Raw genomic sequence first — 112,394 nt, 5'->3', positions numbered from 1 at the left:
CACCTGGGACAGCCGCTGGTACGCGAACAAGAACGAATACGGCGATCTTCTGCACGAAGATTTCCGCATCCGTGAGCTCCTGCTGAAGGAACTGAAGCAGGCTGCCGTATCCAAGGTTGTTATCGAACGCCCGCACAAGAAGTGCCGTGTGTCCATTCACTCCGGTCGTCCGGGTGTGGTCATCGGTAAAAAGGGTGCCGATATCGAGCGTCTTCGCAAGAAGATCGCCGACATCACCAATTCCGAAGTGCATCTCAACATCGTTGAAGTGCGCAAGCCGGAAATCGACGCGACCCTGGTCGCCCAGTCGATTGCCCAGCAGCTGGAACGCCGCGTTGCTTTCCGTCGCGCCATGAAGCGGGCCGTTCAGTCCGCCATGCGTCTCGGTGCACAGGGCATCCGTATCAACTGCGGTGGCCGTCTCGGCGGTGCGGAAATTGCGCGTATCGAATGGTACCGCGAAGGCCGCGTCCCGCTTCACACGCTGCGTGCAGACATCGACTACGGTGTTGCAAGCGCTCACACGGCTTACGGCGTGTGCGGTGTGAAGGTCTGGATCTTCAAGGGTGAAATTCTGGAACACGATCCGATGGCGTCTGAGCGCCGTGCGACCGCTGCTTCCGAAGGCAACCAGGGTGATCGCGGCGGACGCCGGGATCGGGGCCGCGAGCGCGCAGCTTAATTCAAGCTGCCTGCCGCTCGTAACTTAAGAAAGACGAGAGAAGAACGATGCTGCAACCGAAGCGCACAAAGTTCCGCAAGCAGCACAAGGGCCGCATCCACGGCTTGTCGAAGGGAGGCACTGACCTCAACTTCGGCGCATTCGGTCTGAAGGCGATTGAGCCGGAGCGTGTTACGGCACGTCAGATCGAAGCGGCCCGCCGTGCTATGACCCGCCACATGAAGCGTGCGGGTCGTGTTTGGATCCGCATCTTCCCGGACGTCCCGGTTTCCTCGAAACCTGCTGAAGTCCGCATGGGTAAAGGTAAGGGTTCTCCGGATTACTGGGCTTGCCGTGTCAAGCCAGGCCGGATCATGTTCGAAATCGACGGTGTGCCGGAAGACATTGCGCGTGAAGCCATGCGTCTTGCTGCAGCCAAACTGCCGATCAAGTGCCGCTTCGTTCAGCGTATCGGCGAGTAGGGCAGGCGAGGAGTTAGAGCCATGAAGGCTACCGATGTACGGGCTAAGACCCTCGACGAGCTCCGCAGTGAGCTTGAAGGCCTGAAGAAAGAGCAGTTCAACCTGCGCTTCCAGCGGGCTACGGGTCAGCTTGAAAACACTGCGCGTGTCCGGCAGATCCGCCGTGATATCGCGCGTATCCAGACGATCATGCGCGAAAAGCGCGTGTCGGCGAACGCGTAAGGAGACGGCCATGCCGAAGCGTATCCTGCAGGGCACCGTTGTCAGCGACGCCAATGACAAGACGGTGACGGTGAATGTGGAGCGCCGCTTCACGCACCCGCTGCTGAAGAAGACTGTGCGCCGGACCAAGAAGTACCGCGCACACGACGAAACCAACCAGTACAAGGTTGGCGACATTGTTCAGATCGAAGAATGCGCGCCGATCTCTAAAAACAAACGTTGGACCGTGGTCGCTCAGTGACCGCGCTCCATTCAGTGAGCATCAGGCGCCCGTGACCCGAGCGCCATCAGAAGAACAAGGCAGCCAGTCATGATTCAGATGCAAACAAACCTCGACGTCGCGGATAATTCCGGCGCTCGTCGTGTCATGTGCATCAAAGTGCTCGGCGGCTCCAAGCGTAAATATGCCCAGGTAGGCGACATCATCGTCGTCTCCGTGAAAGAGGCAATTCCGCGGGGCCGCGTTAAGAAGGGCGACGTGATGAAGGCTGTCGTCGTGCGCACGGCAAAGGATATCCGCCGTCCCGATGGCAGCGTGATCCGGTTCGACCGCAATGCGGCCGTGCTGGTCAACAACAACAAGGAGCCGATCGGCACCCGTATCTTCGGACCGGTACCGCGCGAACTCCGTGCAAAGAACCATATGAAAATCATTTCGCTCGCGCCGGAGGTGCTCTGATGGCTGCGAAAATTAAAAAAGGCGACACGGTGGTCGTGCTGACCGGCCGTGACAAGGGTAAGTCCGGCGAAGTCATCCAGATGCTGCCGGCTGACAACAAGGCCCTGGTCCGCGGCATCAACATGGTTCGCCGCCACCAGAAGCAGACCCAGACGCAGGAAGCAGGCATCGTGGCCAAGGAAGCCCCGATTCACCTTTCCAACGTTGCACTGGCCGATCCGAAGGACGGCAAGGCGACCCGCGTCGGCTTCAAAGTGCAGGACGATGGCACCAAGGTCCGTGTGGCCAAGCGTTCGGGAGACCTGATCGATGGCTGAGACCACTAACGTGCCGCGTCTCAAGACGCATTATGACGAAGTTGTGCGCAAGCAGCTTCTGGAGAAGTTCCAGTACAAGAACGTCATGCAGGTTCCGCAGCTGGAAAAGATTGTCCTCAACGTCGGTGTCGGCGAAGCGGTCAGCGATTCCAAGAAGGCGCGTATCGCAGCTGACGACCTGGCACTGATCGCCGGTCAGAAGCCGGTGATCACCAAGGCGAAAAAGTCGATCGCAACCTTCAAGGTTCGTGAAGGCATGCCGCTTGGTGCAAAGGTTACCCTGCGCCGCCAGCAGATGTTCGAATTTCTGGACCGTCTGATCACCATCGCGCTGCCGCGCGTACGTGACTTCCGTGGTCTGAACCCGAAGAGCTTCGACGGTCGCGGCAACTATGCCATGGGCATCAAAGAACACATCGTGTTCCCGGAAATCGAGTACGACAAGGTCGACCAGATCTGGGGCATGGACGTGATCATCTGCACCACGGCGCCGAATGACGATGAAGCACGCGAGCTTCTGCGCGCGTTCAACTTCCCGTTCACGAAGTAACGGGCAAGGAAGGGATCGACGATGGCGAAGAAAAGCGCAATCGAGAAGAACAAGCGCCGCGAGAAGCTTGTAAAGAAATACGCTGAGAAGCGCGCTGCCCTGAAGGCACTGGCTAAAGATGAAAGCCTGTCCCTGGAAGAGCGGTACAACGCACGCCTGAAGCTGGCAAAATTGCCGCGGAATTCCGCGCCGAACCGCGTTCGCAACCGTTGCGAAGTGTCCGGCCGTCCGCGCGGTTTTTACCGCAAGCTGAAGATGTCGCGTATTGCGCTTCGTGAACTGGGCTCCCTGGGTAAGATCCCGGGCCTGGTCAAGTCGAGCTGGTAAGGAGAAACTCCGATGGCAATTTCTGATCCGTTGGGGGATATGCTGACCCGCATTCGCAACGCGCAGATGCGTCGCAAGAACAAGGTCAGTTCACCAAATTCCAAATTGCGCGCACATGTACTTGATGTGCTCGCAAAAGAGGGGTACATCCGTGGCTACACCACGGTTGAATACGAGGGCGGTAAGTCCGAGTTGGAAATCGAACTGAAGTATTTCGACGGTGAACCGGTTATTCGCACGATTGAACGTGTGTCCAAGCCGGGCCGCCGCGTGTACTCGTCGGTGAAAAACATCCCGCATGTCTCTAATGGCCTGGGCGTGTCGATCATTTCGACTCCGCGTGGTGTCATGAGCGACCATCAGGCGCGGGACGAAAACGTAGGTGGTGAGGTTCTTTGCCGCGTCTTCTGATGCGGCATCCTCACTTTTAAAACAACGACAAGGTTGGTCATATGTCTCGTATTGGCAAAAAGCCAGTCCCCGTGCCAAGCGGGGTAACGGCATCGATCGACGGTCAGACTGTTACGATCAAGGGCCCGAAAGGCGAAAAGTCTTTCGTGCTCAATGATCTTGTTCTGGCCGAAATGACGGATGATGGGATCAAAATCGATCCGTGCAACAGCTCCAAGCCGGCTCGCTCCATGTGGGGCATGAGCCGCACCATGGTCGCGAACCTGATCACTGGCGTAACCGAGGGCTTCAAGAAAGACCTCGCCATCACCGGTGTCGGTTATCGCGCTCAGGTCCAGGGCAAGAACCTTCAGCTGGCGCTCGGTTTCTCTCATGACGTTGTCTATCCGATCCCGGATGGTATCGATATCGTGTGCCCGAAACCCACGGAAATCAACATCACCGGTACCGACAAACAGCGCGTCGGTCAGGTTGCTGCTGAAATTCGTGAATTCCGCCCGCCGGAGCCCTACAAGGGCAAAGGCGTTCGTTATGCAGGCGAGTTCATCGTCCGCAAAGAAGGCAAGAAGAAGTAACGGACCCAGATCATGGCGAACAGCAAACAAGCTTTCGAGCGCCGCCGCGATCGCGTGCGCCGTTCGATTCAGAAAGCCGCGAACGGTCGTCCGCGCCTTTCTGTCTTCCGCTCGTCGAAGCAGATCTACGCCCAGATCATCGACGATGCGAAGGGACATACGATTGTCTCTGCTTCAACGATCGAAACAGATCTCAAGAGCAGCCTGAAAACGGGCGCCGACGTCGCTGCAGCCGCAGCCGTTGGCAAGCTAGTCGCCGAGCGTGCTGCTGCCGCTGGCGTAAAGCAGGTCGTGTTCGACCGTGGCGGGTACCAGTATCATGGGCGCGTGAAAGCGCTTGCTGATGCAGCCCGTGAAGGTGGACTTGAATTCTGACCAGCGCCCGTTGGCGCTCTTAAGAACGGAAGACGTATAATATGGCGAGACAAGAAAATCGCGATCGCGACGAGCGAGACAGCGAATTCGTCGACAAGCTCGTTCACATCAACCGCGTTGCGAAAGTGGTCAAGGGTGGCCGTCGTTTCGGCTTCGCAGCACTCGTTGTGGTTGGTGACCAGAAGGGCCGCGTCGGCTTCGGTCATGGCAAGGCGCGTGAAGTGCCGGAAGCCATCCGTAAGGCAACTGAAGCAGCAAAGCGCACGATGATCCGTGTACCGCTTCGCGAAGGCCGGACCCTCCACCACGATGTGGAAGGCCGTCACGGCGCTGGCAAGGTTCTGCTTCGTGCAGCTCCGGCCGGTACCGGTATCATCGCAGGCGGTCCGATGCGTGCCGTTTTCGAAACGCTCGGCGTCCAGGACGTTGTGGCCAAGTCTCTGGGGACTTCCAACCCCTACAACATGGTGCGTGCAACTTTTGCTGCGCTGACCAAGGAAGACAGCCCGCGTTCCGTCGCTGCCCGCCGTGGCCTGAAGGTCTCTGTGCTGCAGTCCCGCCGTCGTGACAACAACGATGAGGCGGCTTCGGCTGCCGCTGAGGCTTGACCTTAGCGGCTCCGGTCCCCAGCTGAGAGAGGGTATGTTCCATGGCGAACACCGAAAAGACTGTCACGGTCGAACAGATCGGCAGCCCGCTGCGCCGTCCTAAGGACCAGCGCGCGACGCTCGTCGGTCTCGGCCTGAACAAGATGCACCGCCGTTCCACACTGAAGGATACTCCTGAAGTGCGCGGCATGATCAATAAGGTCCAGCATCTCGTTCGCGTCGTCGAAGACAACGCGTAAGAACGGGGTGAGGAGAAACGAACATGAAGCTCAATGAACTTCGTGACAACGAAGGTGCCGTAAAAGACCGCATGCGTGTGGCTCGCGGCATCGGGTCCGGCAAGGGCAAGACTGGTGGCCGTGGTGTCAAAGGTCAGAAGTCCCGTTCCGGCGTTGCCATCAAAGGCTTTGAAGGCGGTCAGATGCCGCTTCACCGCCGTCTGCCGAAGCGCGGCTTCACGAACATTTTTGCCAAGGACTACAACACTGTGTCCGTTGGCCGTGTTCAGAAGGCGATTGATGCAGGCAAGCTGAATGCGTCCGAGACGGTTACCGTCGAAGCGCTGAAGGCAGCAGGCGTTGTCAAGCGGGTCCGTGACGGTGTGCGCATCGTTGCCAACGGTGAACTCACCGCTGCAGTGACCTTTGAAGTTGCCGGTGCCTCCAAGGGCGCTGTTGCAGCGATCGAAAAAGCAGGCGGCAAGGTTGCCGTTCTGGGAGCTCAGGCTTAACAGCCTGGGCTTCACCCATTTCTTGGGCAAGCATTCCGGAGTAGGGCATGGCATCGGCCGCCGAGCAACTGGCGTCAAATCTCAATTTCTCAGCTTTCGCCAAGGCTGAAGAACTCAAAAAGCGCATCTGGTTCACACTGGGGGCGCTTTTGGTTTATCGACTGGGCACTTACATTCCCTTGCCCGGCATCAATCCGGACGCCTTTGCGCAGGCCTTCAATCAGGCCCAGTCCGGCATCATCGGCATGTTCAACATGTTTGCCGGCGGTGCTGTCGAGCGCATGGCGATCTTCGCTCTCGGCATTATGCCGTATATTTCCGCCTCCATTATCATGCAGCTCATGACGACCGTCGTACCGACGCTCGAGCAGATGAAGAAGGAAGGCGAGCAGGGCCGCAAGGTCATCAACCAGTACACGCGCTACGGCACTGTTATCCTGGCGGCTTTCCAGGCTTACGGTATCGCAGTCGGTCTGGAAGGAGCGACCAATGTGGTTGCCGACCCGGGCTGGTTCTTCCGGGCTTCAACTGTTCTGACGCTTGTCGGCGGTACCATGTTCCTGATGTGGCTCGGTGAGCAGATCACATCGCGCGGTATCGGTAACGGTATTTCGCTGATCATCTTTGCCGGCATTGTTGCCGGTCTGCCGGTCGCGCTGGTCAACGTGCTTGAACTCGGCCGCCAGGGCTCGATGTCGACGATCCTGATTCTCGGCATCCTGATACTGGCTGTCGTGGTGATCGCACTGATCGTGTTCATGGAACGGGCTCAGCGCAGATTGCTGATTCAGTATCCTAAGCGCCAGATGGGCAACCGCATGTTCGAGGGCAACACCTCGTTCCTGCCGCTCAAGCTCAACACTGCTGGTGTGATTCCGCCGATCTTCGCTTCTTCCCTCCTGCTGGTTCCTGCCACAATCGGTGGCTTCAGTCAGGGTTCGGGCAATGAGTGGCTGACGTATATCACTGCGGCGCTTGGTCACGGCCAGCCGTTGTTCATGGTGTTCTACGCAGCGATGATCGTGTTCTTCTGTTTCTTCTATACCGCGATCGTTTTCAATCCGAGCGACACTGCGGACAACCTGAAGAAACACGGCGGTTTCATTCCCGGAATCCGTCCCGGCGAGCGTACAGCGCAGTATATCGACTACGTTCTGACGCGCATTACGGTGGTCGGTGCAATTTACATCACCGTCGTTTGTCTATTACCCGAATTCCTTATTTCGGCGACAGGCGTTCCGTTCTATTTCGGTGGCACCTCTTTGTTGATTGTCGTAAGCGTGACGATGGATACCGTGTCACAGATCCAGGGGCATTTGCTTGCGCACCAATATGAGGGTCTGGTGAAAAAAGCGAAATTAAGTGGGAGGCGTCGATGAGGCTTATTCTGGTTGGACCGCCAGGAGCGGGGAAGGGGACACAGGCCGCGCACCTCGTTGCGAAATACGCGATCCCGCAGCTCTCCACCGGAGACATGCTGCGGGCCGCAGTGGCCGCCCAGACCCCGGTAGGCGTTAAAGCCAAGGAAGTCATGGACGCAGGTGGCCTCGTGTCGGATGAGATCGTTGTCGGTATCATCCGCGACCGGATCGCCGAAGAAGATGCCAGGAACGGATTCATTCTTGATGGTTTTCCCCGCACGCTTGCCCAGGCCGAAGCGCTTGACGAGATGCTGGAAGCAAACAGCCTCAAACTGAACGCCGTCATCGAACTGCGTGTCGACCAGTCGAAGCTGGTCGATCGGATCATCAAGCGCGCCGCTGACGCACAGGCTGCTGGTCAGCCCGTGCGCAAGGACGATGATCCGGAAGTCTTCAAGCAACGCCTTGAAGCCTACAACCGCGATACCGCAGTTGTTGTGCCGTATTACGAGAAGACAGGTCTTCTTTCCGTGATTGACGGCATGCAGTCCATTGATGAAGTGACGGCTTCAATAGATTCCGTTCTTCAAGGACTTGACGAAAAGGTTTAGAGCCGTTAAACGACCCGCTCTACCTTACAGTTAAGCCGGTTCCATGTAAGTGGGGCCGGCATTCTCTGTGCCGGGGTTACCCCGGCATTTTCGTACCCGCAAGGGCCGGACTCCACCGGACGCGGGCATTACAACCTGCGGCAAGACCATGGTCTCGCTGCGTAATCATGGAGACGAACGTGGCACGTATTGCTGGCGTTAACATCCCGACGAACAAGCGCGTTGTCATCGCGCTTCAGTATATTCACGGCATCGGCGCGAAGTTCGCGCAGGAAATCATCGAGAAGAACAACATCGATGCTGCCCGCCGTGTGAACGAGCTTTCCGACGCAGAAGTTCTGTCCATCCGCGAAACCATCGACCGCGATTACCTCGTTGAAGGTGACCTGCGCCGTGAGACCGCGATGAACATCAAGCGTCTGATGGACCTTGGCTGCTACCGCGGCCTGCGTCACCGTCGCGGCCTGCCGGTTCGCGGTCAGCGGACGCACACGAACGCACGTACCCGCAAGGGTCCGGCTAAACCGATCGCTGGTAAGAAGAAATAATTACCCTGCCTCGATTGGTGGTGGAGCTGCCGGCATTACGGCAGTGACGAGATCAAAACAAGGATAAGAGAATGGCTAAAGACACGACGCGCGTGCGTCGCCGCGAACGCAAGAACATCTCTTCTGGCGTCGCGCATGTGAACTCCACGTTCAACAACACCATGATCACGATCACCGACGCACAGGGCAACGCGATCTCCTGGTCGTCCGCCGGTGCACTCGGTTTCAAAGGTTCCCGTAAGTCCACTCCGTATGCTGCCCAGGTTGCTGCGGAAGATGCTGCGAAAAAAGCTGCCGAGCACGGCATGCGCACCCTGGAAGTGGAAGTGCGCGGTCCGGGTTCCGGTCGTGAATCTGCTCTGCGTGCCCTGCAGGCCGCCGGTTTCCTGATCACGTCCATCCGTGACGTGACGCCGATTCCGCACAACGGCTGCCGTCCGCGCAAGCGTCGCCGCGTCTAAGGCTTCCCAGCTTTAGGTACTTGTTTCTCCAAATGGCAAAGAATGGCCTGGCGCTGATCCGCCGGGCGGGATAGCCGAAGGGACGAAAACGTGACCATTCAAAAAAACTGGCAAGAACTGATCAAGCCGACCAAACTCGAGATCAAGCCGGGTGAAGACCCGCGCTTCTTGGCAACCGTCGTTGCCGAGCCGCTCGAGCGTGGCTACGGTCTGACCCTTGGCAACGCGCTGCGCCGTATCCTGCTGTCTTCTCTGCAGGGTGCCGCCGTGACTGCCGTTCAGATCGATGGCGTTCTGCATGAGTTCTCGTCGATCCCGGGTGTCCGGGAAGATGTCACCGACATCGTGCTGAATATCAAGGAAATCGCCATCCGCATGGAAGGCGAGGGTCCCAAGCGCATGGTCGTGCGCAAACAGGGTCCGGGTGTTGTCACCGCCGGTGATATTCAGACTGTTGGCGACGTCGAGGTTCTCAATCCGGAACTGGTGCTCTGCACGCTGGATGAAGGCGCTGAAATCCGCATGGAATTCACCGTCAACACCGGCAAGGGCTACCATTCTTCCGATCGGAACCGTCCGGAAGATGCGCCGATTGGCCTTATCCCGGTCGACAGCCTCTACTCTCCGGTCAAGAAGGTCTCCTACAAGGTGGAAAACACCCGTGAAGGCCAGGTTCTTGACTATGACAAGCTGACCCTGACTGTCGAAACCGATGGTTCCGTCAAGCCGGAAGACGCCGTGGCATTCGCTGCACGCATTCTGCAGGATCAGCTCTCCATCTTCGTCAACTTCGAAGAGCCGCAGCGTGAAGTCGCCGAGGACAGCGTCCCGGAACTGGCTTTCAACCCTGCGCTTCTGAAGAAGGTCGACGAGCTGGAACTGTCTGTACGGTCTGCAAACTGCCTGAAGAACGACAATATCGTGTATATTGGCGATCTCATTCAGAAGACCGAAGCGGAAATGCTGCGGACCCCGAATTTCGGCCGCAAGTCGCTGAACGAAATCAAGGAAGTTCTCGCCCAGATGGGTCTCCATCTCGGCATGGAAGTTGCCAACTGGCCGCCTGAGAACATCGATGATCTCGCCAAGCGCTACGAAGACCATCAGTACTAAGGGCGTACGCGTCCTGTGAGGATCAACCGGGCAAGAGTTCAACCAGAAGAACTGACTGCCTGAAAGAAAAAGGAGAGGGCCATGCGCCACGGTAAATCCGGCCGCAAGCTCAACCGGACCTCTAGCCACCGTAAGGCTATGTTCGCGAACATGGCAGCGTCGCTGATCAAGCACGAACAGATCGTAACGACCCTGCCGAAGGCTAAAGAAATGAAGCCGATCATCGACAAGCTCATCACCCTGGGCAAGCGCGGTGACCTGCATGCACGCCGCCAGGCCATTTCGCAGATTCGCGATGCGGCAATGGTTGCCAAGCTGTTCGAAACGCTCGGTGAGCGTTACAAGGACCGCAGCGGCGGTTACTCCCGCGTGCTGAAAGCCGGCTTCCGCTATGGCGACAACGCTCCGATGGCTGTCATCGAGCTGGTCGACCGTGATCCGGAAGCACGCGGTGCTGAAGACCGTGCTCGCGTTGAAGCTGAAGAAGCAGCTGAAAACGCAGCGTAATAATTGCCGCAATGGCAATCGGGAAAGGCGGGCAGATTTGCCCGCCTTTTTTTGTTGTCTTCGTGACTGTCCTCCCAAACGTATTCTTTTCGAATAATGAGACCGCAATTATCAATGATTTAAGGAAAACTGCCTAGCTTCTAGCCATGCCTCCTGGACTAGTGGGAGAGGCTGGGGAGATTTACTGTGATAGCCAAAACGAATTCCGCTTCTAAGAAGAGGTCGCCTTCTCTTCGACTTTCTTTTGTTATTCCGGCTCTGATGATCGTGATTACAGTCGCCGCATGTGCGGCGGTGGGTGTCATCGGCTACATGACCGGTCGCGACGGATTGCAACAAGCGGCAGAGGCCGAACTTGGCATGGTCATCACAGCGCGAAACGCGCTCCTGCAGTCGCGCCTGCACGCAGCTGAATCCCAGATCGTGAACCTGGCGTCCAGCGTTTCGGATCCGTTGAGCAACCTCGGCAACGCGACCATGAACCTTGCCAAGGAAAAGGACGAAATTCTCGGCCTGTTCCAGGCGCCGCAGAGCCCTGAAGAACGTGCAGCGGTCACAGGCAAGGAACAGAAGACAATGTATGCCTGGCGCCACACCGAGGCGCACCCGGCGTTCTACAATGTCTGGAAGAACGGCGGCTTCGCAGATCTTTATCTGCTCGATAACGCCGGTCTCATTCTTTATTCGGTCACCAAGGGTGACGAATTCCTGTCCAAGCTTGGTGAAGGCAGTGTTGCCGAAGGGACCGGCCTGGAGATGGTCTACAATGCTGCCAAGGAGCTGGGTGAGGGGGAGATCGCTGCCAGTGTCTTTGCACCCTATACCCCTGCCGGCGGAAAGGGCTCTCTGTTCCTGGCATCGCCCGTGTTCATGAATTCGTTCGGTACGATCAGCCTCAGCGGTGTTGCGGTCATGCGGATCGATTCCGATTTCCTGAGTGAAGTTGTCGCGAACCGTGAAGACCTGGGGGAGACCGGTCAGGTTTACGTGATCAACCAGGACGGCCTCGCGCTCAGCGACATGCCGCTTGCAGGTGCGCCAACCGCGCTCAGCACCAGCGTTTCCAGCGGACCGGCGATTGAAGCTGCCGCCGGCACCGCTTCAGCCGGTATCGTTCAGGGGGCTGATGGTGTTGATGATCTTGTCGTTGCCCGTCCGCTAGCCTTCCAGGGGCAGAACTGGGCCATCGTTGCGGAGAAGAGCGTTGAAGAAACGCTGTCTGCCGTCATTCGCATGCGCGATCAGATGTTCCTCTGGTCGCTTGCAACAATTGCCGTTGCAGCCGTCATTGCCCTGTTCTTCTCCCAGTCGATCACCCGTCCTCTCACCACGCTTGTAGGGGCTCTCAACGCGATTGCCTCCGGTGATCTTGGTGCAGAGATCAAGGCTGCGAACCGCAAGGACGAAATCGGCGACATCGGCCGAGCCGTTCTCCAGATCCGCCAGAACGCGGCTGAAGAAAACGAGCGTCGTGCAGCCGAGGAAGCCGATGATGCGAGACGTCAGGCCGAGCAGCGCCAGGAGATGCTGGCAAGCCTTGCCGGCGACTTCGAAGCGACCGTCGGCACTGTCGTCGACAAGGTGGCTCATACCGCTGCAACCTTGCGCGAATCGGCGAACAAGATGCGCAGCATGACCGACATGGCAGGCGAAACATCTGCCAATGCGGCCACCATGTCGGAAGAAACTCTGGCCGAAGTGGAATCGATCGCAGCAGCTTCCGATCAGCTTTCCAGCTCGATCCAGGAAATCTCGACGCTGATCGAACGCTCTTCCAGCGTTGCTGCCGAAGCTACCAAACGTGCGGAAACGACCAACGATACGGTGCGGTCGCTTGCGGAAGCTGCCAACCGGATCGGCGAAGTCGTCACGTTGATTTCCGATATCGCCGACCAGACCAACCTTCTGGCCCTTAACGCCACCATCGAAGCCGCACGTGCGGGTGAAGCCGGCAAGGGCTTTGCGGTGGTTGCCTCCGAGGTCAAGGATCTTGCGTCCCAGACAGGCAAGGCAACCGGCGAAATCCAGCAGCAGATCGATGCCATCCGCGGAGCGACCGACGATGCGGTTGATGCCATCGGCGACATCCAGAAGACCATCGACGAGATTACAAAGTCGGTGAGCGAAGTTGCTGCAGCCGTTACCGAGCAGAGCTACGCGACGCAGGGCATTGCAGAGAACACTCAACGGGCCGCCGGTGGAACCTCCAAGGTTACCGAGGACATCCGCAACGTTTCTTCTCTGTCGAACGATACCAACATGGCTGCACAGAACTTCTCCGAAGAAGCAGCGGACATGGCATCGAAAGCTGAAGAACTGGATCACGAAGTGCGCAGCTTCCTTGCGCAGGTTCGTTCGGCCTGAAGTAAGCCTGCATGATGAAAAAGGGGCCGCCGGAAATCCGGCGGCCCCTTTTGTATTTGCCTCTTTTCCTCCCTATCTGCCATGTATCGCGATGGATATGAGAAGATTCGAAAAAGAGGCACCCGCCATGCGCCTGGTTCTGACCAGCTTTACGCGTTCCCTTGTCATAGCGGGCCTGGCCGGCCTGATCGGTATGTCTGCTGCGCTTTCGCAGACCGTGCAGCCGTCTCCGGCCGATCTTCGGCTTGTTCCGCAAAGCGATGCGCAGATCAAACTCTCCTTCGCGCCAATCGTGAAAAAGGTCGCGCCGGCGGTGGTCAACGTTTATGCCAGCCGCAAGGTGGTGCAGCGTCGGCAAGTTTCGCCCTTCATGGACGATCCCTTCTTTCGCCGGTTCTTCGGCCAGCCCGGCGGGAACGACAGGCCACGGCAGAGGGTTGAATCGTCCCTTGGATCCGGCGTCATCATTTCGAGTGATGGTACGGTGATCACCAACCATCATGTGATTAAGGACGCGGACGACGTTCGCGTCGCCCTGAACGACCGTCGTGAATTCGATGCCGATATCGTTCTCATGGACGAACGTACCGACCTCGCGGTGCTGAAGATCCGGGGTGATGGACCTTTCGAGAGCATCGACTTTGCGGATTCCGACAGCCTTGAAGTCGGCGACATCGTGCTTGCCATCGGTAACCCGTTCGGTGTCGGCCAGACGGTTACCCAGGGCATCGTCTCGGCCACGGCTCGCACGCAGGTCGGCGTGACGGACTTTCAGTTCTTCATCCAGACCGACGCTGCAATCAACCCGGGCAACTCCGGCGGTGCGCTTGTCGATATGACCGGCAAGCTGGTTGGCATCAACTCGGCCATCTATTCTCGCTCCGGCGGCTCCAACGGTATCGGCTTTGCCATTCCGGCGCATATGGCGCGTTTCGTAGCGAAAGCTGCAGATCATGGCGGCAAGGTGCAGCGGCCATGGCTAGGGGCGACCGTGCAGCTTGTGAATGCTGAAATCGCCGAAGCGCTGTCTCTCGATCGGCCACGCGGTGTGCTTGTGACGGCAGTCTTTGATGGGTCTCCTGCCTTTGAGGCCGGGCTTCGGGTCAGCGATCTGGTGATTGCGGTTGACGGCAAGGAAGTGACCGACCCCAATTCCTTCGGCTATCGTTTCGCAACAAAGATGATTGGCGAACAGACCGATTTTGTTGTCCTGAGGGACGGTGCGGAAGAGCATGTGACCGTGTCGCTGCAGCCGGCTCCCGAAACCATTCCACGGGACACGCGCGAACTTGTCGACTATTCGCCCTTCGAAGGCGCGACGGTCATGAATCTTTCGCCTGCCGTTTCCGAGGAACTGGGAATGGAAGGGATTTTCGACGGTGTCGTGATCGCCGAAGTGAAGCGCGGCAGCACCGCGGACCGTGTGGGGCTTCGCCCGGGCGACATCATCCGCGGCATCAACCGGCAAACCGTCGAAACTACCGAGATGCTGGAAGGTATCACCAAGAAGCCACCGCGTGTTTGGCAGCTCGATATCGAGCGGGACGGCAAGGTTTCACAGCTCATCCTGCGCGGTTAGGAGACAGTGTGAGCGATCTGTTCGAAGCTTCCGGACTAAGCCAGTCCGGCCCGCGGCCACTGGCGGACCGGATGCGACCGACCAAACTTGCGGATGTGGTGGGGCAGGATCACCTGCTCGGGCCGGAAGGCACGCTGTCGCGCATGCTGAAGACGCGGACGCTTGGTTCGTTGATCTTCTGGGGGCCGCCGGGTACCGGCAAGACAACCATTGCCCGGTTGCTGGCCAATGAAACGGACCTTGCGTTCGAACAGATCTCGGCGATCTTTTCCGGTGTTTCGGACCTGAAGAAGGTGTTTGAAACGGCTCGCGCCCGGCGCATGAGTGGCAGGGCAACGCTGCTCTTCGTTGACGAGATCCATCGGTTCAACCGGGCGCAGCAGGACAGCTTCCTTCCGGTGATGGAGGACGGCACGATCACGCTGGTTGGTGCGACCACGGAAAACCCGTCCTTTGAGCTTAACGCGGCCTTGCTGTCGCGCTCTCACGTCATGACGTTCCATTCCCTTTCCGCGGACGCCATCGAAAAACTGTTGGCGCGGGCAGAGGAGTTGGAAGAGCGTAAGCTGCCGCTTGACGAGGAAGCCCGACGAGTGCTGATCCGCATGGCCGATGGCGACGGCCGCTCTTCTCTTACCCTGGCAGAAGATGTCTGGCGCGCCGCAGGAGAGGACGAGGTCTTCGATGCCGAGCGCTTGCAGGAAATTGTCCAGAGACGGGCGCCGATCTACGACAAGAGTGCTGACGGCCATTACAATCTGATTTCCGCGCTGCACAAGTCCGTGCGGGGTTCCGATCCCGATGCCGCCCTCTACTGGTTCTGCCGGATGCTGGATGGCGGGGAGGACCCGCTCTATCTTGCCCGGCGTCTTATCCGCATGGCGGTTGAGGACATCGGGCTGGCCGACCCCAATGCACTGGTGCAAGCCAACGCAGCCCGTGACGCTTACCAGATGTTAGGGTCGCCCGAAGGGGAATTGGCGCTTGCGCAGTCGGTGATCTATCTTGCAACGGCGCCGAAATCGAACGGTGCTTACGTGGCCTACAAGGCGGCGATGCGGGATGCCAAATCCAGCGGCTCTCTACTGCCGCCCAAGCATATTCTCAACGCGCCCACCAAGCTGATGAAGCAGGAAGGGTACGGCGACGGCTATCAATACGACCACGATGCTCCCGACGGCTTTTCCGGTCAGGATTATTTTCCCGAGCAGTTGGGCCGCAAGACCTATTACGACCCACCCCAGAGAGGGTTTGAGCGGGAACTGAGAAAACGTCTGGAGTTCTGGGACAAGCGGCGCAAGGAACGAGGCTGATCCGAGTAGCCTGAAAGATCAGGCGGTTTCGGTGGATGTCAGACGGTCGAGGGCGCTCTTGAGTGTGGCGATCAGCCTGTCCCGGTCTTCCGGTGCCATCGTGTCGGAAATCTTGTCCAGCTGGCGAGACACCAGGTCGACCTCCAGATCATCCTTGACCGGAACGGGTTCCTTCAGGCCGATTACCTCGTAGGTGGAGACCGGATAGGCAATCCCCTTGACGTTGACTTCACCATTTTCAGCGCATTTGATCTGCTCTTTCACCTGCGAATAGGTTTCGAAGGAGATCAGGATAGAGCCTGGTGTGGCAAGACTTTCCAGGCGTGAGGCCGTGTTCACGCCACGTCCGATGATGGTGTAGTCCAACCGGTCTTCGCTGCCGAAATTGCCCACGGTGCAATAGTCCGTATGGATCCCCATGCGGCATTTCATCGGTTTGGAGATACCGGCTTCCCGCCAGGCACCCTGGAGCGCCTTCATCCGGTCCTGCATGTCGATGGCCATGCGTACGCAGGCAAGCGCGTCCTCGGTCACACCACGTGTTTCCGGGTCACCGAAAAAGATCAGGATGGCGTCGCCGACGTATTTGTCGATGGTCGCGCCGTAGCGCAGCGCGATATTCGACATCTCCGTCAGATACTGGTTGAGGATTGCCGTGAGTTCTTCTGATTCAAGCCGGTCCGCCGTTTCGGTGAAGTCGGCGATATCGGAGAAGAAAACCGTCAGTTTCTTGCGTGTGGACGCAATCTTGACTTCCTGACGGCCTTCGAAAATGGATTGATAGACCTGAGGCGAAAGGTATTTGGCAAGCTGCCGCGAAAGTGCCTCGAGCTTGGTGGATTGATCCGCCAGCTGGTCCTCGACCGCTTCGCCATGCTCGATGGTCGCCTCGTACAGGAGGCGCAGATCTTCCAACTCGGATCGCAGATAGTCGTTCTCTTCCTGCAGGGATTGCAGCGAGGTCGTCTGGTCGGCTTGCCCGGTATCATCGGAGCTTTGGGCAGCTGTATCTACACTCTTGGCCATTTCATTCCGCGTCGAAAAGGTCTGGTCTCATTGTCTGTTTTATAATGCTGAACTTTAAAGAATCACTGTCGGATCCATGAACTATCTTAGCGGAATATACAGGTCAGGCGGGGGAAAATCGTAGCAGGCTTCAGAGCGCCAAGTTCCCGGCAAGCCTCGTCGTCAAACCATGTTTGCATAGAAGTGATCGGGCGGGAGCATAGTTCCGCCATGTCTTGATTGGCGAATGGAAAGGTCCGCCGCATAAAGATAGTAGCCATTCTTTCGTGTTAGGACTTCAACATGTTCCCCACGGTGACCTCATGAAGGAAATCGAACTCAGATTGGCGCTGGTGTTTTATGGCGGCGTTTCGCTTGCCATCTACATGCATGGCGTAAGCCGGGAAATCCTCAACCTTGTTCGGGCGTCGAGCGTTCGCCTTGACCGCAAGTCGAACGGTTCTGCCCAGGAAGTACCCGATCAGGAGCTTCCTCCGGTTCAAAGTGCCTACAAGGATCTGCTCGATCTGTTGTCCTCCGTTGCCGACATCCGGGTGGTGGTTGACGCAATTGCCGGCGCGTCTGCAGGTGGCGTCAACGGCATCATGCTTGCGCGGGCCATCACCCACGACCTGCCACTCGACAGCCACAGCGAGATGTGGTTGGAAAATGCCGATGTTACGCGTTTGGCCCGGCCACAGGCCGGTTTGTCCCGGTACCTGAAGATTTCCATTTCGCCGGTGCTCGATCAGCTGATTTCCACACGGCTGACAAAGCAGATTGAAAGCGCAGAAACGCGCGAGAAGCTGCGACTGTTCATGCAGGCGCGTTGGTTCACACCGCCGTTTTCCGGTGAACGGTTCATCAGCTGGATGCTGGATGCCTGCCAGAAGATGGAGGACGGTGCCGTGCCCGGCCGCAGTCTGATCCCGCGTGGTCAGACGCTCGACCTGTTCGTGACGATCACCGATTACAACGGCATCAAGCGGCGCATTCACCTGGACGATCCGGACTATGTCGAGGAGTGGGATCATCGCCGGATCCTGAGTTTCCATGCCGCGCACAGAATGCCAGGAGATATCGAAAGCCAGTTCGATGCCGACAGCATTCCGGAAATTGTCTTTGCGGCTCGTGCGACGTCCTCGTTTCCAGGGGCGTTCCCTCCTGCAACGGTTGCGGAAATGGAGCGGGTGCTGGTCGATCACGACCTGACGTGGCGCAACCGGGATGCGTTTCTTGCAAGAGGGCTGAACCTGACTTCCGAGACGGCCGGTCAGCATTGTTTTGTCGATGGCAGCGTCGTCATGAACAAGCCCTTTGCGCCGGTGATTGACGTTATTCAGGATCGGCCGGCGGTGCGCGAAGTTGCCCGGCGGCTGATCTATGTGGATCCGTCACCAGTGGTTCCGGTCGAAACGGATAGCTCCGTTTCGGAGCTGCCCGGGTTCTTCCGCGTGATCCTGGCTTCGCTCGCTCATATTCCGCGCAATGAGCCCATCGGCGATGATCTGAAAGAGCTTGAACAGAACAACCGGCGCAGCCGCTGGCTCTCGCAACTGATCGATGATGCGGGGCCTATGGTGGAAAAGGCGGTGGCGGGCATTTTGCCAAAGCGGCGCCGGGTGACACCTGACATTCTTTCGTTATGCCGGAAGCAGGCAACCGTGGCCGCATTCGAGCAGGCAGGGTTCGCCTTTCTCAATTATCAGTCCCTGAAACTTCATTCCCTGGCTGAGCGGCTGGCAGGCCTGACGGCGCGGCTCAGCGGGCTGGACAGTGCACGTGGCCAGGAAGAAGCCCTTCTGGGACTGTACTCGCGTCACACCAGCCGCCTGACAGCCGAGAGCAAGGACATCCTGGGGCGCACGGACCCGCATGTTGTTGCCTTGTTGCGCGGGCTGGATGTCGACTACCGGATACGCCGGCTTCGCTTTGCGGTGCGCAAGCTCAACGGCTTCTATCACTATCGTCCGGGCTCCGACTTGCCGCCGCCCAATTTCGAGGCGCTCGATCAGATGAAGGGATTGCTCTACGAGCAGATCGATCATCTGGGTTGGCGCTGGAATGACCGGTTTTTCGGTGGCCGCAGCCGGGAACTCGCCGAAACGTTCGTTCGGGCAGCGGAGGCGGGTGGTCCGGACGCTGCCGAGCATGTCCAGCCAATGCTGAAATCCCTGACACAGATGATGGGGCTTGCCGATCTGGACAGGCTTCAGGACGAACTCTTTGCCGAGACGGCCCGAAACCTTCTCGACAAGAGCCGTCACACATCCCTGATGGGAACCTATATCGGCTTCGGTTTTTTCGATCTGATCACCTTTCCCGTGTTGCAGCGCAACGACTTCTCGGAGGTGACGGAAATCCTGGTCGACCGCATCAGCCCGACCGACGCGGCAAGCCTTTATACGGAAGGTTTCGACCTCAAGGGCAAGTCCCTGAATACGTTCGGTGCCTTCTTCAATCGCGGCTGGCGGGAACATGATTATCTGTGGGGACGTCTCAACGCTGCCGACAGGCTGGTCAGCATCGTTCTGTCTGCGGCAGGTGAGGGCACTTTGCCGCAGATCCAGGTAAACCAGGCACGCGCGCGGATCTTTCTGGCGGTTCTGGAAGAAGAACGTGGCAAACTTTCTGATATTCCAGAGGAAATAGACCGGGTCGACAAGCTGGTCCGGTCGATCTATCCCGATTTCGCTCATGTGACGGAAAGCGTCTGACCGGGTAATATTCATAATTTGGCAAGTCATTCCTTGACGTGAGGTCCGCTCTTTCGCTACGCACAAAAGTGGCCAGGGAATTGCGCGTGGATATTTGAGTTGATGACTTTTATTGCCGAACATTTTGGGACCGGCCCGGAGGTGTTTCTGGGTTTCTTTCTGATGCTTTACGCTTCCAGCTTGATCGTGCTGTTCACGACCGGCCTGACCATGACGGTGATGAACAGGCGTCACCCGGACCGCAAGATCCAGAAGCGCCAGCCGACCCACGATGCCCTGCGCGATATCAAATCTTCCATGGGGCAGCTGTCGATCACGAGCTGCTGCCTTTCCATCGGCCTTTATGCCCAGCTGCGTGGCTGGACGCTGTTCGACCCTGTCGCGTTGTCCTGGTGGTCTGTGCCGTTGTTCTTCGTCATCTCGTTGGCCCTGCACGATACCTGGTTCTACTGGGGGCACCGGATCCTGCACACCAAGATGTTCTACAGGTTTCACAAGCCGCACCACATGACGGTGACACCGACAGTCTGGTCCAACGATGCAGGCTCCAGTGTGGATACGCTGTTCGCCCATTCCTATTATGCGCTTGTGCTATTCGTTGTGCCTATTCCGCCGCTGGTTTTCCTGGGCCACCGGTTGTTCGACCAGGTGTCGGCCGCCATTGGCCATTGCGGCTATGAGCATTTCGCAAGCCCGAGCGCACGCAAACCCTGGCCACTGCTGTGCACGCTCTACCACGACCAGCATCACCAGTATTTCGTCTACAACTACGCCAACTACTTTTCCTTCTGGGACCGGTTCTGCGGCACTATCCATCCGACCTATGACGAACGGGTGGAAGGGTTCGAGGCGCTTTATGCCGGCACCGGCAAACAGGAAAAATCATGATGGGGCTACTCGTCGATTACCTCATCGTTCTGGCGCTCACCTACGCGGCCATGGTGGCGGTCTATTTTGCGACCGGGTTCACAATGATCGCGATAAATGCCCGTCATCCTGACCGGCGAATCCAGAAACACCGTGACGGCATGAAACGCCAGGCAGAGGAAATCCGCGCCTCCATGAAGGCGTTGGCGACATCTTCCGTCCTGCTGTCGTCCGGATTTTTCGCACAGACCCAGGGTTGGACACTGTTCGCTCCGCTGGAACTCAGCTGGTGGTCGTTTCCGCTGATGTTCGCCGTTTGCTTCGTCCTGTTTGATGCCTGGTTCTATTGGGGGCACCGGATTCTTCACTGGCCGTCGCTCTACAAGTTCCATGTGCCTCATCACCGCTCGATTGCACCGACGGTCTGGAGCAACGACAGCTCGACCACGGTCGACACCTTGATCGAGCATTTTTTCTATTTTCTGGTCTGGTTCGTGCTGCCGGTGCCGGCCTTGAGCGTTTTTGCCCTGCGGTTGTTCGACCAGATTTCAGGCATGGTCGGCCATTCGGGGTTTGAATATTTCGCGTCCAAGTCGTCGCGATTCCCTTCGCCGCTGATTTGCACGACGTTCCATGATCTGCATCATTCGCAGTTTCACTACAATTACGGTAACTTCTTCTCGTTCTGGGACCGGATCTGCGGAACGGTGCATCCGAAGTACGATGTGCTGGTGCGGTCCATGGAAGAGACCGGGGAAATTCCGGATTCGGAAGAAACGAAAGTCAAGGCAACCGGGTAAGCCCGCACAGTACTCACATGTGTCAGCCAACCGACCAAATGGATGTATGAAGAGATATGCTCGATCAGGCGCTGACGATATTGCTTGAATTCCTGCCGATTTACGCGGCGTGCTACGCTGTGAACGTGTTCCTGTATTTTGCGACCGGCTGGGTGCTGGTGAAAATACAGGACCGGCACCCGGAGCGGCGTATTCAGCAGAATCGGCGTGGTGAAAAGCGCATGTGGAAGGAAATCCGGGCCAGCGTCTATTCGTTGACCGTGACCGCGGGCTGTCTTGCCGGCGGCATCTTCCTTTCGATGAAGGGCTGGACCCTGGTCGCCCCGCTGGAGCTGACCTGGTGGTCGGCAATCCTGATGTTTGTCGTTTCCATCCTGGCTTTCGATACCTGGTTCTACTGGGGCCACCGGTTCATGCATACGAAGGCGATGTACCGCTTTCATGCCGAGCATCACCGCTCGGTCGCGCCGACTGTCTGGAGCACCTATTCCGACGATCTGGTCGATGCCTTTGTCATGCAGAGCTATTATCTGTGGGCGGTCATCTTCCTGCCGATCCCGATCCCCGTGCTGATCGTTCACCGGCTGTGGGACCATTTCAATGGTACAATCGGCCATTCCGGTTTCGAATTCTGGGCGTCGCCGATGTCGCGTATGCCTTCGCCGATGGTCTGCGTGACTTTCCACGACCAGCACCATTCGCGCTTCCGCTACAATTACGCCAATTTCTTTTCGTTCTGGGACCGTGTCTGCGGCACCATCGACCCGAAGTACGATGAACAGGTCAAGGTGTTTGAACAGATGGGCGAAAAATCGGCTGCAAAGCCGGCGGCTCCCGGCGAATAGGGCTTTCCCTGGCCTGGCAGATTCCGTGATGGTTCACCCATGCATGGATTGAACTCGGCGTATTCAGGGACGGCTGGGACCAGTTAGAAGCGGGGCGACGGTTTGAAACATCTTTTGCTGGTGATGCTGGGCGGTGGTCTGGGTGCGGGCGGACGGCATCTGGTGTCGCTTGCGACGCTCCGTTTGTTTGGGCCGGGTTTTCCTGTCGGAACTCTTACTGTCAACGTCGTCGGCTCACTGGCCATGGGGCTTTTCATCGGTTGGCTGGTTCGCCATGAGACCGGCAACCTGCAGTCATTGCGCTATTTCGTGGCGACCGGCTTCCTCGGCGGCTTCACGACATTCTCAGCGTTTTCGCTCGACACCTCAGTGCTGTGGGAGCGCGGCGACACGCATCTGGCACTCGTGTATGTTCTTGCCTCTGTCGCCTTGTCCATTCTTGCCGTGTTTGCCGGACTGATGATCATGCGCCAGGTCGCGACTTAAGAATTCCTTCCCTTTCGGGCCGATTCCGCCTATACGCTGCGGAACGAATTTTCCCCCCGCCTTGATGCAGGGGCGATGGATGTGCGTCACGGCGGCAGGCCGGATGCCGAATTTGAGAAAAACATGTCCGCGATTGAACAGAAACAAGTGTCCGCCGATGAGGCGGGCATGCGCCTCGACCGTTGGTTCAAGTCCCATTACCCGGGCCTTGGATTCGGTCATTTGCAGAAACTGTTGCGTACGGGGCAGGTCCGCGTCGACGGCAAGCGTGCCGAGACGAACACCCGTATCGCCAAGGGGCAGATGATCCGTATTCCACCTCTCGGGGTGGAACTTCCAGCGGACGACAAGAAGAATGCCAAGCCGAAATCCACCAAGCTGATTGCTGATGACCGCAAGGCCATTGAGGACATGCTGCTGTTTGAAGACAGCCAGGTAATGGTGCTCAACAAGCCGGCAGGTCTTGCTGTTCAGGGCGGTTCAGGCCTCAAGCGCCACCTGGATGGCATGCTGGACGCCTATACCGACCGCAAGGGCAACAAGCCGCGTCTGGTGCACCGTCTCGACCGTGAGACCTCCGGCATCATTCTGGTTGCCCGTACGCGTCAGGCCGCGCAGGAACTGACGAAGGCCTTCCGTCACCGGAATACCCAAAAGATCTACTGGGCAATCCTGGCGGGTGTTCCGAAGCCGTTTCAGGGCCGCATTTCCACCTTCCTGGCCAGAAATGACGGCGAAGAACGCATGCAGATCGTGCGTCAGGGCGACGATGAGGCACAGCACGCCGTGTCGCTCTATTCCGTCTTCGAAAAGTCCGGCCAGAAGCTTTCCTGGGTGACGATGAAACCGGTGACAGGCCGAACGCACCAGTTGCGCGCACATGCGGCTCATATCGGTCATCCGATCATCGGTGACGACAAGTATTTCAATATCGAGAACTGGGAGCTGCCGGGTGGTATCCAGAACCGCCTGCATCTGCTGGCACGCCGGATCGTGATCCCGCATCCGTCGGGCCATGGCACGATCGATGTTTCGGCGCCGCTGCCGCCGCACATGCAGCAGACCTGGAATCTGCTCGGATTTGATGCAACGGACTATGATCCGGAAGTGGATGATCCGGACGACTCGCTCAACAAGCGCTGATAGCACTTCTCTGCTTTGCCAGAAGCCTAGCTGCCGGCGGCGGGATAGATCTTCAGATTGAAGCTCTCGTCTTCCGCTGGTGGCTGAAAGTGGCTTGAGATTCGGTCGAACTCGGCCTCGGACACCGAGAACTCGTGCTTGCCGGCAGCATTGCGCTGGCGAAGCCGTTCCTTGCAGACCTCATCCGGCACATCGAGAAAATGAAGCTGATGCTTGCACTCGACCTTGTCGGCAATGGCGCGCATCCATTGCCGGCTTTCTTTCGTGTTGGCATGAAAGTCCAGTACCACGGAAAGACCGCTTTCCAGCAGGGCTGCCACATGCGGCGCTATCGTTTTTCTCAAGAGTGACGAACAGCGGACAAAATCAGCGAGGCTGGACATCTGGTCAGCGTAGAGACCGGACAGCCAGACGTCTTCCCGCAGGAGAATGTTGCCGGGACGTTCGGCAAAGCGATCCGCCAATGTCGACTTGCCGGAAGCAACCTTGCCGCAAAACAGATGTAGAGTTGGAGCGTCGTCAGATCGTAGCATTTGATGGGGAGCTCGCTGTCGGATGTTTGCAAACCTGCTGGACGTAATCAAACGCCCTGAAACAGTGCACCCAGGATCACCGACGCAAATGTGATGCACACAACGCCCGCCACCAGTTTCCAGGCATCCGAGCGTTTCCTGAGACCAGGCCAGCCAAGCGGTTTGATCACCTGGATCGCGGCAACCATGAACAGCAGCAACAGGATGATCTTGGTCAAGAAAAGCTCCGGGCGGGCAGGGCGCTATGCTGCAACGGCAATTGCCTGATTGACGCCGTCAGACAAGAACGTGCTGGCGGCCTCAAAACGATGAAACATCCCGCTTTCGACTGAAAACGGGATGTTTAGAAGGCATATCCAATCCGGCAGTTGCCTGCAAGGTCAGGCTCCGGTGCTCCGCTGAAGTTTTGCCATGTAGGTCGGCAGCTTTTCCATCGACGGAACGACGATCAAGGTCTTCACGTGGCCGCGTTTGAATGCGTTCAGGAACTTGTTGTAGTCCTTGAAGGCAACACAGCCATGGGAACCAATGGAGCGGCGCAGCAGACGCGTATGGGTCAGCATGCCGTCACGGCCTTTCATGGCAGCACGGTCCTGCGGCAGCATGCGAATGGCCTCCACGCCATGGAAGCGCCGTTCGCGCATTCTCAAGTTGTAGATGTTGGGCGGCGTCGGGCCGAGCATCTTCACGTGCGAAAACTTCGGATTGTCCATCCGGTGTCCAATGCCGGAATGAGCCTCCAGCTTGGTGCCGTCCGGCATGTGAACGGTTGCGGCGCTGATGTCATAGACGGCGATTTTGCTGCCTGCACCGGGAAGTCCGGGCTTGGCGCTGCCGAACAATTTGCCGAGACCGCCGAACACTCCGTTTTCATCATCTTCGGGATTTCCTGGCGTTGCATAGGCCAGAACGGGAGACGCTTGTTCAGGCTTTTCCCTGCCTTCAGGACGGTTTTCTGCAACCACAGGCGCGCTGCGGCGCGGCGGTTCGGGTTTCATGTCCGGGGTCGGCGGCAGAATGGCGCCGGGTTTGGCCGGATTACCTGCAGCCATGGCAATGTTCACGGCCGTCTGTTCAGGTTTTGCAGCAACATTCGTCTCTGCTTCAGCCGCGGTGCCGACGCTTTGTAACGCTGCGACCTCGACATTCGGCGCAGTGCCATCGGCTGCCGGTTCATCGAGCGCGGCAACACTTGTGGTTTCTGAAGCAGCTTGATGGGCCAGAAGTGTCTGGGCGAGTTTCAGCCTTGCGAGCTTGGCGGCAAGGGCCACCTTCGCAGCCTTTTTAGCCTCGGCCTCGAGTGCCGCCGCTTCCGCCTTGAGGGCAGCTTCTGCTTTCGCAGCTATTGCTGCTGCCTGTTCAGCGGCTTTTTCCGCTGCAAGAGCGGCCTCCGCTTCGGCGCTTTGCCGTTTTTTCGTTGTCAGCGCTATCGGGGCCAGACCAAGAGAAGCTGTGGCAGGGGTTGTCTGCGCAAGCGTCAATTTCTCCTGCGGCTCAGTGCCGGCGGCGACAAAATGAGACGGGTCGATCGAGGTTCCAAGATAAGTGGCGGTTCCGGCCAAACCGGATATCACCAAAGTTGCCCCCGCGAGGATCGTATAAAAAGTCCGGCTGGTCTTCCGGGATGTTGCTTGCCCCTTCAGGCCGACCTTTTGTTTCTTCTGAATCATTCAGACAAAACCACTCTGTTACGCCGGTCTTGTTCGACCGCGCTCCAAATTCGTATCCTTTGGTGACAATCTTGCCCCAAACGTTCATGCCCACCCGCCTGCAGCAGTATCGTCGATCATGGTAACCAAGTTCTTTACGATAAATATGCAAGCGGCCAAGAGACCGGTAATCACTCTAAAGAGGCAATTTTCGGGCGGTTTTTCAAAATTGGCGATATCCAAAGATTGAACGTCAATTTGCCGCAGACTGTGGAAGTCTTTGCCTATTGTTGAATTTACCAATCAATGACGTAGATGTCGGCAAAACTTCCAATCCGGCGCAGTGTCAAATGTGCTCTTGACCCCCGGGGGAAAACCCGGCACATGCGGGCTACTTTCCGTTCGCTTGGCACAGGATGCCCATGTATCTGATCATCTTCGACGTCGACGGCACGCTGGTGGACAGTCAGAAAACCATTTTGCAGGGCCTGCAGGTCGGTTTCGAGGCTGCAGGCCTGCCCATGCCTGACCGGGAAACGGCGCTCTCAATCGTCGGACGGTCGCTGGACGAGGCTTTTCTGGATCTCGTTGGACCTGAACACCAGGACAAGATCCCGGTGATGTCCAACGCCTATAAACAGGCCAAGTGGTCCCGCAGGAGGGAAGGGTTGGATCTCGACCCGCTTTATCCGGGTGCTCGCGAGGCTATCATGCGGTTGAATGCGCGTGACGATGTCCTTCTTGGAATTGCCACCGGCAAAGCGATGCGTGGGGTCACGCACATGCTGGATACCCATGATCTGCATGGACGCTTCGTGACCGTCCAGACAGCTGATACCTCGCCCTCCAAGCCTCATCCGGACATGGTGCTGCGGGCAATGGCGGAGACCGGAGCGGACAGGACACGAACCATCATGATCGGTGATACCGGATTTGACATGGCGATGGCCAAGGCCGCCGGCACACATGCCTTGGGCGTTGCCTGGGGGTATCATGATCATGACCGGCTGAGTGCTGATGGTGCAGACAAGATCATCCAGACCTATGCCGAGCTGGATTTGGCACTTGGTGAACTTCTGGATTTCGACAAGGAAACAATGTGATGCGCGACTTTCTTGAAACCTTGCAGGAAGATGCGGCCAAGGATCCGGAGCAGCGGGCGCGCGAACTCTCCCGGCGCGAATTGCCTAAGCGTTTCTACAAGGAAGCAGCCCATGTTGCCGTGGACGGCGGTTTCGCGATCCATCTGGACGGAAGGCCCGTCAAGACACCGGGCAAGGCGGCCTTGTTGCTGCCGAGTGAGGCGCTTGCTGCAGCGGTTGCCGCCGAATGGCAGGCACAGCAGAAGGAAATCAATCCGGCCACCATGCCGCTGACCCGGATTTCCAATTCAGCGCTTGATGCAGTCAGCATTCGGTTTGGCGAAGTGGCTGACGATATCACCCGGTTTGCCGGCAATGATGCGCTGTGCTACCGCGCGGACGATCCGCAAAGCCTTATCGACACCCAAAGGCGCTTGTGGGATCCGGTCGTGGACTGGGCAGGCGAGTTGCTCGGCGGCCGTTTCGTGCTGATCGAAGGTGTCATTCACGCTGCCCAGCCGGAACCGCTGCTTGTCGCCTATCGGGCCCGACTTTCCGGCCTGACCCCGATGCGCCTCGCAGCGCTCCATACGATCACCAGCCTGACAGGCTCCGCGCTCCTGGGGCTTGGTCTGCTGGAAGACTACCTCGACGCCGATGCCGCCTGGACGGCCGCTCATGTGGAAGAGGACTTCAACATCGAGCGCTGGGGCGAAGACGCGGAAGCTGCTCTCGTCCGGGCCTACAAGCGCAAGGAATTCGACGCGGCGGTTTTGATCCTGCGAGAAGCGTAACAATTTCCCTGCGATGTGGGGTGGAGCGTATTCGCTTCACCCCAAGTAGAACGTCGTTGCCATCAGAAAGAAAATGAGCACGCCGAGGACGTCGTTGGACGAGGTGATGAAGACACCGATGGCCATGGCCGGGTCAATGCCGATCTTGTCCAGAATGATTGGTATGGTGGCGCCGACCATGGCCGCAAGCGTGGTGACGCACAGCAGTGACAGCGATGTGGCCAGGGCAAGGTGCAGCGGGTCTTCCAGCGGCACGATCAGCGAAGCCACGAGCACAAGACAGCCCAGGATCGTGCCGGCGATAGCGCCGTTGAAGAGCGCCGCCACCAGTTCCTTCAGCAGGCGGTAGAAGATATCGCCAGACCACAAGGCTCCGGTCGCAATGCCTTGCACCGCCACAGCGGAGGCCTGCAGGCCCGCGTTTCCGGCCATCGACATGGTGACGGGAATGAAAGCGGCCAGGATGGCGGCTTCCGCCAACTGGTCTTCATAGGAACCGACCACCGTTGCAGCAACGCTGGCCCCCACCAGACCGGCGAGCAGCCAGGGGAGGCGGCCGCGTACTATACGCAGCACCGTGTCATCCGACCTGGCTTCTGAGGAAACGCCGCTCATCAGCAGCATGTCTTCGTTGGCTTCATCCGAGGCGATGCGTGTCAACTGCTTGGGCGTGATCCGGCCGATCAGGTGGCCTTCTCCGCTGACGACCGGCACGGTGCGCATGTCGCGTTTTCGGGCGAGCCGCAGCACTTCTTCCTGGTCGGTGTCCGTGGACACGGCAATCACGTCGCGGTTCATGAAGCTGGACAAGGGGGCGTCCGCCGGCGCGAGCAGAAGCTTGCCGACTTCCACAGTTCCGGTCAGTTTGCCGTCGGCATCGGTCACATAAACCGTAAAGACCTTGCGAATGCGGCTGGCTTCCGCGCGCATCTGCGCGACGGCTTCGCCGGCGGTGCAGGTTTCGGGAAGGGCGACGAACTTGCGGGCCATCACGCGGCCCGCCGTGTCGTCGGCATAGGAACCGCGCGTTGCGATGTCTTCCACATCCGGCAAGCGCGCGATCAGTTCGTCCGCGACATCGTCCGGAAACTCGTTGAGAATTTCGATGGTGTCTTCCGGATCGAGACCGGCGAGAATATCCCGAAACTGCTCAAGAGTGGATTCTTCCATCAGGATCGAACGGAATTCCGGTCGAAGCTCAGCAATGACCTTGATCGACGGGTTGGCCGGCAACCACTGGAACAATTTGCGGGCCTGTTTCAGGCGCAGCCGCGTCAACAATTGCATGACGTCGACGGGGTCCCAGCGCTTGAGCAGTTCGACCAGCTGCGTGCGCTGGCCCGACTTGATCATCTCGCGCACGGCCCTGAGCGCAACATCATTGATTTCCAGCGGTTCGTTAGCCGGCTCCCTGGTCCATGCGGTTGGATCAAGCTCGGCGACGTCGCTGGAATTGCTCATGGATACTCACTTTCCGGAAGAGTCCGGTCCGCTTCTACTGATCGATTGTGACGTCCGCCTGACAGTTTCCTGCCGGATCAGACCTCAAATTCCTCAATATCGGCAAAGGCCTGCCGCAGCTTGTCTGACCAGCCCCGGGACAGTTTCTGGAAATACGGGTCGTCCTGCTGGATGCGCACCTGGCGGTCGGTGGAAAAGCTGTCGGTGTTGTAGAGCAACATGTCGATGGGCATGCCGACAGACAGGTTCGACCTCAGCGTGCTGTCAAAGGACAGCAGCACCAGCTTGGCCGCTTCACCGAGGCGCATGTCCGCACGCGTGACCCGGTCCAGGATCGGCTTGCCGTATTTGTGCTCGCCGATCTGCAGATAGGGCGTGTCTTCACAAACCTCGATGAAGTTGCCGGCCGCATAGATCTGGAACATGCGCGGTTCCTCACCCTTGATCTGGCCACCCAGAATGAAGGTGACGAAGAAGTTTTCCGCACTTGTTGCAAGGGCTTCGCCGTCGATCGCCTTGACCTCACGAACCGCACTGCCGACGAGGCGGGCAACCTGGAACATGGTTTTTGCGGTCATCAGCGTCGCCCGGTCGCTTTCCGCGGACGTGATATGCTCACTCAAAAGCGAGACGACGGCCTGGGTGACGGCAAGGTTGCCGGCCGAGAGCAGGGTGATCACCCGCTCGCCTGGCTCTTCCCATACATGGAGTTTCTTGAAGGTGGCAATGTTGTCGACACCGGCGTTGGTGCGTGTGTCCGCGGCGAACACCAGCCCGCGATCCAGTTTCAAGCCAACGCAATAGGTCATTCCCAAGCCCTCAGACTGCGCCAAGACCCGTTGCTGGAGCCCCTATAGGGCTAGCATCCATCAGGCAGGGCGCAGGTTGCCCTTTAATATCTTTTGCTGGAGTGAGCCTGTTCGGTCGGTTTGAAAGGACACTTACTGCTGTTGCTGGAACGCGGCCTGGGCCACATCGACCTCAACATGCAGGTTTTCCTCAAGCCCGCCAAAACGGATCCCCCTGATAGGGGCAGCTGAACGGGAATCCAGGCCCACCGTCAAGCGGATATAGCGATCGGTCGGACACATTGCGTTGGATATGTCGAATCCGGTCCAGCCAAGACCGTTTATCATCACTTCGGCCCAGGCATGATGGGCTTCCGAAGCCTGTTCGTCTTCCAGTAGCAGATAGCCGGAAACGTACCTTGCCGGAACGCCGATGGAACGTGCGGCGGCGATGAAAATATGCGCGTGATCCTGGCAGACGCCTTCTCCGGCAGCCAGCACGGCAGTGGCCGGAGCGTGCGTCTCGGTGACGCCCACCTTGTAGTCGACCTTGTCGCGGATGGCATGCATCAGAGCATGGAAACCGGCAATCTTGTCATGTCCCTCCGCGTTGGCCGCCAATCTGCGGATCGCCTGGTTGGATTGCGTAAGCGGAGTGACCCTTGTGTAGATCCGCGGTGGGATGCCGGCATCCGGTTCGTGGCCGAGAATTCCGTTGGTATCCGTCGTCTCGACAATACCGCTGGCGGTGATCTCGACGTCCTCGATCGGCTCGCTGCGCGACACCATGTGAACCTGGTTGCCGAAGGCGTCCTTGTAGGTCGTCGCCCGTTCAATGCCGGGTGCTTCGATGGACCATTCGACAACTCTCTGGCTCGGGCCATCCTCGGGCGTCAGGCGCAACTGCTGCATGGCGTTGGCGAGTGGCGTCTCGTAACGGTATCGGGTCGTGTGTCTGACAGTCAGTCGCATGCTGCACCGGTTCTGCGGGGTTCCAGGGTCAGGCGAAATTGTAGTCTTCGCAAAGCTGATGGGCGAAAAGATTGTTTTTGTTGATGAAATCCGAGAGGAAATCATGCAGTCCCTGCTGATAGATTTCGTGCATCTGCTTTTCAGCCAGGTCTTTTGCCATGTCCGCTGCCATGTCCAGGCTTGGTTCGCGCGAACCATAGAACTGGGCCAGGTCTTCCGCGGTATCGGCCATCCAGTCGTAGCAATGGGCAAGGGACCGGGGCATTTCCGTTCTGAGGATCAGAAACTCGGCAATGTTGAACGCTTTCAGTCGGGCGTTCGGATACGCAAACCGGTAGCTTCTCCGCCCGGACAGGGCACGCAGGATCGCGGACCACTGATAGTGCTCCAGAGAGCCGTCATCGATGATGTCGCTGTCCGGCAGCAGGGTCCAGTAGTACGTGTCGAGGATGCGGGCCGTGTTGTCCGACCGTTCCACGAAATTACCCATCTGGCTGAAGAAATAACCGTCGTCGCGCAGGATCGTGTTCAGCAGCGCGCCCCGGAACAGGTGCGCCCGCTGATTAACCCAGGCAAGAAAGTCCGGCAGTTTTTCCTGGGTGATGGATTGCGGGTTCACGTCAGTGAACTCGATCCATGTGGTGTTGATGGCTTCCCAGAGTTCAGCCGTGATGCCTGTTCGAACGGCACGGGCGTTGTTCCTGGCAAGTTCCAGGCAGCTGCGGACGCTTGAGGTGTTTTCCTTGGAAAAGATCATGTGGGCCGCCACGTTGCGGCCGTTCAGTTCCTCGTATTTCTGCTTGTACCCGGTCTCGCACCCCGAGCAGGCGAGGGCGAAGGTCCAGTGGGTTCCGTCCTCCTGACCCGAATGGGAGATGATCGCGCCACGACAGGCGACCTCAAGGAGACGGGAAACATTCTGGGCACGCTCGTGGTAGCGCGACATCCAAAACAGCGAAGAGGCGGTTCTTCCGAGCATCTGGTTCTCTCAGTCCTCAAGTACCCAGGTGTCTTTTGTGCCGCCACCCTGGCTGGAGTTGACGACGAGCGAGCCTTTCTTGAGGGCAACCCGTGTCAGGCCACCTGGCGTGATGCGGACCTGATCACCGATCAGCACGTAGGGGCGCAGATCGACGTGGCGCGGGGCGACACCCGAAGCGACGTGCGTCGGGCAGGCCGACAGCGCCAGGGTCGGCTGGGCAATATAGTTGGAAGGGTTGGTTTCCAGGACTTTCCGGAATTCCGCGATTTCACGCTTCGATGCGGTCGGACCGATCAGCATGCCGTAGCCGCCCGAACCGTGGACCTCCTTGACGACAATGTCCTCAAGATTATCCAGTACATAGGCGAGGTCATCCGGCCGTGAGCAGTTCCACGTCGGAACGTTGTTCAGGATCGGTTTCTGGCCCGTGTAGAACTCGATGATGTCCGGGACATAGGCATAGATCGCCTTGTCGTCGGCAATACCCGTTCCCGGCGCATTGCAGATGGTGACGTTGCCGGCGCGATAGGCATCGAAGAGGCCCGGCACTCCGAGCATGCTGCCCGGATTGAAGGTCAGTGGATCGAGGAAGGCATCGTCGATACGCCGGTAGATGACGTCGACCTGCTTCGGTTCGCGCGTTGTGCGCATGTAGACATGTCCGGCATCAACGAACAGATCCCGGCCTTCCACCAGTTCCACGCCCATGGAATCAGCCAGGAAAGCGTGTTCGAAATAGGCGGAGTTATAGATGCCCGGGGTCAGGACAACGATCGTCTGCGAAGACTTCGAGGGATCCGGTGCAACGCTTTCCAGCGTCTGCAGGAGGTTCTCGGGATATTGCTCCACGGCGGCGACGCGGTGACTCTGAAAGAGCTCGGGGAAGAGACGCATCATCGTCTCCCGGTTCTCCATCATGTAGGAGACACCTGAAGGCGTGCGCGTGTTGTCTTCCAGCACGTAGAATTCGTTTTCCGACACGCGGACCAGATCGGTTCCGATGATGTGGGCATAGACCTTGCGGGCAGGGGTGAACCCGGCCATTTCAGGCAGGAATGCCTCGTTCTGCAGCACGAGCTCCGCCGGGATCCTGCCTGCGCGCAGGATTTCCTGGCGATGGTAGATGTCGTGCAGGAAGGCGTTCAGAGCCCGCACACGCTGGTCGATGCCGGCAGACAGGCGCCGCCACTCCGGAGCCGAGATGATGCGCGGGATGGGATCAAACGGGATCAGCCGTTCGGTAGCTTCTTCCGCTCCATAAACCGCGAAGGTGATGCCAAGTCTGCGGAAAATGGTTTCAGCGTCGCGGCCCTTCTTGGTCAGAAAGTTGGCTGGTTTGTCTTCCAGCCATTTGGCGAGCCGGGCGTATGGCTGGCGCGGCTTGTTGGCCTCGTCGAGCATTTCATTGAAGAAAGTGCGTTCGTCCGCCATTGCCTCCCCTTTGCCGATGCTTCGTTCTTGGGCAATCATGGCAAAATTCTGAAAGGTGTCAAAGTTCAATGTCGCGGCGACAGTGCCTGCAAATTAGGCAACGAGCTGAAATTCATCGAAAAATCCTGAGGTTCCCTCAGGTTGAATATATTTTTTTCGACCACTGAAAAAGGATTTGAAGGCGGTGTTTTTCGCCGCTTGCGCGTGCAAACTTCGCCAAAATGACGGGCTCAAATGAACGTTACGGCATCCCTGCTGCCTGGCTTCACCGGGAAAGACGAGGGGACGGATCGGGGGCGTCTGCTGCCCGTCAAAACCTGCCAGACCGGAGTGGTAACATCTGCTTGTTCGGTCAGGCAGAAGTTGTGTTCAATCCAATATGCACAGTCGATGGGCAGGTCGGGCAGCATGATCGAAATCTGATTTGCTGCCCGATGCGTGTGCGGATAGGTGGCCGGAGACAGGGTGCTAGCGCATGAGTGTCCTGCCGACCGAGATCACCGAGACGTCGCCGTATTTGCGCCCGGTCCAAACGTGGAGGCCTGCACCGACGCCAAGCATCGGAATTGTGTAGAGACCTTTCTTGACGAACCCCTTGTTCTTGGTGAGTTCGATCGCGGCATGGCTCAGTTCCTCGTATTTCTCCATCGTATTGACGATCTTGCCGATGCCCTTGATGCCCTTGAGGACGTCCCCCAGCTTTCCGGCAATCGCCAGATCGAGGTCCCAATCAGACCATTCGCCCTTCTTGTTGAACTCGCTGGGCGTCTTGACACCATGTGCCACGATGACAATGCCGCCGACACTGCCTCCCAGGCCGCCGCCGATTTTCCAGCCGTCCGCCATAAGGTCTACGTAATCGACATAGCCGTTGTCATCGGCGCTGGCCCGGTAAAGGCGTCCATTCCAGTTGTACCGCCCGACAGCAACTAGGTCGCCTGAATGGCTTTCGCCGATACCGACCCACAAGGTGGAAGCCGCCTTTGGTTTGGGCTTCATCTTCTTGGGCGTTTTGATGACCTTCGGATTGGGCGGTGTCGGCAGGGAATGCACGTAAATCATCACGGCACGGAACTGTCCGTCTTCAACTCCGTCTTCCTGACCCATTTCTTCAGCCAGGGATTCGCCAAGACCGTCGACCAGATCGAACGGGAAGCTGGACAGAAGGCATTCTTCCAGAAATGATTTAACGGCATTTGCCCGCTTCATCGACAGGGCCTTGTTGAAGGCTGCCTTGCCGCTACGGCTGGAAAGTCCGACGATACTGATGCTGCCGTTGCCCTTCAGCAGCGGTACGACGTTTCTGCGAAGCCAGTTCTTGTGATCTTCCTTGAGGTTCGCCTGGCTGACGTCGAAATATTGCAGGCGCGCGAGCGTGATGACACCGTCACGGTGATCAACAACATAATTTCCTGACATTAATGTACTCCGTTAAGAATGGGTCCTGGACCTGAAATGAGATTTCTCGAGTTTGAAAATCGTGCTTCAAAAAAGGGCACGTATTGAAGTGATCCTGGTCTGTCCCGGCGCGCGGAAACGTTAGGGCAGGTTTGGGATCGGGCAAAGCTTGGCCATAAAGGCTTTTGCCTGACATTCGTCAAGCGCTTCGTCCGGCTTCTGTGGGCGTTTGTCAGGGAAGGTTCATGGGGCGTAGTTTCCCCATAAGCCCATGTGCTGACTAGGCTCTGTCGGGGGATCATGCTACGGCGTGATCCAAGCTCAAGTTTTGGGAGGACCGGATGAAAGAAGTTCTGGCCGAATTGGAACAACGCCGCGAAACCGCGCGGCTGGGCGGCGGGCAACGCCGCATCGATGCGCAGCATGCCAAGGGCAAACTGACTGCGCGTGAACGTATTGAAATTCTTCTGGACGAAGGGTCCTTCGAAGAATTCGACATGTTCAAACAGCACCGCTGTACCGATTTCGGCATGGAAGAGCAGCATATCCCCGGAGACGGCGTGATCACCGGCTGGGGAACGGTCAACGGTCGGACCGTTTACGTGTTCTCCAAGGATTTCACGGTCTTCGGCGGGTCTCTTTCCGAAACGCATGCGGAAAAGATCACCAAGCTTCAGGACATGGCCCTGCAGAACCGGGCACCGATCATCGGTCTGTTCGACGCAGGTGGCGCCCGCATTCAGGAAGGCGTAGCGGCCCTTGGCGGTTACGGCGAAGTGTTTCAGCGCAACGTTCTGGCATCCGGTGTCATTCCGCAGATTTCGCTCATCATGGGTCCTTGCGCAGGCGGCGACGTCTATTCCCCGGCGATGACGGACTTCATCTTCATGGTGCGTGACACGTCGTACATGTTCGTTACCGGACCGGACGTGGTGAAGACCGTGACGAACGAGACGGTGACGGCCGAGGAACTGGGCGGCGCGTCGATCCACACCACCAAGTCTTCGATTGCGGACGGTGCCTTCGACAACGACGTCGAAGCCCTGCAGGAAATGCGCCGGCTGATCGACTATCTGCCGATGAACAATCGTGCGGACCTGCCGGAGTTGACGAACTACGACGACCCGGAGCGGATCGACACCAGCCTCGACACGCTCATTCCGGACAACCCGAACAAGCCCTACGACATGAAGGAACTCGTTCTGAAGACAGTCGACGAGGGCGACTTCTTCGAAATTCAGGGCAGTTTCGCGGGCAACATCATTACCGGTTTCGGACGGATCGAGGGTCGCACTGTCGGCATCGTTGCCAACCAGCCGATGGTTCTGGCCGGCGTGCTGGATTCCGATGCCAGCCGCAAGGCTGCAAGGTTTGTCCGCTTCTGTGACTGTTTCAGCATTCCGATCGTAACCTTCGTCGATGTTCCTGGCTTCCTGCCCGGCACGTCGCAGGAGTATGGCGGCCTGATCAAGCACGGCGCCAAGCTGCTGTTTGCTTACGCGGAAGCTACGGTGCCGAAGATCACCGTCATCACCCGCAAGGCCTACGGCGGTGCTTACGACGTGATGAGCTCCAAGCACATCCGCGGCGACATCAACTACGCCTGGCCGTCTGCTGAAATCGCGGTGATGGGCGCAAAAGGGGCGGTCGAAATCCTCTACAGGTCCGAACTCGGCGACAAGGAGAAGATCGCCAAGCGGACGAAGGATTACGAAGACCGTTTCGCCAACCCGTTCGTCGCTGCCGAGCGCGGCTACATAGACGATGTCATTCGTCCGCATTCCACCCGCCGGCGTGTGTCCAAGGCTTTGGCCCTGCTCAGGTCCAAGCAGGCAGATATGCCGTGGAAAAAGCACGACAATATTCCGCTCTAGCAAGAAGAGCCGATTTGCATTCATTCGCTCGGTTCCGGAAGACGATGGCTGGTCCGCAGCAGTGACACACGAGATTGTATCAGGCCGGATTTTCCGGCCTGTTTGCTGTCTGTCAGGTCAGTCCCAACGCGAAAGACCGCGCGGGAACAGCGGTTCCTTGCATTCGAACGCGACCGGGCAACGTGGTGTATCCCGCGTCTGGCCGAACTGCGTGAACAGGACCTGGTTACGGTCGCAGTAGCTACGGTTCGAAACAAACATCGAATAAGTGTACTGCCCCGTGGTGAAGACCACGGCACCGTGCTGACGCACCATGTTCTGCGCCTGGGCACAGGTCATCTTGCGAAGGTCTGGACGTGCCTCGGCCGCCGTCGACATGACAAGGCCGGGAAGGGCAAGCGCTGCTGCGCAAAGAAGCATTTTCCGCATGAAAGTCTCCTGACGTGCCGTTGCCACCGGAAAGAACGCTCTGAAGATCTAGTCTAACAGAACGGTCCGGAAAGTTGGTGACAGGAGAAGTGTGCACCAACTTGTGGCGCGCAAATGTGATTGCGAGCACATAAATCGCATCGGTCAGAACTCTACCGGGAATTTACCGCGTATTCTGGGCCATCTGGCTGGAGCAGACAGACCCCGCCATGGCTTCTCGAACGCCGTTCAGGGAAAAGCCCGAATAGCGTCTGTCTTCCAGTTGCACGGCGAATTTTACCGAAGAGCGCAACCGGTGCCAGAAATAGGTCATGTTGTCAGAGCAGGCCGGGCAATCGTTGTAAATGTAACCGTCGTTTCCGGCCCTGAACTTTATCAGCTTGTGATCCAGTTCGACCAGGACAGTTGATCCGGGGTCTGGCCTGCGACCCTTGATGCGCACGCCGATGAGGGTGTTCCTGACGGCATGATTGGGCGGGCACCAGATCGTGAACCGTGCTCCTGATGAGCTTTCGGTCCAGTAGCGCTCGTAGCCATACGCCGTGTCGGTATGCCACTTGCCGTAATCAGCTGCGATTGCCGGCAAGCTCGTGGCAAGTGTCAGGTAGAAAAAAGAAAAGAGGGCGGTGCGCATCGAGCCGTTTCCGTAATCTGTCACCGACGAAAATTACAGGTGTCCTGTTAAAAGCCCTTCAATCAAGAAAGCAATCTAGCGGCCTGGCGTGCCACAAGGTCTTGGCCAGGCCGCCATGCGTCAGGACCTGGGGTGTTGTTTCTGCCAGTCGGTCGGGCAAACGTTACCGGGAATGATTTTCTGGGCGCCGCGCAGGGAAAATCCAGCATAGCTGTCGTCCTGGAATTTCACCGCAAGGGAATGGGATGACCGCAAACGGTGCCAGACATAGCCGAAGCTGTCGGAACACGCTGCGCAACCCGTTTCCACGTATCCCTGCTCGTTGATAGGCAGCTCCAGGATCTCGCGGTCCATGATCAATTTGATCCTGCTGCGTGGTGGCGGCATTTTTCCATCGATATCAATATGAAGCAGGGTGCCGTTGATCCGGCGTTTCGGATGACACCAGACTACGAAGTTCGCGCCAAGGTTGTTGGTGGTCCAATAACGTGTAAAGCCATTGATTTCGCCGCTCTTCCACTTGCCTGCGGTCTCCGCCAGTGCGGAAGTTGGTAGTAAAGCACTCGCAATGATTGCCGCTGAAAGGATGCGTTTCATTTATTTGTTCCCCATTGCCTTGGTAATTCCTGCAATAAGTTTATTAAAATTCGGATAAATAGACGCTTTTCCGCGGAACTACCTTTGGCCGGTCCTTGTCGCGGCATGCTGTTTTTGAGTGTTTGGGCAACTATCCGCAAAATCACGTCTCGCCCTTTGGATAAGTTGCGTGCCAAAGTGGCGCAGCCTACAAAATGGAAAATCGTCCAGCTGGGTGGAAATTCATGTTCTCCAAAATACTAGTCGCCAACCGTGGTGAGATTGCCTGTCGCGTCATCAAGACGGCCCGCCGCATGGGCATAAAGACAGTTGCGGTTTATTCCGATGCCGATCGCGATGCCCTTCATGTGGAAATGGCAGACGAAGCGGTTCACATCGGTCCCGCGGCGGCGTCGGAATCCTATCTGATCGCCGACAAGATCATCGCGGCCTGCAAGGAGACCGGGGCTGAAGCCGTGCATCCGGGCTATGGCTTCCTGTCCGAACGCGCCAGCTTTCCCGAAGCGCTGGCGAAGGAAGGCATTGTCTGGATCGGCCCGAACCCGCGCGCCATCATGGCGATGGGCGACAAGATCGAATCCAAGAAATTCGCCAATGAGGCGAAGGTCAGCACGGTGCCGGGTTATCTTGGCGTCATAGAAAGCCCGGAGCAGGCCGTCGAAATTGCAGCGGACATTGGCTACCCGGTCATGATCAAGGCGTCCGCGGGTGGTGGCGGCAAGGGCATGCGCATCGCCTGGAATGCGGACGAGGTGCGGGATGGCTACACCCGCTCGAAATCCGAGGCGGCATCTTCCTTCGGCGACGATCGAGTTTTCATCGAGAAATTCATCGAAAACCCGCGCCATATTGAAATCCAGGTCCTGGGCGACAAGCACGGCAATGCGATTTACCTGGGCGAGCGTGAATGCTCGATCCAGCGGCGCAACCAGAAGGTCATCGAAGAGGCGCCGTCGCCTCTGCTCGATGAGGAAACGCGCCGCAAGATGGGTGAGCAGGCCGTCGCGCTTGCAAAGGCCGTCGACTACGACAGCGCCGGCACGGTCGAGTTCGTCGCCGGGCAGGACAAGAGCTTCTTCTTCCTGGAAATGAACACGCGCCTGCAGGTGGAGCACCCGGTAACCGAATTGATCACCGGCATCGATCTCGTCGAGCAGATGATCCGCGTTGCCGCCGGCGAGAAACTGGACCTTGCCCAGGAAGACGTCAAGCTGAACGGCTGGGCGGTCGAAAGCCGTATTTATGCGGAAGATCCCTACCGCAATTTCCTGCCGTCCATTGGCCGGCTTGTGCGTTACCGGCCGCCGGCGGAAGAAGCCAGCAACGGGATTACCGTCCGTAACGATACCGGCGTTGTCGAGGGCTCGGAAATTTCGATGTTCTACGACCCGATGATCGCAAAGCTGATCACCCATGCGCCGACACGGGCTGAGGCGATCGATGCGATGAGTTCAGCTCTGGATGCGTTTTACGTCGACGGTATTCAGCACAATGTGCCGTTTCTGACTGCGCTGATGAACCATCCGCGCTGGCGGTCGGGCGAGTTGGCTACCAGTTTCATCGCAGACGAATATCCGGACGGCTTCGAGCCGGCAGTTCCCGACAACGAGGCCTATGCGGTTCTTGCAGCCGTTGCCCTGTCCATGGGGGCGTTGCAACGCGAGCGTCTGGACCACCTGCCCGGGCGGTTGCGGGCCCATTCCGGTGCCATCCGCGAAGATTGGGTGATCAAGCTCGACAAGACCTATGTTCCGATCCGGCTTGCTGCCGGGTATCCGGGGACGCCTGTCGAAATTGATGTCGCGATCGGCGATGGCCCCGTTGTCAATGTGGAGGCTGACTGGGCACCAGGTGATCCGCTCTGGTCGGGCAAGGTCGGCGCGAAGGATGTGACAGTGCAGGTCCGGACCCTGCGCGGTGGCTACCGCCTTGACTGGCAGGGTTATTCCGTGGTCGCGAAAGTGATGACACCGCGGATTGCCGAGCTGGATGCCCTGATGCCGGAGAAGCTGCCGCCGGACACGTCGAAGATGCTGCTGTGCCCGATGCCTGGTCTGGTGGTGTCCATCGCGGTGGCCGAAGGACAGGAAGTCAAGGCAGGTGAGCAGCTTGCCGTCGTTGAGGCCATGAAGATGGAAAACGTGCTGAGAGCGGAACGCGACTGTGTCGTGAGTGCCATCAAGGCAACGCCCGGCGACAGTCTTGCCGTAGACGCCGTGATCATGGAGTTTTCCTGATCCGGGGTGATGCGCCTAACGCAGCCTGATTGACAGGCATCGGATACTGCCGATATTCAGCGGCCTGCGACCATCCGGTCCAGGCCGCTTTCTTTTTCAATACGTTGCGGGGCATCATGACGACTTCGACCATTCTGTTCGATCTGGACGGAACCCTGACTGACCCCTTTGAAGGCATCACCCGTTCAATCGGGTATGCGGTTGAAAAGATGGGTGGGCAGGCACCTGATGTGGAAGAGCTGCGCTGGTGCATCGGGCCGCCGCTCTGGGACAGCTTCAAGGTTCTTCTGGGATCGGAAGACAAGGCTGTGCTGGATCAGGCCGTAGCCTTTTACCGCGAGCGCTACACGGTAACGGGACTGTTCGAGAATTCCCTGATCGAGGGTATTCCCGAACTGCTGACAACACTCAGGAAAGACGGGTTTCTTCTTCACGTCTGTACCTCAAAACCCCATAGTTACGCAGGTCGGATCGTTGAGCATTTCGGCCTGATGGACTTTTTCGGAAAGGTCTACGGTGCGGAGTTGGACGGCACGCGGTCCGCGAAGGCCGAGCTGATCGCGCATATCCTGAGCGAGGAAAACATCCAGGCGTCGGAGACGGTCATGGTTGGTGATCGCAAGCATGACCTTGTCGGAGCAAACGCTAACGCAGTGGCAGGCATTGGCGTTTTGTGGGGCTACGGTAGCCGTGAAGAATTGGCCGCCGAAAATCCGGTACTGATAGCAGATAGGCCTCAAGACATAGCCGCGTATTTCGCGACCCGCTAATGGCGTCCATTCCGACACTGCGGCAATGAGAGTGGCTTCTTGCTGCCGGCAAACTTTCTTAACTCCGAATTTATCGATTTTCCCGTAGGTTAAGCTCAAAGGAGTGCGCCTTGGCAGAACGGATGCATGCAACGGATACCCAAAATACGTCGGTACCGTCTGAAAAGGCGGTTGACGTCGGGTATTATTCGCCTGCCAAAAGACCGCCGCCGTCGATTCCAGCCGGTTACGTCCTGCACCAGGTCACTGTCCAGCCGCTATCCTCTTGCCCGTTTCAGGTTTGTCTTCTGGATGTCGGGGCGACGGGGGAATTGCCGACCTGCGATTTTCACAGAATACGGGATACGACCCTCATCATCGCTTGTTCGTCGGGAGAACTGGCAGCAAAAACTCAGCTGACATTGCTGGAAGGCGGTGTGGATGATGTTGTCGACGCCGACGACACGGACCTTCTGCTGCTTGCCCTTAAACGCGCGGAACTCGTGATCGCGCGGCAGGGTGGGCTGTTCCGCAAATGCCGCGATCTCGCCATTGAGAGGGATAACCTTCAGTCAGCAATCGACAACCTGCCTTCACCCATCTTCTTCAAGAACCGGGCCGGCATCTACAGCGGCTGCAACAAGGCTTTTGAAGCGTTTATCGGATTGCCGGCCAGCAAGGTGAACGGCGCCAGTGTTTATGACGTAGCACCAGCTGAATTGGCAAAGGTCTATGAAGCGGCCGACGAAGAGCTGATGCAGCAGGGGGGTGTTCAGATCTATGAGGCGGACGTTTGCTATGCTGATGGTGAGCGCCGAACGGTGACCTTCCATAAGGCTGTTACCCGTGATCGGGTCTCCGGCGAGGTAAACGGCCTTGCTGGATCCATGCTCGACATCACTGAACGCAAACGTCTGGAAGAGCAGCTCAAGTGGGCAGCAGAGCGCGATGCCCTGACAGAGGCCTACAACCGTCGCAGGTTTTTCGAGCTGGCAGCTGCAGCAAAGGAACGGGCACAAAAGACGTCAGCCAGCCTGTCCATCCTTGTGCTGGACGTTGACCATTTCAAACTGATCAACGATCGATACGGTCATGCTTGCGGCGATGCAGCGCTCAATCATCTTGTCGGCCTGCTGAAACGTGAACTTCAAGAGCCGCATATCTTTGCAAGGGCGGGCGGTGAAGAGTTCTATTGCCTGCTGGAAGGGTGCGACCTCAATGAGGCGTTCGAAATCGCCGAGCGCATTCGAAAGGCCGTCGAAACCGTGCCCCACTTGCATGATCAGCAGCTCATCTCGATGCGGGTCAGCATAGGGGCTGCCACCGTTCGTGACGGCGAGAAAATCAGCCAGACCATCGCCAGGGCTGATGAAGCGCTATACAGCGCCAAGCAGGCTGGCAGAAATCGGGTTTGCGTGGCCTGATGTGCCGTTGACGTGCCTTTGGGCATGTTTCCACTATTGCATCCTGTCTATTTCAGGGATACTGAAAGCTCTTGGAGAGCAGTTCTCGGGGCGGGGTGAAATTCCCCACCGGCGGTATCGGGGAAACCCGGAGCCCGCGAGCGCTTCGGATAAAATGTTCGAAGGTCAGCAGATCCGGTGAGATGCCGGAGCCGACGGTTGAGGTGGCGTCAAGCGAAGCCGCCCGAAAGTCCGGATGAGAGAGAACTTGACCGCCGCCATTTGTTGATGGCCGGTGGGCGTGTGTCTTTTGAGACTGTTCTGAACGATGACGGAACGGATCGCAGATAGGACGCCCATGTCGACCAATTCGAAGAAGCCTATATTCGCCGCACTTGCCATGATCGGGGCAGGGGCTTCGTTTGCCATCGTGAACGGCGCCCTGCAGGCCTCGACCATGCAACTGGGCGTGCCGTCAACGTCCGCGGCCTTCTGGCAATATGCGCTGGGCCTTCTCGTTGGCCTGCCATTCGTCCTGCGGCGCGGCTTTTCCGCCTTGAAGACACATCAGATCGGGTGGCATCTGGCGCGGGGTGTTCTTGCGGTGATCGGGATCCAGTTGTGGGTCGCCGGTCTTGCGCGGGTCGAGATCTGGCAGGCAATCGCCTTGGTGATGACTTCGCCGTTTTTCGTGATCATTGGCGCCAAGCTGTTCTTCAGGGAACGGGTTGGCCTGATCCGGTGGCTCGCGACGTTGGCGGGCTTTTCCGGCGGCATGGTGATTCTGGAGCCCTGGACGGAAGGCTTCAGCCTGGCAGCACTTTTGCCGGTCGGGGCAGCTGCATTCTGGGCAGGAACTTCGCTCGTCACCAAAAAGCTGACTGCAACTGAAGATGCCGATTCCATCACCATCTACCTGCTGCTGCTCCTGACACCGGTCAATGCACTGCTTGCCCTGGGAGAGGGCGGTATCGTGCCAACCGGTCCGGCGCTGTGGCTGCTCGTTGGGGCCGGCGCCCTGACGGTGCTGGCAAACTACCTGTTGACCCTTGCCTACCAGAAGGCCGATGCGGCTTTCGTGCAGCCTTTCGACCACCTGAAGCTTCCGCTGAATATCGCGGTCGGCTTCTTCGCTTTCGGTTTTGCCCCGAGCGGTGCATTCTGGCCGGGAGCGCTGGTGATTGTCGGTGCGTCGCTGCTGGTCATGCTGGACGAGCAGAAGCGCGACACGCAAGTGTCCACAGCCTGAAGCACACGCAGGCGTTTGCGAACAGGCAGGTTTGCACTAAGCTTTTGCAGCATCGCGAACTTCGGAGACCTGAATGACCGCCGATCCATTGACCGTTCACGTGCTGATTGAGGGCAGGGTCCAGGGTGTTGGGTACCGCGCCTGGTGTGCGGGTGAAGCTGAAGACAGGGCACTGGCCGGCTGGGTGCGCAATCTCAGCTCCGGTGGGGTCGAAGCCGTGTTTTCAGGCCCGTCCGATACCGTTGTCGACATGCTGGATGTGCTCTGGCATGGGCCGTCTCTTGCAAGGGTAAACCTGGTCAAGGACCTTGAGCCGGTAGAGCCCTGCTCGGGTGCCTTTGAGGTGCGCGATACGGCTTAAGCGGCTGTGGCCAATCGTCTTTTCTATATCAATCGCGACATTCGAAGTTGAGTTGTCACGGAAATATCGCAATGATCTGATCTTTCAGATGAAGCAATCGGCGCCGCGCGGTCGGTGCCGAAACGTGAAACCGGGAGATGTTCAGTGAAGATTGCGATACTTGGCGGTGATGGTTTTGTCGGCTGGCCCACATCCTTGCATTTGTCGGATCAGGGCCATGAAGTTCATATCATCGACAATCTGAGCCGTCGCTGGATCGATGCCGAACTAGGCGTGCAATCGCTGACGCCCATGGATTCGATCCAGGAACGCACCCGGATCTGGAAGCAGGAAACCGGCAATACAATCCGGTTCCACCTGATCGATATTGCCCGCGACTACGAAGTGTTCAAGGCCTGGCTTGCTGAGAACCGGCCAGATGCCATCATCCATTTCGCCGAACAGCGCGCTGCGCCCTATTCGATGAAATCGGATCAGCACAAGAACTACACGGTCAACAACAACGTCAATGCCACGCACCATCTGCTCAACGCGATGGTGGAGCTGGATCTCGATGCGCACCTTGTCCACCTCGGCACTATGGGCGTCTACGGCTATTCCAGTGTCGGCGCGGCAATTCCGGAAGGCTATCTGTCGGTTGACGTCGAGACCCTGAACGGCTCCAAAGCGGCTCAGGAAATTCTTTATCCGGCCAACCCCGGCTCGATCTATCACATGACCAAGTGCCTGGATCAGCTATTGTTCCAGTTCTACGCCAAGAACGACGGGCTAAAGGTCACCGACCTGCACCAGGGGATCGTCTGGGGTACGCATACGGAACAGACCCTTCGCCACAAACAGCTGATCAACCGGTTCGACTATGACGGTGACTATGGCACGGTTCTGAACCGGTTCCTGATCCAGGCAGCCATCGGCTATCCGCTGACGGTTCATGGCACCGGTGGCCAGACACGGGCTTTCATCCATATCCAGGATTCGGTTCGCTGCATTGAACTGGCGTTGAAGAACCCGCCGAAAAAGGGCGACCGGGTCAAGGTGTTCAACCAGATGACCGAGACCCACCGGGTGCGGGATCTGGCAGAACTGATCTCCCGCCTTACCGGCGCGAAGGTTGCCTATCTGCCAAACCCGCGCAAGGAAGCGGCAGAAAACGATCTGGTTGTCGAGAACAAGCAGTTCCTGGAACTGGGCCTCAATCCGATCACGCTGGAAGAAGGCCTGTTGAGCGAGGTGGTGGACGTCGCGAAGAACTTCGCCTACCGCGTCGACCGCAGCCGCGTACCGGCAGTGTCCGCCTGGACCAAGGAAATTGCCGACGAGATTGAACGGGATCCGGAACATCCGCGTCTGAAATCCGTCTCCTGAGGCCGGGAATGCAAGACACTCCTCAGTTCGACCGGGCACCTGGAAGCACATGTGCCTATGTGACACTGGTGACGAACCGGGACTATGTGCTCGGGGCGACGGCGCTTCTGCGCTCGCTCCGGCATTCGGGAACCGAAGCCGACCTCGTGGCCCTCTATACGCCCGGGGTCGGTGAGGCGGATCTTGCCGCCCTTGCGGAATTCAGACCTCGGCTTGGCCGGTGCGAGCGCCTGCCAACGAGCGAAAGCTTCAACGCGCGCCATGAACGCGGCCGCATTCACAAGGCGGCCCCGTTCACAAAGGGCGGAAAGCCGGTCTTTCACACGCCTCTGGACAACTTCGTCAAGCTGCGGCTGTGGCAACTCGACGAATATGACCAGGTCATCTTCATCGATGCCGATGCCATCGTGCTGCAGAACTGCGACAAGCTATTTGGCTATCCCGAGTTCTGCGCAGCGCCCAATGTCTACGAAAGCCTGCAGGACTTCCACCGTCTGAACAGCGGTGTCTTTACCGCCCGGCCGAATAGGGCCACGTTCGAGGCCATGCTGGCGCGTCTGGACAGGCCGGAGGCCTTCTGGCGGCGCACGGACCAGACGTTTCTGGAAGACTATTTTCCCGACTGGCACGGGTTGCCGGTGTTCTTCAACACGCTCCAGTATGTCTGGTTCAACCTGCCGGAACTCTGGAACTGGAAGCAGATCCATGTGCTGCATTACCAGTATGAAAAGCCCTGGCAGGAGGGGCATGAAAAGACCGCCAAGTTGCGTCCTCTGATCGATCTCTGGCAGGCTTTTGCGACCGGTGTCGGGATTCCTGATGATGTGGCCGGTCTGCCCGGTCCTCTGGAGCGGGCGGCAAAGCAGGCGTCCTGATGCATGTTCTTCTGACGGGGGCAAGCGGGGTAGTTGGCCGGTTTATCTTGAACCGGCTGCTTGACGATGGCTGCACGGTCACGGTTCTTGGCAGACGTCCGGTTGACGGCGTCGCGGCAGCCTTTCGGACCTATGACCTTGCTGATACGGATCCTCAACTCCCGCAAGCCGATGCACTCGTTCATTGTGCACTGGTCCATGAGCCCGGCAAGTTCCGGGGCGGTGAAGGTGACGAACCTGAGCGGTTCAGGAAGCTGAATGTCGACGGTACCCGATGTCTTTTTGAAGCGGCCGCGAAGATGGGATGCCGGACAGTCGTTTTCCTCTCCAGCAGGGCTGTTTACGGTGATCACCGACAAGGCGAAAAGCTCACGGAAACGGATGCACCAGCACCCGATACGCTTTATGGCGAGGTGAAACTTGCAGGGGAAGCGGCACTCAAGGCGTTATGCTGCCAGAGAATGCGCGGCATCGTTTTGCGCGCGACCGGTGTTTACGGCCCCGGGTCAGGCTCGGCAGACCACAAATGGTCGGGGCTTTTCAGGGATTTTGCATCCGGTATTCCGATTGCCCCGCGCAGGGGAACGGAAGTTCACGGGGACGATCTTGCTGCTGCCGTTGCCCTGGTTCTGGAAGAGCGACGGGAAAATGAAGAACCATTTCAGATCTACAACGTCTCGGATCTTCTGCTCGACCGCCAGGACCTCTTGGCACTTTATGCGGCCGAAGCAGGTTTGAACCTTGAGGTGCCGGCAGCATCGGACCAGGCGCCAGGCGAAATGACGACAGACCGGCTGCGGGCAATTGGCTGGTCGCCGGGTGGAACTGAAAAGCTGAAAGTGTTTCTGCGCTCAATAGCCGAGCGCGGTGCGGCCGGCACCTGACCCTCAGCTTTTGAGCGAGCTTTGTTTGCCGGTATGGCAACAAAAAAGGCGGGCTCAGCGGCCCGCCTTTTCCATTTGCCTTAGTGCCAGATCAGGCAGCGCGGATGTCGTCGAAGAAGCGGTCGACTTTCGAGCTGAGGTTGGCGGATTCGCTGGTCAGTGCCTCTGCTGTAGACAGAACATCCGCAGCGTTTCGGCCGGTTGACTGAGCGCCGCTGGAGACCTGGATAATCGTCTCGGAGATGGCGTCCGTACCCGTGGAGACTTCGTTGACGTTTCGCGAAATCTCGTTGGTCGCCAGGCTCTGCTGTTCGACCGACACAGAGATGTCCTTGGAGATCTCGGACATTTCCGCAATAACGTTGCTGATATCGCGGATGGCTTCAGCAGCGCGGTTCGAAACTGTCTGCATCGCCTGGATCTGCGTTGCGATTTCCTCTGTCGCCTGGGCAGTCTGGTTGGCCAGGGATTTCACCTCCGATGCAACAACCGCAAAGCCTTTGCCGGCTTCACCGGCGCGGGCCGCCTCAATGGTGGCATTCAGCGCCAGAAGGTTGGTCTGGGCAGCAATGTCGTTGATCAGACTGACGATCTGGCTAATCCGGTCGGTGGTTGCCACGAGGCTCTGTACGGTCTGATCCGTCTGGGAAGCCGCGCTGGAGGCCCGTTCGGAAATGCCGGCCTGCTCTTCGACACGCCGGGCAATTTCGGCGATAGAGGACGTCAGTTCCTCGGAGGCTGCGGCAACCGAACGGACATTGGCGGCAGTGTCGCCGGTGGTCCGGGCAGCCGATTCCGCATCGGTCGAGCTTTGTTCGGAAGTTTGAGCCAACTCGCGGGCGGTGCGTTCCAGTTCTTCTGTGGCGTTGGAAACGGTTTCCAGAACGCTGCGGATTTCCTGGTTGAAACCACCAAGCAACTGGTCGACGGTTGCTGCCCTGCGATGCTTTGCTTCCTGCTCGGTCGCGCGTTCGGCTTCCAGGCGACGCTGTTCCTTGCCGTTGGTCTTGAACACCTCCACGGCATTGGCGATCGAGCCGATCTCGTCGTTCCGCTCCAGGCCCAGGACCGGGGTTTCCAGATCGCCTTCCGCAATCTGGGCCATTGAACTGGTCACGGACGCGAGCGGACGGGCCAGCAGTGTCTGGAACAAGGTACCGAGGATGGCAAGCATCAGCACGGTTGCAATCACGGTCGCAAAGAGTGCCGAATAGCGGAAGCTCGTCAGGCTCGCAAAGGCGGCGTTCCGATCAACGGAAAGGCCAATCTGCCAGTCGACCGGCAAACCGGTGACCGGAACGAACTGGACGATACGGTCGCCATTCACACTGGACGCGTATTGCGGTTCTGCACTGACCTTGACCGGCTCGTTGGGAAACAGCTCACTGAGCGGCTTGGAAATCATGTTGCTGTCCGGGTGCACCAGGATGGTGCCCTTGGAGTCGGCCACAAAGACGTATCCGAGGCCGCTCATGTTCGACGAGGCGAGCATGTTCGCCAGGGTGGTGATGTCAAAGTCACCACCGACCACACCGGAAAGGGTGCCGCCGGTTTTTACCGGTGTTGCAGCCGTCACGATGAGATTGCCGGTTGAGGCGTCCTGATAGGGGGCGGTGATCACGGGGCCGCCTTTTGCAACGGCATCCTTGTACCAGGGGCGCACGCGCGGATCGTAGCCTTGGGGCAGATCTGCCGGCGGCCACATGTTGAAGGCGCCGTCTGCTTCCACACCAAAATAGGTCGCGCTGAAATTGCTGGTCAGGGTCTTGAGGTCGAAGAACTCGGGAGTTACCTCGGGCTGTTTGGCAATACGTTCGGACAACGCTTCGATGAGCAGCATGCGCGCTTCGAACCAGTTTGTGACGATATTGACTTCCGACTGGCCGACACCGGTCATGTAGTCGCGAACTTCGTCCGTCTTTGCGTTGCGCTGAAGGGTGTCGTTGAAGAGGCCGAAGCCGGCGAAGATCAGAACAATGACGCCGGCGGCTGCCAGCAGGATTTTGGTGATCACGCTCCGACGGGAGCGAACTGAGAGAGCCTGGGTCACAAACTTCATTCCCATAGTTGAGAAGGTTTGTGTCTGTATTCGCCCATCTGAATGAAGGAATACTAAATCCGACCGGCTTCCAAGCCGTCTTTGAACTAAAAAAATGAAAACTTCATGCGATTTTGAATGTTACTCGCAAAAATAACAATGGAATTTCTTGAGGTTGCTTTTTGGTTTTTGACGCAACTCAAGTTTGAACTCGATATTACCTAGAGTTCAATGCGCCTGTTTGAAGCCTCCACCGCGCGAGTGGCTTCACACGGAAACCGTGGGGCCAAATATCTTTTCAAATTCGGCCCGAAGGACGCTGTCGTTTTCGGCCATGGTAACGGGCAGGCCGAGATCCACGAGACTGGTCACGCCATGTTCGGTAATGCCGCAGGGCACGATGCCGTCAAAATGATCCAGTTCAGGCTCCACGTTGAAGCTGATGCCGTGGAACGTGACCCATTTGCGCAGGCGGATGCCGATTGCGGCGATCTTGTCCTCGACCGTCGCCCCGCGGTCTGGCCGGCGCACCCAGACGCCGACGCGGTCTTCCCGGCGTTCGCCGCGAATGTGATAGTGCCAGAGCGTGCTGATGAGCCAGGCTTCAAGTGCGGAAACAAAAGCCCGCACATCCTGCTGACGCCGCTTCAGATCGAGCATGACATAGGCTACGCGTTGCCCGGGCCCATGGTAGGTGTGCTGTCCACCGCGCCCTGTCCGGTAGACCGGAAAGCGGTCGGGAGCGACAAGATCGCTGTCCTTGGCGCTGGTGCCGGCGGTGTAGAGCGGGGGGTGCTCCAGCAGCCAGACCTGTTCGTCGGCTTCGCCGGCAATGATTCTCTGGACCCTTTCATCCATTTCCCGAAGAGCGGTCTCATAATCGACCAGTTCGTCGGAAATCCGCCATTCGACCGGGCGCGAGCCGGAAATTGGCAGAAAACTGAGGGAAAGAGCGTCTCTATCGGCGGGTGACATGTGGATGACACTTCATTGTTTTTTGAGCTGGCTTGCCATGCCGTGGTATGGTTAAGCGCTGGCGGGTCAGTAGCCCTATTTAAGGATCAAGGCGTCCGATGACTACCTTCGATGAAATCAAAGTCGATATTTCCGTCGTTCTCGGGGAGAACGAGATGCCTGTCCACCAGTTGCTCCGCATGGGGCGTGGCGCCGTTATCGACCTTGATGTGGCCGAAGACGACGATGTGAAGATCTATGCCAACAATACGCTGGTCGCCAAGGGGCAGGTGGTTTTGCTCGGCGAGCGGATAGGCATCTCGATCACGGAAGTTCTGATGCGTCCGCCGGACATCCGGCCCATGCGCACCGATGGCCCTCTGTGAGGGACTAAAGCATTTCTGCATAAGAAAAATCGCGTGCCTGTGAATTAATGCAAAAAGGCCTCTTGCGCCCCCAAATTCCTTTTGCTACATGGAGCGCCTCGACGCTGAGAGGCGCCGGGAACAATCGAATATGCGGTCGTGGCGGAATTGGTAGACGCGCAGCGTTGAGGTCGCTGTGGGGTAAAACCCGTGGAAGTTCGAGTCTTCTCGACCGCACCATATTCGAAGCATTTCTACCGATGCTTCCTCAAAAGGCTGCCCCTCCGGGCGGCCTTTTTGCTTTTCCGCACTGCCCGCAAAATACCTGATTGCTCTGGGAAAATTCAGATACCGGCTTTTTGGGTTTGTTGCGATGTGCTTTTCTGCATGGAACAGCCTCAGCGGGCTACTGGCAAAAACCGGTCCGGCACATTCATGCGAAATCGAAGGAAGCCGCACGTGTTCAATTTCCGTTCCATCAGTACTTCGTCCTGTGCCGCGATGATGAGCCTGAGCTTGCTGGCAGGTCCGCTTCAGGCGCAAGAACAAGAGAAAGTGCAGGAGGCAATGGTCCCGGCCGGTGCCATTGCCGGTGCAGTCACGTCTCCCGTCGACGGCGATATCAATCGCTTTCGCGCAATCCTCGTTGAAACGGAAGAAGGCGCCGATCTCTACGTCTTTACGGACGCAGGAGAGGGCTGGAAACAGGTTGCCCATGCGAAAGACATGGTGTGGCGCGGCGGCATGTACGGCCAGGAGCCCTGGATGGAAGCAACCGAACACGGTTCGTTGAAAATCTATTCGGAAAATTCGGCTGTCGGACGCAACCGTTGGGAACAGGTCCTGACCATTGCCTATCGTAACGGCGTCTTCCGGGTCGCCGGATACACCTATTCCTACTACGATACGCTGGATCCGGATGCGAACGGGCAGTGTGACGTCAACCTTCTGACGGGCAAGGGGGTTCTGAACGGGAAGAACTTCAAGACTTCACTCGGTGCCCTGCCTGTACAGGATTGGACCATGGATACGCGGCCGCCGGAGTGCGAGGTCGAGTGATGCGGCCTTTGCGGCGAGTGTCCGCACTGGCTGTGGAAGCGGTTCTGAAAGGCTCTTGATGACGCTTTGTCGTGTTGTTGTCCGTCATTGAGAAAACACGGGAGGGATGACATGTCCGATATCGCAAGGCCGGATTGGCGCTGGGTTATCCGCGGCATGATTCTGACGCTCGTCATCTGCCTGTTGCTGATACAGCTCTTCCCCGAAATTTACGCCGTAAAGGATTTCTGGCTTGTCACTGTGCCGAGTGGCGCCTTATGGGGCAGCTTCTTGTCGCGTCTCTTGAGCGAGCCGGGGCTCTGGAAACTTCTCGTGACGAGCGCGGAAGGTGCTGCGATGATCGTCGTGCTGTTTCTTGTGGTGTTTCGTCCGCTGATTGCCTGGAAAGCGTATCTGGTCTGCGTCGCCTTGACTGCCGTCTCGGCAATCCTGTTTTTTACCTACGTTCTTCCCGCAATGCCGAACAGCACGCTGCTCATGGTCTTGATCGGCAGTCTCTATTCATCGTTCCGCTATGGCGTCACGCTTGCGCTGCTCTATGCACTCGCGCTCACGTCGGACACAGCGCCAACCAATCGGCAGCTTCCCGCCCATGCGTGAAGGTGTGAGACAGGGCATTGCAGAGCGACTGAAAGCCCTCCGGAGCAGGTTCGTTCTCGTGTGGCTGGCACTTGCATTTGTGTCGCCAGCGGCATTCGCGCAGTCACTTTCCGTTTATCCTGCCGTTGATCCGGGCAGGTTTGGCGCGATGACGTGCCAGCAGCTTTGGTATGTCGAGCAGGAGGTGCTGGCTGCGGGCAGAGTGTGTCTTGCCAGCGAAAGAGCACGCCGCGCATTCCGCCGTGCGGAGCGATGCATATCCGATGACGAGGCCATTCTGCCACAGGATACGCGTGACTATCTTGATGACTTGCGAAGCGTTGCAGCGGACAAGGGGTGCAGCGGCCCCGAGAGGCGTTGAAGGACTTCAAGGAAAGTTGGCAGGCTTTTGAACCAGACCGGCATTTCGGCGTTAAGTCTGTGGACCGGTTTCGCTTTTCCGGTGGCGCTTTGCCGCCGCAAACGCTAGATCTGGTGAGGAGTGTCCGGTGCCTTTCGCCGGAAGAGTTCGTTGCGTTTTGAGGGGAGGCGCCAGATGAGTGAAGCATCCGAGCTTGATGTCACCGCCTCTCCCGTTCCCGACATTCCGGTGCGCGACGAGGATGAGCATCTCAATCGCGAGTTCATTGCGGCTGTTGAAGCGGCAATCGAGGCGAACGATCAGGATGGCTTGAGGCACCTTGCCGCCGATCTTCACGAAGCTGACACCGGTGACCTTCTCGAGACGCTGGATCCGGAGGATCGGGCGTCCTTCATCCGGCTTCTGGGCGAGGACTTCGACTATACCGCGCTGACCGAGATCGACGAGGCGGTGCGTCTGCAGGTTCTGGAAGACCTGCCGACGGAAGTCATCGCCGAAGGTCTGGGCGAGCTCGATTCGGATGATGCGGTCTACATTCTGGAAGACCTCGATGAGGACGACCAGGCTGCGATTCTGGAAGAGCTGCCTTATGCGGACAGGGCCCAGCTGCAAAAGGCTCTGGATTATCCGGAGGAAAGCGCCGGTCGGCGCATGCAGACCGAATTCATTGCGGTTGCCCCGTTCTGGACCATCGGTCAGACGATCGACTACATGCGCGAGGCCCGCGACCTTCCGGACAGCTTCTACGAAATCTACGTGGTCGATCCGACGTTCAAACTGCTCGGGTCCGTTCACCTGGACAAGATCCTGCGCACCAAGCGGGACGAGAAGGTCACTTCCATCATGGAGGAGACTCGCCAGGCGGTGCTCGCGACGGAAGATCAGGAAGAGGTGGCCCGCCGGTTTGAGCGCTACAACCTCGTTTCATCCGCCGTTGTCGACGAGAATGACCGTCTGGTCGGTGTTTTGACGGTTGATGACATCGTCGACGTCATCCAGGAAGAAGCGGAAGAAGACCTGCGTGCCCTGGCCGGTGTCGGTGATGAAGAGATTTCCGATAATGTGATGACCATTGCGCGCTCGCGGCTGACCTGGCTGGTCGTCAACCTTGGCACCGCCGTGCTTGCCTCGGTGGTGATTGCGCTGTTCGAGGACACGATCGAGGCCATGGTGGCGCTGGCGGTGCTGATGCCGATCGTCGCTTCCATGGGGGGCAACGCCGGCACCCAGACGATGACCGTTGCCGTGCGTGGTATTGCCACCCAGGAACTGGGTGCGCGCAATCTTTTGCGCGTTCTCAACCGTGAAATTCTGGTGAGTGTGTTCAATGGCGTTGCCCTGGCCATCCTAATCGGGGTGACCGCCTGGATGTGGTTTGGCAGTCCGGGGCTCGGCGTGGTGATTGGCGGTGCGATCGTGATCAATCTGCTGTTCGCGGGTCTCTCCGGCCTTCTGATCCCGATCGCGCTCGACAAGATGAACGTTGATCCGGCGATCGCCTCGAGCGTCTTCGTGACGACGGTGACAGATGTGGTCGGTTTCTTCGCCTTTCTCGGCATCGCGGCGCTTTGGTTCGGCCTGCCGTTCTAGCCTCCAATCGGCAGGCCTCGTTTAAAGGTCAGTCACCGCAAACCAGAACCTTCTGTCGCAGACATGCGGCCGTGCGGTGATGGAAGGCCTCGCGATAGGCGCTGTCCGAATAGAGTGCGACCAACGCGGTTAAATCGGGATAGGCGCCGATAGCGACCAGATCCCAATCCTCGTCCTGCCCCAGGAACATGCCCTGAAACGGTCCGACATAAAGGAACCGTCCACCAGCCCGCTCCATGGCCGGCATGCTTGCGGCCGCATAACTGGCAAAGGCTTCCTGGCCGGTCTGGCCTGTCGTTCCGTCCGCATATGTCGCGGCGGCATTCAGCTTGAAGAAATTGATCAGGGTTACGGGTTTGTCGCTCGCCCGGCTGAGGATCTGCGTCCATTGGCTTTCCGTCGGGCTGGTGCCGTCGGTTCCCGGGCCGTACCAGGTTACGAATTGGGCTGACTGTTGCTTGACGTCCATGAGGCTTCTCCTTAACTTTACACGTGTCAAATTGCAGGAAAGTTTACACGTGTCAAGTCAAGCCAGGGTGCAACGCGCGCGCGCGGAAATTCTCGATAGTGCCTGGACGCTCATCTCGCAGCGGGGCGCGGACGTGTCGCTGGCGGAAATCGCCAAGGTGGCAAAAATCAGCCGGCAGTCCGTCTATGATCACTTTGGTTCGCGTGGGGGGCTGATCCTGGCACTCGTCCGGCGGGCTGATGAACGTCTCGACATACGGGCGAAACTGTTTGCAGCCTTTGACAGGCCACAGCCGCATGAACGGCTGAATGCTACTGTTGCCGTCTGGGTCGGCTTCGTGAAGGAAATCTACCCGGTTGCCTCGGATCTTATCCGCCTGCGAACCACCGATGCGGACGCATCGGCGGCGTGGGAAGACCGGATGTCGGAACTGAGGCAATGGTTGCTTGTGTTGACCGGATCGCTGGAACGCGACGGTGCGCTGCAATCCGTCTGGACAGCGAAGTCGGCTTCAGAATTTCTCTGGGCGTCGTTCAGTGTGCAGGCCTGGGGTCTGTTGACACAGGACTGCGGCTGGGATGAGGGCGAGGCGGAAGCTGTCCTGACGAGGACACTGCGGCAGGCATTGCTGACGGAAAAATGATGCCGCGGAGGTCGTGAATGTGGGTCACTAAAAGCAAACACACCTGACGCTGAGTGGAATAGCCCTGGTTCAAAGGTTCGGCGGGCAGGCCATGCCTGGACCATGGCTGCTTCCTGTCGAAAGTTTTGTTGTCGAATTCAACAAACACGACGCCATGGAGGGGGGGCGGTCGACAAAGACTTGAGCTGCGCTGCAAAAGGTCACGCAGACCCGTTATTGCCAAAACAAAAGGCCCCGGGATTTGTGCTGGTGCAGCAACTTCCCGGAGCCTGTTTGATGGCTACTCATTTTGCTCGCTGCTCAATGCCAGGTATCACTCCAGGCCAGCTTTACGCAAATTGTCCCGAAGCGTCATGACCTTTGCCTGAAGGTCGATGACTTCTTCCAGTTTCAGTCCGGTCGAAGACATGATGCAGGTGCTGAAATGTTCCGTTTTCTTCTGCAAGGCGCGGCCTTTGCGGGTCAGTTTCAGGATAACCTGGCGCTCGTCCTTGATGTTGCGTGTCCGCGTGACCAGCCCCATGGCCTCAAGCCGCTTTAACAGTGGCGTCAGCGTGTTGGTGTCGAGCTGCAGCTTGGACGTAATGGTACCAACCGGAACGTTGTTTGTTTCCCAGAGCACCGTCATGGCCAAGAACTGCGGGTAGGTGAGCCCGACTTCCTTGAGCAACGCCTTGTAGACGCCGTGCATTGCGTGGTTGGCGGAATACAGCGCAAAACACAAGTGCCGGTCGAGCGGCAAGCTGCCATCATGGATTTTCTGACTGTCGTCGTCCTGGTCGCTGGCAGGGTCATTGGCAGCGGATACAGATGCGGCCTGTTCGGTGCCGGGATCTTCGCCAGCCTGCGTTTCCGCAGAAACGTCAGGTGTCTGCCCGGTATCAGCTATCTCTTGGCTGGCAGGCGTCTCGGCGACGGCAACGTCAATTTCCGCTTCGCGTGTGTCATCGCTTTCAGCGCCGGAAGCCGTTTCCGCCTCAGGCTTGGCTGCGGCCTTCTTGCGCTGTTTCTTCTCAGACTTTTCGGCTTTTGCCGGCTTGTCTTTTTTTTGTTTTTCAGTCGCTTCCGGCGCGGAAAATCCAATCGCGTCCAGCAGGGACATCTGGTTTGTGGTCTCGCTCATTCGCCCCTTATAAATCGCGCGCGATATGGTCGCAACTGTTGACGAATTGGAAGCGTGTGTATATGTGGGTAATTTATATCGTGTACGATTAAAGCTTATACGATATATAAGGCTGAATGACTTGCTATTTGAGAGAAGGAGCCTGCAGATGGCTGTTGATGTGAAATATGAAACCAAGGCAAAGGCCACCGGCGGCCGCGATGGTGCGGCGGAAACGTTGAGCGGATCCTTCAAGGTCAAGCTGGCGACGCCGAAAGAACTCGGCGGCGCAGGCGGCGAAGGCAATAACCCGGAAGAGCTGTTCGCAGCCGGATATGCAGCCTGCTTTATTGGCGCGATGAAATTCGTCGGCGGGCAGGAAAAGATTGCTGTCCCGGCTGATACATCCATCACCTCGACGGTTGGCATCGGTCCGCGCTCGGAAGGCGGGTTCGGTCTGGCGGTCGCGCTGGAAGTGTCCCTGCCGGGTTTGGACAAAGCTGTAGCTGAAGACCTCGTTGCCAAGGCACACCAGGTTTGCCCCTATTCAAACGCCACCCGGAACAACATTGACGTCAAGCTGACTGTCGTCTGACACAGATTGTCCGGTTCGACCTTTTGTGGTCGAGCCGGACCTCTTTTTGGGCTTTCTGTTGGTGGAAAGGAGCTTTCGTGAGCCTTTTTGTTATCGATCTTCACTACACTGCTGATCTATGGGAAATAGACGCTCTGGCGGAAGAACACAGGTCCTTCCTGCGGGATCAGTATGAGGCCGGTCTGTTCCTGGCGTCCGGTCCGAAACAGCCGCGAACCGGCGGTGTGATCCTGGCGCGCGCAGCAGACCGTGTCGAAGTCGAACTGGCGATCAACAAGGACCCGTTCAAGTCGGCGGGCGTTGCGGAATATACCGTTACGGAATTCAAGCCGGTCATGCACGCACGGAACTTCCCGATTTGACGCAATCACGGGCGATCACCTCTGTGCGGAATGCAGCCGTCACACGACAAATCCAATTGGCGATGGCGATTTGAAAGAAAACCTTGCCGGGTAACCTGAAATTCCCGGCGGATGGGTGTTAAGAAGGGCCGACCAGTCTCACGCGGAGAATTAAGAACATGCGGCCGAAGCTTGATGGCATCCTGGAAACCGCCGTTTATGTCGACGACATGGAGACGGCTCATACCTTTTATTCCGAAATTCTGGGATTGAAGCGCATGGTCGCTGGAGAAAGGCTGTTTGCCTATGATGCCGGCCCTGCGCAGGCGCTTCTGGTGTTTCATCGCGGCCATACCGGGGAGGACGTTGAGACGCCGGGAGGTATCGTTCCCGGGCACGATACGTCGGGGCACAGTCATTTCGCGTTTCGCATTGGGTCCGACCAACTGGAACCCTGGCGGGCTTACCTGGGCGAGATGGGTGTGGAAATTGTCAGCGAGGTCGTATGGCCGGCAGGCGGCACCAGCCTTTATTTCAACGACCCGGATGGCAATGTCCTGGAGCTGGCGGCAGCCCCGCTCTGGCCGAATTACCTATCGTGATTCTTAACAGTTTTGCGGCAGGGTGACGGCGTTTGAAAGTCATAACAGGTGGCGCAATGAATTTCTTGCAAGCGGTCCTGCGGACATTGTTCTACGTTGCCGTCGGCGGGGTGATTTCGATTGTCGGAGCGGCGTTTTTCTTCATGAACTGGGAGCCTGACCGGAACCAATACACGATCCGCGGCATCGATATTTCGCACCACCAGGGTGATATCGACTGGGCGCAGGTGGCGGCGGACGATATTGCCTTCGTCTACATGAAGGCAACTGAAGGCGGAGACTTCAAGGACCGTGCCTTTGCCCGCAACTGGGCCGGAGCAGGAGGCGCGGGTCTGGCGCGTGGTGCCTATCATTTCTTCAGTTTGTGCAAATCCGGCCGCGAGCAGGCGCAAAACTTCCTGTCGGTTCTGCCTCAGGACAGCGACATGCTGGCGCCGGTGGTGGATCTGGAATTCACCGGGAACTGCGCGCGCCGTCCGCCGGCCGAGGAAGTGCTGCAGGAAATCAGTGATTTCGTTGCTCTGGTCGAGCAGGGGCGCGGCAAGCAGGTCATCCTTTATGTGCCGGAGGACTTCTATCTGGACTATCTGAAAGGCAAGGGCCTGAACCGCCGTCTCTGGACGCAGTCGATCTGGCATTCCCCCGGCTATGTGTCAGACTGGTCGCTCTGGCAGTACCATGACCGGGGCACGATCAAAGGCATTTCCGGCGATGTCGATCTGAATGTCCTTCATCCAGAGAAGAGCTTGGATAATCTGAAATCCTGATTGCTCAAGTTCATGAAATATAAGCTTTAAAATAGACGTGTTGACTTTAACGTAAAAAGACGGAACTGTGCGCTCCAACAAGGAGCGGGCATGCAGCGTTATTACACCATCACCCAGCTGACGCAGGAGTTCGACATTACCACCCGAACCCTGCGGTTCTACGAAGCGCAGGGGCTGGTGTCGCCGACGCGCCGGGGTCGTCAACGCCTTTACACACCTGGTGATCGTACCCGCATCAAATTGATCCTTCGCGGCAAGCGTCTCGGATTTTCCCTGAACGAAATCAAGGAAATGATCGAGATGTACGGCAGTGCGCCCGGTGAAACCGGCCAGCTGCGGCTGCTTCTCGACAGGATCGCCGCCCGCCGGGCTGAACTTCTCGAAAAACAGCGCGATATCGAATTGACCCTGGTTGAACTCGACGATGTCGAGGCCGGTGCAAAAGCGCGCATGGTCGAGCTTGAAACAGGCCCGGACCAACTGTCTGGCGCCGTTACGACCTCGGAGGACACGTGATGGATCTTTCGCCTCGAGACGAAAACTGGGAACCCCGTGTTCGGGCCAGTTTTGCCGCGCAGAAATTCATGACCCATCTGGGGGCGAAGATGGTTCACGTCTCGCCCGGAGTGGTCGATCTGGAATTGACGATGCTTCCGGAACTGACACAGCAACACGGCTTTTTTCATGCCGGTGCGACGTCTTCCATTGCGGACAGTGCGGCAGGCTATGCAGCTCTGACGCTGTTTTCCGCCGGCTTCGGGGTGTTGACCAGCGAATACAAGATCAACCTGCTCAATCCGGCGAAACAGCCGGTGCTTCTTGCGCGTGGCCGGGTTGTCAAACCGGGACGAACGCTGACCATAGCCAAGGCGGATGTCTACGGGCTGGACGACGGCGCACAGGTGCATGTCGCAACGGGGCTGTTCACGCTCATGAGCGTTGCCGGCGTCAAGGACTGAAGAATGACCGATATCACCATCAGGCCGCTGGAACGATCCGATAAGCCGGGCTGGCTCGAACTCTGGAAGGCCTATCTTGCATTCTACGAGCAGGATCTGGCGCCGGGAGTGACGGAAACCCTCTTTGAGCGACTGCATTCCGATGCAGGCCACCGCGCGTTCGTGGCAGTTCAGGAGAATGAGCTGGTTGGACTGGTCCATTACCTTTTTCACGATAGCACCTGGGCCAGTTCATCCACCTGCTGTCTGGAAGATCTGTATGTCAGCGAGAAGCTTCGTGGTGGCGGAGCCGGCCGCAAGCTGATCGAGGCGGTCTACAGGGCCGCGAGCGAAGAACCGTCTGCCAGCGGCAAAGTCTACTGGCACACACATGATCACAATACGCGCGCCCGGCAGCTTTACGACCGGATCGGCGTTTTGAGCGATTTTGTCCGATACGACAGGCCTTAAGAACTCTGGGAGGTAATCAAGATGATCCGTAACGATTTTCCGGGTTTCAATTTCGATCTCGGCGAAACCGCCGACATGCTGCGCGACACCGTTCGGTCCTACAGTCAGGACCGGATTGCGCCTCTGGCAGAAAAGATCGACCGCGAGGATTGGTTCCCGCGGGAGCTCTGGCCGGAAATGGGAGACCTTGGCCTTCACGGGATCACAGTGGAGGAAGAATGGGGCGGTTCGGGTCTGGGCTACCTGGAGCACTGCATTGCCATGGAAGAGGTCAGCCGGGCGTCCGCCTCCATCGGCCTCAGCTATGGCGCCCATTCAAACCTGTGTGTCAACCAGCTTCGCCGCTGGGGAAGTGACGACCAGAAGAAGCGCTATCTGAACAAGCTCGTGACCGGTGAACATCTGGGCGCGTTGGCCATGTCGGAGCCGGGCGCTGGCTCAGACGTCGTTTCCATGAAATTGAAGGCGGAAAAGAAGGGCGATCGGTACGTCCTCAACGGCTCCAAGATGTGGATCACCAACGGTCCGTCCGCCGATACGATGATCATCTATGCCAAGACCGATCCGGAAGCCGGGCCGAAGGGCATTACCGCATTTCTGGTCGAGAAGAGCTTCGCAGGTTTTTCCGTCGCGCAGAAACTCGACAAGCTCGGCATGCGCGGGTCCGAAACCGGTGAACTGGTGTTCCAGGATTGCGAAGTGCCGGAAGAAAACGTTCTCGGCCAGGTTGGCAAGGGCGTCAACGTGCTGATGTCGGGTCTGGACTACGAGCGCGCCGTTCTGGCTGCAGGGGCCGTCGGCATCATGCAGGCAGCCATGGACGTGGTCATTCCCTATGTCCACGAGCGCGAGCAGTTCGGCCAGCCGATCGGCACGTTCCAGCTTGTTCAGGGCAAGGTTGCCGACATGTATGTGACCATGAACGCCACCAAGTCCTATGTCTATGCGGTTGCCAAGGCGTGCGACCGGGGCGAGACCACGCGCGAAGACGCCGCTGGTGCAATCCTCTACGCTGCCGAAAACGCAACCAAACTGGCACTTGATGCGATCCAGCTGCTTGGTGGCAATGGCTACATCAACGAATATCCGACCGGGCGTTTGCTGCGTGACGCCAAGCTGTACGAGATTGGTGCGGGAACTTCCGAAATTCGGCGGATGCTGATCGGTCGTGAGATCTTTAACAAGACGGCCTGATCACCGAGTTCGGAGAATGGCATGAAACAGACCCGGCTTCCCGAAAAGCCCGACGCGAAATCTCCGGCGGGGGCCGATATCCGTTTCATCATGGATGGGCCGACAGGAAACATGATCCATTCGACTGTTCCTGTCGGCCAGACCAACCGCGCAACACGGCACAGGACCGTGCATGAGTTCTGGCATGTGCTTTCCGGCCATGGACAGATCTGGAGGTCCGACGATGCCAGCCAGGGCGTTGTCGACCTGGAAGCCGGTGTCTCCATCGATATCCCGGCTGGAACAGCTTTCCAGTACCGCAACACCGGTGAAAGCGTTCTGCAGTTCGTTTGTATCTCTATGCCTCCCTGGCCAGGGGATGACGAAGCCGAATTTGTTGATGGGCCCTGGGAAGCGACGGTCGGCAGCACCTGAGACCAATCCTGCTGGCGAACCGATCCGGCTTTTTCTGCGTATTGCTGTCACGACGAAAGTGAGGCAGTGAATGACGTCAATTGCGGTAATCTTTGGGGCCAGCGGCGGAATTGGCTCAGCCATGAGAGACCACCTTGAAGCGGGCAGCGGCTACGACAAGGTTATCGCCCTTCATCGAACGTCGTCACCACCTCTCGACCTGCTCGACGAACGCATGATCCAGGCCTGTGCCGACTGGATAAGGGAGAATGAGGGGGATGTTCGATTGCTGTTCGATGCCACCGGAGCGCTTACCTTGGGCAGTGCCCGTCCGGAAAAGAGCCTGCGCGAACTCGATCCTGAAGTACTTGCTCGTTCATATGCGATCAACGCCATTGGACCGGCACTGCTGATGAAACACTTTTTGCCGCTCCTCCCGAAAGAGGGAAGAAGTGTCTTTGCGACGCTTTCGGCCCGGGTCGGTTCGATCGGCGACAACGGTCTTGGTGGATGGTTTGCTTACCGGGCCGCCAAGGCTGGGCTCAATCAACTGGTCCGTACGGCGTCTATCGAGCTGGCACGCAAAAATCCCTCTGCTATCTGTGTTGCGCTTCATCCCGGCACGGTGAAAACACCCTTGACCGAGAACTTTGCGAAAACCGGGCTCGATGTTCAGGAACCGGCTGTTGCAGCAGAGCGTCTTGTCGATGTGCTGACCAGTCTTATGCCTGCCGACACCGGTGGGTTTTTCGATCAAACCGGCAGGCCGATCCCCTGGTAGGCTTGGCGTGGGCTTAAATCCCGGCATGTTGCGATCACCAAGCGTTCTTCGTCCGCTCAATTCAGGTGTTGGCAGGGAACCCTTTCGTTTTTCAATGCCTCAATTTCAGAATCCCCGCTCGCTCGCTCAAACGCGTTTGGCGCATCCTTGCTAGCCGGTGACAGGGAGTTGCAGCACGGTCGTAGAGCAAGTCGATTGACAACATACCAACTGGTCGGTATGAGTGACGTATGACAGAGAAATCTCAAAAGACCAAACGGCCGGATGCGCGGATCAAGCTGCTGGATTCGGCACTGCGTGTGATCCGCATGAAGGGCTACACGGCCACCACCGTCGATGATCTGTGCCGGGAGGCGGGCGTGACCAAGGGGGCCTTCTTCCACCACTTTCGTTCGAAGGACGATCTGGCAGTGGCCGCTGCTGACTATTGGTCTGAAACGACCGGGGCTCTGTTCGAGAAGGCGACGTATCACGATCCTGAAGATCCGTTGGACCGGGTGCTCGGCTATCTCGATTTCCGCAAGGCACTGGTGCAGGGCGACGTGACTGAGTTCACGTGTCTGGTCGGGACCATGGTCCAGGAAGTCTATGACACGAACCCCTCCATCCGCGATGCCTGCAACCGCAGCATCACCGGGCACGCCGCAACACTGGTTTCCGATATCGCAGAAGCAGCTGAAGCCCGGGGCGTTGAAATTCCAGGTGGTGCGGAAAGCCTGGCACTTCACACACAGGTCGTGATCCAGGGGGCATTCGTGCTGGCAAAGGCAGGCAATGCGCCGTCGATAGCAACTGACAGCATCGATCATCTGAAACGTTACGTCGAACTGTTGTTCGGCCGGTCTAGAAACGGGAGAGCGCAATGAGTGAAGTCGAAATTCGCAAGGAAGGTCTGACGCTGGAACTCAGCCGCGTCATTGCCGCGCCGCGCGAGGCCGTCTGGCAATGCTGGACCAATCCCGAATTATTGAAGCGGTGGTTTTGCCCGAAGCCCTGGTTCGTACCGAAGGCCGACATGGACGTCCGTCCGGGAGGGCGTTTCAACACAGTGATGGCCGGTCCGGAAGGGGAGCTGTTCGAGAACGTCGGAATGTTTCTGGAAGTTGTCGACGGTGAGAAGCTAACGTTCACGGATGCCTATTCGGAAGGATATGTGCCGCGGGAAAACGCGTTCATGACCGGGTATGTGGAACTGGCAGATGTTCCCGGTGTTGGTACGCGCTTCACATGGGGGGCTCGCCACACTTCGGAAGCTGACAGGAACAAGCACCTGGAAATGGGTTTTGAGGAAGGCTGGAAGGCCGCTTCCACTCAGCTTGATGAGCTTGCTAGGTCGATTGCCATTGAGGGCTTGCAAACAACTCCTGCATTTTCCGCCAAGGTACGCACTTGCCTGTTCTTCAGTGAAAAGGGCGAAGAAGCCGCCAAATACTATACGTCCCTGTTGCCGGATAGCGTGATGGGCTCGGTCTTCAGGCCGGATCCGAATGGACCTGTGCTTGTTGCCGAGTTCACCCTGGCGGGCTCACCTTTCATGATCCTGAACGGCAACCCGGATATGCAGCCAAGTTATCTGACCTCGATTTCCATACTGACGGAAGATCAGGCGGAAACGGACCGGCTTTGGCAGGCGCTCCTTGCCGATGGCGGGGAAGAAGGGCAGTGCGGCTGGTTGAGAGATCGCTACGGTGTTCACTGGCAGATCGTACCGAAGGCGTTGCCTCGGCTGATGCATGCTGGCAATCCGGAACGGGCTGGCCGTGTCAGTGCTGCCCTGATGAAGATGAGGAAGATCGACATTGCCGGGCTGGAAGCCGCTGCCTGAATTGGAGCATAAACACAGCCCGTTGTCTTGATTGCCCAACAAGGCTTGAGCGAAGAAGGAAAATACGAAACGCCACCTGTTGAGCGGCGTTTTGCTTTTGTGGAACAGACACTTTCACCGGGATTGCCGTCCCCGTTCTTTCCGTGCAACTTTGCAACCCGGAGGAGTGGATATGACACATAACGATCCCGTCCACATTCAGATTGCAACCCCGGAGCGCTGGGCAGATCTGGTGGATCTGTTCGGACCGGAGAGGGGGGCGTCTGGCGGTTGCTGGTGCATGTGGCCGTTCTTGCGGGGAAGGGACTGGAAAGCGATGACCCGTGATGAACGGCGCGATGCATTCCAGCAGAAAGTGGACGCGGGTCCGGTGCCAGGGCTTCTGGCCTATCGCGGTGATCTGGCCGTGGGCTGGATCGCACTCGGTCCGCGCGTGCAGTATCTGCGTTTTCAGCTTGGAAAAACCACCCAGCCGCTGCCCGATGACAGCGAACAAGCGCTGGCGGCCACATATGCCGTCACCTGTTTCTTTGTCAGAAACGGACATCGCAAAACCGGGTTGATGTCCGTGTTGCTCAATGCAGGCATCGAACACGCCAAAGCGCAAGGAGCGCAGCAACTGGATGCTTGTCCAATGGAATCGGAAAAGCCCCTTCAATGGGGAGAAGGCTTTGTGGGTATAGCAGACGTCTTCCGTAGAGCCGGTTTTGTCGAAATCGCACGCAGAAGCCCGCGGCGGCCGCTGATGCGCAAACTTCTTTGATTGGATTATCCGAATGACCGGTGAAACCGACCTTGCCACCTTGATCTCCCAGATGCGTCCGATGCTGGATCCGGAGCCCTATGTGTTCTGCACCTTCGCTTCGAAATCCATGACGGACCTGGCGGAATACGACCCGATCGGGCTTTTTGCGGAAACGGAGGGCCTGACAGCCATCCTGCCGGTGGAGCGTGCGCGCGAACTGGGTTTGGCCGAGGCCGAATGGTTTCGCCGGATAACGCTGACGGTGCATTCCTCACTTGAAGCCGTGGGTCTGACGGCGTCGATCTCGGCTGCATTGGCCGCTGAGGGGATTTCGGCAAATGTGGTCGCAGCCTATTTTCACGATCATGTTTTTGTGCCCGAAGAGCGCGCCGATGATGCCCTGGCAGCACTGCGCAAACTCGCCGGAGACATTTGACAGTGCTTTTCCGGTTTGCCCGAACTTCGGGCTGGGTGGCGAATTCGGTGGATTTTCCCTTGCAATTTCCGGTTTGCCTTCCCATTCCTAAGCGGGAGCAAGCGGGGTAAGAGCATGCAACGGGTCAAGCGGCGTCTGGCGGCAGTTATGTGCGCAGACGTTGCGCAATATTCCAAGCTCATGGAGCGGGATGAAGACGGAACGCTGGACCGGCTCAAGGCCTATCGGTTGGTGATGTCTGCGCTGACCGAGCGTCACAATGGACGTATCGTCAACACCTGGGGTGATGCTGTCATCATCGAGTTCGCCTCGGTGATGGAGGCCGTTCAATGCGCCGTCGACATTCAGAACGAGCTTTCCGTTCGCAATGCGGACCTTCCGGACCTGAACAGGATGGAGTTTCGCATCGGTATCAATCTCGGCGACATCATGGTCGAGGGCGAGGATATCTACGGCGACGGTGTGAATGTTGCTGCCCGTTTGCAGGAAATCGCACCGAGGGGTGGAATCATGCTCTCCCAATCGGTCTATGACCAGGTCAAAACCAAGATGGCGCTGGGCTTTGAGCCGCTTGGCCCTCAACATGTCAAGAACGTTACCGATCCCGTTGAAACCTATAGCGTGCGTATTGGTGGTCGCAATGCGCCGGAGGAAAAACGGTCCGGGCAGGAGACGAACGGAACTGCAGAGCGACGCCAGACCGAAATTCCAAGACCGGAATGGGAATGGGACACCCAGGCGGTTGCCTCCGGGTTTGAACAGGCGCGCCGTTGGTTGAGGGCTCAGCCAAAGCGGGTGCGAAGCTGCGTTTTCATGATCGGCCTGTTTTTCGTGATCAACCTGCTGACATCTGGCTTGTCCACATTGTGGTTCGTCTGGCCGTCCCTGCCTTTCGCAGCCATGCTTGTTTGGTATCTGCTTGTCGGGCGACAGGAAAAGCGCTTCGGCGAGACGACGGGACCGGGTGATTGAGAGAGGGCAATGTCACCTGTTGCCGATCTGATAACTCTTTTCACGCTAATCAGGGTCTGATGATTTGCGAGTGCAACTGACTTCGCTTACACATGGACCAACGCGGGGCGGCGAAACATTCCGTCAGCCCATCGAAAATGCCGGCCAGGCCGGCCCAACAGCAAAGGGAGCTTAATCCTGCGCATGAAAAACTATTCGACCACGGTGCCTGCACGCCTCGACGATGAAGACGAGGATAAGCCCAAGAGCCAGCCGTCGATCCAGGTCGACAAGCATCTGTTCGAAGCGCGCACAGTTCTGATCACCGGTCCGGTGACACAGGACATGGCCCGCGACGTGTGCGCCCGGCTTCTGGCGCTGGCGCAGGTTTCCAACGACCCGATCACGGTCATTGTTTCGTCTCCGGGCGGTCATGTCGAATCCGGTGACATGATTCACGACACCATCAAGTTCATCGCACCCGAGGTCCGTATCCTCGGCATGGGCTGGGTGGCCAGCGCCGGTGCACTGATCTACGTGTCGGTTCCCAAGGACAAGCGTTTCTGCACGCCGAACACTCGTTTCCTGCTTCATCAACCGTCCGGTGGTGCCGGCGGCATGGCCACGGATATCGAGATCCAGGCCAAGGAAATCATCAAGATGCGCGATCGACTGAACAAGATCTTCGCGGCGGCGACAGGCCAGCCGATCGAACGGATCGAAAAAGACACCGATCGCGACTACTGGATGAGCCCGGAAGAGGGTATCGACTACGGTCTGGTCGGCAAGATCGTCACGAGCGTGGACGAACTGGGTTGATCCCGACTGACCTGACTGCAAACGTAGAAACGCCGGCAAATGCCGGCGTTTTTTCTATCCGAACCGATCAGAGGCAGATCGGTTCGGGTTCGACGGAATAGACCATTACCGGTGCAACCGGCTTGGGGTTGAGCACATGCGGCCGAAGTCGGGACATGAGCTCACGCAGGTGCTCTTCGTCTCCGGGGGCAGGGGCGCCGTCGAAGATGACCGCGACAAGGTGATCCACGAAGCGTTCGTAGATGTTGTTGCAGGTGCAGATCGGCGCCAGCAGTTCACAGACGGGCTTGCCGTCGTAAAATGGCGCTCCACCGGCAAGGAAGATCAGGAACTCGGTCAGATCGTCCGAGTGTTCGAATTCTGGCAGAAAGCTGGTCACGTCGAAACACGGGTCCTGTTCCAGTCTCGCTTTGAGGCGAGGCATTGCCCGCATGATCGCCGTGCGACCGCCTAGTTTCATATAGAGTGTCATCTGGCTAACCCTCATTGATCCTTCATTACGATGTCGCCAAGATGACTCAGAAAGCGTGCCAGCCCTGTGACTCCGATCACGGATAAACCCTTTGTCAAAATCACCAGTGCCCGCTAATGGCGAATTGGTGCGGTGAAAACAGCCCCAAAGCGGCCGTTTTCAACGGTTTGAGCAGGAAGATGTCGGTAAAATGTGACAGGCGCGTTACAGGACCCGTAAACAGCGGTCAGTCAGGCCCCGCGGAGGCCTCGGCGTCCACATTGTTAAAAATAGTGAGGCATCTAAGGAATGCCCGCGGTGGTCGGATCGGCGAAAAGCCTGACCAAATCGAAGCCTGTCAGCAATAGCCAAAGTTCGGATCAAATTCAGAAATGCTGCGAATCGATGCGCCCTGACTTCCGGCATTCGCCGGACTTTCCGGTCTCGATGGCCGCTGCCGTGGGGACGGCCTCCCCGGCGATGAGGCGGGCTCTGCCGGTTTCCTTTGCCAAATAGAGGTTTCTGTCAGCCCGTTCAAAAAGCGAGGCAGGGGTGTCTTCTGGCCTTTTTTCCGCCAGGCCCGCGCTTGCGGTATAGGCGTATCTCTTGCCGCGCGCGAACATTGGTGTCGCGTTCAACAGATCAAGCATGCGACTGACGACTATCGTTGCTTGCTCCAGATTTGTTTCCGGCAGGATCAGCGCGAATTCTTCTCCACCTACACGGCAAACGACATCCGTCTGGCGCAGATGTTCCAGACATCTTTGCGCAAAATGAACGAGGATTTCATCTCCAAGCTGATGGCCATGGGCATCGTTGATCGACTTGAAATGGTCCAGGTCGATCAGGGAGATGCAGAAGTCGTGGCCATAGCGAGCAGATCGATTGTATTCCTTGTCCAGTTCCTGGTCGAACCCGCGGCGGTTGGAGATACCGGTAAGCGGATCCGTGAGTGCCAGGTTTTCAAGTTCGGTCCGCTCCTGGCCGAAATGCAAGATCTTGTTGTTAAGCGACGAGATGTCGGCATTGAGCGCGGCAAACTTGCTGGAAAGGTTCATGTTCTCGTCGAAGCGGACAAGAACGGCACCATCAATTCCGGTGCCCGGAACAGACAGTCTGTGGCCGAAAGCAACGCTTTCATATCCGGACAGAAGTTTCAGGCGCACCGGAACGGGAGTGGTTGAAGACCTGCACATCGACAGGTAGTCAACCACCTGCGCTGTATCCCTGACCTTATCTGAAAGTTGTTCACCTACGCCAATTCCGGCAAGAGATTTGGCTGCCTTATTTGCGAGAACCACACGGCCATAATCGTCCAGCAGCAGAATAGGCTGGGGCATTGTCTGGACAAGGGCCGATATGATGGCAGTGGACCTGGGCACGGCTATCGAACCCTGTAGAATTCTTTGCCGTTGACGTCGTTCTCTACGGTCGGAGCCAGATGGACAACAACACGGCAGTCAGTATCACCGCGGGCAATTGACCTGTCGATCTGGACCCTGGCGTAGCCATGGCAATCTGCAGCAATTCTTCCGAAGACGTTTGTCGTCATCATGCAGAGGGACGGGCGGTCCTTGACGCGATCTCCGAACGGGCAGCGGGCGTTCTTGAGGATCAAGACCTTGTCGTCTTCATATTCGACACTGAACTGGCCGCCGATCCTTCGTTTCAGGTCAGCCAGGACGTCTGCGAGCAAAGGTCTTGGGATCTGTTCAAGATGCAGGGCAGACTTGTAATCGGAATTGATCTTTTCACCGATGCGGTTGGCTACCAGTGCGATGAACCCCTCCGCCTCGTTCACTCCGACAATTTCCTGCAGTGCTCCACTGAGCTCTCGAATGATCTGATTGAAGAAGTCGGTTGTCTCCAGAGGGATCTGAGCCTTGGTGATTTCCGGCTGCTGCTGGTCCACTTCAATCGGCAGGCTCATGATCGATCCTCCTAGGGTTGCAATCTAACGTTGGGGGAATTTTCTTTCGAAGCAATTAAACCGTTGAAATAAAGAGACAATAATGATGCAATCTGGAGATTTGTGACAATGCGTGGGCGGACGTCTGTTCCTCGAATATTGTCGAAATTGTCGATCGGGAGAACGACTGGAAAATCCGGACCAAGACCGTGAAAACCATTTTGGCTCAAAGCTGTCAGGATGTGTGCTCACTTCAGCTTCAAGTCTCAATATTGTCGGTTTCACCGTATCTTTGTCACGCATCGGGCCCGCAACGATTCGGATTTTTCAGATGTATGTTTACCTATCCAAGATCGGCGGATTTCTGATCCTGCCATCCAATTTTCTCGTTGTTCTGATGGCTTTGGGATTGGTGCTCAGCCTTACGTCAAAGTGGCGGCGCAGTGGACGGTTTCTGACTTTTGCCGGTTTTCTTGGTTTGGTGGTTTGCGCTTTCTCACCTGCGGCCAACTGGTTGATTGTGCCCCTCGAGGACCGTTTTCAGCGTCCCGGCACTTTGGAGAATTATGACGGGATCATCGTTCTGGGTGGTGCCGTGGACACGGTGGTGACCGGCGTGCGGGGCGACACGGCCCTGACAATGTCCGCCGAGCGCATCACCATCACTGCGCGGCTGGCCAATGCGCTGCCGGAGGCGAAGATCATCCACACCGGTGGGCAGGGCATGATCGTGTCGGACCAGGCAACAGAAGCCGAAGGGGCAGCGCGACTGTTTCGAGATTTCGGCATCTCTGCCGATCGCGTCATTCTGGAAGACAAGTCCCAGAACACCTGGCAAAACGCAGTCTACGCAAAGGATATTGTGCAACCACAGCCCGGACAGCAGTGGCTTCTTGTCACTTCGGCCTATCACATGCCGCGCGCCATGGGAGTGTTCGAAAAGGCCGGTTGGACCGGGGTGACGGCATATCCGGTCGACTATCGCACGCGTGGACCGCAGGACAAGTCGCTCGGCTTCGACGGTGCTTCAAAAGGCCTGCGGCGCTTTGATATCGCCTACCGGGAATGGGTTGGTCTGGCTGTCTACTGGATGCTTGGCAGGAGCACGGAATTCTTCCCTGGTCGATGAATTTGCAAAACCCTTTCGACAGTCAGCGACTTTTGAAATCGAACCTCTTTTACTGTGCGGAGCGTGTTCCCATATACTGGGCTCAATCAGGGATTTGAAAGGACGTGGGCTGATGGTCCTCGAAGCGCCGATCGTTGCGGCAGACGTCGTACAATGGCTCTACAGCGATGCGCCCCAATTGAAAGGGACGCTGGAAATCGTCACTGAGATGGCGAAACGTCTGCGCGCCGGAAAAGTTCCGGTCGATCGTGTCACCACAGGGATCTGGGTGGTGCATCCGAACGTGCGCGCGGAAAGCTCGATCTGGGTCAACGGCCAGGCACCGGAATTGCGTCTTCACACTGCGGAGAACAAATCGCAGGACGAGTACCAGAAAAGCCCGATCAAGCGCGTGCATGAAACGCAGAAGGCCGTTCGAGTGGAAATCGGCAAGAAGCCGGCTGTCGCTGACGAATTTCCGATTACCGCAGAGCTGCGCCAGGAAGGCTATACCGACTATATCGCTCTGCCCATGCGGTTCTCCGACGGCTCGGTGAAGGTTGCGAGTTTCGCCACCAAGACACCAGGCGGATTTTCAGGGTCGCATATCGGCGTTTTTGAATCGCTGATCCAGCCGCTTGCCCTCGTGTGTGAATTAAAAACACTGCGCCGCACCGCAGAAACCGTCCTGGACACCTATGTCGGCCCGCGGGCGGGTTCGAAGGTCCTGGACGGCACCACACGGCGTGGAGAAGGCGAGTGGATCAAGGCGGTTGTCAGCTTCGCCGACATCCGTGGGTTCACGCGTCTTTCCAACACACTTCCGGCGGACAAGATCGTATTGTTTCTGAACAAGTATTTCGGAGCGATGACAGCAGCTGTCGAAGCCCACGGTGGCGAGGTGCTGAAGTTCATTGGCGATGAAGTGATGGCGATCTTTCCGTATGAAACCGAAGAGGAAGCCAGGGACGCCTCGGTGCGTGCGCTGATGGCAGCACGTGAAACGCTGACGCGGATCGAGGCGATCAACACGGCCCGAACCTGTTCGGTCACACCTGACCTGAGCGTTGGAATAGCCCTTCACGCGGGCGATGTCTTCTACGGCAATGTCGGCAGTGAAACGCGGCTGGACTTCACGGTCGTCGGCCCAGTGGTCAATCTTGCGGCCCGTATTGCAGAGCTTGCAAAGGACCTGCAGCGCCAGCTTCTGGTCTCGGATGCCCTGGCCGATATCATGGGGTGCCGGTCGGGCCTTTTCGGCCGTTATCAGGTGAAAGGGTTTGATGAACCCGTATCGGTGTATTCGCCGGATTTGTCCGCGGATCCCAAGTTCGGATATTGCCCCAAGAGTACAGCTACTCTGGCCTTGGAAACGAACTGACGACGTAGCAGGACCAGGAGAACGGCGAGGGTGGTTGCGGCAAATACATAAGGCCCGGCGAACCACCCAAGGAAGCCGATCGAAAAGAACAGCGCTCGCTGGCCGCGATTGAAATGGCGGCCGGCGAGAACGCCCAGCTCCCCCGCCTGCGCAGCCATTTTCGCGATCACTTCGTCAGGTGCCTGACCTTGTTGCGGGACTGCGCCCATGACGATGCTGGCATAATTGAAGAGCCGGTACGCCCAGCCGAATTTGAAAAATCCATAGGCAAAGATCAGCATCAAGGCGAGCACCTTGATTTCCCAGAGCGCGCGGCTGTCGGCCACCGGGATGGACAGGTCACCAGCGACCTGAACGATGCGTTCCGTTGCATCCAGCAGCGCAAAGCCGCCGCCGATTGCCAGTAGGGACGTTGACGCGAAGAAGGCGGTGCCTTGTTGCAGACCGGACATGATAGACGTGTCCATGATGCGGACTTCCCGCAGGCTCATGGCACGCATCCAGCCGCGTCTGTAGGTTTCCATGGCGCTGGACAATGTCTTTTTACGCAGCGGACTGACATCGATCAGCAAATTGAAACCGAGCCAGGCAAACAGAAACCAGGCGGCTGCTGCCAGGTCCATATTCGAGAGCGCGTGCATCCTGATCCCTTTTGATTCTCCGGTGGCCGAATCCGGTCATGGTCTGTCTTACCAGACTTTTTCCTGGTCCCTAACAGGCAGCACCGAGAGGACTAAGTGGCTGAATTTCCTGATGCGAAACGAGGAATGCAAAAATGCGGGATCTGCTGCTCTTTTTTTGCGCTTGCGAAATAGTAATGGATCGTTTACCTCCTCGCCTCAATGGCGCCATATTTGAGGTCGGTGGGACCCGGCGCCGCACAACAATATGTAGGGTTTTTATGGACGAAAACGTGCAGAAATCTTGTTGGAGCGTCACTCTCTGGACTGTCGCTGCAGTGGGCCTCGCATTGACGATGGTACTTCTGTTCAACGATGTTGAAAGTGCACAACAAGCCGTCGCCGCCGCCAAATAAGCCAGCGGGACGCAAGGAAAACAAAGGCGCAGCGTGAGGCTGCGCCTTTTGTCGTTTTAGCGGACATTTTATGCGAGCTCGGTATTCTCCGAGCTGAGAAGGCGTCGTTCGAACTTCGGGCGTGTCAGTTTCCGGCAGAACTGGTTGAGAACGAAATCTCGGGTCTGTCCGATGGCCCGTAGGACTGCCTGAATTCCATTTGCCGCACCACTGTCCTGTTGCCGGGATGGCTGATTAGGAATGCGGTATAGGCTCTTTCACCCAGAGGCAGCAGTACAAGTTGAACGGTGCCGGATCCTGGCCAGTCCAGTTCCGCGCCCCAGGCCGGAACATCTTCCGGATTGTCTTTCCCGAACAATGCCTGAATGTCGATGTCATGAAGCAGGGACGTTCCGTTGGCGTCCCACGTCAGCGCGGCCAGGCCTTGTTCCAGCGGAAACAGGCTGAGTTTGGCGCCGTTGATCTCGACATCAAGACGGTTGGTGGCATCCCTTTCGATCAGGGCCGTGCCTTCGTTCATGTCGGTTGCCAGCGCGATGCGTTCCCCGTTGCTTTGAACAAACCCTTCTGTGTTCACCACCTTGAATATGCCAACGGGGATGCTTTCCGCCTGAAGTGGCAAAACGGAAACGAGAAAGACCAGCAACGATGTGAGTGTACGTAACACGCCCGGACCCTGTATTGAGCTTTTGTCCGGATCATACACCTTCAAAACTTTAGAAAGTCTTTGTCCAATACCGGACTCGGTGCGCTAAGCTGCTCAAAACTCAAGGTTATCGTCTATTTTGACAAGGACACCACGAGGTCCTCTATTGTCGAATGTTCCGGTTGCCAGCCAGTTGCCCTTTGGGCATGGCTGACGTCGACGGACTGCGACAAGGCAAAACCGGCGGCCCAGTCGGTAAGCGGTTCGGTTGCTTCAGGGGCCGGAACTGTCATGATTTCCAGCGGCAGTCCGTGGCGGGCTGAAATGTGAGATGCCAGATGACCGACCGAGATGCCGGGAATGCAGCTCGCGATCAGGGACATCCGGAACCGTGCGTTCTTTAGGGCAAGAGCATAAAGCGCGGCAAGGTCGTTGATTTCAACAAGCGCCCATTTGGTTTGCGACGTCGCGCGGGTTTCAAACGGCCTGCCTTCCTTCAGCGCGGCCGTCATCTCGGCAATCGGCCCGGTCGTCTGGCCGCAGGCGAGGGCCGGATGAATGACCGTCAGATTGAGATCCGTTCCGTGTGACAGGGTCCTGATCGTCTCGGTCATGAAGCGAAACGCGGGTAGGGGCGCGAACTGGGTTTTCTCGGTCAACAGGCTGTCGCCTGCGGTTGCGGGAAAGAGCCAGATGCCTCCGGTGTAAATAATCTTGAGCGGCTGCTTGCGGTGCCTTGAGGCCTGCTTCAACGCAAGCATGCTCTGGCGGTCAACACGGCCCATGTCTTCGGAAAAAGTTGCACCAAGATGGATGACGGCATCGCATGAGGCCGCCCGTGATACCCAGCTTTCCGGTGCTCGCAAATCGCCCGGGTAGGCACTTGCACCGAACGCACGCAGCTTTGCCGAGGACGCGTCAGAGCGGGCCAGACCGATTACCCTGGCACCATCTTGAACCAGCCGCTTTACCACGGCAGAACCGATCTCGCCGGTTCCACCCGTTACAAATACTTCCATGGGCAAAGAGAACCCCGTTCTTGCCATCGGCGCAAGCTGAAGCTGCCTGTGAAATTGGACAATCCACCGCCGTTTCTCGCCACAATCTTGACCTTGGCGGGAAGCCTGATACGTCAGAAGCATGACCTTGCATCTGGTAAAACTGTGCGTCGGCGCCGACAGCGTCGAGTCTCTTCAGGCCTGGATCGATTTTCGTATGGAGAACGCCCGCAAATCGGGACTTCCGGCGGAAACGATCCATACGACGCGTATGGTGCCAACCCGCAAGGACGAGCTTCTGGACGGTGGGTCTCTCTATTGGGTGATCAAGGGCAAGATCCAGGTGCGTCAGCACCTGATCGACATTAGGCCGTTTACGGATCAGGCGGGCGTCAAACGCTGCGACCTGGTGATGGAGCCGAGACTGATCCTGACGCAGTACCAGCCCAAGCGGCCATTTCAGGGCTGGCGATATCTGAAGGCGCAGGACGCGCCGGCGGATCTGAAGGCTGGTGGCGCGGCACACGCCATGCCGGAGGACATGCGGCGGGATCTTACGGAACTCTGCCTGCTTTGATCCGCTGATATCAGCCTGGATCCGGCAGGGCCTTCTGAAGATGCGTGACCAGTGTGCCGAGTTCCGGCCAGCCGCGCCCGAGGCCCGGGTTCTCCTTCTTTCGTGTCATGGCAAGATGGGCATAGCCATGCACCAGCGACCACACGAGTATCTCGATTTCTTCCGGATCGGTCCCTTCAGGGATCAGCGGTGCGCATGTTTCGCGCAGGATGGCGTAGGCCCTTGAGGCGTGGACCGCGAATTCCTCGTCATCCTCATTGAACTTCTGTCCCGAAAAAATGAACAGGAACAGCTCCGGGTGGCCGGTGGCGAAATCCAGGTACCCCTGACAGATCGCGCTCAGTCTTTCTGTTGCCGCAGGAGGAGACGCATCGAGACGTTGTTCCATCGCCCGGCAAAACAGGGCGAAGCCGCGCCCTGCAATCGCCGTCGACAAACCTGTGATGTTCTTGAAGTGATAACCGGGCGCAGCGTGTGACACACCTGCCTTGGCAGCGCATTCACGCAACGAGAGTTTGTCCGGACCACGTTCTCGCAAAAGCGCCACACCTGCATCAACCAGGGCTTTTCGAAGACTGCCGTCTCTTTTGCGACGAGGAGGAGGAACTGTCATGTGGTCTTCATCGGTCATTCGCTTGACAGTGTCAAGTTTAGCTCTATCTTGACACTGTCAAGTTATGTTGGAGGGACGGTATGTCGATGGTTTCTAGGTTTGCAGCAAACGTTGCTTTTTGGACGGCAGCCGTGAGCGCCGCTCTGGTCGCCGTGGCCTCATTGAGGTTTTTGGCGCTGGGGGTATCCGCTTCAATGGAATTCGTGGCGCATAACCTCGACGGAAATGCGCTGATGCTCTACGCCCATATCGGTGTTGCACCGATCGCACTTGCGTTGATGCCGTTTCAATTCATGACAAGGCTGCGAGCCAGCAGGCCGAAACTGCATCGCTGGCTGGGGCGAGGGTACGTCGTGTCGATCCTGATCTCGGGGATTGCGGGACTTCAGCTTGCCTTTCACACGACTGCAGGGACCTTCGCTGCAACAGGCTTTGCGATTCTCGCAGTCTTATGGTTGGCGACGACCGGCATCGCGTTCGCCTTTGCCTTGAGGCGTCAATTCCCGCGTCACCGAGCCTGGATGCTGCGTTCGGCAGCTCTTACATTTGCTGCCGTAACATTGCGGGTCTATCTGGGGAGCAGTATGGCGGCGGGGGTCGATTTTGAAGTCGCCTATCCACTTATCGCCTGGCTGTGCTGGGTGCCTAACGTCTTCGTCATGGAGGTATACCTCCAGATGGCTCGGCCGGGAAAGACACGCCTGATTTCAGCGGCAGCATGAGAAGATGATCGGCTGCGCCATGTCGCATCCGACGGCTTGAGACTTGCCAAAACGGCTGCCCCGACCCAAGTTGAGTGTCACCAACTGGCAGAAGGAGGCGGCCGTGAACGTCAAGACCGGCAAAGGCACGGTAGACCCTATGGTCAAGCAGGACGCCCGCGTGCCTTCAGCCGAATCCGATGTTGCTGCCTTTCTTCAGAAGGCCAAGGAAATTGCACCGCAACCGGGCAGCGGCGGGCGGTTGGTGTTTGCCCTGGACGCTACCATGAGCCGTCAACCGACCTGGGACCAGGCCTGTCAGATCCAGGCGGAGATGTTTCAGGAAGCCGGCAAGATTTCAGGCCTCAGCATCAAGCTTGTCTATTTTCGCGGTTTCGGTGAATGCCGGGCGTCCCGCTGGTTTTCCAGCGGCACTGAGCTTGCCCAGGCCATGAGCCGGATTTCCTGTCAGGGTGGGCGTACCCAGATCCGAAAGGTACTCTCGGCTGCCTTGTCCGCTGCCAATACGGAGAAAATCGCGGCGCTGGTCTATGTCGGCGATTGCATGGAGGAGGACGTGGATGCCCTGTGTGACAAGGCTGGCCAGCTGGGCATGCTTGGTGTGCCGATGTTCCTGTTTCAGGAGGGGCGTGACGGCGTCGCTGAGCGCGCGTTTCGCGAGATGGCCAGACTGACCAACGGCGCCTTTTGCCGGTTTGATTCCGGGTCTGCCCAGCAACTGGCCGATCTATTGAAAGCGGTTGCCGTTTTCGCCAGCGGAGGCCGGACGGCACTCCAGCAGCTGGAAAAGCAAGGCGGCAAGGGCGCAACGCTTCTGCTGCAGCAGCTACCATCGGCCCGCTAGAGCCCGGAAAGCGCCGGGCTTGCGCTTCCTTGCTGTAGCCGGTGCCGGAGGTTTACATACTCGGCAACTTTCGACACGTGACTGGTGTAGGGCCGGGGCATCCCGATGTGATGGTCCCGGGCCGGCGAACGGGGAACCAACCGCCACATGATTTATTTGATTATCGGCTTGATACTGCTGACCGCCCTGTTGACGCTCGGCAACAAGTTCGTGAACGCCAATCCCGCAAATCTGGCCAGAGGACTGCGCCTCTTCGGAGGAGCGTTTCTGATGGTGTTGGCGCTGGTCTTTGCGCTGACGGGCCGGTTCGTGTTTGCCATTCCGTTGTTCGGGCTTGGCTTGTCGGTGCTGGGGATGTCCGGGCTGAACTGGCTCTCGTCAGGCTACAAACCTCAGAAAACCTCCGGACAGCGTTCCCGCGTGCGGACCGCTATGGTGGAGATGGAACTCGATCACGATTCCGGTCACATGACCGGGATCGTGCTGGCAGGCACCTATCAGGGGCGCGAGCTGGATCAGTTGACCGAAACGGACCTGGAAGCCTTTTGGCAGGAAACGGCCCAGGACGGTCAGAGCCAGAAGCTAGTCGAAGCTTATCTCGACCGCAGGCTTGCCGGTTGGCGTGAACACTTCCAGGCGAATGGAGCAGAGCGGCAGGGAAGCGCGGCGAGCTCTGGCCCCATGACAGATGAGGAGGCCTACCAGATCCTGGGGCTTACGCCCGATGCCGGGGACGCGGAAATTAGAGCCGCGCACCGCAGGCTTATGATGCGGGTCCATCCCGACCAGGGAGGCTCCGGTTTCCTCGCGGCGAAAATCAACGAGGCTAAAGACACGCTTCTCAGAAGACATTGACGGCATCCGTTACGCGGTTACTGGTAGATGGCGAAGCAAGCGTATTTTGCCTTTTTCAAGCTTTTGCAGGCATTCCACGCAGCTGTTTTGGTGTCGAAGCCGACGAAGCGGGCCCGGTAGAGGGTCTGTCCGTTGGTGTCGACGGGTTCGGTGTAAGGGACCCGGCCACGAAGGGCGGATCCGGTCTTGGCCTTGGCGTTCTTCAACATCGTGATGGCCTGGCCTTCGGATTCTGTTGCGGCGATCTGGACCTGCCAGCCCGGCTCGACATCGCGGGTGTCGCTGGTTGCAACCGTAACGCTGTCGTCGTCGCTGCTGTTGTCGGCAACTGCGGTTTCAGGCGCTGCAACCGTTTCAACCGGCGTCGTGTTGACCGCAATCGTCTGAACGGAGACCGTCTTGACCGACTGCGCGGAGCCGACAGCGCGCTGGCTGTTGTCCGACTTCACGACTTCTGCTCTTGCAGCTTCGATCAGGGCAGTCCGGGAAATCGAATTGGTGTTAAGCGGCTCATCCGGGCTTGAAGGCGGGATCGGCGGCAAAGCTGTTGCGACTGCAAACGTGCTGTCAAAGCGTTGCTTGACCAGTTTCGGCGGTAGCGGAACGTCGTTGCCAAAGCCTGGAACCGGAGCAGGGGCCTGGGCCGAAGCCATGACTGGCGCATTGGACGCAGTCACGGGAAGGGGGGCCGGAGCCGGTGTCGGAATGGCGCCAGGGTTGGACGGTGCGGTGAATGCCAGCACCATCGGCTCACCCGTTGCAGGCACAGGTTCGCTTCCCGGCTTGCTGTTCGGAAGAGGCGGGTTCTTCAGCGCAATTGCCACGAAAGTCGGTTCAGACGTGTTCTGAACGATCAGCGGGGCGGTTTTCGGGCCGCGGCTTGCCTTGGGCAGATAGGAGTTGATGAGCTTTGTCATCTGCGCGTTGCGTGACGCGCCGGTTTTGCCACCCATCACGACGGCCACAATCTGCCGCCCGTCCCGGTTCACAGAAGTCACCAGGTTGAAGCCGGATGCCCGGATGTAACCGGTCTTGATGCCGTCTACACCCTTTACGCGGCCCAGCAGCTTGTTGTGGTTGCCATAGGTGCGTCCGTTGTACTTGTAGGCACGGGTTTTGAAGTAGCCGTAGTACTGCGGGAAACGTTCCTGAATCGCGCGGCCAAGCGTCGCCATGTCGCGAGCTGTCGTACGCTGACCGCTGTCGGGCAGGCCGTGCGGGTTGCGGAAAGTGGTCTTCGACATGCCGATCTGGCGCGCCGTACGGGTCATGCGCTCGGCGAATTTCTTTTCAGAGCCACCCAGGTTTTCAGCGATCACGGATGCGACGTCGTTCGCGGACTTGGTAACAAGTGCGAGGATGGCGTCCTTGACCTTGATCGTGCCGCCGGGCTTGAGGCCCAGCTTGGAGGGCGGACGTGCGGAAGCGTAGCTGGAAACGCTCAGGTTGGAGTCCAGCGACAGTCGCCCGGCTTCCAGTTCCTCGAACACCAGATAAAGCGTCATGATCTTGGTGAGCGATGCCGGATACCGGTAGGCGTCAGCCGAGGAGGAGTAAAGTGTCTTGCCGGTTTTTGCATCAACGACGATCCCCGCATATTTCGGGTTGGCCATCGCCGTTGCCGGGACCCCCAGGAGCACCAGGCCGAGGGTCAAGATCTTAGCGGTGCGGGCGAGAGCCCGTCCTTTGCGAAAAATACGCATCCCAAACACAATTACTATCCCATTCTGGGTCACGTGGTTCGTATCTGGAGCGGCACGGTTCGGATCTTAACCCCCTGCGATTCAAAGCCGCGGCCCCGTCGTTCTCCATGTCATTTGATGGAATCACGGTTACGAATGAGTAAATGAATGATCGAAAAAGCACTTAAAAAAATAGTTTTTTGTTAGAGTTAATTGTTGGTTAAGGTTGTGTTTTGCGTACTTGATAAGAATTGTTTAGATCTAATCTTATTTTCATTTGTTTTATTGGTTAAGAGTTTGTTTATTTCGGTGTCTGTTGTTCCGAAGTTGGTCAAATTCAAGAATCTGACTGAAATCTTGCTGAGGCTCTGTTGTTTCCTGCTTCCGGTTGCTGGTGCCGGTCTCGATCAGGGGTATCTGTTTTCAGAGGGAAGTCTGACAGCTTACGCCATGGAAGGATTGTCAATTTCGCGTAATGGTTGTTTTTGCAATGCAAAATCGCCTTGACACTTATTGTGCAGTGCATTACGACAAAATCCCGTTAGGTAACGCGATACGCGCGCCGGGCCGCCCCATAAGGCCGATGCTTGGGATTGGAAACCGGTTCGCCGGAAAAGGGCAGAAAAATGATGAACAACTTTGATGAAATGCAGAAGATGAGCAAAGACAACATGGATATGGCCATGGCGTCTTTCGGCTCCGTCAGCAAGGGTTTCCAGGCCATCGCCGCTGAAATGGCCGACTACCAGAAAAAGTCCTTCGAGGAAGGATCCGCAGCTGTTGAGAAGCTCGTTTCCTCCAAGTCCCTCGACAAGGCATTTGAAGCGCAGGCCGACTATGTCAAAACCGCTTACGAAGGTTTTGTTGGCGAGATGACGAAGATCGGTGAAATGGTCACCGACATGTCCAAGGATGCCTACAAGCCTTACGAAGGTGTGATGGGCAAGCTTGCGAAATAAGTTTTCCTTTTAGCCGTCGCAGGACGGCTTGAAGTTTCAAACCCGGCTCCGACGAGCCGGGTTTTTTCGTATATGCACAGATTTACAGGCTTGCCGCGGTTCATCCTGCCATTTGCAGCCGGATTTCGAAATGCGTTCTCTTGCCACCTTTTAATCATTAACGGGCAACCTACATTCCTCTTGACCGGCAGCGCAGGGACTACAAATGCGCTGTTGACCTTTATGTTGATGAAATCGACCATTGCGCGAGCGCGGCTTGCGCGGCAGGATTACCACTGAGAATGCGTATTCGCGGCGCAGTCCGTGCTGCGGAAAGCTCTGGACCAGCTGCGCAGGGCAGTGTGTTCAGGATTCGAAATTTGGTGATGGCCGGAGTGATAGAGGCAAAAGAAACGGCAATGTCGGCGGGCTCTGATTATGACAATGACGGTGGCGACGCCGGAACGGTTACAGTCACCCGTACCAAAACAGTAACCAAGCGGCCAAATCTCTATCGAGTGCTGCTGTTGAACGATGACTACACTCCGATGGAGTTCGTCATTCACGTTGTGGAGAACTTCTTCCAAAAAAACCGCGAAGAGGCGACCCGCATTATGCTGCATGTTCACCATCACGGCGTCGGGGAATGCGGGATTTATTCCTACGAGGTCGCGGAGACGAAAGTCACCCAGGTGATGGATTTTGCGCGCAAGCATCAGCATCCGTTGCAATGCGTCATGGAAAAAAAGTGAGGACAAACGCACGTGCCTTCCTTCTCACGCAGTCTTGAAAAAGCACTTCACCAGGCTCTGGCCTTCGCCAACGAGCGACAGCAGGAGTATGCAACGCTGGAGCATCTTCTGCTGGCGTTGCTGGACGACCAGGACGCGGCTGCGGTCATGCGGGCTTGCAACGTGGATCTGGAAACGATCCGCCGCAATCTGGTTGAATATATCGAAACCGAGCTGGACAACCTTGTCACGGACAGTGACGAGGACTCCAAGCCTACCGCGGGCTTCCAGCGTGTGATTCAGCGAGCGGTTATCCACGTCCAGTCGTCCGGCCGGGAAGAGGTGACCGGCGCCAACGTGCTTGTTGCGATCTTTGCCGAGCGCGAAAGCCATGCAGCCTACTTCCTGCAGGATCAGGACATGACCCGTTACGACGCGGTCAATTATATCTCGCACGGCATTGCCAAGCGTCCCGGCATGTCCGAGGCCCGTCCAGTCGAAGGGGCGGATGAAGAAGATGTGATGCCCGGAGCTGAAACCGAGAAGAAGTCCAGTCAGAAGACGGACGCTCTTGAAGCTTACTGTGTCAATCTCAACACCAAGGCCACCAACGGCAAGATTGATCCGCTGATCGGGCGCGACAGCGAAATTTCGCGCACGATCCAGATCCTGTGCCGCAGGTCGAAGAACAATCCGCTCTTCGTCGGCGACCCGGGTGTCGGCAAGACCGCCATTGCGGAAGGTCTGGCGCATCGCATCGTCAATGGCGATGTGCCGGATGTCCTGAAGGATGCCACCATCTTCTCGCTCGATATGGGCTCGCTGCTGGCGGGTACCCGCTATCGCGGCGATTTCGAGGAGCGGCTGAAGCAGGTGGTCAAGGAGATCGAGGACTACCCGGGTGCGGTGATGTTCATCGACGAGATCCATACTGTGATCGGCGCCGGTGCAACCTCTGGCGGGGCGATGGATGCGTCCAACCTCCTGAAACCTGCGCTTGCTTCCGGAGCGATCCGCTGCATCGGTTCGACCACCTACAAGGAATACCGCCAGTTCTTCGAGAAGGACCGGGCGCTGGTTCGCCGTTTCCAGAAGATCGACGTCAACGAGCCGTCGATCCCGGACGCGATCGATATCCTGAAGGGCCTGAAGCCTTACTTCGAGGACTTCCACAAGGTTCGTTACACCAACGATGCCATCAAGGTGGCTGTGGAGCTGTCGGCGAAATATATTTCCGACCGCAAGCTGCCGGACAAGGCGATCGACGTGCTGGACGAAACCGGTGCCTCGCAGATGCTTGTTCCCGAAGCCCGCCGCCGCAAGACCATTGGTGTGAAGGAAATCGAGAACACGATTGCCACCATGGCCAGGATCCCGCCGAAGTCCGTTTCCAAGGATGATGCGGAGATTCTGGAGAACCTTGGCAAGGATCTGAAGCGGGTTGTCTACGGACAGGATGAAGCTATCGGGACGTTGGCCTCTGCCATCAAGCTGGCGCGTGCCGGTCTGCGTGAGCCTGACAAGCCGATCGGCAGCTATCTGTTCTCCGGCCCGACAGGGGTCGGCAAGACGGAAGTCGCTCGGCAGCTGGCATCTTCACTGGGTGTTGAACTGATCCGGTTCGACATGTCCGAATACATGGAGCGGCACACCGTGTCGCGCCTGATCGGTGCACCTCCGGGATATGTCGGCTTCGACCAGGGTGGCCTCTTGACCGACGGTGTCGACCAGCATCCGCACTGCGTGCTGCTGCTGGATGAGATCGAAAAGGCCCATCCGGACCTGTTCAATATCCTGTTGCAGGTGATGGACCATGGCAAGCTGACCGACCATAACGGCAAGCAGGTCGATTTCCGCAATGTCATCCTGATCATGACCACCAACGCCGGTGCCGCGGACATGGCCAAGATGCCGGTTGGTTTCAACCGCATGAAGCGGGAAGGCGACGACGCAGAAGCGATCAACAAGCTGTTCACGCCGGAGTTCCGCAACCGTCTTGATGCGATCATTCCGTTCGGCAATCTGCCGATGGAAGTCGTCTACAAGGTGGTCGAGAAGTTCGTCATGCAGCTGGAAGTCCAGCTGGCTGACCGCGGCGTGACCTTCGAGCTGACGGAAGATGCCGTCAAGTGGCTTGCCGACAAGGGCTATGACAGCCAGATGGGGGCTCGCCCGCTTGGGCGGATCATCCAGGAGCACATCAAGCGGCCTCTGGCCGACGAGGTGCTGTTCGGCAAGTTGAAGAAAGGCGGAATGGTCAAGGTCACCGTGTCCGAGGACGGCAAGGGTCTGCTTTTGGAAAGCATCGAGGAGCGTGCGACACCGCCAAAAGCCAAGGCCAAGACCGAAACCAAGGCAAAGCCGAAGCGCCGGCGCAAGCCTGCTGCCAAGGCAGCGGCCGCCAAGGATACGAAGCCGCCTGCAGGCAAGAGCGGTCCAGCCAAGAAAAGCCTTGTGCCCAAGGTGCCTCTGGCCGACTGAGGCCCTGCACAATCACATCGGAAAGGCCCCGAAGAGATTCGGGGCCTTTTTGTTTTTCACCTGCACAGACGACGCGCAATGCGCGAAGCGGGCCGGGTTGGTACACGCCCCGAGCTTGTCCTCCAACAGGCGTACTAGACTTGTTCTCATTCATGTTTGGAATTGAAACCATTCAGGAAAATCATTTGCCGCCGCCGGGCTGCTTGCCTAGCTATGAAGCAGACACTTTCTGGAGAACGGACATGAGCGATAACAAGGTTGCGATGATCACCGCTGGCGGCTCCGGCATGGGAGCCGATGCAGCGAGACGGTTGGCTGCAGATGGGTTCCGGGTCGCAATTCTGTCGTCCTCCGGCAAGGGGGAAGCGCTCGCGGAGGAATTGGGCGGGGTCGGGTTCACCGGATCCAATCTTGTTGCAGACGACCTGACCTCCTTTGTCAGCAAGACGGTGGACGCTCTTGGCCGGATCGATGTTCTCGTCAATTCGTCCGGACATGGCCCGAAAGGCGATATTCTGGAAATCTCCGACGAGGACTGGCACCTCGGCATGGATTACTACCTGATGAATGTCATTCGCCCGGCACGCCTTGTCGCCCCGATCATGGCTGCGCAAGGTGGTGGAACGGTGATCAATATCTCGACATTCGCCACCTTCGAGCCGGATCCGATGTTTCCGACTTCCGGTGTGTTTCGGGCAGGGCTGGCCAGCTTCACCAAGCTGTTTGCCGACAAGTTCGCTGCCGAGAACGTGCGCATGAACAATATCCTGCCCGGTTTCATAGACAGCCTGCCGGAGAAGGAAGATCGCCTGGCGCGAATCCCCATGGGCCGCTACGGCCGCTCGGACGAAATCTCAAGCCTGATCGCCTATCTGGCCAGCGACGAGGCGGCCTATATCACAGGTCAGAACATACGTATCGATGGTGGGTTGACGCGGTCGGTGTGAGGTAATTCGAGTGTTAGAAGGTCATTCCTAGAACGCCCGGCGGCTCTGGCCGTTTTCCCTGAGCGTAGTCCAACAATGCACGTAGCCAGAGAACGCTGTTTTCGTGCGGATCTTGGGACAGTTCCTCAGGGCGAGTTTCAGTACGCCCCACAACGTCGACAGATTTCCTGCAAGAAAGGGCAACCTTCTGCCGACCATCGGAACCGATTGGGCACCAGAGTTTTTTCTGTTTGAGTGCTCCCCAAGCAACGCCCCGCCTGAAACACGTCAACGCTCGATAATCCGGGTCGATAATCACTCTGCCGCTTGGGCCTATCATACCCCAGAGCCCATTTTCTTCGAAGCGCTTCAGCATACCGCCACAGGCCAGGATTGCTTCGCTCTCTTCTTTGGTTGGGTCTCTGGGCTTTACGACTTCTTTGTTGTGGGTGTCGATCCAGAATTCTCTTCCATTCTGCTCGACCTTTAAGACAACCGGGTCTTTTTGGGGACCTGTCTGAGACCGAACGACGAACCAAGTTTTGTTGTGTCTGTGTATTTGGAGCTTGTCGTAAAGCGGGGGAACTAAAAATTGTCCATCGTCGTCAATTACACCCCATTTTCCAGCGGAGAATACCGCAGACAATCCTTCGTTGACGTAGAGAACGTTGTCATACCAGCCTTTGGACGGTAGTGTTCGACCGTCTTGCGTAACAAACTTATACTGGTTGTCGCCGATTGAGACCAAATAGGGCGACAAGCAGAAGTCGTCAGAAAACCGCTTGTTTATAGCGCTAACTTTCGTCTTCACCAAGGTGTCAAGCTTGAGATGGCGGATCGCGAAGAGCCCGTTCAGTTCGATTACCTGAAGTCCTTTGGGGCAAGAAATGTGCACGTGACCGTTGCGTTGATCAGGCACCAGATCTCCTTCAGGCGTAACGCTGCGCCAAAGCCCATTTTCCAGAACTCGCGGCCAGCGGCCATCGGTTGGTCGGTCAACATTTTCATAATAACGGCCGGTCAATAGCTCGCCGCGTCGGGTTACCAAACCCAGTTGTGAAAGGTTGTCATATTTGCGCGCAAGCCCATACCCACCCATCCAGTAACTGAGACCTTCAAACTTGAGTGGAATGACGAGTTTGCCGTTTCTATCAACGGCACCTGACATTCTCTTCACAGTCTGAGGTGACTTTGGCTCGACCTCATCAGGAATGCCTTGCACCGTTGCAAAGTCGTCAATGAGCCAATACGCGCTTGTGTACCGCGGTGTAACTTGCCACGAGCCATCAGCTCTCAGAAGGCCGAAGAGCGGCTCTTTACCCTTAGCTTCAGACGCCCAAATCAGGCCACGGCTCAGCTCGTCAAAATAGGCAACTTTGTATCGCTTCTTTGAAATCCAACCCTGATCGATCCGATACAGACCCAATCGTTTTTTGATGAAGATGCTGCTGAGTTCGTCTAAAGGGGCAAGTCTGAACCTGTCTTCGAGGCGACGTTGTCCTTCTGCCACAAGAACAACGTCTTCAGTAAACGGAATTGCTCGGGCGAACTGTGTCTCGACGACGACTTTTCCGTTTCGGTCAATGACGCCTGCGTGATTATCGATAACGACTTCCGCATGGCCGGATGAAAAAGTGCCTGCAAGGTCGAAGCGCGGTTCGATAACCATAGAGCCGAGGCTGTCGACATATCCCCATTTGCCTTCTCTCTTAACTGCGGCCAGTCCTTCGCTAAAAGGTAGTGCATCCTCAAACTTGAAGGGGATCAGAGTTTGTCCCGACTTTCTGTCGACATAGCCGCAGAGGTCGAACGGCCCGCCGCATCTGAACGAAATGTCCGAGACGTCAGCGATGCCCGGGGAGTTGGAAAACAGAAATACGAAGAGGCATGTCGGAAGGAAAAATAGTTTGCGCAACATTCAGGCCACTCTGAAACAAAAAATGATCTAACCCTGATCGTCTTCAATTGTGGCGCAAATGCAGTCATGGGTTGTGTCGACTGGCGGTCGCGTCTTTTTGGCACTAACGATGAGTAGGCTAGCCGGTTCGGCTCTCTGGCGTACCGGTTCACAATTAAGCACTCTGGACAGAAAATCTCCAAAAAGGTAAGGCTACCTTACTAACTGCCCAGAGATGAGTCAGCTTGATGACGGCTCCTGATCAGCCAGATATCGACCAGGAATCCCAGAACCCGCCGGAACATGCCCGGGTCTGGATGGCGCGTGGAGCGCGGGCGGCGGTGTCTATTCCAGCGTTTATTCTGACCGCGGCGTTTGTCGGATATGCGGGGCTTGCCCGTGAAACAGGGCTGACGCTCTTTGAGACGCTTGCAATGACCGGTTTCGTCTGGGCGCTGCCTTCCATCGTGGTTCTGACCGGCGCGATTTCTTCCGGAATGGGTATCCTTCCTGCCGGAATTGCCGTCGCTCTTGCGTCAGTCCGCCTGATGCCGATGACCATGGCCTTGATGCCGCTGGTCAAGGTGCCGGGCAAGACAAAGACCTGGCAATTGTTGATCGCGTCTCATTTCGTTGCGGTGACTGCCTGGGTATTCGCGATGAAACACCTGCCGGACATGCCGAGGGAAGGGCGTCTGCCGTTCTTCATTGGTTTTGGCGCGGCGGTGACCAGCTTCGTCTTCTGCATGACCGGTGTCTCCTACCTGTTGGTTGAAAGCATGCCGGGCATGGTGGCAGGTGCCTTGTTCCTGCTGACGCCTGTTTATTTCCTGTGCTCGCTCTGGGGGGCTGCAAGGCTCAATGCCGACCGGGCGGCGATGGTCGCAGGACTGCTGCTCGGACCGGTCTTCTTCACCTATCTGCCTGGACTGGATCTGCTTTGGACCGGCCTTGTAGGCGGCACGATTGCCTACCTCGGAACCAGGATCATGCGCAGGGGGCTGTCGTGATGGAGGGATCGACGGCAGGTGGATTGGTATCCGAAACCTGGTGGCCACTGGTGATGATCATCATCGCCGGCTGGTTTGCAACTGACGTCTGGCGGTGGCTGGGTGTCTTTGCCGGTGGCAGGCTGCGTGAAGATGGCGAACTGCTGATCTGGGTGCGCTGTGTTGCAACCGCACTTGTGGCCGGAGTGATTTCCAAGCTGATCCTGTTCCCGCAAGGTGTGCTGGCAGAAACACCGCTCTGGCTGCGCCTGGCAGCTGCCGGTTTCGGCTTCGCTTCGTTTTTTGCAGCCCGGCAACGTGTGTTTGTTGGCGTACTTGCCGCAGAAGTCTTTCTCGTTTCCGGTTGGCTGATCCTCGACACGATGGCTTCCTGAAACCAAGCGATTTCCCGTGTTCACTTGCCCGCCCGATAGGCTAGGTTGAAGAGTACGGCGATTGCACCCGGTCAAGGAGAGGAACATGGCGGATCAGGTCGAACTCTTTTACGCACCTCAGACACGCGCTACCGGCGTACGTGTTCTCCTGGAGGAGCTGGGCGCGCCTTACAAGCTGAATGTGCTCAATCTGAAGCTGGGTGAAAACCGGACACCCCGATATCTTGCCGTCAACCCGGCTGGAAAAGTTCCGGCATTGCGCGTTGGCGAGGCAGTCATTACCGAACAGGTCGCGATCTATATCTATCTGGCCGATCTGTTTCCCGAAAAAGGACTGACACCCTCGCTGGATGATCCACTGCGTGGACCGTACCTGCGCTGGTTCGTGCATATGGCATCCTGTTTTGAGCCGGCACTGATCGACCGCGCACTCAAGCGTGAAGAACCGCCGCATTCCATGTCCGCCTATGGTTCTTTTGACACCGTCATGGAAAGCATGCGTGCCCAGCTGGCAAAGGGACCTTTCGTTCTTGGAGAACGGATGACGGCTGTCGACGTTCTGTGGGGCATGGGGCTGCGGTGGGGAACGATGTTCGGCATCGTACCGGAATTCGAAGAATTCACCGCCTACATCGAGCGGTTCGCCGAAAGGCCGTCGGTGGTCAAGGTACTGCAGGAAGACCAGAACATGGCCAGGGAGCAGGAAGACGCTGCTGTTCAGGCGGGCGTCGCGTAAAATCTTGTCACAAGCGGCGTCTTCTCAGCGATGCGCAGCACCGTCTGCGGTTACCCTCTCTTCTATCCGCAATCCTGACAGGACAATCCTTTGCCGCGCACTATCTAACGAAACGTCGTTTTTGCGGTACTAAACTTCGAATGGGGGATGATCGGATAAAACGCAGCCGACCTAGAGTTAACGATTGAAACCGGGCGCAAGCCAGATGGTGACTGTAAACTTGGAGGTAATCTGACGATGAAGGACAAGTACAAAGATACGGAAATGCTGGAAAAGCTGGGCGAGGCCGCGAGATCTGGCCGCATTTCCCGCCGTGATTTCCTGAATTATTCCATGGCTGCCGGTGTTGCAGCTTCCGCCGCAACAGGGCTCTGGACCACGAAAGCCAAGGCACAACCAAAGCAGGGCGGAACCTTCAAGGTCGGCATTCATGACGGCAACACATCAGACACCCACGATCCGGGCACCTATCTCACCATCGCCATGATCGTGCTGGCGCATACTCACCGCAGTTACCTTACCCTGATTGAACCAGACGGGTCTCTTGGGCCGGATATCGCCACCGAATGGACGGCGAATGCGGACGCAACGGAGTGGACTTTCAAGCTCAACGAAAACGTTACCTTCCACTCCGGTCGCAAGATGACAGCCGACGACGTCATTGCATCGATGAACCACCACCGCGGCGACAGCACGACCTCCGCGGCCAAGGCTCTGCTGACCGACGTCGCTGATATCGTCAAGGATGGCGACAACACGATCGTTTTCAAACTGTCTTCGGGCAATGCGGATCTGCCGTGGCTCATGACCGATTACCATCTGGCCATCTGTCCGGCGAACGACGATGGCTCGATCGATTGGGCTTCGGGCGACGGTACCGGTCCCTACAAGATCGAAACCGGTGACTTCGGTGTCAGGTTCTCTCTGACGCGCCATGACGGCTGGCATCTGGACGGTGCACATTTCGACGGTGTGGAACTGATCATCCTGACCGATCCGAACGCCCGTCAGACGGCTCTGGTTACTGGCGACGTGGATGCCGTTTCGCTCATCGATCTGAAGACGATGGGTCTGCTTGCGCGCAATCCAAACCTGGAGATCGACAATGTGCCGTCTGCCTCGACGCTCACGATGCCGATGTTCTGCGACACGCCTCCGTTTGACAACAAGGATGTTCGCAACGCACTCAAGCTCGCGATGAACCGCGACGAGATCATCGAGAAGATCGCCTTTGGTGCAGCGACAAAGGCAAACGATTTCCACCATTCGCCAGCCATGCCCTATTGGCCGGATGACATTCCCCAACACGACTACGATCCGGATCAGGCGAAATCGCTGCTGAAAAAAGCCGGTGCCGAGGGACTATCCATCAGCATCTCCTCTGCAGAATCCATCTACTCCGGCGCGGTCGATCTTTGCGTGCTTTATGCCGAACATGCCAAGGCGGCAGGCATCGACATCAAGGTCGTGCGTGAACCGAACGACGGTTATTACTCGGATGTCTGGCTGAAGAAACCGTTCTGCGTAGTGGCCTGGGGCGCGCGTCCGACACCGGACGTGATGTATTCTCTGGCCTACAAGTCCGATGCCGCCTGGAACGAGAGCCATTGGCAGAACGAACGTTTCAACGAGCTGCTATTGATGGCGAAAGCCGAATTGGACGACACCAGGCGGGCGGAGATGTACCGGGAAATGGCGCTGCTTGCGCATGACGACGGCGGCACGATCATCCCGTTCTTCCGCAACTTCGTTTATGCCCGCCGCAGCAATGTTCAGCATGGTGAGCAACTGGCATCGAGCTGGGAGCTCGACGGTGCCCGTGCCTGCAGCCGCTGGTGGTTCGATAGCTGATTGAGCATCGAGAAAAACGCCCGCCCGGTTTGAAGCCAGGCGGGCGTTGTCTGCTGTGTGCTGAATGGCTGGAGATGCTCGCCTGGCTTTAGGCCAGTGCGGCTCGTATCTTTTCTGCTTGGGCTGCCAGCACGTCATTGTCTGCCATTGCACCGGTGTGCGGTTTCAGCGACACGCCCTCGAAACGTGGAATGACATGGACATGGGTGTGGAATACCACCTGGCCACCGGCAGGTTCTGAGAATTGCTGGATGGTCGTGCCGTCGGCATCGAAGGCCTTGATCACCACCCTGGCCATGGTCTGCGTCGTTGCCATGACCGCGTTGAGATCATCCGGCGCGATGTCCAGAATGTTGCGCGAAGGGGCTTTCGGGATCACCAGAACATGACCATCGCCGCGGGGCATGATGTCCATGATCACCAGTGTTTTGTCGTCCTCGTAAACCTTGTGGCTCGGCAGTTCGCCGCGCAGGATTTTGGCAAAGACATTCTGGTCGTCATAAGCGGGCGTGGACATGTTTGCATTCCTGTCTGATAGGCAAAAGAATTTCGCGAAGCGGTGTTCAGAAACGAGCCACCCCGACACTTCAGGGTTGATCAAAGGACCATCAATCGATTCCGATCAAGAGTTACTCCTGATCTAGTCCGAGTTTTCTTGCAGCTGCAAGCCGCGACATGCGGTAGAACCGCCCGGATGAGTTTGCTCAAGCCGCGGTTGTTCAGGAAACGGTTTCGGTGGCCAGTTGACCGGCATTTGATGCTTCAGGATCCGTTTGCGATGCGCATGTGAGCTTCAACCCCAGGTCCTCCAGCCTTGTCCTGTCGGGTTTGTAGAACATCCAGTTGCCGATCCGCTTTCCCGTTACCAGGCCTGCTTCCGACATCTTTTTCATGTGCGAGCTTACGGTCGGTTGGCTGAGGCCCACCTTTTCGGTGATGAAACCCACACACACGCCGTCGTCCACGAGGTCTCCGTCCCGCTGGCGGGGAAAGTGGGCTCGAGGGTCGAGCAGCCATAAAAGGATCTGCAGCCGCACAGGGCTCGCCAGTGCTGCCATTGCCAATGAACTTGACTCTACATCTATATTGATATTCATCTATATAGATACTCTTCGATATAGATTGGTGGTTCGAACATGGAAAATAGCCTTCTCGGCCTTCAAGCGGAAGCCTTTTCGAACGGCGCGGCGCGCGGCGTGCGTTATCTGAAACAATTGCCGGATCGGCGCGTCGGGCCGAATTTGTCTCGTCTTGCCGAGCTCGATCCGGGTTTGCCGGAGCAGGGCGCCGACGTTGACGATATTCTTGATCTGCTCGAGACCGTGGGCGGTGAGGGCACTGTTGCGACGGCGGCAGGTCGGTACTTCGGTTATGTCATAGGGGGCGCATTGCCTGCAGCCTCCGCGGCCCGGGCCTTGCTCTCCGCGTGGGATCAGGTTGCAGACGGTTTGACGGGACCTTCCGTGATCAAGATGGAAGAAACGGCGGTGTCCTGGATCGTTAGGCTTCTGGGGCTGCCTGAAGGTACCGATGGCGCTTTCACCACCGGTGCGACCATGTCGAACATGGCGCTACTGGTCACCGCGCGCGACACGCTGTTGTCGCGCCTTGGCCACGAAAGAGGAGAGGGCCTGATTGGCGCTCCCGGCTTGCGGATCGTCGCCAGCGCAGAAATTCATGCAACCGTGCTGAAATCCCTTCGGATGGCAGGCCTGGCCACGAAATCGATCGAGTGGGTGGAAGTGGACGATCAGGGGCGGATGCGGATCGACAAGCTACCCGAACTGGATGATCGCACGCTCGTTTTGTGCCAGGCAGGAAACGTTTGCAGCGGAGCCTTCGATCCATTTGACGAACTTGGCGACAAGTGTAATGCCGCTGGTGCCTGGCTTCACGTCGACGGTGCTTTCGGACTGTGGGCAAGGGCCTGCAGCGATACGGCAACGGCTCTCAAGGGACTTGAGAAGGCAGACAGCTGGGTGGTCGACAGCCACAAGACACTCAACACACCATATGATTCAGGCTTGGCGTTGTGCCGCCATCCGCAGGAAATGCAGGCGTCGATGGCAATCGGGGCCACCTATCTGCCGGCGACCGTATCCAACCCCGCCAACCGCGCTCCTGAATTCAGCCGGTCTGCGCGCGGAGCCGAGACCTGGGCTGCGCTGCTTTCCCTCGGCCGGCAAGGCCTGGAGGACATGCTGAGCCGTTTTCACGGTCATGCAAGGCGCATTTCAGGGGATCTGACAGCACTCGGGTTCGAAGTTCCGCATGAGGTGCATTTCAACCAGGTGTTTGCGACGCTGCCGGGGGCGGAAGACGCCTGTGCCCGCATCGCTGGCCATGTTCAGGCTTCCGGTGAAGCCTGGTTCGGTCAGGCCTCCTGGAAAGGACGACAGGGGTTTCGCATCAGCGTGTCGAACTGGTCAACCCGGACGGAAGATGTGGACCGGCTGATAGCTGCCGTTGCAAAGGCAAAGGCCGAGGTGATGGCCCCGGCCTGATGCAGCTCACATTGCAGAAGACGCGCCCCTGGTCAGGTCCTTTCGGGCCACAGATATGACAGGGTTGCGTTCGAGCGTATGACCACGAATTCCTCGCGTTTTTCCCATCGTCCCAAAACGTTGATTTCAGTCACCGAACAATTGCCGTGCTGACGCCGCAAGGGATCGCAGGCGCGGGCTGCAGTGGTATAGAGTTTCGCCCGTCGGTTCTTGAATTCGTTCAGCCAGGCTTCGGCATAGATTCCGGCACTGTCCACCAGATCGGCGTCCACTTCCTGGTAGTTGAGAGGCTTCTCTGTCTCGAATGCACCGGGGACTTGCTTCTCTACGAACTCAAGCTGCATCCTGATCTCGGCAAATTTCGGATCATCCTTGAATTGCTTGGCTTTTGTCAGCTTTACCCGGCAATTCGATGCAATTGTCTTCACTAGGAGCTTGCATTCGGCTTCCGCGATTCTGGGGGCCTGACCGGAGATGAAGACCTCGATCATGTCCATGTCAGCAGGAGCCCCTGTTTCCTTCAAGAGCTCTTTCACCGATACGGGCATGACGATATTGACCACCCGTCCGGCATCGAGGTTCTTGAAGTCCGTGAGGGCGACGTAGCCATCTTTCAGGGAACCGCCTGAGCCATGCCTGGCGTTGTGGACTGTCGCCTGTCCTTTTAGCGGATCGTTCTTGAAGCCGAAGACAGTGTTCGCGACGTTGGCAACACTGAACATGATGTAGCCGTAGTAGAGCGTCACTGCGAAAAAGATCACTCCGCAGGCGATTTGAAGGATACGCATCAAGACTGTTCCCTGTTGCTTATGAACCGGAATTGGAATTGGCGGTGCTGTCACGTTCGAGAGCTTTGTCGACCAGCGGCCTGATCTGCGCCATCGCCTTGTCCTCGTAGCCGGACTTGCCAGCTACTGCGATGTTCTCGACCGGCGTCATGATGACGAGTGATCCCCCCAGTGGACGGAAGGGAATCCGGTCATCAAGATTTTCCGGGATTGGCCCAACGAGCACATGAGTTGACCGTTCCACGCCCGCGAGATTTTGCTCGCTTCTTATGCCGAAGGCGCTCTTGAACCAGCTGTCATACTTGCGATAAGCCGCCTTGTTCTTGGCAACGGGCTCTTCATGAAGGCTCGGATTTTCCTTGGCGTTTCTTGCGAAAAGCCAGTGATCTTGCATCTTTCGCCAGGGCTGAACACCGCAGGAACGAAGGGTTCTTGCACCGGCCATTTCAACAGGCACGTCAGGATCAAGATTGGCGAAAGCGATATCGCCGACACCGAGTGCCACCACATGCGAGATGCGGGCGCCAGGTGCCAGATGTATGTTCCATAGGATCTTGCCGAATTCGTTTTGCAGGATCAGGTAGACCGGCTTTTCGGTTTCCGTAACCACGACATCGACAACAGGAAAACTGTCGTCCTTTGCACTGAGTACCATCGTGTCGACACGGATCTTTCTGGGGTCGTCGGCTGGTTTTTGGGCGTTTTCAGCCAGCTTTTGTGCCCGTTCCCGAATTTTCGTTTTCGACCAGGTATAGATCGGCGCATGCATGTTGCCTGTGCCGACATGCACATTGCCGATATATTCTCCGAGGTTGGGTTTGCGGAAGCGGCAGAACGCAGTGGGCTGCTGCATGACCACCTTCGCGGGAAGGTCGGTGTCCAAGGTCGTTTCCTTGTACCCGGTCACCGCGGACTGGATCCAATGAGGTGTCCCGTCTTCCGCTACGAGGACGCCGGGTGATGCCTTGTAACCGCGCATGTCGCGCTTCAGACCGGACTGCGGGTCTCCGGATGGAACGTTATCCGAGCAGGCGAGCAAACCGAAGCATAAGGCTACGGCAAATCCTTTTTTAAAACGCATCCGTAAGCTCCGGAAATGTCTGGCGTTGGGTATGCGTTCACAGGTTGTATCATTCGTCTTAAGGTTTAGTTTCGCCGGGAGGGCAATTCTTGCGTTACTGGCGGTTTAAATCGGGAAATGTTCTTCTGATGTCTTGTTGGCGATGCTGAAAAATCTCTCTAGATAAGATAAAGAGGCGTGGTGATCAGTATTCACCCCGACCCGGCTTGCGTCAGGTCGGGGCGTAATGTCAGGCGGCTTCGCCCAGTTCAGATCCGTCTTTGACCAGTTTTGCAACCGCTGCGAAGTCCAGCTTTCCGGAACCCAGGACAGGAACCTTGGATACCACACGGACTTCTGCCGGTATCATGAGGTCCTGTGCGCCTCGGGCTTTGGCGCCTTCAACGAAGGCTGCGCGGTCCGCATCCGGGTTTTCCGTCACAAGCACCAGTTTCTCGCCCTTGCGGGCATCCTTGATGGCGGCAACTGCGGACAGATGCTGCGGCCAGATCTGACCCGCCAGGGCTTCCACGGCGGACAGAGACACCATCTCGCCTGCAATCTTGGCGAAGCGCTTGGCGCGGCCCTTGATGATGATGTAGCCGTCGTCGTCGATCTCGACAATGTCGCCGGTGTCGTGCCAGCCGTCGACAAGTGGTTCGACGACGCCGGGATTTTCGGCCTTCAGATAACCGACCATCACGTTCGGTCCCGACACATGCAGTCTGCCGCCGGTTTCCACACCAGGTACGGGCTCAAGGCGAGCCTTCATGCCGGGCATCAGTTTGCCGACCGTGCCCGGACGGTTGTACATCGGCGTGTTGAGTGCGATGACCGGTGCGGTCTCGGTCACGCCGTATCCTTCCAGAACACGCAGACCGAAGCGTTCCTGATAGATCTGCCTGGTTGACGGTTTCACCGGCTCCGCGCCTGCAAAACAGTAGCGCAGGGAGCGGAAGTCGTAGGCATGGGCAACGCGGGCATACCCGTTGAGAAAGGTATCCGTACCGAACAGGATCGTCGCATTGGAGGTGTAGATCAGCTCCGGAACGATCCGGTAATGCAGGGGCGAGGGATAGAGATAGACCGGCACACCGGATATCAGCGGCAGGATGGTGCCCGCGGTCAGGCCGAAGGAATGGAACATCGGCAAGACGTTGAACACCTTGTCGTTCGGGGTGAAATCGATCCTGGCGGCTGCCTGCGTGGCATTGGACAGGATGTTCCTGTGTGTCAGCACAACGCCTTTCGGTGTTCCCTCCGATCCGGAGGTGAACAGGATCACTGCCGTGTCGTCGGCCTGCCTGCGTACCAGGGGGCGGCTTTTGGTCAGAAGGCCGCGGATCTTGTCCAAGAAGCCGATTTCAGAGCGCAGGTCTTCCAGCCAGATGATGCGAACGTGGTCTTCCAGGTTTGAAGCCAGTTGCTCCAGACGGGCCTGCTTGACGAAGGCGCGGGAAGACAACAGCGTACGAACATCCGCAGCACGGCAGGCCGCGAGAATGTTTTCCTGACCGGCAGTGAAATTGATCATGGCGGGCACCTTGCCGGCAGACATGGTCGCCAGAACGGTAACGGCAGCGCCATTGGCATTCGGCAGCATGATGCCGAGGGTGTCTTCTCCGCCGGTGTGCCGCAACAGTTTGCGGCCAAGCACTGAGACGCCTGTCAGCAGTTTGCCTGCATTCAGCTTTCCGGACACCGGATCCTCAACCGCCAGCTTGCCGTAACCGTATTCTTCTGCCGTGGCGATTACCTTCTCCAGGATCGTCACGTCTTCCGTCAGGCTGGTTTCAAACATCAGTTCGGACATGACGCTGTACAGCTTGGCGCCGGCTGCAGCGCGCCGCTGACGTCCCCTCAGTTCGTCGTCGAGGTCCAGGCGGGTAGGTTCCATGATTGTCACCTTCACTTTGGGGAACAGACGCTTGCGGATCTGGCTTGGGTTCAGGTAGGAGAACGGCGTTTTTTCAAGGCCGTCGATACGGATCGGGACGATCATGGCCCCGGTCTTGTCGGCCACCATTGCCGCGCCGTCGTAGACCTTCATCAGGCTGCCGGTGACAGTCAGCCGGCCTTCCGGGAAGATCACCATCGGTTCGCCGGAGTTCACCACCTTGATCAATGCGCGGGTGGCCATGGGTTTTGACGGGTTGATCGGCAGGGCATTCGCAAGGTGCAGGAAGGGTTTGACCCACCAGCGCCGGGCAATGTCATAATCGATGGCGAAGGACGGCTTCTTGTCGGTCAGGGTCAGAGCCAGGCCAGCGTCCAGCAAACTAACGTGGTTCAGCGCCAGGATCGGGGCTTCACCGGCTTTTTCCAGATTTTCCAGGCCTTTGACTTCCATCCGGAAGATGGCGCGATAGAGGATCGAGATTGCATCGCGCATCGGGTTGGTCGGCAGGATCTTGAGCATCACGATAGCTGCGACAAGGTTCATCCCGGCCAGCGCCAGAAAAATTGCAGGAACGGAAAATCCAAGTTTCTGGGCTCCTGCCAGCAACAGTCCACCAACCGTCATCAGGGCAGCGCCAAGGGCGTTGGACGCTGCTATCCGGCGGGCACGCACCTGCGGTTTCGCCCAGGTCTGGAGTGCCGTGAAGGTGGGAACAACCAGCAACGCACCGGAAATGGCAAGGCCGGCCATATCGACACTGAGGCGGATTACGCCTTCATGGGTGAGGAACTCGCGCAAACCAGATGCTGTTGCGGTTGCCGGCAGGCCTGCCAGGGTCAATGCCGCATCCAGGCAAAAGAGCGCCAGCAGAAGCGTTCCGACAGGAGCCGGCAAAAGGACGACACGGCCAGCCAGAAGCCAGGCGGCAATTGCCGACCCGATGCCAATCGAAACGGCGAAGACGGTCAGGAAATAGGTGACGGCAATTTCTTCACCACCCAGGAACGTCTTGACCATCAGTGGCAGAACAGCGAGCACCATGGCACCGATGAGCCAGAACCAGGCATTCATCATGGCTACCAGGAAGAGACGACGATCGGCAGCCAGATCTCTCACCACGCACCATGTGGATGTCGCAAGGTTCCAGTCAATCGTCAGATGAGGGGCTGCTGCCGGCGCGGAGGGAATTTGCCGGCTCAGTCCGTAACATGCGAGAGCCAGGGCTATCATCACTGGGGCAAAGATCAGGGTGGGAGCGCCGGTGCTGAACAAAAGGCCGGCGGAAATCGTGCCGCCCAGGATTGCCAGAAAAGTTCCCGCTTCTATCCAGGCATTGGCGCGCGGCAGGTTTGAAGCCGGCAGATGATCCGGGAGCAGTCCGTATTTGACCGGGCTGAACAAGGCGGACATGGCACCAAACACGAATAGCGCGGCGAAGAGGATGGGGAGGGAGGACAAGGCCATGCCTGTCACGGCCAGGCCTGCGCCTGCAATTTCTGCAAGCTTGGTTGCCCGGGCAATCCGTGCCTTGTCGAATTTGTCTGCGAGTTCGCCCCCGAGTGCGGACAAAAACAGGAAGGGCGCGATGAAGACAGCCCCGGCCAACGTTATCAGAACACCGGTGTTGCCACCGTCTGCGCCGTGTCCACCAACCTGGAACAACACCAGGAACACCAGGGCGTTTTTCAGGAAATTGTCGTTGAATGCAGAGAAAAACTGCGTCCAGAAGAGCGGTGCGAAACGTCTGGATGTCATCAGTGACGCGCTCATGAGGTCCTCCTTCGAAGCAGCTATCTGTCAATCTGCTTCATAACCTTCAATCTTTGAAACCCGGACGGAGGGTTAGAAACTCCGCCCGGTTTTATTTCTGGATCAGACTTGTTCCGGCTTGCTGATGTCCATCAGCAGTTTTTCCGTCTTTGCGTCTTCCAGGCGGTTATGGAACTTGTTGGCTTCTTCGCGATCACGCATGGTCTTGGTCAGGGTGACCGCTGTATGGACCAGCATGATTGCGGCCATTGCGTAGAAGCCTTTCGCGGAGAAGCTTGCTTCAAGGTTCCAGATGCCCAGGGCCATCATGATAGCGGCAACAGCGAAACTGCCGGCGGTAAAAATGGTCCAGTTGTTGGAATGTTTGGCTGTGGGTTCCTGCATGGTCTTGTCCTCGTGTTAGCTGCTTTTTTCCAGAAGAAGGGGAATGTCTGATTTCAAGCGGGCGAGCACATCGTCCGCTCGGGTTTTCACAGGTGCGCCGCAGCCGGCATCGCCCAGTTTCTCGATAACCGCACTCGGGCTATCCGCTGCCGACAAGGTCTTGAATTCCTGTTCGGCCAATTGGTCGCGTTCCTGGCGTCGGCGGATGTCCTCCAGCTGTCCCTCTGCAATGGCGAGTGCCGACTGGCCGGTACTGGAGCCAAAGGACTGTGCTTTCTGGATCTGGTCGCGAACTTCAACGGTGCGTTCACCGCGCTTGAGGGCGCGCAGACGGCTCTGGGCGCGGTGCAAGGTTTCCGTGAGGCTTGAAAGATCGCCGTCGAACGATCGGATCGCCTCTTCGAGCGCCGACTTTTCGTCTTCCAGAAGTGCGATAGCTTCCGCAGCCTCTCTCGCGAGGGGTTCAAGACCTTTGAGGAGGGCGTTGCGAGCCCTGTTCTCCAGATCTTCGAGGGATGCATTGATTTGCCACAGCCGCTTGCGGTCCTGCTGCTGTTCTGCCTTGGCGCGGGCCAGGGCAACCTGGGCAGCCCGGACGGAAGCGGCGGCTGTACGCGTGTTGATGGAGAGGAGAGCAAGAGACTGATTGTCCCGGCTTTCCTCGGCGCTGGTTAGAAACAACGCCTTCAGTTGGTTCATGAATGGCTCAAACATCGTGCCTCTCTCAAAAGGTGAACGTTGTTCACTATTTGACAAGGCCACATGATTTTGATTAGGTCAAGCAGAAAAATGAACAAAGTTCACTTTTGAGGTGCGAGACGGTTTATGGCCGGAGTTCAAAAAGCAAAAAGCGAAGAAACCCATCGTCGCGTTCTGGAAGCGGCGATTGCCGCTGTGGAAGCAGGGGGCATGGAAGCGGTCAACATCAGAAAGATCGCGGCTGATGCCGGTTACTCGGTGGGATCGGTCTACAAGCATTTCGCAGATCAGGATGCGTTGTTGCTTGCGGTCAACTCGGTGACGCTCGGCCGCATCAAGGATCTGATGGCATCGAAAGTCGAAACCGTGGATGAGCCTTTGGTAAGGCTCAAGGTGCTGGCGCTCGCCTATCTGGCGTTTGCGCGCGACAATCGAAACCTCTGGATGACATTGTTCAGCCATCACTTGCCTGAAGGCAAGGCGGTGCCTGAGTGGCATATTCAGGAAAATATCGCGCTTCTCGGTTTCATCGCAGCACCGTTGCGCGAACTCGATCCAAGCATGATGGAAGAAGATCTCGCAGCCCGGACCCGCACCGCTTTTGCGGCGGTACACGGTCTCGTCACGATCAGCCTGGAGGCACGGTTCGTCGGCCTGTCCGGAGAAAAGCTGGAGCAGGAAATGAACTTTCTGGTCGAGCGCCTGGCCGGGTAGGGAGGTCCCTGGCTGCCAGGCCGTAGATTACCCTGATCAGGCTTACCAGGCTCTCACCCGTTTCTCCGGTGGCAACCACATCGGATCGCCCTCCTCGATGCCGAAAGTCTCGTAGAACGCATCGACATGCTGTAGGGCGGCAAAAGCTCGATAAGGGCTCGGAGGATGCCCGTCACCGGCGACAAGCATGCGCAGGAACGGGTCGGAAGACTTGGCCGTCCAGAACTGTGCCCAGCCGATGAAACAGCGCTTGGCCGGCGACAAGCCATCTATCTCGACATTTTCCTCAGGGTGCTCGGCCAGATAATCCATCAGGCTTTCATAGGCGAGCGTGATACCGCCGACATCGGCCATGTTCTCTCTGACATTCAGCGGGCCGTTGGCGTTAAGGCCAGGCAGCACTTCAAAGGCGTTGGCCTGGTCGATCAGTTTCTGGGCCTCGCTGTCGAAGGCCTTTGCATCTGCTTCCGTCCACCAGTCACGAAAGTTGCCTTCCGCATCGTATCGGCGGCCACCGCTGTCGAAACCATGGGTCATTTCGTGGCCGATGACCGCGCCGATCCGGCAGAAGCGCAAGGGAGCGTCCATGTCGTGGCTATAGGCAGGCGGCTGGGTGATGGCCGCATTGACCTCGAAGCCGTTGATGGAAGGCGTGTAACCGGCATTGATGACGATCGGCAGCGTCGTCTGCGTGTTGAATTCCTCGTGCACGACGGGTTTTTTGATTTTCTCCAGCATGCGGTTCATGGAAAAGGCTCCAAGATTGCGCATGTTTTCTACGGGATCGTCCCCGATCTCGAGTTTGGAATAATCGACCCATTCATCGGGATAGCCGACTTTGTAGTAGAAGGTGTCGACCTTCTTCAGGGCTTCGGCACGAGTATCTTCCGACAACCAATCCCGCGTTTCGACGCGCTCGCGAAACTTCCCGTGAATGCGCTCGACCATCTTGATGACTTCGGCCTTGGTCTCGTCGGAATAGTAGGTTTCTACGAAGAGCTGGCTGGCAGGATGGCCGAGGTTCTCTTTCAGCAGGTCGTACATGTGCTCCTGGCGAGGACGGTCCGTTCGGGCACCGGTCAAGACAAGATTGAACTCCTTGGCGGGTTCTTCGAAGGCGGATGTCAGGAATTCCTTGTAGTTTTCGATAACCCGAAAAGCCGCATAGGCTTTCAGATCTTCAAGCGGTGTTTCCTTCAGCACTTTTGAGAGTTCTGGCAGAGCCCTTGGTTCGAACATGAAGACTGCATCGGGTTTCTCAAAGCCGACTGTTTCAAGATAGAGATCGAGGTCCAATTCCGGCACCTGTGCCTGGACCTCTTCATAACCAAGTTTGCTGTAGCGGTTGCGTGGATCGTTGCCTTCCTCGGGCGTCAGTATCCCGGCATAAAGCGCTGTTTCTATTCGAAGTGTGATGTCGGCGATGCGAGCAGCATCGTCCTCCGGATAACCGGCGACCTTCATGATTTCCGCCACATAGGCACGGTAGGCAGGAATGCGCGGATCGCCTTCCTTATTGCGCAAGAGTTCGAGATGGTGGTCCTCAACGCCGAAACTGGGACCTACTGAAAAAATTGCGTAGCGCTTGCTGTCCGCTGGATCTGCACTGGGTGCGAAAATCGCGAACAGGGCCGGTCCGGACATTGCGGCCTGGTCAGCCGCGAACCGGGTGAGGTCATCCAGGGTTTCCAGGGCTTCGATGGCGTCCAGGTCACTTTGGATCGGTTCGATGCCTGCAGCATCCATCGCCTCGACATTCATATAGGCTTTGTAGAAATCGCCAACGAGCTGCGTCGGGCTGCCCTTGGGCGCTTCCGCGGTGCTCTCGCTTGCCTTTTTCGCAACAGCCGCAAGCTGCTTGATCAGTCTTTCGCCGATGATCGAAAAAATATCCCAACGCGCCTTGTCCACTGGCCGGTTCACCCGGTCGAGCCACTTGCCTGAAGCATAGCGATAAAAATCGTCGGCTGGATCCACAGAGGTATCCATATTCTCGGGCGAGAATTGAAGGTCGTCCGGGGTCAGCGGGGGGAGGCTGTTTTCCTCAGCGAAGGCAGATCCGGAAAGCAGCAAAGTGCTCGTCAGCAGAAGTGGGATAATTTTCATTTCAGCGCCCCCGGGAATGCTTTTTACCCTGCGTTAGAATAGAGTTCCGGCTGCAGATGGCAATCCGATTAGTGCAAGGGTTGTGGCAACGGCGTTCGAGAGCGAAGTGGCACCTTGCGCAATCGAGCCGACTGTGTCGGGCGCACGGTTTGGTCTTACGTTCCGCAGAAGGTTTGATAGGGACCAAACGCCTCCGGGGCAGGAAGGGCATAGCTCTCAAAGCCGGTTCGTTCTTCATACGGAGCTTTTAGAACATCCAATAACTCATTGAGCATAAAATACTCTCCAGTTTCCGCGCTCTGGAGTGCCTCTTCCACCTTGTGGTTCCGTGGAATGTAGAGCGGATTGAAAAGGTTCATCGCCGTTCTGGTATCTGCAGGCGCTCTGCCTTCACTTTCGAGGCGTTGCAGCCAGCGCTCCAGCCAGCCGTCTATCTGTGTCGGATCGACAAAAAGCTCGCGCAGCTTTTGCGGCTCGCCGACAGCAGCCTCGCTCAGGTGCCGGAAGAAGAGCGTGTAGTCGACCGATTGTTCCTGCAGGATCGAAAGCATCGTTTCGAACAGGTCCTGATCTTCCGCGGTTTCTTCCACTAGACCCAGCTTTGCGCGCATCCCGTTCAGCCAGGCTGCGCGGTAGATATCAGGAAAGCGGCCGAGTTCGGCGCTGGCCAGTTCGACTGCCTTGTCCAGATCATCGGGCTGGATCAGGGGCAAAAGGGTTTCGGCAAGCCGGGCAAGGTTCCATTGCATGATGACGGGTTGGCGGCCAAACGCGTATCGTCCACCGTGGTCAATGGAGCTGAACACGGCTGCCGGATCATAGGCGTCAATGAAGGCACAGGGGCCATAGTCGATTGTTTCGCCGGAAATCGTCGTGTTGTCGGTGTTCATGACACCGTGAACGAACCCGACAAGCACCCAATTGGCGACCAGCGCTGCCTGGCGCTCGACTACCCCCCGGAACAGCCGGATATAGCGGTCCGGCTGTCCGGCAAGATCCGGATCGTGGCGGTCAATGGCGTAATCGGCGAGCTGGCGGACTTTGTCCGTTTCACCGCGTGCCGCAAAATACTGGAAGGTACCGACCCGCAAATGGCTTGCGGCGACACGGGTCAACACAGCGCCCGGTTTCGGACCATCCCGGTAGATGGTTTCTCCGGTGGTTACGGCTGCCAGTGCTCTTGTCGTCGGGATGCCGAGCGCATGCATGGCTTCGCCGAGGATATATTCGCGCAGGACCGGCCCCACCACAGCCTTGCCGTCTCCGCCACGGGAGAAGGGGGTCGGTCCCGACCCTTTCAGCTGAATGTCCTTCCGATTGCCGGTGCTGTCGATGATCTCTCCGAGAAGAAGCGCGCGGCCATCCCCCAGCTGTGGCGAGAAGCCGCCAAACTGGTGGCCGGCATACACCTGGGCAAGTGGGGACGCGCCGTCCGGCTGACGGACCCCGGCAAAGATCTCTGCGCCTTCGGATGTTTCCAGAAGGTTGGAATCAAGGCCAAGTTCTTTTGCAAGTTCACGATTGAACACCACAAGCTGCGGCGTTGGCACCTTCGCGCCTTCCCAGGCCACATAAAAGCCGGGCAGGTCCCGTGCGTAGGAATTGTCGAACTGGAAAATGGGCGGTCGGGCGGTCATGGAACCTACAGTGTACGGTGGCAATTGCTTTACCGCTTAATATAGGAAGTTACGGCCGTCTGTCCGCCCCGGTCAGGTCGGAAATCGAATTCATGTGAACTTTGAGGGGGAGGCAGTGCGGCCTGTCACGCTGCGTAGGCCGCCAGAAACACCTTCACCGCTGCTGCAACATTGGTTTCGATTTCTTCTTCGCTCGGCTTTGGGCCGGCATTGAGCAGCATGCGCCTTAGAACGCCCGCCACACACAAGTCGAAAAACTGGCCTGCCGCCAGTTCGACATCGCAGTCCTTCAACTCGCCGCGGTCGATCCGCTCCTGGATGAAGGCACCAAGGTCGCGTCGGCCCTGGCATGGACCGGCTTCGTAGAGCAGAACGCCGAACTGAGGGAATTTTTCCGCAGCGCCGACTACCATGCGGAGGGTCGACAATTTTTCGGGATTCGCCATTTTCTGCAGATAACTGCGGCCGATACGGTGCAGATCGCTTTTCACGTCAGCCCTGCTGACGAGGGCTTCCCGCAGGATTTCCGCCTGGCTGAAACGTTCTTGCAGAATCAGCGCCTCGAACAGCGCTTCCTTGCTGCTGAAGTAGACGTAGAGCGTACCTTTGGAAACGCCGGCTTCCTTGGCGATAACCTCCATACTGGCGCCATCGAATCCCTTTGCACGGAAGACTTTTCGTGCTCCGGCAAGAATCTGCCTGCACTTGGCGTTGTCGGTCTTCTGAGCCGGATCTTCGGCTGTCGCCGGTTGTTCCTGTGTTTCGGTTGTCATCGCAATCTCGAATTTCTGCCGTCTTTCAGTAGTTTACCGCTAGTATTCTGTCAAACACACGGTTTTTCTCAAAAAGCATTCCCATAAATGCAAAGGTCAACTGTTTGGCAGGTGGTTGGACAATCTCAACACTATCGGCCAACAGGACGAACCATTCAATCTTTCCTGGTCAGACCAGCTGTGTCTGCAAGTCAAAACGCCCCCTAAAAAATATCTTCGACAGGATCCGACTTCCGGACAGGTGATGCGTCTCGCGTCCCCCTCCCAAAGTGTCTTGTTGCCGTCTCGATCAACCAGGTTGTTGAACAGGGGACTCTTGTGCGTTGCAAAAAATTCGCCGGAACCCTTGCGTTCGCCAAGGGGATGAACATATAAATGCCATTGACCGAACCGTTCAGTCAATGCCTGGGCGGTCAAGAATTTTGGGCAAAGGATACCATCGTGGCACTCAGAGAAGGCCGCAACGAAAGCGGCGCGATCGGTGGTGGGCCGCAGGCTGCGAGCCGCCAGGATCAAGACAACGAGACTTCAGTAGCCTCGAAAAGCGGACAGGCAACACCAACTTCCGCGAAAGACACAAGCGATGACAAAGGCGGGCAGGTGGCAGTTTCGTCTCAGGCACAGGTAACAACCGCAACGACCACCGCAGAAGCGCCTCCTCCGAAAAAGAAAGGCAAGGCCAAGCGGGTCTTCACGCTGGTTCTGCTCGCCGGTCTCGGCTTTGGCGGATATGAGGCGTACCATTGGTGGACCGAAGGCAGATTCATTGCCAGCACGGACGACGCCTATGTGACCGCGGATATCACCGTCATCCTTTCCAAGGTGTCCGGTTATGTTGCGTCTGTCGCTGTCGGCGACAATCAACGCGTGAAAGCCGGTGACGTGCTGCTGAAGATCGACGATGGCGACTACAAGCTTGCCGTCCAGTCCGCAAAGGATTCCATCGACAGTGCCCGTGCAACGGTCGATCGTATCGCGACCCAGATTACGGCTGCCAAGGCATCCGTGCTGCAGGCTGAAGCGTCTGTTGCTTCCGCCAAGGCGCAGAAGGACGAAGCTTCCGCGAACTACGATCGTCAAAAAAGACTGGCGGACAACAAGTTTGCCAGCCAGGCAACGCTTGATACTGCCGATGCCTCACTGAAAGGCGCGCAGGCGGATCTGGAGAATGCGCAGGCGGCGGTGACGCTGGCCAAAGCCAATATCGATGTGCTCAACGGCCAGAAGAAAGAAGCCGAACAGGCAGTGGTTGCTGCCAAGACAGCTCTTGAGAAAGCCGAGCGCGACCTCGCCTTTACCATCATTCGGGCACCGGTCGATGGCATCGTCGGCAACAGGGCAGCCCAGGTCGGCTCCCTTCTGCAGCCGGGAAGCCGGATTGCCGCGATCGTGCCGTTGGCCGACACTCACATCGATGCGAATTTCAAGGAAACTCAGCTCGAGGGTATCCAGCCCGGGGCAGAGGTTGAAATTTCCGTCGACGCTTATCCGGACCAGCCGATCAAGGGAACCGTGGAAAGCATTGCGCCTGCGACCGGTTCCGTCTTCAGCCTTCTGCCGGCCGAAAATGCGACAGGCAACTTCACCAAGGTGGTTCAGCGCGTGCCGGTGAAGATCAAGGTTCCGGAAGAAGAAATAACAAGCGGACATCTGCGAGCTGGCATGTCGGTGGTTGTCGAAGTCGACACCAGGACAGGTGGCCAGAAAGAAAACGTCGCCCTGTCGGCGCTCCACTAGATCTTCAGGTGCGGGTCAAGGGTCCGTATCAAATCAAGTCCTCCCCGCGGCCTCCAACCGCACAAGCCCGGTATCCGCATCTTGCGGATGCCGCCCCTTTGAAGAGCAGACCGTCGACAGCAAGACCTGCGCGGATGTTCCAACAGTATCGAATGATCGGCTACAGGCCATTCCGTCCCTTTCGGCTGAATGACCGCCGGTTCAAGGCTACGTCACATGAGCGAGACGGCACAAAGCGCATCCATCGACGGACGCAAGCTGTTCACCTTCCTCTGCATGGTGTTCGGCATGTTCATGGCGATTCTGGATATCCAGATCGTGTCCGCGTCCTTGTCGGAAATCCAGGCCGGGCTTGGAGCTTCCCAGGACGACATTCCCTGGGTGCAGACAAGTTACCTGATAGCGGAAGTCATCATGATCCCGTTGTCCGGATACCTCTCGCGCATGCTGTCGACGCGCTGGATGTTCGCGCTGTCAGCGGCCGGGTTCACGGTAATGAGCCTGATGTGCGCCACTGCCTCCACGATCGAGGAAATGATCGTCTACCGTGCCTTGCAGGGGTTTCTCGGTGGCGGCATGATCCCGACGGTTTTCGCGACGGCTTATCTGATTTTCCCGCGTGAGAAATTCAACGTCATCTCTCCCGTGATCGGTCTTGTGGCAACGCTGGCACCGACCATCGGTCCGACGCTCGGCGGTTATCTCACCGAATTCGGCTCCTGGCACTGGCTGTTCCTGATCAACGTGGTGCCCGGCATCTTCGTTACGCTTGCCGCTGTTACCCTGATCGATTTCGACGAGCCGGATCTGTCTCTGCTCGATCATTTTGACTGGTATGGTTTCGCGGCCATGGCCATCTTCCTCGGTTCTCTGGAATTCGTTCTTGAAGAAGGCTCGGGCGAAGACTGGTTCCAGAGCGGCGAGATCGTTTTCTTTTCCGCAATCACTGTGCTGGGAGCTGCGATCTTCTTCTGGCGGGCGTTCACGGCGCGAGAACCCATTGTCGATCTGAGAGCGTTTGCCGACAAGAACTTCGCCATGGGCAGTCTTTTCAGCTTCATCATGGGGGTGGGGCTCTACGGCCTGACGTATCTTTATCCGGTCTATCTGAGCGGCGTTCGCGACTACACCTCGCTGCAGATTGGCGAGACCATGTTCGTGAGCGGTCTTGCCATGTTCCTTACAGCCCCGATTGCGGGGCGGCTGATGTCCGTGCTCGATCCGCGTGTGATGATGGCAATCGGCTTCTCGGGCTTTGCGATCGGCACCTACATGGTGACCGGTATTACGCACGACTGGGATTTCTGGGAATTGCTGGTTCCACAGATCCTGCGTGGCTGCTCGCTGATGCTGTGCATGGTGCCGATCAACAATATCGCCCTTGGTATGTTGCCGCCGCAGATGATCAAGAACGCATCTGGCCTGTTCAACCTGACCCGGAACCTGGGAGGTGCCGTCGGACTTGCGGTGATCAACACGCTGCTGACCAATCGGCAGGATTTCCACTACGAACGTATTTCCGAAACGGTCAACTGGTCGCGTCCCGTCGTCAATGAGACATTGACCAACATGACACATGCATTCTCGGAACTGGGTCAGAATGCGGAAACAGCGGCCTTGAAGACGTTGTCTGGCATCGTCACCCGCGAAGCGTTCCTGCTTTCCTTCTCGGATATTTTCCTGATCCTGACAGGCTTGTTCCTCGCTCTTGTCGCCGCGCTCTATTTCGTGGAGCGACCGAAACCGGCACCTGCCGGTGGTGGCGGTCATTGATTTCAAGATAGTGGATCATCCGGACGAGCACTGCCGTGTCGATCAGGCCTTTCTGTCCGGTCCGAAACGAATTCTTCGTTGCATCCGGCCGCCGCCAATTCGCGTATTGGCCGGTCTTGACGGTGGCGGATGATCGTCAAATGCGGCCTGTGCACTCACGTCACCCTTCGTTGCGGTTTGGCCTTGTGCAAGCCTGTCGGCCATCCATCGGGCAACCTGAGGTGTCGCGACACTGGTTCCATTGAGAGACACCAGCGATCCGCAGCGTGATCCGGCACTCAATATGCCTCGCAGGACGGGTGTGTCGTCGCTGACCGCGGCTGCATCCGGACCGTTTCTCGTCGGACCGGTTGCATTGAATGCCGTTGTTACCGGGCCCGCGGCAGAATAGCCGGCCAGATTGTTGCGGGTTTCGACATATCCAGCAAGAACGGCGGGAAACTCGCCGCAGGCAAAGCCGCTTATGGTGCCGCTGCGCTTGACCAGGCAATCGGATCCGGGCGGATCGATCGGCAGAGGGGCACCAAAGCTGTCGAAACGCTGATAGTCGTCATTGTCGAAATAGGATTGACGTCCCAATGCCGGGAACCCGGGCAAGGTTTCGTCGCGCCGGATCCAGACCTGAACCCGATCGGTTTCGGTCAGGGCAACATTCTCGATTTCGATTTTCCAGACACCCGAAGGTGCCAAGTCATTCGTGACGTCGTGATGAAAGGTCGGGTGAACGCCGACGACAATGCAACCGCGCCAGGTTGGCGCGTGGGGAGGTGTGTAGAGGATCCGGCCGAATTCCACGTTGTCTCCGGAATGGAGGATCGCAGTCTCTCCAGGCACTGTTGAAACCGGCGTACTCCTCGGTCCCACGGGGGGCGTAACGCGCACTCTCACAAGGTTGTCTGGGTTCTCCTTCGGCGGCATCCAGATCTCGACGTAGCTCGCGCTGCGGTCGTCAGGTTGAATGCGCCAGTCGAGGCTGGCGGGCCTGACGTTACCCGTATCCTCATCCGTGAAGGTAATCTCCGCGTGGGTGCGCGCCAGATTGCCGTTCCCGGCAGGAAGAGCCACCTGGATTTCACGCTGGGTGGTCGAGTGAAGCTCGTGATCGATCTTCGCTTCGATCAGACCGGTACCATCGTGCGGTCCTGCAAAATTCCCGAAACTGAAATTGACCACCAGCGGGATCCGCTTGCCGTGATCGGTCTCGAGCCGGTAGCGTTCCGCGTGTATCTTGATGAAGTCGATCGCGCGTCCCAGAGCTGGCAGGATCTGGCCTCCGCTGACATCCATGGTGAGATCGGTTGGCAGCTGCACGCAGATGATGGGGCGCGTGTTGTCCTTCGTGCCGGGTTGGTAACCGGCGGCAAGTCCCATCACGTGGGTGCCGTGGGACACTCGCATGGCGGCCGGCTTGAGCCCGGGCCAGCTGTAGTCGATCAATCCGCACTGACTGTAGAAGCGGTTCTCATCGAGGAGCCCGCTGGCCGTGTTCGCGGCAAGCAACCCGTCGATTTCGCTCCTGGCAAGGGCGTGCCCCTGCGGGACGACTAGGGAGCCGGTCCGTGGTTTGGCGTCCATGATCCAGGCAAAGGAAACGCGTGACGCATTTGGGTCGGTTTTCCGGAAAAGTTCATGGCCGAACGCGATGCCGTTGTCGATGACAGCGGTAACAACGGTGCCATCCTCGACAAATATTTCCGGCAGATTGCCGGGCATGATCTGCGCGCTCGTGTCGAGCTGTCCAACCGGAACGACAGTCCCAAGGATGATGCGCTTTATGCCGAGTTGTCCCGCGTTCCTCGTCGCTTCCTGCAAGAAGATGTCTTTTGCGTAGAGTGAGGGATACAGGATCGCTTCTTTGGCCGCGCGCTGTTGCGCGGTATAGAAATTCGGGATGAGGACTGCGTCCTCAAGCCCGTTGCCACCGCCGATATCCTTGGCCCTGGCGATCAGATCATCGAGTGAGATGTCATCGAGCTCGACGAGGATGTCCCACCAAGTGTCTTCTTCTCCGGATCCGAACTTTGCTGCAACAGCCAGCCGCCAGTTCGTGACCGGATCGATTGAAAATTCATCAAGGGTTCCGTTGGTATCCGACATGACTTGACCTCCGGTTCGACTTTGCTATGCGATCACGAGCCGTCGTCTTCCAAAGGCGAGGCACCATCACCACCATCCTCGAGTGTTCCGCCACCGCTGCTGCCACCGGCACAAGGTTCCCTCAGGTCCAGCCATTCCTGCTTTGCGCGGTTCCACAGCCAGGCCAGCGGCCTGGATTGAATGGTCGTGCCGGTGAGGGACGTTGTGGTTTCGTCGGCCCAGGCTCCCGGGTCCTTCTGAGTGTGGGTTGCCGGATCGTAGAGCTGTGTCCAGTCGAAATCCCGGCTGTCAGGATACTGGTCGCCGTGGAAAGCCCATCCCTTGATTTCATTGGAACCCTGGCACCGACCCGCGAAATAGGCGCCGAGCGTAAGTCCGAGAATTGCGCCGGCCTCGCTGTCGACCGGAAAATGTACACCCGCGACGGTGCGGTTTACTGCAATGCGCGAGGCCTGGCGCATGAACATCTTGCCCCAGATCGTGTCGTCATAAGGCACGACACCGGCATCCCTCAGGAGGAGCCAAAGGACCCGGGCCAGCGTGAAGGCTTCCGTCGAATGACCGCTCGGCAGGGTGCCATGCGTGGGCGTCAGGATCATCGGCTGGATCTGCGGGGAGAATTCTATCGGACGCTTGCAGGCCAGGGCATACTTGATCCGCATCTCCACCAGGTTGGCGAGACCCTGCGCAGTTGCCAAAAGCTCGAACGTATATGGTGTTCGAGCCGGTGCGATGAATGCGATTGACCGCAGAAATTCAACAGGTGTGCTGAGTTGGGCGATAATTTCAGCCGCACGATCCTGCCGCAGGTCTGCATAATTTGCCACAAGATCGAGCTGCTTCTTGAAGATCGCCATGGTTGGGCGAGACATCCTGGCGAGCATGGCATAAGCCGCGAGTGGCGTATCGGTCCCGTCAGGGTTGCTGGTCACGTTCAGGTGCCATACCTGAGCCGTTCCGGAGCACGTTCCCTCAAACTTGAAGGTGAAGCCGAGCCTCGATGCCAGTTCAAGTGCGTAAATGCTTTGCCGGACTTCCGGAGAGAGGCGGCCTAGAAAAGCATCGTATTCCGGGCAGTTCTCCTGGATGGCCGCCGTAACAGTCTGCCAGGTTCCGGCAATGCCATCGTGATTGGTGATCAGCGCGTTCACGATCAGCGGTGAATCGAAGGAAGGGGCGCCGCCGAACCCGCCAAATCCCCCGAAGCCCCCAAACCCTCCGAACCCCCCAAATCCCCCCACAC

General features: G+C 57.7%; 117 protein-coding genes, 1 tRNA gene, 1 pseudogene and 1 riboswitch (1 of these 120 running past the window's edge). Of the genes and pseudogenes, 81 read left to right on the top strand and 38 right to left on the bottom strand.

Annotated elements, in window-relative coordinates:
• The 23 genes from rpsC to J7447_RS28275 all read left to right on the top strand — a co-directional run.
• Positions 1–682, top strand: partial view of a 30S ribosomal protein S3 gene (gene rpsC, locus J7447_RS28385; protein ID WP_006936448.1) — the 3' portion only. 47 nt of this gene lie to the left of the window's left edge; only the last 682 of its 729 coding nucleotides appear in the window; its start codon lies beyond the left edge, outside the window; the stop codon is at positions 680–682.
• A gap of 47 nt (positions 683–729) precedes the next feature.
• Positions 730–1,143 (top strand): 50S ribosomal protein L16, encoded by a 414-nt coding sequence (gene rplP / locus J7447_RS28380; RefSeq protein ID WP_022998244.1) that lies wholly within the window; start codon positions 730–732, stop codon positions 1,141–1,143.
• A 21-nt stretch (positions 1,144–1,164) separates the two neighbouring features.
• A complete protein-coding gene (gene rpmC / locus J7447_RS28375; protein WP_006936445.1) occupies positions 1,165–1,365 on the top strand; it encodes a 50S ribosomal protein L29 in 201 nt (66 codons plus the stop codon).
• Positions 1,366–1,375: 10 nt separating this feature from the next.
• Positions 1,376–1,606 carry a 30S ribosomal protein S17 gene (rpsQ, locus tag J7447_RS28370; protein WP_022998245.1) on the top strand — a complete coding sequence of 77 codons (231 nt, stop codon included), beginning with the start codon at positions 1,376–1,378 and terminating at the stop codon, positions 1,604–1,606.
• 69 nt (positions 1,607–1,675) lie between these two features.
• Entirely contained in the window at positions 1,676–2,044 is a 369-nt protein-coding gene (gene rplN, locus J7447_RS28365; protein WP_006936443.1) for a 50S ribosomal protein L14, read from the top strand.
• Complete coding sequence (gene rplX / locus J7447_RS28360) at positions 2,044–2,361, top strand: 50S ribosomal protein L24 (RefSeq protein WP_006936441.1); 318 nt, start codon at positions 2,044–2,046, stop codon at positions 2,359–2,361. The genes rplN and rplX overlap by 1 nt, the downstream gene beginning before the upstream one ends.
• Positions 2,354–2,911, top strand: coding sequence for a 50S ribosomal protein L5 (gene rplE / locus J7447_RS28355; protein WP_022998246.1), 558 nt, complete (start codon positions 2,354–2,356; stop codon positions 2,909–2,911). The genes rplX and rplE overlap by 8 nt, the downstream gene beginning before the upstream one ends.
• Before the next feature lie 21 nt (positions 2,912–2,932).
• On the top strand, positions 2,933–3,238 hold the full coding sequence (gene rpsN / locus J7447_RS28350; protein ID WP_006936439.1) for a 30S ribosomal protein S14: 306 nt from the start codon (positions 2,933–2,935) through the stop codon (positions 3,236–3,238).
• Positions 3,239–3,250: 12 nt separating this feature from the next.
• Positions 3,251–3,649 (top strand): 30S ribosomal protein S8, encoded by a 399-nt coding sequence (gene rpsH, locus J7447_RS28345; RefSeq protein ID WP_006936438.1) that lies wholly within the window; start codon positions 3,251–3,253, stop codon positions 3,647–3,649.
• Positions 3,650–3,690: 41 nt separating this feature from the next.
• Positions 3,691–4,224: a 50S ribosomal protein L6 gene (gene rplF / locus J7447_RS28340; RefSeq protein WP_022998247.1), complete on the top strand. Its 534-nt coding sequence runs from the start codon at positions 3,691–3,693 to the stop codon at positions 4,222–4,224.
• A 12-nt stretch (positions 4,225–4,236) separates the two neighbouring features.
• Positions 4,237–4,599: a 50S ribosomal protein L18 gene (gene rplR, locus J7447_RS28335; RefSeq protein ID WP_022998248.1), complete on the top strand. Its 363-nt coding sequence runs from the start codon at positions 4,237–4,239 to the stop codon at positions 4,597–4,599.
• 41 nt (positions 4,600–4,640) lie between these two features.
• Positions 4,641–5,207 (top strand): 30S ribosomal protein S5, encoded by a 567-nt coding sequence (rpsE, locus tag J7447_RS28330; protein WP_006936434.1) that lies wholly within the window; start codon positions 4,641–4,643, stop codon positions 5,205–5,207.
• Between the two features lie 41 nt (positions 5,208–5,248).
• Complete coding sequence (gene rpmD, locus J7447_RS28325; RefSeq protein ID WP_006936433.1) at positions 5,249–5,446, top strand: 50S ribosomal protein L30; 198 nt, start codon at positions 5,249–5,251, stop codon at positions 5,444–5,446.
• A 23-nt stretch (positions 5,447–5,469) separates the two neighbouring features.
• Entirely contained in the window at positions 5,470–5,937 is a 468-nt protein-coding gene (gene rplO, locus J7447_RS28320) for a 50S ribosomal protein L15 (RefSeq protein ID WP_022998249.1), read from the top strand.
• A gap of 47 nt (positions 5,938–5,984) precedes the next feature.
• Positions 5,985–7,316, top strand: a complete 1,332-nt coding sequence (gene secY / locus J7447_RS28315; protein WP_022998250.1) for a preprotein translocase subunit SecY — start codon at positions 5,985–5,987, stop codon at positions 7,314–7,316.
• Positions 7,313–7,909 (top strand): adenylate kinase, encoded by a 597-nt coding sequence (locus J7447_RS28310; protein ID WP_022998251.1) that lies wholly within the window; start codon positions 7,313–7,315, stop codon positions 7,907–7,909. Before secY ends, J7447_RS28310 begins: the two co-directional genes overlap by 4 nt.
• A 179-nt stretch (positions 7,910–8,088) precedes the next feature.
• Positions 8,089–8,457, top strand: coding sequence for a 30S ribosomal protein S13 (rpsM, locus tag J7447_RS28305; protein ID WP_031268319.1), 369 nt, complete (start codon positions 8,089–8,091; stop codon positions 8,455–8,457).
• 71 nt (positions 8,458–8,528) lie between these two features.
• Positions 8,529–8,918: a 30S ribosomal protein S11 gene (rpsK, locus tag J7447_RS28300; protein WP_006936427.1), complete on the top strand. Its 390-nt coding sequence runs from the start codon at positions 8,529–8,531 to the stop codon at positions 8,916–8,918.
• A 90-nt stretch (positions 8,919–9,008) separates the two neighbouring features.
• Entirely contained in the window at positions 9,009–10,031 is a 1,023-nt protein-coding gene (locus J7447_RS28295) for a DNA-directed RNA polymerase subunit alpha (protein WP_006936426.1), read from the top strand.
• A gap of 81 nt (positions 10,032–10,112) precedes the next feature.
• A complete protein-coding gene (gene rplQ / locus J7447_RS28290) occupies positions 10,113–10,538 on the top strand; it encodes a 50S ribosomal protein L17 (RefSeq protein WP_055654713.1) in 426 nt (141 codons plus the stop codon).
• 261 nt (positions 10,539–10,799) lie between these two features.
• Positions 10,800–12,902 (top strand): methyl-accepting chemotaxis protein, encoded by a 2,103-nt coding sequence (locus J7447_RS28285; protein WP_022998252.1) that lies wholly within the window; start codon positions 10,800–10,802, stop codon positions 12,900–12,902.
• Between the two features lie 127 nt (positions 12,903–13,029).
• A complete protein-coding gene (locus tag J7447_RS28280) occupies positions 13,030–14,481 on the top strand; it encodes a DegQ family serine endoprotease (protein ID WP_055656607.1) in 1,452 nt (483 codons plus the stop codon).
• 71 nt (positions 14,482–14,552) lie between these two features.
• On the top strand, positions 14,553–15,794 hold the full coding sequence (locus tag J7447_RS28275; RefSeq protein WP_208997915.1) for a replication-associated recombination protein A: 1,242 nt from the start codon (positions 14,553–14,555) through the stop codon (positions 15,792–15,794).
• Between the two features lie 18 nt (positions 15,795–15,812).
• On the opposite strand, the pseudogene J7447_RS28270 reads toward J7447_RS28275, so the two are convergent.
• Positions 15,813–16,646: pseudogene (locus tag J7447_RS28270) on the bottom strand (adenylate/guanylate cyclase domain-containing protein); the annotation flags it as partial.
• A 476-nt stretch (positions 16,647–17,122) separates the two neighbouring features.
• On the opposite strand from J7447_RS28270, the gene J7447_RS28265 reads away from it, so the two are divergent.
• The 6 genes from J7447_RS28265 (at position 17,123) to J7447_RS28240 (ending at position 23,657) form a co-directional block, all read left to right on the top strand.
• A complete protein-coding gene (locus tag J7447_RS28265) occupies positions 17,123–19,516 on the top strand; it encodes a patatin-like protein (RefSeq protein ID WP_209171585.1) in 2,394 nt (797 codons plus the stop codon).
• A gap of 102 nt (positions 19,517–19,618) precedes the next feature.
• The gene (locus J7447_RS28260; protein WP_209171584.1) at positions 19,619–20,404 is read left to right on the top strand and encodes a sterol desaturase family protein; all 786 of its coding nucleotides are present in this window, start codon (positions 19,619–19,621) and stop codon (positions 20,402–20,404) included.
• Positions 20,401–21,183 carry a sterol desaturase family protein gene (locus J7447_RS28255; protein ID WP_209009645.1) on the top strand — a complete coding sequence of 261 codons (783 nt, stop codon included), beginning with the start codon at positions 20,401–20,403 and terminating at the stop codon, positions 21,181–21,183. The genes J7447_RS28260 and J7447_RS28255 overlap by 4 nt, the downstream gene beginning before the upstream one ends.
• Positions 21,184–21,239: 56 nt before the next feature.
• Entirely contained in the window at positions 21,240–22,028 is a 789-nt protein-coding gene (locus J7447_RS28250) for a sterol desaturase family protein (RefSeq protein WP_022998259.1), read from the top strand.
• A 102-nt stretch (positions 22,029–22,130) separates the two neighbouring features.
• Positions 22,131–22,514 (top strand): fluoride efflux transporter CrcB, encoded by a 384-nt coding sequence (crcB, locus tag J7447_RS28245; protein WP_077292688.1) that lies wholly within the window; start codon positions 22,131–22,133, stop codon positions 22,512–22,514.
• 123 nt (positions 22,515–22,637) lie between these two features.
• Complete coding sequence (locus J7447_RS28240) at positions 22,638–23,657, top strand: RluA family pseudouridine synthase (RefSeq protein ID WP_187306531.1); 1,020 nt, start codon at positions 22,638–22,640, stop codon at positions 23,655–23,657.
• Positions 23,658–23,683: 26 nt separating this feature from the next.
• Here the strand turns inward: J7447_RS28240 and J7447_RS28235 are convergent, their stop codons facing one another.
• The 3 genes from J7447_RS28235 to J7447_RS28225 all read right to left on the bottom strand — a co-directional run bounded on the left by J7447_RS28235 (position 23,684) and on the right by J7447_RS28225 (position 25,860).
• Positions 23,684–24,190 carry an ATP-binding protein gene (locus J7447_RS28235; RefSeq protein ID WP_209171583.1) on the bottom strand — a complete coding sequence of 169 codons (507 nt, stop codon included), beginning with the start codon at positions 24,188–24,190 and terminating at the stop codon, positions 23,684–23,686.
• Between the two features lie 47 nt (positions 24,191–24,237).
• On the bottom strand, positions 24,238–24,408 hold the full coding sequence (locus tag J7447_RS28230) for a hypothetical protein (protein ID WP_209171625.1): 171 nt from the start codon (positions 24,406–24,408) through the stop codon (positions 24,238–24,240).
• Positions 24,409–24,570: 162 nt separating this feature from the next.
• Positions 24,571–25,860, bottom strand: coding sequence for a tlde1 domain-containing protein (locus J7447_RS28225; protein WP_209171582.1), 1,290 nt, complete (start codon positions 25,858–25,860; stop codon positions 24,571–24,573).
• A gap of 401 nt (positions 25,861–26,261) precedes the next feature.
• On the opposite strand from J7447_RS28225, the gene J7447_RS28220 reads away from it, so the two are divergent.
• Positions 26,262–26,942: an HAD-IA family hydrolase gene (locus J7447_RS28220; protein ID WP_209171581.1), complete on the top strand. Its 681-nt coding sequence runs from the start codon at positions 26,262–26,264 to the stop codon at positions 26,940–26,942.
• The gene (locus tag J7447_RS28215) at positions 26,942–27,715 is read left to right on the top strand and encodes an ATP12 family protein (protein WP_075282987.1); all 774 of its coding nucleotides are present in this window, start codon (positions 26,942–26,944) and stop codon (positions 27,713–27,715) included. The genes J7447_RS28220 and J7447_RS28215 overlap by 1 nt, the downstream gene beginning before the upstream one ends.
• 36 nt (positions 27,716–27,751) lie before the next feature.
• On the opposite strand, the gene mgtE (J7447_RS28210) is transcribed toward J7447_RS28215, so the two are convergent.
• The 6 genes from mgtE (J7447_RS28210) to J7447_RS28185 all read right to left on the bottom strand — a co-directional run bounded on the left by mgtE (J7447_RS28210) (position 27,752) and on the right by J7447_RS28185 (position 34,768).
• Positions 27,752–29,176 (bottom strand): magnesium transporter, encoded by a 1,425-nt coding sequence (gene mgtE, locus J7447_RS28210; protein WP_075282986.1) that lies wholly within the window; start codon positions 29,174–29,176, stop codon positions 27,752–27,754.
• Positions 29,177–29,253: 77 nt separating this feature from the next.
• A complete protein-coding gene (locus J7447_RS28205) occupies positions 29,254–29,985 on the bottom strand; it encodes a proteasome-type protease (protein WP_022998268.1) in 732 nt (243 codons plus the stop codon).
• A gap of 132 nt (positions 29,986–30,117) precedes the next feature.
• The gene (locus J7447_RS28200; protein WP_022998269.1) at positions 30,118–30,936 is read right to left on the bottom strand and encodes a transglutaminase family protein; all 819 of its coding nucleotides are present in this window, start codon (positions 30,934–30,936) and stop codon (positions 30,118–30,120) included.
• A 28-nt stretch (positions 30,937–30,964) separates the two neighbouring features.
• Positions 30,965–31,915 (bottom strand): alpha-E domain-containing protein, encoded by a 951-nt coding sequence (locus tag J7447_RS28195; protein WP_022998270.1) that lies wholly within the window; start codon positions 31,913–31,915, stop codon positions 30,965–30,967.
• Between the two features lie 9 nt (positions 31,916–31,924).
• Complete coding sequence (locus tag J7447_RS28190) at positions 31,925–33,349, bottom strand: circularly permuted type 2 ATP-grasp protein (protein ID WP_031268326.1); 1,425 nt, start codon at positions 33,347–33,349, stop codon at positions 31,925–31,927.
• A gap of 468 nt (positions 33,350–33,817) precedes the next feature.
• A complete protein-coding gene (locus tag J7447_RS28185) occupies positions 33,818–34,768 on the bottom strand; it encodes an OmpA family protein (RefSeq protein ID WP_062488563.1) in 951 nt (316 codons plus the stop codon).
• Positions 34,769–35,088: 320 nt separating this feature from the next.
• On the opposite strand from J7447_RS28185, the gene J7447_RS28180 reads away from it, so the two are divergent.
• Positions 35,089–36,621 carry an acyl-CoA carboxylase subunit beta gene (locus tag J7447_RS28180; RefSeq protein WP_055654686.1) on the top strand — a complete coding sequence of 511 codons (1,533 nt, stop codon included), beginning with the start codon at positions 35,089–35,091 and terminating at the stop codon, positions 36,619–36,621.
• A gap of 117 nt (positions 36,622–36,738) precedes the next feature.
• Here the strand turns inward: J7447_RS28180 and J7447_RS28175 are convergent, their stop codons facing one another.
• From J7447_RS28175 to J7447_RS28165, 3 genes are all read right to left on the bottom strand, one after another.
• Complete coding sequence (locus J7447_RS28175) at positions 36,739–37,050, bottom strand: hypothetical protein (protein ID WP_022998274.1); 312 nt, start codon at positions 37,048–37,050, stop codon at positions 36,739–36,741.
• 163 nt (positions 37,051–37,213) lie between these two features.
• Positions 37,214–37,684: a hypothetical protein gene (locus tag J7447_RS28170; RefSeq protein WP_062488565.1), complete on the bottom strand. Its 471-nt coding sequence runs from the start codon at positions 37,682–37,684 to the stop codon at positions 37,214–37,216.
• A 120-nt stretch (positions 37,685–37,804) separates the two neighbouring features.
• Positions 37,805–38,281 carry a hypothetical protein gene (locus J7447_RS28165; protein WP_022998276.1) on the bottom strand — a complete coding sequence of 159 codons (477 nt, stop codon included), beginning with the start codon at positions 38,279–38,281 and terminating at the stop codon, positions 37,805–37,807.
• A 224-nt stretch (positions 38,282–38,505) separates the two neighbouring features.
• Between J7447_RS28165 and J7447_RS28160 the strand changes: the two genes are divergently transcribed.
• The 8 genes from J7447_RS28160 (at position 38,506) to J7447_RS28125 (ending at position 47,404) form a co-directional block, all read left to right on the top strand.
• Positions 38,506–40,518, top strand: a complete 2,013-nt coding sequence (locus J7447_RS28160; RefSeq protein ID WP_209171580.1) for an acetyl/propionyl/methylcrotonyl-CoA carboxylase subunit alpha — start codon at positions 38,506–38,508, stop codon at positions 40,516–40,518.
• A gap of 116 nt (positions 40,519–40,634) precedes the next feature.
• Positions 40,635–41,288, top strand: a complete 654-nt coding sequence (locus tag J7447_RS28155; protein WP_031268327.1) for an HAD family hydrolase — start codon at positions 40,635–40,637, stop codon at positions 41,286–41,288.
• A gap of 110 nt (positions 41,289–41,398) precedes the next feature.
• A complete protein-coding gene (locus J7447_RS28150; RefSeq protein ID WP_209171579.1) occupies positions 41,399–42,691 on the top strand; it encodes a diguanylate cyclase in 1,293 nt (430 codons plus the stop codon).
• A gap of 77 nt (positions 42,692–42,768) precedes the next feature.
• Positions 42,769–42,942: riboswitch (FMN riboswitch) on the top strand.
• 86 nt (positions 42,943–43,028) lie between these two features.
• On the top strand, positions 43,029–43,919 hold the full coding sequence (locus tag J7447_RS28145; protein WP_228930207.1) for a DMT family transporter: 891 nt from the start codon (positions 43,029–43,031) through the stop codon (positions 43,917–43,919).
• Between the two features lie 73 nt (positions 43,920–43,992).
• Positions 43,993–44,280: an acylphosphatase gene (locus J7447_RS28140; RefSeq protein WP_022998281.1), complete on the top strand. Its 288-nt coding sequence runs from the start codon at positions 43,993–43,995 to the stop codon at positions 44,278–44,280.
• Positions 44,281–44,424: 144 nt separating this feature from the next.
• Positions 44,425–45,645: an NAD-dependent epimerase/dehydratase family protein gene (locus J7447_RS28135; RefSeq protein WP_055654679.1), complete on the top strand. Its 1,221-nt coding sequence runs from the start codon at positions 44,425–44,427 to the stop codon at positions 45,643–45,645.
• An 8-nt stretch (positions 45,646–45,653) separates the two neighbouring features.
• The gene (locus J7447_RS28130) at positions 45,654–46,520 is read left to right on the top strand and encodes a glycosyltransferase (RefSeq protein WP_209171577.1); all 867 of its coding nucleotides are present in this window, start codon (positions 45,654–45,656) and stop codon (positions 46,518–46,520) included.
• The gene (locus tag J7447_RS28125) at positions 46,520–47,404 is read left to right on the top strand and encodes an NAD(P)-dependent oxidoreductase (RefSeq protein WP_209171576.1); all 885 of its coding nucleotides are present in this window, start codon (positions 46,520–46,522) and stop codon (positions 47,402–47,404) included. The genes J7447_RS28130 and J7447_RS28125 overlap by 1 nt, the downstream gene beginning before the upstream one ends.
• A 91-nt stretch (positions 47,405–47,495) precedes the next feature.
• Here the strand turns inward: J7447_RS28125 and J7447_RS28120 are convergent, their stop codons facing one another.
• Together J7447_RS28120 and lipB are read right to left on the bottom strand one after the other, a co-directional pair.
• Positions 47,496–49,418, bottom strand: a complete 1,923-nt coding sequence (locus J7447_RS28120) for a methyl-accepting chemotaxis protein (protein ID WP_209171575.1) — start codon at positions 49,416–49,418, stop codon at positions 47,496–47,498.
• A 291-nt stretch (positions 49,419–49,709) separates the two neighbouring features.
• The gene (lipB, locus tag J7447_RS28115) at positions 49,710–50,417 is read right to left on the bottom strand and encodes a lipoyl(octanoyl) transferase LipB (RefSeq protein ID WP_209171574.1); all 708 of its coding nucleotides are present in this window, start codon (positions 50,415–50,417) and stop codon (positions 49,710–49,712) included.
• 98 nt (positions 50,418–50,515) lie between these two features.
• Here lipB and J7447_RS28110 point away from each other — a divergent pair, with 98 nt between their 5' ends.
• The 6 genes from J7447_RS28110 (at position 50,516) to mgtE (J7447_RS28085) (ending at position 54,371) form a co-directional block, all read left to right on the top strand.
• A complete protein-coding gene (locus J7447_RS28110) occupies positions 50,516–50,782 on the top strand; it encodes a FliM/FliN family flagellar motor switch protein (RefSeq protein ID WP_022998287.1) in 267 nt (88 codons plus the stop codon).
• Between the two features lie 132 nt (positions 50,783–50,914).
• Positions 50,915–51,001: transfer RNA gene (locus tag J7447_RS28105), tRNA-Leu, on the top strand.
• A gap of 219 nt (positions 51,002–51,220) precedes the next feature.
• Complete coding sequence (locus J7447_RS28100) at positions 51,221–51,820, top strand: hypothetical protein (RefSeq protein WP_168688048.1); 600 nt, start codon at positions 51,221–51,223, stop codon at positions 51,818–51,820.
• A 111-nt stretch (positions 51,821–51,931) separates the two neighbouring features.
• A complete protein-coding gene (locus J7447_RS28095; protein WP_209171573.1) occupies positions 51,932–52,420 on the top strand; it encodes a hypothetical protein in 489 nt (162 codons plus the stop codon).
• Positions 52,413–52,781: a hypothetical protein gene (locus J7447_RS28090; RefSeq protein ID WP_209171572.1), complete on the top strand. Its 369-nt coding sequence runs from the start codon at positions 52,413–52,415 to the stop codon at positions 52,779–52,781. Before J7447_RS28095 ends, J7447_RS28090 begins: the two co-directional genes overlap by 8 nt.
• A gap of 174 nt (positions 52,782–52,955) precedes the next feature.
• Complete coding sequence (gene mgtE / locus J7447_RS28085; protein WP_055654668.1) at positions 52,956–54,371, top strand: magnesium transporter; 1,416 nt, start codon at positions 52,956–52,958, stop codon at positions 54,369–54,371.
• Positions 54,372–54,399: 28 nt separating this feature from the next.
• On the opposite strand, the gene J7447_RS28080 is transcribed toward mgtE (J7447_RS28085), so the two are convergent.
• The gene (locus tag J7447_RS28080; RefSeq protein ID WP_209171571.1) at positions 54,400–54,840 is read right to left on the bottom strand and encodes a DUF1330 domain-containing protein; all 441 of its coding nucleotides are present in this window, start codon (positions 54,838–54,840) and stop codon (positions 54,400–54,402) included.
• Between the two features lie 49 nt (positions 54,841–54,889).
• On the opposite strand from J7447_RS28080, the gene J7447_RS28075 reads away from it, so the two are divergent.
• A complete protein-coding gene (locus J7447_RS28075; protein ID WP_209171570.1) occupies positions 54,890–55,483 on the top strand; it encodes a TetR/AcrR family transcriptional regulator in 594 nt (197 codons plus the stop codon).
• A gap of 313 nt (positions 55,484–55,796) precedes the next feature.
• On the opposite strand, the gene J7447_RS31430 is transcribed toward J7447_RS28075, so the two are convergent.
• A complete protein-coding gene (locus tag J7447_RS31430) occupies positions 55,797–56,606 on the bottom strand; it encodes a MarR family transcriptional regulator (protein WP_286189682.1) in 810 nt (269 codons plus the stop codon).
• 148 nt (positions 56,607–56,754) lie between these two features.
• Here J7447_RS31430 and J7447_RS28065 point away from each other — a divergent pair, with 148 nt between their 5' ends.
• The 16 genes from J7447_RS28065 to J7447_RS27990 all read left to right on the top strand — a co-directional run bounded on the left by J7447_RS28065 (position 56,755) and on the right by J7447_RS27990 (position 67,443).
• Complete coding sequence (locus J7447_RS28065) at positions 56,755–57,180, top strand: organic hydroperoxide resistance protein (RefSeq protein ID WP_055654655.1); 426 nt, start codon at positions 56,755–56,757, stop codon at positions 57,178–57,180.
• Between the two features lie 77 nt (positions 57,181–57,257).
• Positions 57,258–57,542 (top strand): YciI family protein, encoded by a 285-nt coding sequence (locus J7447_RS28060; protein WP_209171569.1) that lies wholly within the window; start codon positions 57,258–57,260, stop codon positions 57,540–57,542.
• 158 nt (positions 57,543–57,700) lie between these two features.
• Entirely contained in the window at positions 57,701–58,123 is a 423-nt protein-coding gene (locus J7447_RS28055) for a VOC family protein (RefSeq protein WP_022998297.1), read from the top strand.
• 56 nt (positions 58,124–58,179) lie between these two features.
• Positions 58,180–58,890, top strand: coding sequence for a GH25 family lysozyme (locus J7447_RS28050; protein WP_022998298.1), 711 nt, complete (start codon positions 58,180–58,182; stop codon positions 58,888–58,890).
• 90 nt (positions 58,891–58,980) lie between these two features.
• Entirely contained in the window at positions 58,981–59,406 is a 426-nt protein-coding gene (locus J7447_RS28045; RefSeq protein WP_209171568.1) for a MerR family DNA-binding transcriptional regulator, read from the top strand.
• Positions 59,406–59,849, top strand: a complete 444-nt coding sequence (locus tag J7447_RS28040; RefSeq protein ID WP_209171567.1) for a PaaI family thioesterase — start codon at positions 59,406–59,408, stop codon at positions 59,847–59,849. Before J7447_RS28045 ends, J7447_RS28040 begins: the two co-directional genes overlap by 1 nt.
• Before the next feature lie 3 nt (positions 59,850–59,852).
• Positions 59,853–60,299, top strand: coding sequence for a GNAT family N-acetyltransferase (locus J7447_RS28035; protein WP_209171566.1), 447 nt, complete (start codon positions 59,853–59,855; stop codon positions 60,297–60,299).
• Positions 60,300–60,320: 21 nt separating this feature from the next.
• On the top strand, positions 60,321–61,493 hold the full coding sequence (locus tag J7447_RS28030; RefSeq protein ID WP_077292712.1) for an isovaleryl-CoA dehydrogenase: 1,173 nt from the start codon (positions 60,321–60,323) through the stop codon (positions 61,491–61,493).
• Positions 61,494–61,514: 21 nt separating this feature from the next.
• Complete coding sequence (locus tag J7447_RS28025; protein WP_209171565.1) at positions 61,515–61,907, top strand: cupin domain-containing protein; 393 nt, start codon at positions 61,515–61,517, stop codon at positions 61,905–61,907.
• Between the two features lie 70 nt (positions 61,908–61,977).
• Positions 61,978–62,667, top strand: a complete 690-nt coding sequence (locus J7447_RS28020; RefSeq protein WP_209171564.1) for an SDR family NAD(P)-dependent oxidoreductase — start codon at positions 61,978–61,980, stop codon at positions 62,665–62,667.
• A gap of 230 nt (positions 62,668–62,897) precedes the next feature.
• Positions 62,898–63,533: a TetR/AcrR family transcriptional regulator gene (locus tag J7447_RS28015; protein ID WP_209171563.1), complete on the top strand. Its 636-nt coding sequence runs from the start codon at positions 62,898–62,900 to the stop codon at positions 63,531–63,533.
• Positions 63,530–64,492, top strand: coding sequence for a VOC family protein (locus J7447_RS31425; protein WP_286185554.1), 963 nt, complete (start codon positions 63,530–63,532; stop codon positions 64,490–64,492). The genes J7447_RS28015 and J7447_RS31425 overlap by 4 nt, the downstream gene beginning before the upstream one ends.
• A gap of 79 nt (positions 64,493–64,571) precedes the next feature.
• Positions 64,572–65,255 carry a GNAT family N-acetyltransferase gene (locus J7447_RS28005; protein ID WP_209171562.1) on the top strand — a complete coding sequence of 228 codons (684 nt, stop codon included), beginning with the start codon at positions 64,572–64,574 and terminating at the stop codon, positions 65,253–65,255.
• Between the two features lie 13 nt (positions 65,256–65,268).
• Positions 65,269–65,673, top strand: coding sequence for an ACT domain-containing protein (locus tag J7447_RS28000; protein WP_022998308.1), 405 nt, complete (start codon positions 65,269–65,271; stop codon positions 65,671–65,673).
• A gap of 114 nt (positions 65,674–65,787) precedes the next feature.
• The gene (locus J7447_RS27995) at positions 65,788–66,645 is read left to right on the top strand and encodes an adenylate/guanylate cyclase domain-containing protein (protein WP_209171561.1); all 858 of its coding nucleotides are present in this window, start codon (positions 65,788–65,790) and stop codon (positions 66,643–66,645) included.
• Between the two features lie 183 nt (positions 66,646–66,828).
• Positions 66,829–67,443, top strand: coding sequence for an ATP-dependent Clp protease proteolytic subunit (locus J7447_RS27990; RefSeq protein WP_022998310.1), 615 nt, complete (start codon positions 66,829–66,831; stop codon positions 67,441–67,443).
• A gap of 67 nt (positions 67,444–67,510) precedes the next feature.
• Here J7447_RS27990 and J7447_RS27985 read toward each other — a convergent pair whose 3' ends face one another.
• The 3 genes from J7447_RS27985 to J7447_RS27975 form a co-directional block, all read right to left on the bottom strand.
• Positions 67,511–67,915: a Clp protease ClpP gene (locus J7447_RS27985; protein ID WP_062491596.1), complete on the bottom strand. Its 405-nt coding sequence runs from the start codon at positions 67,913–67,915 to the stop codon at positions 67,511–67,513.
• A 365-nt stretch (positions 67,916–68,280) separates the two neighbouring features.
• Entirely contained in the window at positions 68,281–69,276 is a 996-nt protein-coding gene (locus tag J7447_RS27980; protein ID WP_209171560.1) for a sensor domain-containing diguanylate cyclase, read from the bottom strand.
• 2 nt (positions 69,277–69,278) lie between these two features.
• Positions 69,279–69,824, bottom strand: a complete 546-nt coding sequence (locus J7447_RS27975) for a methanogen output domain 1-containing protein (protein ID WP_062488603.1) — start codon at positions 69,822–69,824, stop codon at positions 69,279–69,281.
• Positions 69,825–70,134: 310 nt separating this feature from the next.
• Here J7447_RS27975 and J7447_RS27970 point away from each other — a divergent pair, with 310 nt between their 5' ends.
• On the top strand, positions 70,135–70,932 hold the full coding sequence (locus tag J7447_RS27970; RefSeq protein WP_209171559.1) for a YdcF family protein: 798 nt from the start codon (positions 70,135–70,137) through the stop codon (positions 70,930–70,932).
• Between the two features lie 112 nt (positions 70,933–71,044).
• Positions 71,045–72,292 carry an adenylate/guanylate cyclase domain-containing protein gene (locus tag J7447_RS27965; RefSeq protein ID WP_209171558.1) on the top strand — a complete coding sequence of 416 codons (1,248 nt, stop codon included), beginning with the start codon at positions 71,045–71,047 and terminating at the stop codon, positions 72,290–72,292.
• On the opposite strand, the gene J7447_RS27960 is transcribed toward J7447_RS27965, so the two are convergent.
• The 3 genes from J7447_RS27960 to J7447_RS27950 form a co-directional block, all read right to left on the bottom strand.
• Positions 72,178–72,933, bottom strand: coding sequence for a DUF599 family protein (locus J7447_RS27960; protein WP_209171557.1), 756 nt, complete (start codon positions 72,931–72,933; stop codon positions 72,178–72,180). The two genes, J7447_RS27965 and J7447_RS27960, sit on opposite strands and share 115 nt — an antisense overlap.
• Before the next feature lie 519 nt (positions 72,934–73,452).
• On the bottom strand, positions 73,453–73,995 hold the full coding sequence (locus tag J7447_RS27955; RefSeq protein WP_152506418.1) for a hypothetical protein: 543 nt from the start codon (positions 73,993–73,995) through the stop codon (positions 73,453–73,455).
• Positions 73,996–74,108: 113 nt separating this feature from the next.
• A complete protein-coding gene (locus tag J7447_RS27950; RefSeq protein ID WP_209009648.1) occupies positions 74,109–74,993 on the bottom strand; it encodes an SDR family oxidoreductase in 885 nt (294 codons plus the stop codon).
• Positions 74,994–75,114: 121 nt separating this feature from the next.
• Here J7447_RS27950 and J7447_RS27945 point away from each other — a divergent pair, with 121 nt between their 5' ends.
• Entirely contained in the window at positions 75,115–75,549 is a 435-nt protein-coding gene (locus J7447_RS27945; protein WP_055654619.1) for a DUF1489 family protein, read from the top strand.
• Positions 75,550–75,559: 10 nt separating this feature from the next.
• Here J7447_RS27945 and J7447_RS27940 read toward each other — a convergent pair whose 3' ends face one another.
• A complete protein-coding gene (locus J7447_RS27940) occupies positions 75,560–76,162 on the bottom strand; it encodes a TetR/AcrR family transcriptional regulator (RefSeq protein WP_209171556.1) in 603 nt (200 codons plus the stop codon).
• A gap of 80 nt (positions 76,163–76,242) precedes the next feature.
• Between J7447_RS27940 and J7447_RS27935 the strand changes: the two genes are divergently transcribed.
• The 3 genes from J7447_RS27935 (at position 76,243) to J7447_RS27925 (ending at position 78,583) form a co-directional block, all read left to right on the top strand.
• Complete coding sequence (locus J7447_RS27935) at positions 76,243–76,884, top strand: DUF2306 domain-containing protein (RefSeq protein ID WP_209171555.1); 642 nt, start codon at positions 76,243–76,245, stop codon at positions 76,882–76,884.
• Positions 76,885–76,987: 103 nt separating this feature from the next.
• Complete coding sequence (locus J7447_RS27930; protein WP_152506422.1) at positions 76,988–77,728, top strand: VWA domain-containing protein; 741 nt, start codon at positions 76,988–76,990, stop codon at positions 77,726–77,728.
• 147 nt (positions 77,729–77,875) lie between these two features.
• Complete coding sequence (locus J7447_RS27925) at positions 77,876–78,583, top strand: DnaJ domain-containing protein (protein WP_055654612.1); 708 nt, start codon at positions 77,876–77,878, stop codon at positions 78,581–78,583.
• 17 nt (positions 78,584–78,600) lie between these two features.
• Here J7447_RS27925 and J7447_RS27920 read toward each other — a convergent pair whose 3' ends face one another.
• The gene (locus tag J7447_RS27920) at positions 78,601–80,286 is read right to left on the bottom strand and encodes an SPOR domain-containing protein (protein WP_209171554.1); all 1,686 of its coding nucleotides are present in this window, start codon (positions 80,284–80,286) and stop codon (positions 78,601–78,603) included.
• 605 nt (positions 80,287–80,891) lie between these two features.
• Between J7447_RS27920 and J7447_RS27915 the strand changes: the two genes are divergently transcribed.
• The 4 genes from J7447_RS27915 to J7447_RS27900 all read left to right on the top strand — a co-directional run bounded on the left by J7447_RS27915 (position 80,892) and on the right by J7447_RS27900 (position 85,362).
• Positions 80,892–81,224, top strand: a complete 333-nt coding sequence (locus tag J7447_RS27915) for a phasin family protein (protein ID WP_031268356.1) — start codon at positions 80,892–80,894, stop codon at positions 81,222–81,224.
• A gap of 398 nt (positions 81,225–81,622) precedes the next feature.
• The gene (clpS, locus tag J7447_RS27910) at positions 81,623–81,955 is read left to right on the top strand and encodes an ATP-dependent Clp protease adapter ClpS (protein WP_031268357.1); all 333 of its coding nucleotides are present in this window, start codon (positions 81,623–81,625) and stop codon (positions 81,953–81,955) included.
• Positions 81,956–81,967: 12 nt separating this feature from the next.
• Positions 81,968–84,415, top strand: a complete 2,448-nt coding sequence (gene clpA / locus J7447_RS27905) for an ATP-dependent Clp protease ATP-binding subunit ClpA (protein WP_055654606.1) — start codon at positions 81,968–81,970, stop codon at positions 84,413–84,415.
• Positions 84,416–84,657: 242 nt separating this feature from the next.
• Positions 84,658–85,362, top strand: a complete 705-nt coding sequence (locus J7447_RS27900; protein ID WP_022998329.1) for an SDR family oxidoreductase — start codon at positions 84,658–84,660, stop codon at positions 85,360–85,362.
• A 13-nt stretch (positions 85,363–85,375) separates the two neighbouring features.
• Here the strand turns inward: J7447_RS27900 and J7447_RS27895 are convergent, their stop codons facing one another.
• Entirely contained in the window at positions 85,376–87,259 is a 1,884-nt protein-coding gene (locus tag J7447_RS27895) for a WG repeat-containing protein (RefSeq protein WP_209171553.1), read from the bottom strand.
• Positions 87,260–87,486: 227 nt separating this feature from the next.
• Between J7447_RS27895 and J7447_RS27890 the strand changes: the two genes are divergently transcribed.
• From J7447_RS27890 to J7447_RS27875, 4 genes are all read left to right on the top strand, one after another.
• Positions 87,487–88,248: an AzlC family ABC transporter permease gene (locus J7447_RS27890; protein ID WP_075282957.1), complete on the top strand. Its 762-nt coding sequence runs from the start codon at positions 87,487–87,489 to the stop codon at positions 88,246–88,248.
• Positions 88,248–88,622 (top strand): AzlD domain-containing protein, encoded by a 375-nt coding sequence (locus J7447_RS27885; protein WP_022998331.1) that lies wholly within the window; start codon positions 88,248–88,250, stop codon positions 88,620–88,622. Before J7447_RS27890 ends, J7447_RS27885 begins: the two co-directional genes overlap by 1 nt.
• 85 nt (positions 88,623–88,707) lie before the next feature.
• The gene (locus J7447_RS27880; protein WP_062488615.1) at positions 88,708–89,358 is read left to right on the top strand and encodes a glutathione S-transferase; all 651 of its coding nucleotides are present in this window, start codon (positions 88,708–88,710) and stop codon (positions 89,356–89,358) included.
• 237 nt (positions 89,359–89,595) lie between these two features.
• Positions 89,596–91,209, top strand: a complete 1,614-nt coding sequence (locus J7447_RS27875; protein ID WP_022998333.1) for an ABC transporter substrate-binding protein — start codon at positions 89,596–89,598, stop codon at positions 91,207–91,209.
• 88 nt (positions 91,210–91,297) lie between these two features.
• On the opposite strand, the gene J7447_RS27870 is transcribed toward J7447_RS27875, so the two are convergent.
• Both J7447_RS27870 and J7447_RS27865 read right to left on the bottom strand, forming a co-directional pair.
• A complete protein-coding gene (locus tag J7447_RS27870) occupies positions 91,298–91,726 on the bottom strand; it encodes an HIT family protein (RefSeq protein ID WP_055654601.1) in 429 nt (142 codons plus the stop codon).
• 202 nt (positions 91,727–91,928) lie between these two features.
• Positions 91,929–92,267 carry a metalloregulator ArsR/SmtB family transcription factor gene (locus tag J7447_RS27865; RefSeq protein WP_055654599.1) on the bottom strand — a complete coding sequence of 113 codons (339 nt, stop codon included), beginning with the start codon at positions 92,265–92,267 and terminating at the stop codon, positions 91,929–91,931.
• A 78-nt stretch (positions 92,268–92,345) separates the two neighbouring features.
• On the opposite strand from J7447_RS27865, the gene J7447_RS27860 reads away from it, so the two are divergent.
• Positions 92,346–93,713: an aminotransferase class V-fold PLP-dependent enzyme gene (locus J7447_RS27860; protein WP_209171552.1), complete on the top strand. Its 1,368-nt coding sequence runs from the start codon at positions 92,346–92,348 to the stop codon at positions 93,711–93,713.
• A 32-nt stretch (positions 93,714–93,745) separates the two neighbouring features.
• On the opposite strand, the gene J7447_RS27855 is transcribed toward J7447_RS27860, so the two are convergent.
• The 5 genes from J7447_RS27855 to J7447_RS27835 all read right to left on the bottom strand — a co-directional run bounded on the left by J7447_RS27855 (position 93,746) and on the right by J7447_RS27835 (position 100,329).
• Complete coding sequence (locus J7447_RS27855) at positions 93,746–94,501, bottom strand: hypothetical protein (protein WP_022998337.1); 756 nt, start codon at positions 94,499–94,501, stop codon at positions 93,746–93,748.
• A 19-nt stretch (positions 94,502–94,520) separates the two neighbouring features.
• Positions 94,521–95,582: a hypothetical protein gene (locus J7447_RS27850; protein ID WP_209171551.1), complete on the bottom strand. Its 1,062-nt coding sequence runs from the start codon at positions 95,580–95,582 to the stop codon at positions 94,521–94,523.
• 229 nt (positions 95,583–95,811) lie between these two features.
• Positions 95,812–99,231 carry an acyl-[ACP]--phospholipid O-acyltransferase gene (locus tag J7447_RS27845; RefSeq protein ID WP_209171550.1) on the bottom strand — a complete coding sequence of 1,140 codons (3,420 nt, stop codon included), beginning with the start codon at positions 99,229–99,231 and terminating at the stop codon, positions 95,812–95,814.
• Between the two features lie 102 nt (positions 99,232–99,333).
• A complete protein-coding gene (locus J7447_RS27840; RefSeq protein WP_209171549.1) occupies positions 99,334–99,615 on the bottom strand; it encodes a YiaA/YiaB family inner membrane protein in 282 nt (93 codons plus the stop codon).
• A gap of 15 nt (positions 99,616–99,630) precedes the next feature.
• Complete coding sequence (locus tag J7447_RS27835) at positions 99,631–100,329, bottom strand: PspA/IM30 family protein (protein ID WP_209171548.1); 699 nt, start codon at positions 100,327–100,329, stop codon at positions 99,631–99,633.
• Positions 100,330–100,440: 111 nt separating this feature from the next.
• Between J7447_RS27835 and J7447_RS27830 the strand changes: the two genes are divergently transcribed.
• Positions 100,441–101,028 carry a TetR/AcrR family transcriptional regulator gene (locus tag J7447_RS27830; RefSeq protein ID WP_022998342.1) on the top strand — a complete coding sequence of 196 codons (588 nt, stop codon included), beginning with the start codon at positions 100,441–100,443 and terminating at the stop codon, positions 101,026–101,028.
• A gap of 42 nt (positions 101,029–101,070) precedes the next feature.
• On the opposite strand, the gene J7447_RS27825 is transcribed toward J7447_RS27830, so the two are convergent.
• The 3 genes from J7447_RS27825 to J7447_RS27815 form a co-directional block, all read right to left on the bottom strand.
• A complete protein-coding gene (locus J7447_RS27825; RefSeq protein WP_209171547.1) occupies positions 101,071–103,134 on the bottom strand; it encodes a M13 family metallopeptidase in 2,064 nt (687 codons plus the stop codon).
• Between the two features lie 155 nt (positions 103,135–103,289).
• A complete protein-coding gene (locus J7447_RS27820; protein ID WP_209171546.1) occupies positions 103,290–104,771 on the bottom strand; it encodes a protein adenylyltransferase SelO in 1,482 nt (493 codons plus the stop codon).
• A gap of 125 nt (positions 104,772–104,896) precedes the next feature.
• On the bottom strand, positions 104,897–105,544 hold the full coding sequence (locus J7447_RS27815) for a TetR/AcrR family transcriptional regulator (protein ID WP_022998345.1): 648 nt from the start codon (positions 105,542–105,544) through the stop codon (positions 104,897–104,899).
• A 441-nt stretch (positions 105,545–105,985) separates the two neighbouring features.
• Here J7447_RS27815 and J7447_RS27810 point away from each other — a divergent pair, with 441 nt between their 5' ends.
• Positions 105,986–107,281 carry an HlyD family secretion protein gene (locus tag J7447_RS27810; RefSeq protein WP_208992210.1) on the top strand — a complete coding sequence of 432 codons (1,296 nt, stop codon included), beginning with the start codon at positions 105,986–105,988 and terminating at the stop codon, positions 107,279–107,281.
• 216 nt (positions 107,282–107,497) lie between these two features.
• Positions 107,498–109,054 carry a DHA2 family efflux MFS transporter permease subunit gene (locus J7447_RS27805; RefSeq protein WP_022998347.1) on the top strand — a complete coding sequence of 519 codons (1,557 nt, stop codon included), beginning with the start codon at positions 107,498–107,500 and terminating at the stop codon, positions 109,052–109,054.
• 42 nt (positions 109,055–109,096) lie between these two features.
• Here J7447_RS27805 and J7447_RS27800 read toward each other — a convergent pair whose 3' ends face one another.
• Positions 109,097–111,151, bottom strand: a complete 2,055-nt coding sequence (locus J7447_RS27800; RefSeq protein ID WP_209171545.1) for a S8 family serine peptidase — start codon at positions 111,149–111,151, stop codon at positions 109,097–109,099.
• A 32-nt stretch (positions 111,152–111,183) separates the two neighbouring features.
• On the bottom strand, positions 111,184–112,394 hold a 1,211-nt coding region (locus J7447_RS27795), incomplete at its 5' end, for a phosphatase PAP2 family protein (protein ID WP_209171544.1).

Origin of the sequence: Labrenzia sp. R5_0, assembly GCF_017743835.1 — a bacterium.
GTDB lineage: Bacteria > Pseudomonadota > Alphaproteobacteria > Rhizobiales > Stappiaceae > Roseibium > Roseibium algicola.
This window is presented reverse-complemented; position numbering and strand designations above follow the sequence as displayed.

Bases quoted from the DNA above. Each gene is read 5' to 3' on its own strand.
- J7447_RS27865 (WP_055654599.1), bottom strand. From the start codon at position 92,267: ATGGCAGCACTGGCGAGCCCTGTGCGGCTGCAGATCCTTTTATGGCTG.
- J7447_RS28275 (WP_208997915.1), top strand. From the start codon at position 14,553: ATGCGACCGACCAAACTTGCGGATGTGGTGGGGCAGGATCACCTGCTC.
- J7447_RS28160 (WP_209171580.1), top strand. From the start codon at position 38,506: ATGTTCTCCAAAATACTAGTCGCCAACCGTGGTGAGATTGCCTGTCGC.
- rplQ (WP_055654713.1), top strand. From the start codon at position 10,113: ATGCGCCACGGTAAATCCGGCCGCAAGCTCAACCGGACCTCTAGCCAC.
- rpmD (WP_006936433.1), top strand. From the start codon at position 5,249: ATGGCGAACACCGAAAAGACTGTCACGGTCGAACAGATCGGCAGCCCG.
- J7447_RS28050 (WP_022998298.1), top strand. From the start codon at position 58,180: ATGAATTTCTTGCAAGCGGTCCTGCGGACATTGTTCTACGTTGCCGTC.
- J7447_RS28145 (WP_228930207.1), top strand. From the start codon at position 43,029: ATGTCGACCAATTCGAAGAAGCCTATATTCGCCGCACTTGCCATGATC.
- J7447_RS27815 (WP_022998345.1), bottom strand. From the start codon at position 105,544: ATGACAACCGAAACACAGGAACAACCGGCGACAGCCGAAGATCCGGCT.
- J7447_RS27915 (WP_031268356.1), top strand. From the start codon at position 80,892: ATGATGAACAACTTTGATGAAATGCAGAAGATGAGCAAAGACAACATG.
- J7447_RS27885 (WP_022998331.1), top strand. From the start codon at position 88,248: ATGGAGGGATCGACGGCAGGTGGATTGGTATCCGAAACCTGGTGGCCA.
- lipB (WP_209171574.1), bottom strand. From the start codon at position 50,417: ATGTCACCCGCCGATAGAGACGCTCTTTCCCTCAGTTTTCTGCCAATT.
- J7447_RS27845 (WP_209171550.1), bottom strand. From the start codon at position 99,231: ATGAGCGCGTCACTGATGACATCCAGACGTTTCGCACCGCTCTTCTGG.
- J7447_RS28110 (WP_022998287.1), top strand. From the start codon at position 50,516: ATGACTACCTTCGATGAAATCAAAGTCGATATTTCCGTCGTTCTCGGG.
- J7447_RS28015 (WP_209171563.1), top strand. From the start codon at position 62,898: ATGACAGAGAAATCTCAAAAGACCAAACGGCCGGATGCGCGGATCAAG.
- J7447_RS27970 (WP_209171559.1), top strand. From the start codon at position 70,135: ATGTATGTTTACCTATCCAAGATCGGCGGATTTCTGATCCTGCCATCC.
- J7447_RS28250 (WP_022998259.1), top strand. From the start codon at position 21,240: ATGCTCGATCAGGCGCTGACGATATTGCTTGAATTCCTGCCGATTTAC.
- J7447_RS31425 (WP_286185554.1), top strand. From the start codon at position 63,530: ATGAGTGAAGTCGAAATTCGCAAGGAAGGTCTGACGCTGGAACTCAGC.
- J7447_RS28155 (WP_031268327.1), top strand. From the start codon at position 40,635: ATGACGACTTCGACCATTCTGTTCGATCTGGACGGAACCCTGACTGAC.
- rplO (WP_022998249.1), top strand. From the start codon at position 5,470: ATGAAGCTCAATGAACTTCGTGACAACGAAGGTGCCGTAAAAGACCGC.
- J7447_RS28200 (WP_022998269.1), bottom strand. From the start codon at position 30,936: ATGCGACTGACTGTCAGACACACGACCCGATACCGTTACGAGACGCCA.
- J7447_RS28265 (WP_209171585.1), top strand. From the start codon at position 17,123: ATGAAGGAAATCGAACTCAGATTGGCGCTGGTGTTTTATGGCGGCGTT.
- J7447_RS27835 (WP_209171548.1), bottom strand. From the start codon at position 100,329: ATGTTTGAGCCATTCATGAACCAACTGAAGGCGTTGTTTCTAACCAGC.
- J7447_RS28065 (WP_055654655.1), top strand. From the start codon at position 56,755: ATGGCTGTTGATGTGAAATATGAAACCAAGGCAAAGGCCACCGGCGGC.
- J7447_RS28025 (WP_209171565.1), top strand. From the start codon at position 61,515: ATGAAACAGACCCGGCTTCCCGAAAAGCCCGACGCGAAATCTCCGGCG.
- J7447_RS28125 (WP_209171576.1), top strand. From the start codon at position 46,520: ATGCATGTTCTTCTGACGGGGGCAAGCGGGGTAGTTGGCCGGTTTATC.
- J7447_RS28310 (WP_022998251.1), top strand. From the start codon at position 7,313: ATGAGGCTTATTCTGGTTGGACCGCCAGGAGCGGGGAAGGGGACACAG.
- J7447_RS28000 (WP_022998308.1), top strand. From the start codon at position 65,269: ATGACCGGTGAAACCGACCTTGCCACCTTGATCTCCCAGATGCGTCCG.
- J7447_RS27820 (WP_209171546.1), bottom strand. From the start codon at position 104,771: ATGACCGCCCGACCGCCCATTTTCCAGTTCGACAATTCCTACGCACGG.
- rpsN (WP_006936439.1), top strand. From the start codon at position 2,933: ATGGCGAAGAAAAGCGCAATCGAGAAGAACAAGCGCCGCGAGAAGCTT.
- J7447_RS28175 (WP_022998274.1), bottom strand. From the start codon at position 37,050: ATGCGGAAAATGCTTCTTTGCGCAGCAGCGCTTGCCCTTCCCGGCCTT.
- J7447_RS28240 (WP_187306531.1), top strand. From the start codon at position 22,638: ATGTCCGCGATTGAACAGAAACAAGTGTCCGCCGATGAGGCGGGCATG.
- J7447_RS28220 (WP_209171581.1), top strand. From the start codon at position 26,262: ATGTATCTGATCATCTTCGACGTCGACGGCACGCTGGTGGACAGTCAG.
- J7447_RS27825 (WP_209171547.1), bottom strand. From the start codon at position 103,134: ATGAAAATTATCCCACTTCTGCTGACGAGCACTTTGCTGCTTTCCGGA.
- mgtE (WP_075282986.1), bottom strand. From the start codon at position 29,176: ATGAGCAATTCCAGCGACGTCGCCGAGCTTGATCCAACCGCATGGACC.
- J7447_RS28055 (WP_022998297.1), top strand. From the start codon at position 57,701: ATGCGGCCGAAGCTTGATGGCATCCTGGAAACCGCCGTTTATGTCGAC.
- J7447_RS27920 (WP_209171554.1), bottom strand. From the start codon at position 80,286: ATGCGTATTTTTCGCAAAGGACGGGCTCTCGCCCGCACCGCTAAGATC.
- J7447_RS28045 (WP_209171568.1), top strand. From the start codon at position 58,981: ATGCAGCGTTATTACACCATCACCCAGCTGACGCAGGAGTTCGACATT.
- J7447_RS27935 (WP_209171555.1), top strand. From the start codon at position 76,243: ATGTCGATGGTTTCTAGGTTTGCAGCAAACGTTGCTTTTTGGACGGCA.
- J7447_RS27945 (WP_055654619.1), top strand. From the start codon at position 75,115: ATGACCTTGCATCTGGTAAAACTGTGCGTCGGCGCCGACAGCGTCGAG.
- clpS (WP_031268357.1), top strand. From the start codon at position 81,623: ATGTCGGCGGGCTCTGATTATGACAATGACGGTGGCGACGCCGGAACG.
- rplF (WP_022998247.1), top strand. From the start codon at position 3,691: ATGTCTCGTATTGGCAAAAAGCCAGTCCCCGTGCCAAGCGGGGTAACG.
- J7447_RS28130 (WP_209171577.1), top strand. From the start codon at position 45,654: ATGCAAGACACTCCTCAGTTCGACCGGGCACCTGGAAGCACATGTGCC.
- rpmC (WP_006936445.1), top strand. From the start codon at position 1,165: ATGAAGGCTACCGATGTACGGGCTAAGACCCTCGACGAGCTCCGCAGT.
- J7447_RS27960 (WP_209171557.1), bottom strand. From the start codon at position 72,933: ATGCACGCGCTCTCGAATATGGACCTGGCAGCAGCCGCCTGGTTTCTG.
- J7447_RS27890 (WP_075282957.1), top strand. From the start codon at position 87,487: ATGACGGCTCCTGATCAGCCAGATATCGACCAGGAATCCCAGAACCCG.
- J7447_RS27900 (WP_022998329.1), top strand. From the start codon at position 84,658: ATGAGCGATAACAAGGTTGCGATGATCACCGCTGGCGGCTCCGGCATG.
- J7447_RS28280 (WP_055656607.1), top strand. From the start codon at position 13,030: ATGCGCCTGGTTCTGACCAGCTTTACGCGTTCCCTTGTCATAGCGGGC.
- J7447_RS28140 (WP_022998281.1), top strand. From the start codon at position 43,993: ATGACCGCCGATCCATTGACCGTTCACGTGCTGATTGAGGGCAGGGTC.
- J7447_RS27800 (WP_209171545.1), bottom strand. From the start codon at position 111,151: ATGTCGGATACCAACGGAACCCTTGATGAATTTTCAATCGATCCGGTC.
- J7447_RS28185 (WP_062488563.1), bottom strand. From the start codon at position 34,768: ATGTCAGGAAATTATGTTGTTGATCACCGTGACGGTGTCATCACGCTC.
- J7447_RS28235 (WP_209171583.1), bottom strand. From the start codon at position 24,190: ATGCTACGATCTGACGACGCTCCAACTCTACATCTGTTTTGCGGCAAG.
- J7447_RS27895 (WP_209171553.1), bottom strand. From the start codon at position 87,259: ATGTTGCGCAAACTATTTTTCCTTCCGACATGCCTCTTCGTATTTCTG.
- J7447_RS27990 (WP_022998310.1), top strand. From the start codon at position 66,829: ATGAAAAACTATTCGACCACGGTGCCTGCACGCCTCGACGATGAAGAC.
- J7447_RS28035 (WP_209171566.1), top strand. From the start codon at position 59,853: ATGACCGATATCACCATCAGGCCGCTGGAACGATCCGATAAGCCGGGC.
- J7447_RS27950 (WP_209009648.1), bottom strand. From the start codon at position 74,993: ATGGAAGTATTTGTAACGGGTGGAACCGGCGAGATCGGTTCTGCCGTG.
- J7447_RS28030 (WP_077292712.1), top strand. From the start codon at position 60,321: ATGATCCGTAACGATTTTCCGGGTTTCAATTTCGATCTCGGCGAAACC.
- rplR (WP_022998248.1), top strand. From the start codon at position 4,237: ATGGCGAACAGCAAACAAGCTTTCGAGCGCCGCCGCGATCGCGTGCGC.
- J7447_RS31430 (WP_286189682.1), bottom strand. From the start codon at position 56,606: ATGAGCGAGACCACAAACCAGATGTCCCTGCTGGACGCGATTGGATTT.
- rplX (WP_006936441.1), top strand. From the start codon at position 2,044: ATGGCTGCGAAAATTAAAAAAGGCGACACGGTGGTCGTGCTGACCGGC.
- J7447_RS28205 (WP_022998268.1), bottom strand. From the start codon at position 29,985: ATGACCTATTGCGTTGGCTTGAAACTGGATCGCGGGCTGGTGTTCGCC.
- J7447_RS27830 (WP_022998342.1), top strand. From the start codon at position 100,441: ATGGCCGGAGTTCAAAAAGCAAAAAGCGAAGAAACCCATCGTCGCGTT.
- J7447_RS27875 (WP_022998333.1), top strand. From the start codon at position 89,596: ATGAAGGACAAGTACAAAGATACGGAAATGCTGGAAAAGCTGGGCGAG.
- J7447_RS27925 (WP_055654612.1), top strand. From the start codon at position 77,876: ATGATTTATTTGATTATCGGCTTGATACTGCTGACCGCCCTGTTGACG.
- J7447_RS27985 (WP_062491596.1), bottom strand. From the start codon at position 67,915: ATGACACTCTATATGAAACTAGGCGGTCGCACGGCGATCATGCGGGCA.
- J7447_RS28225 (WP_209171582.1), bottom strand. From the start codon at position 25,860: ATGATTCAGAAGAAACAAAAGGTCGGCCTGAAGGGGCAAGCAACATCC.
- J7447_RS28180 (WP_055654686.1), top strand. From the start codon at position 35,089: ATGAAAGAAGTTCTGGCCGAATTGGAACAACGCCGCGAAACCGCGCGG.
- J7447_RS28095 (WP_209171573.1), top strand. From the start codon at position 51,932: ATGTCCGATATCGCAAGGCCGGATTGGCGCTGGGTTATCCGCGGCATG.
- J7447_RS28190 (WP_031268326.1), bottom strand. From the start codon at position 33,349: ATGGCGGACGAACGCACTTTCTTCAATGAAATGCTCGACGAGGCCAAC.
- mgtE (WP_055654668.1), top strand. From the start codon at position 52,956: ATGAGTGAAGCATCCGAGCTTGATGTCACCGCCTCTCCCGTTCCCGAC.
- J7447_RS28195 (WP_022998270.1), bottom strand. From the start codon at position 31,915: ATGCTCGGAAGAACCGCCTCTTCGCTGTTTTGGATGTCGCGCTACCAC.
- rplP (WP_022998244.1), top strand. From the start codon at position 730: ATGCTGCAACCGAAGCGCACAAAGTTCCGCAAGCAGCACAAGGGCCGC.
- J7447_RS28080 (WP_209171571.1), bottom strand. From the start codon at position 54,840: ATGGACGTCAAGCAACAGTCAGCCCAATTCGTAACCTGGTACGGCCCG.
- J7447_RS28170 (WP_062488565.1), bottom strand. From the start codon at position 37,684: ATGCGCACCGCCCTCTTTTCTTTTTTCTACCTGACACTTGCCACGAGC.
- rpsK (WP_006936427.1), top strand. From the start codon at position 8,529: ATGGCTAAAGACACGACGCGCGTGCGTCGCCGCGAACGCAAGAACATC.
- J7447_RS27855 (WP_022998337.1), bottom strand. From the start codon at position 94,501: ATGCGTATCCTTCAAATCGCCTGCGGAGTGATCTTTTTCGCAGTGACG.
- J7447_RS28255 (WP_209009645.1), top strand. From the start codon at position 20,401: ATGATGGGGCTACTCGTCGATTACCTCATCGTTCTGGCGCTCACCTAC.
- rpsQ (WP_022998245.1), top strand. From the start codon at position 1,376: ATGCCGAAGCGTATCCTGCAGGGCACCGTTGTCAGCGACGCCAATGAC.
- J7447_RS27870 (WP_055654601.1), bottom strand. From the start codon at position 91,726: ATGTCCACGCCCGCTTATGACGACCAGAATGTCTTTGCCAAAATCCTG.
- J7447_RS27840 (WP_209171549.1), bottom strand. From the start codon at position 99,615: ATGCAGGAACCCACAGCCAAACATTCCAACAACTGGACCATTTTTACC.
- J7447_RS28260 (WP_209171584.1), top strand. From the start codon at position 19,619: ATGACTTTTATTGCCGAACATTTTGGGACCGGCCCGGAGGTGTTTCTG.
- J7447_RS27975 (WP_062488603.1), bottom strand. From the start codon at position 69,824: ATGAGCCTGCCGATTGAAGTGGACCAGCAGCAGCCGGAAATCACCAAG.
- J7447_RS27860 (WP_209171552.1), top strand. From the start codon at position 92,346: ATGGAAAATAGCCTTCTCGGCCTTCAAGCGGAAGCCTTTTCGAACGGC.
- J7447_RS28285 (WP_022998252.1), top strand. From the start codon at position 10,800: ATGATCGTGATTACAGTCGCCGCATGTGCGGCGGTGGGTGTCATCGGC.
- J7447_RS27940 (WP_209171556.1), bottom strand. From the start codon at position 76,162: ATGACAGTTCCTCCTCCTCGTCGCAAAAGAGACGGCAGTCTTCGAAAA.
- J7447_RS27995 (WP_209171561.1), top strand. From the start codon at position 65,788: ATGCAACGGGTCAAGCGGCGTCTGGCGGCAGTTATGTGCGCAGACGTT.
- rpsH (WP_006936438.1), top strand. From the start codon at position 3,251: ATGGCAATTTCTGATCCGTTGGGGGATATGCTGACCCGCATTCGCAAC.
- J7447_RS27805 (WP_022998347.1), top strand. From the start codon at position 107,498: ATGAGCGAGACGGCACAAAGCGCATCCATCGACGGACGCAAGCTGTTC.
- J7447_RS28165 (WP_022998276.1), bottom strand. From the start codon at position 38,281: ATGAAACGCATCCTTTCAGCGGCAATCATTGCGAGTGCTTTACTACCA.
- J7447_RS27880 (WP_062488615.1), top strand. From the start codon at position 88,708: ATGGCGGATCAGGTCGAACTCTTTTACGCACCTCAGACACGCGCTACC.
- J7447_RS28020 (WP_209171564.1), top strand. From the start codon at position 61,978: ATGACGTCAATTGCGGTAATCTTTGGGGCCAGCGGCGGAATTGGCTCA.
- secY (WP_022998250.1), top strand. From the start codon at position 5,985: ATGGCATCGGCCGCCGAGCAACTGGCGTCAAATCTCAATTTCTCAGCT.
- rpsE (WP_006936434.1), top strand. From the start codon at position 4,641: ATGGCGAGACAAGAAAATCGCGATCGCGACGAGCGAGACAGCGAATTC.
- J7447_RS27850 (WP_209171551.1), bottom strand. From the start codon at position 95,582: ATGCGTTTTAAAAAAGGATTTGCCGTAGCCTTATGCTTCGGTTTGCTC.
- J7447_RS28040 (WP_209171567.1), top strand. From the start codon at position 59,406: ATGGATCTTTCGCCTCGAGACGAAAACTGGGAACCCCGTGTTCGGGCC.
- J7447_RS28215 (WP_075282987.1), top strand. From the start codon at position 26,942: ATGCGCGACTTTCTTGAAACCTTGCAGGAAGATGCGGCCAAGGATCCG.
- J7447_RS27965 (WP_209171558.1), top strand. From the start codon at position 71,045: ATGGTCCTCGAAGCGCCGATCGTTGCGGCAGACGTCGTACAATGGCTC.
- rplE (WP_022998246.1), top strand. From the start codon at position 2,354: ATGGCTGAGACCACTAACGTGCCGCGTCTCAAGACGCATTATGACGAA.
- J7447_RS28090 (WP_209171572.1), top strand. From the start codon at position 52,413: ATGCGTGAAGGTGTGAGACAGGGCATTGCAGAGCGACTGAAAGCCCTC.
- rplN (WP_006936443.1), top strand. From the start codon at position 1,676: ATGATTCAGATGCAAACAAACCTCGACGTCGCGGATAATTCCGGCGCT.